The 113,231-nt window shown below is 66.7% G+C and carries 103 protein-coding genes and 3 pseudogenes; 63 read left to right on the top strand and 43 right to left on the bottom strand.

Features of this window, described 5'->3' with window-relative positions; translation table 11 throughout:
• Positions 1–286 precede the first annotated feature (286 nt).
• Positions 287–2,038 (top strand): gamma-glutamyltransferase, encoded by a 1,752-nt coding sequence (gene ggt, locus PI86_RS09015; protein WP_039321121.1) that lies wholly within the window; start codon positions 287–289, stop codon positions 2,036–2,038.
• A gap of 219 nt (positions 2,039–2,257) precedes the next feature.
• Positions 2,258–3,586, top strand: coding sequence for a dicarboxylate/amino acid:cation symporter (locus tag PI86_RS09010; protein ID WP_014898881.1), 1,329 nt, complete (start codon positions 2,258–2,260; stop codon positions 3,584–3,586).
• On the opposite strand, the gene PI86_RS09005 is transcribed toward PI86_RS09010, so the two are convergent.
• Both PI86_RS09005 and PI86_RS09000 read right to left on the bottom strand, forming a co-directional pair.
• Positions 3,583–3,972: a DUF3331 domain-containing protein gene (locus tag PI86_RS09005; protein WP_039321119.1), complete on the bottom strand. Its 390-nt coding sequence runs from the start codon at positions 3,970–3,972 to the stop codon at positions 3,583–3,585. The two genes, PI86_RS09010 and PI86_RS09005, sit on opposite strands and share 4 nt — an antisense overlap.
• Before the next feature lie 44 nt (positions 3,973–4,016).
• Entirely contained in the window at positions 4,017–5,309 is a 1,293-nt protein-coding gene (locus PI86_RS09000) for an NAD(P)/FAD-dependent oxidoreductase (RefSeq protein ID WP_039321117.1), read from the bottom strand.
• Between the two features lie 148 nt (positions 5,310–5,457).
• On the opposite strand from PI86_RS09000, the gene PI86_RS08995 reads away from it, so the two are divergent.
• Positions 5,458–6,111 (top strand): TetR/AcrR family transcriptional regulator, encoded by a 654-nt coding sequence (locus tag PI86_RS08995; protein WP_039321115.1) that lies wholly within the window; start codon positions 5,458–5,460, stop codon positions 6,109–6,111.
• Between the two features lie 208 nt (positions 6,112–6,319).
• On the opposite strand, the gene soxR is transcribed toward PI86_RS08995, so the two are convergent.
• Positions 6,320–6,796 carry a redox-sensitive transcriptional activator SoxR gene (gene soxR / locus PI86_RS08990; protein ID WP_039321114.1) on the bottom strand — a complete coding sequence of 159 codons (477 nt, stop codon included), beginning with the start codon at positions 6,794–6,796 and terminating at the stop codon, positions 6,320–6,322.
• Between the two features lie 79 nt (positions 6,797–6,875).
• Between soxR and PI86_RS08985 the strand changes: the two genes are divergently transcribed.
• Genes PI86_RS08985 through PI86_RS08975 form a run of 3 tightly spaced genes read left to right on the top strand, consistent with a single transcriptional unit; the run spans position 6,876 to position 12,755 of the window.
• Positions 6,876–8,090, top strand: a complete 1,215-nt coding sequence (locus tag PI86_RS08985) for an efflux RND transporter periplasmic adaptor subunit (protein ID WP_039321112.1) — start codon at positions 6,876–6,878, stop codon at positions 8,088–8,090.
• A 13-nt stretch (positions 8,091–8,103) separates the two neighbouring features.
• Positions 8,104–11,277, top strand: coding sequence for an efflux RND transporter permease subunit (locus tag PI86_RS08980; RefSeq protein WP_039321110.1), 3,174 nt, complete (start codon positions 8,104–8,106; stop codon positions 11,275–11,277).
• On the top strand, positions 11,274–12,755 hold the full coding sequence (locus PI86_RS08975; RefSeq protein WP_039321108.1) for an efflux transporter outer membrane subunit: 1,482 nt from the start codon (positions 11,274–11,276) through the stop codon (positions 12,753–12,755). The genes PI86_RS08980 and PI86_RS08975 overlap by 4 nt, the downstream gene beginning before the upstream one ends.
• A 65-nt stretch (positions 12,756–12,820) precedes the next feature.
• On the opposite strand, the pseudogene PI86_RS08970 reads toward PI86_RS08975, so the two are convergent.
• Positions 12,821–13,330 (bottom strand): annotated as a pseudogene (locus tag PI86_RS08970) (transketolase-like TK C-terminal-containing protein); the annotation flags it as partial.
• Positions 13,331–13,750: 420 nt separating this feature from the next.
• Here PI86_RS08970 and PI86_RS08960 point away from each other — a divergent pair.
• A complete protein-coding gene (locus PI86_RS08960) occupies positions 13,751–15,268 on the top strand; it encodes a purine-cytosine permease family protein (protein WP_235362716.1) in 1,518 nt (505 codons plus the stop codon).
• 190 nt (positions 15,269–15,458) lie between these two features.
• Here PI86_RS08960 and PI86_RS08955 read toward each other — a convergent pair whose 3' ends face one another.
• The 3 genes from PI86_RS08955 to PI86_RS08945 form a co-directional block, all read right to left on the bottom strand.
• The gene (locus PI86_RS08955) at positions 15,459–16,214 is read right to left on the bottom strand and encodes a glucose 1-dehydrogenase (RefSeq protein ID WP_039321352.1); all 756 of its coding nucleotides are present in this window, start codon (positions 16,212–16,214) and stop codon (positions 15,459–15,461) included.
• A 43-nt stretch (positions 16,215–16,257) separates the two neighbouring features.
• A complete protein-coding gene (locus PI86_RS08950) occupies positions 16,258–16,794 on the bottom strand; it encodes a VOC family protein (protein ID WP_039321101.1) in 537 nt (178 codons plus the stop codon).
• A 211-nt stretch (positions 16,795–17,005) separates the two neighbouring features.
• Complete coding sequence (locus PI86_RS08945) at positions 17,006–17,923, bottom strand: LysR family transcriptional regulator (protein ID WP_039321096.1); 918 nt, start codon at positions 17,921–17,923, stop codon at positions 17,006–17,008.
• 292 nt (positions 17,924–18,215) lie between these two features.
• Here PI86_RS08945 and PI86_RS08940 point away from each other — a divergent pair, with 292 nt between their 5' ends.
• From PI86_RS08940 to PI86_RS08930, 3 genes are all read left to right on the top strand, one after another.
• Complete coding sequence (locus PI86_RS08940; protein WP_014898895.1) at positions 18,216–19,532, top strand: MFS transporter; 1,317 nt, start codon at positions 18,216–18,218, stop codon at positions 19,530–19,532.
• Between the two features lie 150 nt (positions 19,533–19,682).
• The gene (locus PI86_RS08935) at positions 19,683–20,933 is read left to right on the top strand and encodes an MFS transporter (protein ID WP_039321094.1); all 1,251 of its coding nucleotides are present in this window, start codon (positions 19,683–19,685) and stop codon (positions 20,931–20,933) included.
• Between the two features lie 207 nt (positions 20,934–21,140).
• The gene (locus PI86_RS08930; protein WP_039321092.1) at positions 21,141–21,752 is read left to right on the top strand and encodes a cysteine hydrolase family protein; all 612 of its coding nucleotides are present in this window, start codon (positions 21,141–21,143) and stop codon (positions 21,750–21,752) included.
• Between the two features lie 51 nt (positions 21,753–21,803).
• On the opposite strand, the gene PI86_RS08925 is transcribed toward PI86_RS08930, so the two are convergent.
• The 3 genes from PI86_RS08925 to PI86_RS08915 form a co-directional block, all read right to left on the bottom strand.
• Positions 21,804–23,429, bottom strand: a complete 1,626-nt coding sequence (locus PI86_RS08925; protein WP_039321090.1) for an amidohydrolase — start codon at positions 23,427–23,429, stop codon at positions 21,804–21,806.
• A 362-nt stretch (positions 23,430–23,791) separates the two neighbouring features.
• Positions 23,792–24,607: a helix-turn-helix transcriptional regulator gene (locus tag PI86_RS08920; protein ID WP_039321350.1), complete on the bottom strand. Its 816-nt coding sequence runs from the start codon at positions 24,605–24,607 to the stop codon at positions 23,792–23,794.
• 186 nt (positions 24,608–24,793) lie between these two features.
• Positions 24,794–25,270 (bottom strand): nuclear transport factor 2 family protein, encoded by a 477-nt coding sequence (locus PI86_RS08915; protein WP_039321082.1) that lies wholly within the window; start codon positions 25,268–25,270, stop codon positions 24,794–24,796.
• Between the two features lie 267 nt (positions 25,271–25,537).
• Between PI86_RS08915 and PI86_RS08910 the strand changes: the two genes are divergently transcribed.
• Positions 25,538–25,924, top strand: a complete 387-nt coding sequence (locus PI86_RS08910) for a winged helix-turn-helix transcriptional regulator (RefSeq protein ID WP_039321080.1) — start codon at positions 25,538–25,540, stop codon at positions 25,922–25,924.
• 648 nt (positions 25,925–26,572) lie between these two features.
• On the opposite strand, the gene PI86_RS16315 is transcribed toward PI86_RS08910, so the two are convergent.
• Positions 26,573–26,944, bottom strand: coding sequence for a YXWGXW repeat-containing protein (locus PI86_RS16315; RefSeq protein ID WP_082012183.1), 372 nt, complete (start codon positions 26,942–26,944; stop codon positions 26,573–26,575).
• Positions 26,945–27,552: 608 nt separating this feature from the next.
• On the opposite strand from PI86_RS16315, the gene PI86_RS08905 reads away from it, so the two are divergent.
• Positions 27,553–28,653 (top strand): porin, encoded by a 1,101-nt coding sequence (locus PI86_RS08905; RefSeq protein ID WP_014898903.1) that lies wholly within the window; start codon positions 27,553–27,555, stop codon positions 28,651–28,653.
• A gap of 187 nt (positions 28,654–28,840) precedes the next feature.
• On the opposite strand, the gene PI86_RS08900 is transcribed toward PI86_RS08905, so the two are convergent.
• Complete coding sequence (locus PI86_RS08900) at positions 28,841–29,239, bottom strand: GreA/GreB family elongation factor (RefSeq protein ID WP_039321079.1); 399 nt, start codon at positions 29,237–29,239, stop codon at positions 28,841–28,843.
• Positions 29,240–29,752: 513 nt separating this feature from the next.
• Here PI86_RS08900 and PI86_RS08895 point away from each other — a divergent pair.
• Positions 29,753–30,082, top strand: coding sequence for a DUF4148 domain-containing protein (locus PI86_RS08895; protein ID WP_014898905.1), 330 nt, complete (start codon positions 29,753–29,755; stop codon positions 30,080–30,082).
• Between the two features lie 154 nt (positions 30,083–30,236).
• Here the strand turns inward: PI86_RS08895 and PI86_RS08890 are convergent, their stop codons facing one another.
• Positions 30,237–30,698, bottom strand: coding sequence for a CBS domain-containing protein (locus PI86_RS08890; RefSeq protein WP_039321076.1), 462 nt, complete (start codon positions 30,696–30,698; stop codon positions 30,237–30,239).
• Between the two features lie 177 nt (positions 30,699–30,875).
• Here PI86_RS08890 and ribA point away from each other — a divergent pair, with 177 nt between their 5' ends.
• Both ribA and PI86_RS08880 read left to right on the top strand, forming a co-directional pair.
• Entirely contained in the window at positions 30,876–31,526 is a 651-nt protein-coding gene (ribA, locus tag PI86_RS08885) for a GTP cyclohydrolase II (protein WP_014898907.1), read from the top strand.
• A 243-nt stretch (positions 31,527–31,769) separates the two neighbouring features.
• Complete coding sequence (locus PI86_RS08880; RefSeq protein WP_039321074.1) at positions 31,770–32,351, top strand: GNAT family N-acetyltransferase; 582 nt, start codon at positions 31,770–31,772, stop codon at positions 32,349–32,351.
• A gap of 531 nt (positions 32,352–32,882) precedes the next feature.
• Here PI86_RS08880 and PI86_RS08875 read toward each other — a convergent pair.
• From PI86_RS08875 to PI86_RS08865, 3 genes are all read right to left on the bottom strand, one after another.
• Positions 32,883–33,644, bottom strand: a complete 762-nt coding sequence (locus tag PI86_RS08875) for a hypothetical protein (protein ID WP_200885190.1) — start codon at positions 33,642–33,644, stop codon at positions 32,883–32,885.
• 52 nt (positions 33,645–33,696) lie between these two features.
• On the bottom strand, positions 33,697–34,305 hold the full coding sequence (locus PI86_RS08870) for an acyl-homoserine-lactone synthase (RefSeq protein ID WP_039321069.1): 609 nt from the start codon (positions 34,303–34,305) through the stop codon (positions 33,697–33,699).
• A 209-nt stretch (positions 34,306–34,514) separates the two neighbouring features.
• Entirely contained in the window at positions 34,515–34,958 is a 444-nt protein-coding gene (locus PI86_RS08865) for a DUF4902 domain-containing protein (protein ID WP_039321067.1), read from the bottom strand.
• Between the two features lie 73 nt (positions 34,959–35,031).
• On the opposite strand from PI86_RS08865, the gene PI86_RS08860 reads away from it, so the two are divergent.
• Positions 35,032–35,751: an autoinducer binding domain-containing protein gene (locus PI86_RS08860; protein WP_039321064.1), complete on the top strand. Its 720-nt coding sequence runs from the start codon at positions 35,032–35,034 to the stop codon at positions 35,749–35,751.
• Positions 35,752–35,797: 46 nt separating this feature from the next.
• Here PI86_RS08860 and PI86_RS08855 read toward each other — a convergent pair whose 3' ends face one another.
• The 5 genes from PI86_RS08855 to PI86_RS08835 form a co-directional block, all read right to left on the bottom strand.
• The gene (locus tag PI86_RS08855) at positions 35,798–36,505 is read right to left on the bottom strand and encodes an MgtC/SapB family protein (RefSeq protein ID WP_039321062.1); all 708 of its coding nucleotides are present in this window, start codon (positions 36,503–36,505) and stop codon (positions 35,798–35,800) included.
• 307 nt (positions 36,506–36,812) lie between these two features.
• On the bottom strand, positions 36,813–38,360 hold the full coding sequence (locus PI86_RS08850; protein ID WP_039321060.1) for a TolC family protein: 1,548 nt from the start codon (positions 38,358–38,360) through the stop codon (positions 36,813–36,815).
• On the bottom strand, positions 38,347–40,425 hold the full coding sequence (locus PI86_RS08845) for an FUSC family protein (protein ID WP_039321058.1): 2,079 nt from the start codon (positions 40,423–40,425) through the stop codon (positions 38,347–38,349). Before PI86_RS08845 ends, PI86_RS08850 begins: the two co-directional genes overlap by 14 nt.
• Complete coding sequence (gene mdtN / locus PI86_RS08840; RefSeq protein ID WP_039321056.1) at positions 40,406–41,455, bottom strand: multidrug transporter subunit MdtN; 1,050 nt, start codon at positions 41,453–41,455, stop codon at positions 40,406–40,408. Before mdtN ends, PI86_RS08845 begins: the two co-directional genes overlap by 20 nt.
• Complete coding sequence (locus PI86_RS08835; protein ID WP_039321054.1) at positions 41,452–41,745, bottom strand: hypothetical protein; 294 nt, start codon at positions 41,743–41,745, stop codon at positions 41,452–41,454. Before PI86_RS08835 ends, mdtN begins: the two co-directional genes overlap by 4 nt.
• 636 nt (positions 41,746–42,381) lie before the next feature.
• On the opposite strand from PI86_RS08835, the gene PI86_RS08830 reads away from it, so the two are divergent.
• Positions 42,382–43,530: a metallophosphoesterase gene (locus tag PI86_RS08830; protein ID WP_039321052.1), complete on the top strand. Its 1,149-nt coding sequence runs from the start codon at positions 42,382–42,384 to the stop codon at positions 43,528–43,530.
• 6 nt (positions 43,531–43,536) lie between these two features.
• On the opposite strand, the gene PI86_RS08825 is transcribed toward PI86_RS08830, so the two are convergent.
• Both PI86_RS08825 and PI86_RS08820 read right to left on the bottom strand, forming a co-directional pair.
• Positions 43,537–44,121, bottom strand: a complete 585-nt coding sequence (locus PI86_RS08825; protein ID WP_039321051.1) for a malonic semialdehyde reductase — start codon at positions 44,119–44,121, stop codon at positions 43,537–43,539.
• Positions 44,118–44,321: a hypothetical protein gene (locus PI86_RS08820; protein WP_039321049.1), complete on the bottom strand. Its 204-nt coding sequence runs from the start codon at positions 44,319–44,321 to the stop codon at positions 44,118–44,120. Before PI86_RS08820 ends, PI86_RS08825 begins: the two co-directional genes overlap by 4 nt.
• A gap of 46 nt (positions 44,322–44,367) precedes the next feature.
• Between PI86_RS08820 and PI86_RS08815 the strand changes: the two genes are divergently transcribed.
• From PI86_RS08815 to PI86_RS08805, 3 genes are all read left to right on the top strand, one after another.
• Complete coding sequence (locus PI86_RS08815; RefSeq protein ID WP_039321048.1) at positions 44,368–44,973, top strand: alpha-ketoglutarate-dependent dioxygenase AlkB family protein; 606 nt, start codon at positions 44,368–44,370, stop codon at positions 44,971–44,973.
• 318 nt (positions 44,974–45,291) lie between these two features.
• Complete coding sequence (locus tag PI86_RS08810) at positions 45,292–45,498, top strand: hypothetical protein (protein ID WP_014898921.1); 207 nt, start codon at positions 45,292–45,294, stop codon at positions 45,496–45,498.
• A 381-nt stretch (positions 45,499–45,879) separates the two neighbouring features.
• The gene (locus PI86_RS08805; protein WP_039321046.1) at positions 45,880–46,824 is read left to right on the top strand and encodes an IclR family transcriptional regulator; all 945 of its coding nucleotides are present in this window, start codon (positions 45,880–45,882) and stop codon (positions 46,822–46,824) included.
• Between the two features lie 100 nt (positions 46,825–46,924).
• Here PI86_RS08805 and PI86_RS08800 read toward each other — a convergent pair whose 3' ends face one another.
• Entirely contained in the window at positions 46,925–48,004 is a 1,080-nt protein-coding gene (locus tag PI86_RS08800; RefSeq protein WP_014898923.1) for a porin, read from the bottom strand.
• 448 nt (positions 48,005–48,452) lie between these two features.
• Between PI86_RS08800 and PI86_RS08795 the strand changes: the two genes are divergently transcribed.
• The 20 genes from PI86_RS08795 to PI86_RS08700 all read left to right on the top strand — a co-directional run bounded on the left by PI86_RS08795 (position 48,453) and on the right by PI86_RS08700 (position 66,869).
• Positions 48,453–48,770, top strand: coding sequence for a non-heme iron oxygenase ferredoxin subunit (locus PI86_RS08795; protein ID WP_014898924.1), 318 nt, complete (start codon positions 48,453–48,455; stop codon positions 48,768–48,770).
• 1 nt (position 48,771) lies between these two features.
• Positions 48,772–49,083: a recombinase-like helix-turn-helix domain-containing protein gene (locus PI86_RS08790; RefSeq protein WP_039321045.1), complete on the top strand. Its 312-nt coding sequence runs from the start codon at positions 48,772–48,774 to the stop codon at positions 49,081–49,083.
• 54 nt (positions 49,084–49,137) lie between these two features.
• Positions 49,138–50,208, top strand: coding sequence for an aromatic ring-hydroxylating dioxygenase subunit alpha (locus PI86_RS08785; RefSeq protein WP_039321043.1), 1,071 nt, complete (start codon positions 49,138–49,140; stop codon positions 50,206–50,208).
• Positions 50,201–50,971: an SDR family oxidoreductase gene (locus PI86_RS08780; RefSeq protein WP_039321042.1), complete on the top strand. Its 771-nt coding sequence runs from the start codon at positions 50,201–50,203 to the stop codon at positions 50,969–50,971. Before PI86_RS08785 ends, PI86_RS08780 begins: the two co-directional genes overlap by 8 nt.
• A 34-nt stretch (positions 50,972–51,005) precedes the next feature.
• Entirely contained in the window at positions 51,006–51,533 is a 528-nt protein-coding gene (locus PI86_RS08775; RefSeq protein WP_031399108.1) for a cupin domain-containing protein, read from the top strand.
• Between the two features lie 18 nt (positions 51,534–51,551).
• A complete protein-coding gene (locus tag PI86_RS08770) occupies positions 51,552–52,463 on the top strand; it encodes an alpha/beta fold hydrolase (protein ID WP_039321038.1) in 912 nt (303 codons plus the stop codon).
• Positions 52,460–53,317, top strand: coding sequence for an IclR family transcriptional regulator (locus PI86_RS08765; RefSeq protein WP_039321036.1), 858 nt, complete (start codon positions 52,460–52,462; stop codon positions 53,315–53,317). Before PI86_RS08770 ends, PI86_RS08765 begins: the two co-directional genes overlap by 4 nt.
• A 76-nt stretch (positions 53,318–53,393) precedes the next feature.
• A complete protein-coding gene (locus PI86_RS08760) occupies positions 53,394–54,191 on the top strand; it encodes an SDR family oxidoreductase (protein WP_039321033.1) in 798 nt (265 codons plus the stop codon).
• Positions 54,184–55,851 (top strand): thiamine pyrophosphate-binding protein, encoded by a 1,668-nt coding sequence (locus tag PI86_RS08755; protein WP_039321032.1) that lies wholly within the window; start codon positions 54,184–54,186, stop codon positions 55,849–55,851. Before PI86_RS08760 ends, PI86_RS08755 begins: the two co-directional genes overlap by 8 nt.
• Positions 55,844–56,683: an aspartate dehydrogenase gene (locus PI86_RS08750; RefSeq protein WP_039321029.1), complete on the top strand. Its 840-nt coding sequence runs from the start codon at positions 55,844–55,846 to the stop codon at positions 56,681–56,683. Before PI86_RS08755 ends, PI86_RS08750 begins: the two co-directional genes overlap by 8 nt.
• A 98-nt stretch (positions 56,684–56,781) precedes the next feature.
• Entirely contained in the window at positions 56,782–58,272 is a 1,491-nt protein-coding gene (locus PI86_RS08745; RefSeq protein WP_014898934.1) for an aldehyde dehydrogenase, read from the top strand.
• Between the two features lie 18 nt (positions 58,273–58,290).
• On the top strand, positions 58,291–59,253 hold the full coding sequence (locus tag PI86_RS08740; RefSeq protein WP_039321023.1) for a VOC family protein: 963 nt from the start codon (positions 58,291–58,293) through the stop codon (positions 59,251–59,253).
• Positions 59,250–60,485: an NAD(P)/FAD-dependent oxidoreductase gene (locus PI86_RS08735; protein ID WP_039321022.1), complete on the top strand. Its 1,236-nt coding sequence runs from the start codon at positions 59,250–59,252 to the stop codon at positions 60,483–60,485. The genes PI86_RS08740 and PI86_RS08735 overlap by 4 nt, the downstream gene beginning before the upstream one ends.
• Before the next feature lie 38 nt (positions 60,486–60,523).
• Positions 60,524–61,924 (top strand): MFS transporter, encoded by a 1,401-nt coding sequence (locus PI86_RS08730; RefSeq protein WP_039321020.1) that lies wholly within the window; start codon positions 60,524–60,526, stop codon positions 61,922–61,924.
• A 172-nt stretch (positions 61,925–62,096) separates the two neighbouring features.
• Positions 62,097–62,648, top strand: coding sequence for a GNAT family N-acetyltransferase (locus tag PI86_RS08725; RefSeq protein ID WP_039321018.1), 552 nt, complete (start codon positions 62,097–62,099; stop codon positions 62,646–62,648).
• A 99-nt stretch (positions 62,649–62,747) separates the two neighbouring features.
• Complete coding sequence (locus PI86_RS08720; RefSeq protein ID WP_052319400.1) at positions 62,748–63,008, top strand: DUF3079 domain-containing protein; 261 nt, start codon at positions 62,748–62,750, stop codon at positions 63,006–63,008.
• A gap of 155 nt (positions 63,009–63,163) precedes the next feature.
• A complete protein-coding gene (gene hcp / locus PI86_RS08715; protein WP_039321016.1) occupies positions 63,164–64,831 on the top strand; it encodes a hydroxylamine reductase in 1,668 nt (555 codons plus the stop codon).
• A gap of 13 nt (positions 64,832–64,844) precedes the next feature.
• On the top strand, positions 64,845–65,867 hold the full coding sequence (locus tag PI86_RS08710) for a 2Fe-2S iron-sulfur cluster-binding protein (RefSeq protein WP_039321014.1): 1,023 nt from the start codon (positions 64,845–64,847) through the stop codon (positions 65,865–65,867).
• A 119-nt stretch (positions 65,868–65,986) separates the two neighbouring features.
• Positions 65,987–66,388: a PPC domain-containing DNA-binding protein gene (locus tag PI86_RS08705; RefSeq protein WP_039321012.1), complete on the top strand. Its 402-nt coding sequence runs from the start codon at positions 65,987–65,989 to the stop codon at positions 66,386–66,388.
• A gap of 76 nt (positions 66,389–66,464) precedes the next feature.
• Complete coding sequence (locus PI86_RS08700; protein WP_052319399.1) at positions 66,465–66,869, top strand: tetratricopeptide repeat protein; 405 nt, start codon at positions 66,465–66,467, stop codon at positions 66,867–66,869.
• Between the two features lie 187 nt (positions 66,870–67,056).
• On the opposite strand, the gene PI86_RS08695 is transcribed toward PI86_RS08700, so the two are convergent.
• Together PI86_RS08695 and PI86_RS08690 are read right to left on the bottom strand one after the other, a co-directional pair.
• Positions 67,057–67,305 (bottom strand): hypothetical protein, encoded by a 249-nt coding sequence (locus PI86_RS08695; protein ID WP_039321009.1) that lies wholly within the window; start codon positions 67,303–67,305, stop codon positions 67,057–67,059.
• Between the two features lie 636 nt (positions 67,306–67,941).
• Complete coding sequence (locus PI86_RS08690) at positions 67,942–68,376, bottom strand: universal stress protein (protein ID WP_014898946.1); 435 nt, start codon at positions 68,374–68,376, stop codon at positions 67,942–67,944.
• A 404-nt stretch (positions 68,377–68,780) separates the two neighbouring features.
• Between PI86_RS08690 and PI86_RS08685 the strand changes: the two genes are divergently transcribed.
• The 10 genes and pseudogenes from PI86_RS08685 to PI86_RS08645 all read left to right on the top strand — a co-directional run bounded on the left by PI86_RS08685 (position 68,781) and on the right by PI86_RS08645 (position 79,048).
• A complete protein-coding gene (locus PI86_RS08685) occupies positions 68,781–70,265 on the top strand; it encodes an amidase (RefSeq protein ID WP_039321006.1) in 1,485 nt (494 codons plus the stop codon).
• Positions 70,266–70,520: 255 nt separating this feature from the next.
• Complete coding sequence (locus PI86_RS08680; RefSeq protein ID WP_039321004.1) at positions 70,521–71,213, top strand: hypothetical protein; 693 nt, start codon at positions 70,521–70,523, stop codon at positions 71,211–71,213.
• Positions 71,214–71,344: 131 nt separating this feature from the next.
• Positions 71,345–72,175 carry an arylamine N-acetyltransferase family protein gene (locus PI86_RS08675; protein WP_039321001.1) on the top strand — a complete coding sequence of 277 codons (831 nt, stop codon included), beginning with the start codon at positions 71,345–71,347 and terminating at the stop codon, positions 72,173–72,175.
• Positions 72,176–72,845: 670 nt separating this feature from the next.
• On the top strand, positions 72,846–75,089 hold the full coding sequence (locus PI86_RS08670) for a type VI secretion system Vgr family protein (RefSeq protein ID WP_082012182.1): 2,244 nt from the start codon (positions 72,846–72,848) through the stop codon (positions 75,087–75,089).
• 8 nt (positions 75,090–75,097) lie between these two features.
• Entirely contained in the window at positions 75,098–76,129 is a 1,032-nt protein-coding gene (locus PI86_RS08665; protein WP_152608071.1) for a hypothetical protein, read from the top strand.
• Positions 76,126–76,932: a hypothetical protein gene (locus PI86_RS08660; protein WP_152608070.1), complete on the top strand. Its 807-nt coding sequence runs from the start codon at positions 76,126–76,128 to the stop codon at positions 76,930–76,932. The genes PI86_RS08665 and PI86_RS08660 overlap by 4 nt, the downstream gene beginning before the upstream one ends.
• Positions 76,933–77,206: 274 nt before the next feature.
• A pseudogene (locus PI86_RS17945) lies at positions 77,207–77,377 on the top strand (transposase); the annotation flags it as partial.
• 39 nt (positions 77,378–77,416) lie between these two features.
• Entirely contained in the window at positions 77,417–77,617 is a 201-nt protein-coding gene (locus tag PI86_RS17940; RefSeq protein ID WP_052319398.1) for a transposase, read from the top strand.
• A gap of 286 nt (positions 77,618–77,903) precedes the next feature.
• Positions 77,904–78,080, top strand: coding sequence for a ribbon-helix-helix protein, CopG family (locus PI86_RS08650; RefSeq protein ID WP_039320994.1), 177 nt, complete (start codon positions 77,904–77,906; stop codon positions 78,078–78,080).
• A 107-nt stretch (positions 78,081–78,187) separates the two neighbouring features.
• Positions 78,188–79,048 carry a class I SAM-dependent methyltransferase gene (locus PI86_RS08645; RefSeq protein ID WP_014898952.1) on the top strand — a complete coding sequence of 287 codons (861 nt, stop codon included), beginning with the start codon at positions 78,188–78,190 and terminating at the stop codon, positions 79,046–79,048.
• Positions 79,049–79,063: 15 nt separating this feature from the next.
• Here PI86_RS08645 and PI86_RS08640 read toward each other — a convergent pair whose 3' ends face one another.
• A complete protein-coding gene (locus PI86_RS08640) occupies positions 79,064–83,905 on the bottom strand; it encodes an NAD-glutamate dehydrogenase (RefSeq protein ID WP_039320993.1) in 4,842 nt (1,613 codons plus the stop codon).
• Positions 83,906–84,382: 477 nt separating this feature from the next.
• Between PI86_RS08640 and PI86_RS17865 the strand changes: the two genes are divergently transcribed.
• Positions 84,383–84,514: a hypothetical protein gene (locus PI86_RS17865; protein ID WP_268745897.1), complete on the top strand. Its 132-nt coding sequence runs from the start codon at positions 84,383–84,385 to the stop codon at positions 84,512–84,514.
• 398 nt (positions 84,515–84,912) lie between these two features.
• Here PI86_RS17865 and PI86_RS17860 read toward each other — a convergent pair whose 3' ends face one another.
• Positions 84,913–85,041, bottom strand: coding sequence for a hypothetical protein (locus tag PI86_RS17860; RefSeq protein WP_268745896.1), 129 nt, complete (start codon positions 85,039–85,041; stop codon positions 84,913–84,915).
• Positions 85,038–85,235: a hypothetical protein gene (locus PI86_RS08635; RefSeq protein ID WP_152608069.1), complete on the bottom strand. Its 198-nt coding sequence runs from the start codon at positions 85,233–85,235 to the stop codon at positions 85,038–85,040. Before PI86_RS08635 ends, PI86_RS17860 begins: the two co-directional genes overlap by 4 nt.
• 251 nt (positions 85,236–85,486) lie before the next feature.
• On the opposite strand from PI86_RS08635, the gene PI86_RS08630 reads away from it, so the two are divergent.
• A complete protein-coding gene (locus PI86_RS08630) occupies positions 85,487–86,560 on the top strand; it encodes an FkbM family methyltransferase (RefSeq protein WP_039320986.1) in 1,074 nt (357 codons plus the stop codon).
• A 191-nt stretch (positions 86,561–86,751) separates the two neighbouring features.
• On the opposite strand, the gene PI86_RS17545 is transcribed toward PI86_RS08630, so the two are convergent.
• Complete coding sequence (locus PI86_RS17545) at positions 86,752–87,120, bottom strand: hypothetical protein (RefSeq protein ID WP_200885189.1); 369 nt, start codon at positions 87,118–87,120, stop codon at positions 86,752–86,754.
• On the opposite strand from PI86_RS17545, the gene PI86_RS08625 reads away from it, so the two are divergent.
• Positions 87,098–87,508 (top strand): tyrosine-type recombinase/integrase, encoded by a 411-nt coding sequence (locus PI86_RS08625; protein WP_082012181.1) that lies wholly within the window; start codon positions 87,098–87,100, stop codon positions 87,506–87,508. The two genes, PI86_RS17545 and PI86_RS08625, sit on opposite strands and share 23 nt — an antisense overlap.
• 57 nt (positions 87,509–87,565) lie before the next feature.
• Here the strand turns inward: PI86_RS08625 and PI86_RS08620 are convergent, their stop codons facing one another.
• From PI86_RS08620 to PI86_RS08610, 3 genes are read right to left on the bottom strand one after another with little or no spacing between them, the layout of a single operon-like run.
• Positions 87,566–87,754, bottom strand: coding sequence for a 4-oxalocrotonate tautomerase (locus PI86_RS08620; RefSeq protein WP_039320984.1), 189 nt, complete (start codon positions 87,752–87,754; stop codon positions 87,566–87,568).
• A gap of 59 nt (positions 87,755–87,813) precedes the next feature.
• Positions 87,814–88,590: a class II aldolase/adducin family protein gene (locus PI86_RS08615; protein ID WP_039320983.1), complete on the bottom strand. Its 777-nt coding sequence runs from the start codon at positions 88,588–88,590 to the stop codon at positions 87,814–87,816.
• Complete coding sequence (locus PI86_RS08610) at positions 88,565–89,458, bottom strand: urea transporter (protein WP_039320982.1); 894 nt, start codon at positions 89,456–89,458, stop codon at positions 88,565–88,567. Before PI86_RS08610 ends, PI86_RS08615 begins: the two co-directional genes overlap by 26 nt.
• 278 nt (positions 89,459–89,736) lie before the next feature.
• On the opposite strand from PI86_RS08610, the gene PI86_RS08605 reads away from it, so the two are divergent.
• The 8 genes and pseudogenes from PI86_RS08605 to PI86_RS17705 all read left to right on the top strand — a co-directional run.
• Positions 89,737–90,297, top strand: a complete 561-nt coding sequence (locus tag PI86_RS08605; protein WP_039320979.1) for a putative glycolipid-binding domain-containing protein — start codon at positions 89,737–89,739, stop codon at positions 90,295–90,297.
• An 832-nt stretch (positions 90,298–91,129) separates the two neighbouring features.
• Entirely contained in the window at positions 91,130–93,202 is a 2,073-nt protein-coding gene (locus tag PI86_RS08600) for a type VI secretion system Vgr family protein (protein WP_039320977.1), read from the top strand.
• Complete coding sequence (locus PI86_RS08595; RefSeq protein ID WP_039320975.1) at positions 93,199–94,134, top strand: hypothetical protein; 936 nt, start codon at positions 93,199–93,201, stop codon at positions 94,132–94,134. Before PI86_RS08600 ends, PI86_RS08595 begins: the two co-directional genes overlap by 4 nt.
• On the top strand, positions 94,131–97,418 hold the full coding sequence (locus PI86_RS08590; protein ID WP_039320972.1) for a T6SS effector BTH_I2691 family protein: 3,288 nt from the start codon (positions 94,131–94,133) through the stop codon (positions 97,416–97,418). Before PI86_RS08595 ends, PI86_RS08590 begins: the two co-directional genes overlap by 4 nt.
• 230 nt (positions 97,419–97,648) lie before the next feature.
• Entirely contained in the window at positions 97,649–98,215 is a 567-nt protein-coding gene (locus PI86_RS08585; protein WP_326929227.1) for a DUF6708 domain-containing protein, read from the top strand.
• Positions 98,216–98,318: 103 nt separating this feature from the next.
• A complete protein-coding gene (locus tag PI86_RS08580) occupies positions 98,319–98,576 on the top strand; it encodes a PAAR domain-containing protein (protein WP_039320970.1) in 258 nt (85 codons plus the stop codon).
• 125 nt (positions 98,577–98,701) lie between these two features.
• A complete protein-coding gene (locus tag PI86_RS17010) occupies positions 98,702–98,887 on the top strand; it encodes a hypothetical protein (protein WP_152608068.1) in 186 nt (61 codons plus the stop codon).
• A gap of 99 nt (positions 98,888–98,986) precedes the next feature.
• A pseudogene (locus PI86_RS17705) lies at positions 98,987–99,085 on the top strand (putative glycolipid-binding domain-containing protein); the annotation flags it as partial.
• Here PI86_RS17705 and PI86_RS08575 read toward each other — a convergent pair.
• The 8 genes from PI86_RS08575 to PI86_RS08540 all read right to left on the bottom strand — a co-directional run bounded on the left by PI86_RS08575 (position 99,046) and on the right by PI86_RS08540 (position 106,973).
• Positions 99,046–99,969, bottom strand: a complete 924-nt coding sequence (locus PI86_RS08575) for an alpha/beta fold hydrolase (protein WP_039320968.1) — start codon at positions 99,967–99,969, stop codon at positions 99,046–99,048. The pseudogene PI86_RS17705 and the gene PI86_RS08575 overlap by 40 nt on opposite strands.
• A 4-nt stretch (positions 99,970–99,973) precedes the next feature.
• Complete coding sequence (locus PI86_RS08570) at positions 99,974–100,879, bottom strand: metal-dependent hydrolase (RefSeq protein WP_039320966.1); 906 nt, start codon at positions 100,877–100,879, stop codon at positions 99,974–99,976.
• Positions 100,876–101,814 carry an SDR family NAD(P)-dependent oxidoreductase gene (locus tag PI86_RS08565; RefSeq protein ID WP_039320964.1) on the bottom strand — a complete coding sequence of 313 codons (939 nt, stop codon included), beginning with the start codon at positions 101,812–101,814 and terminating at the stop codon, positions 100,876–100,878. The genes PI86_RS08570 and PI86_RS08565 overlap by 4 nt, the downstream gene beginning before the upstream one ends.
• A gap of 21 nt (positions 101,815–101,835) precedes the next feature.
• On the bottom strand, positions 101,836–103,407 hold the full coding sequence (locus PI86_RS08560) for a flavin-containing monooxygenase (RefSeq protein ID WP_039320963.1): 1,572 nt from the start codon (positions 103,405–103,407) through the stop codon (positions 101,836–101,838).
• A 246-nt stretch (positions 103,408–103,653) separates the two neighbouring features.
• Complete coding sequence (locus PI86_RS08555) at positions 103,654–104,325, bottom strand: lysoplasmalogenase (RefSeq protein ID WP_039320962.1); 672 nt, start codon at positions 104,323–104,325, stop codon at positions 103,654–103,656.
• A 247-nt stretch (positions 104,326–104,572) separates the two neighbouring features.
• The gene (locus PI86_RS08550; protein WP_039320960.1) at positions 104,573–105,409 is read right to left on the bottom strand and encodes a MerR family transcriptional regulator; all 837 of its coding nucleotides are present in this window, start codon (positions 105,407–105,409) and stop codon (positions 104,573–104,575) included.
• Between the two features lie 9 nt (positions 105,410–105,418).
• Positions 105,419–105,979, bottom strand: a complete 561-nt coding sequence (locus PI86_RS08545; protein WP_039320959.1) for a GNAT family N-acetyltransferase — start codon at positions 105,977–105,979, stop codon at positions 105,419–105,421.
• A gap of 79 nt (positions 105,980–106,058) precedes the next feature.
• Entirely contained in the window at positions 106,059–106,973 is a 915-nt protein-coding gene (locus PI86_RS08540; RefSeq protein ID WP_039321342.1) for a LysR family transcriptional regulator, read from the bottom strand.
• Between the two features lie 125 nt (positions 106,974–107,098).
• Between PI86_RS08540 and PI86_RS08535 the strand changes: the two genes are divergently transcribed.
• Entirely contained in the window at positions 107,099–108,097 is a 999-nt protein-coding gene (locus PI86_RS08535) for a quinone oxidoreductase family protein (protein WP_039321339.1), read from the top strand.
• A gap of 96 nt (positions 108,098–108,193) precedes the next feature.
• On the opposite strand, the gene PI86_RS08530 is transcribed toward PI86_RS08535, so the two are convergent.
• Complete coding sequence (locus tag PI86_RS08530) at positions 108,194–109,708, bottom strand: MDR family MFS transporter (protein WP_039320957.1); 1,515 nt, start codon at positions 109,706–109,708, stop codon at positions 108,194–108,196.
• A 228-nt stretch (positions 109,709–109,936) separates the two neighbouring features.
• On the opposite strand from PI86_RS08530, the gene PI86_RS08525 reads away from it, so the two are divergent.
• Positions 109,937–111,496 carry a methyl-accepting chemotaxis protein gene (locus PI86_RS08525; RefSeq protein WP_039320956.1) on the top strand — a complete coding sequence of 520 codons (1,560 nt, stop codon included), beginning with the start codon at positions 109,937–109,939 and terminating at the stop codon, positions 111,494–111,496.
• A 61-nt stretch (positions 111,497–111,557) separates the two neighbouring features.
• Here PI86_RS08525 and PI86_RS08520 read toward each other — a convergent pair whose 3' ends face one another.
• The gene (locus PI86_RS08520) at positions 111,558–113,225 is read right to left on the bottom strand and encodes an ATP-binding domain-containing protein (RefSeq protein WP_039320954.1); all 1,668 of its coding nucleotides are present in this window, start codon (positions 113,223–113,225) and stop codon (positions 111,558–111,560) included.
• Between the last annotated feature and the right edge of the window lie 6 nt (positions 113,226–113,231).

The following is a 113,231-nucleotide window of genomic DNA, read 5'->3' as shown; positions in this document are numbered from 1 at the left end:
GACGGGCCGCGGGCCGTGTGCGATTGCAGATTAGAGGGACGCATCGCACCGGTCCTCGATCATTCATATTTGTAATAAAACAAACATTCAGTGCGACCGACCAGTGCCAGATTTCGCGCATAAATTCAGTGATAACCCTAGGTTTTGAGATGAAAATGCCGATGCTATGATCGCGGCCTTGCCGGAATGTATTGTTCATTACATTCCGGATCAACAGCGTCGGCCGACCCTCGGGGCCGGTCACGTATCCCGGCATGGTCCGGTCATTCATCTGGAGGATTCCGTCATGAGGCGGCTCGTCGTACTCACCCTGTTGTCGGCCATGAGCGCGGGCGCGCTCGCCGCTTCGGAACCCGCGGTGGAAGCGAAGAACGGCATGGTCGTGTCGTCGCAGCACTTCGCGTCGCAGATCGGCGTCGACATCCTGAAGGAAGGCGGCAACGCCGTGGACGCCGCCGTGGCGGTCGGCTACGCGCAGGCCGTGACCAATCCGTGCTGCGGCAACATCGGCGGTGGCGGCTTCATGACCCTGCACATGGCCGACGGCCGCGATCGCTTCATCAACTTCCGCGAGACCGCGCCGGCCGCGGCCTCCGCGAACATGTATCTCGATGCGAAGGGCAACGTCATTCCGGACGACAGCCTGTACGGCTATCGCGCGGTCGGCGTGCCGGGCACGGTCGCGGGGCTCGACCTCGCGCAGCGCAAGTACGGCAAGCTGACGCGCAGGCAGGTGATGGAGCCGGCGATCCGCCTCGCGCGCGACGGCTTCGTGCTGACACGCGGCGATACCGACATCCTCGATACGACGATCGACCGCTTCAAGAAGGATCCGGACGCGGCGCGCATCTTCCTGCGCCCGGACGGTACGCCGCTGCAGCCGGGCGATCGTCTGGTGCAGAAGGACCTGGCCCGCACGCTCGAGCGTATCGCGGAGCACGGCCCCGACGCGTTCTATCACGGCGAAATCCCGAAGATCGTCGAAGCGGCAGCGAAGCGCGGCGGCGGGCTGATCACGGCCGCGGATTTCGCGTCGTATCGCGCGCAGGACATCGCGCCGCTGACCTGCACGTATCGCGGCTACGAGTTCGTGTCGGCGCCGCCGCCGAGCTCGGGCGGCGTGACGATGTGCGAGACGCTGAACGTCCTCGAAGGGTATGACCTGCGCAAGTTCGGCTACCAGTCGGCTGCGGTGGTCCACTACATGACCGAGGCGATGCGCCACGCGTACGAGGATCGCAACACGCTGCTGGGCGACCCGAACTTCATCGACAATCCGGTCGCGAAGCTGACGAGCAAGCAGTATGCGGCCGAGATCCGCAAGCAGATCAGCGGCGAGACGGCGACGGCGTCGGTCGACGTGCAGCCGGGTGTCGGCGTGCACGAGAAGCCGGAGACGACCCACTACTCGATCATCGACCGCGACGGCAACGCGGTGTCGACCACGTACACCGTCAACGGCCGCTTCGGCGCCGTGGTGATCGCTCCGGGCACGGGCTTCTTCCTGAACGACGAGATGGATGACTTCACCGTGAAGGTCGGCGCGCAGAACCTGTTCGGTCTCGTGCAGGGCACGCGCAACTCGATCGCACCGGGCAAGCGTCCGCTGTCGTCGATGGCACCGACGATCGTGAAGAAGGACGGCAAGGTGTTCATGGTGGTCGGCTCGCCGGGCGGTTCGCGCATCATCACGATCACGCTGCAGACCGTGCTGAACGTGATCGACTACGGGATGACGCCGCAGGATGCGGTCGGTGCGCCGCGCGTCCATCATCAATGGCTGCCGGACGAGGTCTATTACGAGACCCGCGGCCTGTCGCCCGACACGCTCGCGATCATGCGCAACATGGGTTACAAGATGGTCGAGCAGACGCCGTGGGGCGCCGCCGAGCTGATCATGGTCGGCCTGCCCGGCACCGAGGCGGTGAGCCACCAGAGTTCCGGCAACGACTCGTCGGTGTCCGGCAACGTGCGCGTCGGCTACATCTACGGCGTCAACGATCCGCGCCGCCCGGCCGGTTCGGCGATCGGGTACTGACCTGATCCGGTCGCATCACGCTGAACGGCTGCAACCGGCGTTCGCCATCGCGCGAGCGCCGGTGCAGCAGCAGCGCGTCCGTTCGCCGACTTCCGCAGTATCGCGCGTGGCGGGTGCCCGGAATGCCGGGTACGACCGCCACGCGACGCGCGTACCGTGGCACGGCACCGGCGCGCGCATGTCCTTTTTCCATTCCTGCACCGTGCGTCGAGTTCCGTTATGAACAAACGAATGTCTGCGGCAGTCTGGATCCTGCTCGCGATGGCGGCCGGCATCCTGATCGGCTACCTGATCTACACGCAGTTTCCGGACAAGCAGTCGGCCACCGAGATCGCCGGCTACATCTCGCTCGTGTCCGACGTATTCCTGCGGCTGATCAAGATGGTGATCGGGCCGCTGGTGTTCTCGACGCTCGTCGTCGGCATTGCGCACATGGGCGATGCATCGTCGGTCGGGCGCGTGTTCGTGAAGGCGTTCGGCTGGTTCGTCACCGCGTCGCTGATCTCGCTGCTGCTCGGGCTGCTGATGGCGAACCTGCTGCGCCCCGGCGAGAACCTCGGCCTGCCGCTGCCGGACATCGGCGCATCCGCGCATCTCGCGACCTCCAAGTTCACGCTGAAGGACTTCGTCAGCCACATGGTGCCGAAGTCGATCGCCGAAGCGATGGCGAACAACGAGATCCTGCAGATCGTCGTGTTCTCGATGTTCTTCGGCGTTGCGCTGTCGGCGCTCGGCGAGCGCGGCAAGATCCTCGTCGCCGCGATCGATCAGCTGGCGCACGTGATGCTGAAGATCACCGGCTACGTGATGAAGCTCGCGCCGCTCGCGGTGCTGGCGGCGATGGCGTCGACCGTCGCGATCAACGGGCTGTCGATCCTGCTGAAGTTCGCGGTGTTCATGGGCGACTTCTACGTGAGCCTGTTCCTGCTGTGGAGCACGCTCGTGATCGCCGGCCTGCTGTTCCTCGGCCGCCGCGTGTTCAAGCTGCTCGTGCTGATCAAGGAAGCGTTCATGCTGTCGTTCGCGACCGCGAGCTCCGAAGCCGCGTACCCGAAGATCCTCGACGCGCTCGACCGGTTCGGCGTGCGGCGCAAGATCTCGAGCTTCGTGATGCCGATGGGCTATTCGTTCAACCTCGACGGCTCGATGATGTACTGCACGTTCGCGTCGCTGTTCATCGCGCAGGCGTACAACATCCACTTGTCGCTCGGCACGCAGATCACGATGCTGCTGGTCCTGATGCTGACGTCGAAGGGGATGGCCGGCGTGCCGCGCGCATCGCTCGTCGTCATCGCGGCGACGCTGCACCAGTTCGACATCCCGGAAGCGGGGTTGCTGCTGATTCTCGGCGTCGACACGTTCCTCGACATGGGGCGCTCGGCCACCAATGCGGTGGGCAACTCGATCGCCAGCGCGGTGGTCGCGAAGTGGGAGGGCGAGCTGATGTCGGAGTCCGAGGCCGCAGCGCATGCCGCGCATCTCGACGCCGAACTGGAACGGCAGAACAACGATCCGGCCTATGGCGCCGGTCAGGCGACGTCCGCTTAAGCGACGCACGCCGCGTCAATGCACGCCGCCAGCACCATCGCAGCGGCGTTGCCCGGCGCCGAGCCGAGCAATTGCGGTGCATAGACGCTGTCGCCGGCCGCGATCGGCCGCCCCGACAGCGCGCAGATGCCGCGCTTGCGCGTCGTGAACAGCCGCCACTTCTGGTAACCGTAGTGGCCGGTGCACGCGTCGCACCACGAAATCATCACGGTGTCGGCCGTGGGCCGCTCGAGCACGCTGATCGTCGGCTGGCTCGTCGCGTCCCACGACGGCAAGCGGTCGCGCGTGACGGTGCGCCGGCGTGGCGCGCCCCATGATACGGACGGCATGTCGAAGCTGCCGATCGCGGCGACGGTCCCGAGCCAGGGGGCTGCATTTTCGTTCATGTCTGCTTTCCTCGAAACGTTACGCAATGTCACGACGCGCGGTGTCACGACAGACGGATGCGCGGCTGCACGCAGCCGTTGATCCGTTCGGCGATCCACAGCAGCGTCGCCTTGGAGAATCCGTGCAGCGCCTGCTGGTGCCGCCGGTACAGCATCAGGTGGCTGAATTGCGCGAAGCGCCCCTGGATGAAGCCGCCGCGGAAGAACCCGAACTGCCCGAGCGTGCCGAACGCGTCGTAGTCGCTGATCGACACGAGCGCGCCGAAATCGTGAAACGCGAACGGCGGCAACGGCTTGCCGTCGAGCCACGCGGGGAGGTGCTTCGCGAGATGCTCGGCCTGCTGGGTCGCCACCTGCGCGGTCGGCGGCAGCGGCCGTTCATGCCCGTCGGGCTGCAGGCTCGCGCAATCGCCGATCGCGAACACGTGCTCGTCGGCCGTGGCCTGCAGGGTGGGCCCCACCATGATCTGGTTCGCGCGGTTCGTATCGAGCCCGCCCAGCGCCTGCATGAAATCCGGTGCTTTCACGCCGGCCGCCCACACCATCAGATCCGCTTCGGCGAACGAACCGTCGCCATAGTGGAAGCCGTTCGTATCGGCCGACGTCACGCGCGTCGACGTCAGCACCTGAAAGCCGATCTGTTCGAGCCGCCGCTGCGCCGACGCGGAAATCTTCGGCGGAAACGCGGCGAGGATGCGCGGGCCGCTTTCGAGCAGCGTGAGCTGCAGCCGCTCGCGCACCGTCGCATCGCCATATGCCTGCGCCACTTCCAGCAGCCGGCTCAGCTCCGCTGCCAGTTCCACGCCGGTCGCGCCCGCGCCGACGATCGCGACGCGGAACGGCTCGTCGCGCGCGATGCTGCGGAACACGCGCATGCGCAGCGCTTCGTTGAAGGTCTCGGCCTGCTGCTGGCTGTCGATGAAGTAGCAGTGCTCGCGCACGCCCGGCACGCCGAAATCGTTGGCCTGGCTGCCGAGCGCGAGGATCAGTACGTCGTATTCGAGTTCGCGCGCGTCGATCACCAGCTGGCCGTCCTGCGAGCGGATTGCGCCGAGCTGCAAGCGCCGACGTGCGCGATCGAGCCCCTTCAGTTCGCCGGGCTGGTACGTGTAGCCGTGATCGCGGGCATGGGCGAGAAAGATCACCTGCTGTTGCTGCACGTCGCGCGTGCCGGCCGCGATCGTGTGCAGCATGGGCTTCCACACATGGGTCGGACTGCGGTCGACGACGGTGATCCGGGCGCGTCCGGCGCGGCCGAGGCGTTCGCCGAGGCGGGTCGCGAGCTGCAATCCGGCGATCCCGCCGCCGACGATGACGATGCGAGTAGGGGTTGTCATGGATAAATCATCGCGTGATGAATAATGTATGATCCTAGCGCTTCCCGGCTTCGCGTGTCAACGGAGCGGGGCAGGCGGCCCGGTCGCGGCGACGCGAAACCGGGGCCCGAACACGGGCATTCGAATCAATCAACGGGAGCAGGAAAACGTGGCTGAAGTCACTGAGCGCGCGCCGGCGAAGCGGCGTACGCGCGGGCGGCCGCTGGCGGACGCGTCCGTCGGTCCGGACGTGATATTGCGGGCCGCGCGCCGCACGTTCGCGAAGCGCGGCTACGATGCGACGAGCGTGCGTGAAATCGCGCGCGAGCTGGGCATCGACGCGGCGCTGATCGCCCATCATTTCGGCACGAAGGAGACCTTGTGGCTGGCCGTCGTCGAGCAGATCGCCGAGCTCGCCGAGCCACAGTTCGTCGCATTGCGCGCGCTAGGCACGTCGGCATTGCCGCATCGCGACCGCGTGCGGCGCGCGATCGAGCTGTGCGTCGATCACGAATTCGAGGAGCCGGACATCGGCATGTTCTTCTCGACCGCGGCGACCGAGGAGGGCGGGCGGCTCGACCGGCTGCAGGAGCGGATCGTGCGCCCGTATCACGACGCGATGTTGCCGCTGCTGGCGGACGCGGTCGAGGCCGGCGTGATCCGCGCGGTCGATCCGAACGTGCTGTTCTTCATGATCGCGAGCGCCGTCGGCACGACGGTGTCGTACAGCCACATGATGCTGGAGTTCACGTCGCTGCCTACGCGGCAGGACGCGTTCCGGCAGGCCGTGCTCGACGTCGCGCTGAACATCCTGCACGTCTGAACACAGCGCGCGGTGCGGAACCGGCCTGCGCGCACGCGTGATCGACCTGTCGCCGTGCAGTGCCCGGACGGTGATTGTTAGCAACCGCCAACATCAGGAAGACTGGCGATCACGGGCGCGGCGATCGTGGTGATCGGCGGCAGGCGGATCGGGTGACGTGGGAGGTCGGCACGGTATCCTGGATCGCACCTGCCGCCGCCCGCGTGTGTCAGTCGAGCTCGGGCGGCGCATCGCCGAGCCAGCGCCGCGCGCCGGGCCCGTTGCGGCTCGCGCGGTCCTCGGGATTGGTCAGCTTGCAGCGCTTCAGCGACAGGCAGCCGCAGCCGATGCATTCGTCGAGATTGATGTAGAGCCGCTGCAGTTCCTCGATGCGGTTCGCGACGCGCTGTTTCCAGCCGCGCGACAGCCGCTGCCAGTCCTTGTTGGTCGGCGCGGTGTCTTCCGGCAGGCTCACCAGCTGCTCGGCGATCTCGTCGAGCGAATAGCCGATCTTCTGCGCGAACACGATGAACGCGATCAGCCGCAGCACCGCGCGCGAATAGTGGCGATGGCTCGAACCGTTGCGGTGCGACTTGATCAGCCCGCGCGTCTCGTAGAAGCGCAGCGTCGACGCCGGTACGCCGCTGCGCGCGGCCACTTCGCGGATCGACATCAGCGGCCATTGCGGGATTTCGTCGATACCCATGACGCCCTCCGGGAAAGCTTGACTTGAAGTTAACTTCAACTTTTATGCTACGCGGCAGTTTAACCCGTCGCGAGGCATCATGCTCTCCTTATCCCTACGCAGGACCTCGCCTTTGGGCGCGGCCTGCGCACTGTTGCTGGCGTTGTCGGGCTGTCACGACGGCAAAGGCGAAACGTCGGCCCAGCCCCTTCCCGAAGTCGGCGTGACGACCGTCGCGCCGCGCACGATCCGCCTCGCGGACGAATTCAACGGACGCGTCGAAGCGGTCGACGCGGTCGAGCTGCGGCCGCGCGTGAGCGGCTATCTGCAGCGCGTCGCGTACAAGGAGGGCGACCTCGTCGCGCAGGGCGCGATGCTGTTCGAGATCGATCCGCGCCCGTACCGGATCGCGCTCGAACGCGCGAACGCGCAGCAGCAACGGGCGCGTGCGGCCGCGAGTCTCGCGAACGTGCAGCTCAAGCGCGTGCAGACGCTGATCGATGCGCACGCAACTTCCCAGGAGGAACTCGACAATGCGCGCGCGAGCGCCGAGCAGGCGCGTGCCGACCTGCAGGCGGCCGATGCGGCCGTCGCCGACGCGAAGCTCAATCTCGGCTTCACCGAAGTGCGGGCGCCGATCGCGGGCCGCGTCGGCCGCGCGATCGCGACCACCGGCAACCTCGCGCGCGCCGACGACACGCTGCTGACCACGGTCGTGTCGCAGGATCCCGTCTATGTGTATTTCGACTGCGACGAGCAGAGCTACCTGCGCTACAACGCGCGGCGCGCCGATCCGAAGCATCGCGCGATCGGCGCCGATCCGGTGCGCGTGGGCCTCGCGAACGAGACGGGCTTCCCGCACGCGGGCACCGTCGACTTCCTCGACAACCGGCTCGACCCGCAAACCGGCACGATCCGCGCGCGTGTGCGGCTGTCGAACGCGGCGCATACGTTCACGCCGGGGCTCTATGCGCGCGTGCAGCTCGTGAGCGGCCGCGACCAGGACGCGCTGCTCGTCGACGACAAGGCGGTGCTCACCGATCAGGATCGCAAGTACGTGTACGTGATCGGCGCCGGCGACAAGGCGCTGCGTCGCGACGTGACGATCGGCCGTGCGCTGGAAGGCGAGCGGATCGTCGAGAAGGGGCTGCAGGCGGGCGATCGGGTGGTCGTCGACGGCGTGCAGCGGATCTACTATCCGGGCGCGCAGGTGAAGCCGAAGGCACTGCCGGCACGCGCGGACGCGGGCGCCGGCACTGACCCGGGCAGCGGCACGCAGTCGGTGGCCGACGCCGGCGCGCCGGCCGCGCATTAACGGGAGACATGCGATGGATTTCTCCCGATTCTTCATCGACCGGCCGATCTTCGCGGTCGTGCTGTCGATCGTCATCTTCGCGATCGGCCTGATTTCGATCCCGATGTTGCCGGCCGGCGAATACCCGGAAGTCGTGCCGCCGAGCGTCGTCGTGCGTGCGACGTACCCGGGCGCGAACCCGAAGGAAATCGCCGAATCGGTCGCCGAACCGCTGGAAGAGGCGATCAACGGGGTCGAAGGCATCATGTACATGAAGTCGGTTGCGGGGTCGGACGGCAGCCTGCAGGTCGTCGTCACGTTCCTGCAGGGCGTCGATCCCGACACGGCCGCCGTGCGCGTGCAGAACCGCGTGAGCCAGGCGTTGTCGCGCCTGCCCGACGAGGTGCGGCAGTACGGCGTGACCACGCAGAAGCAGTCGCCGACGCCGCTGATGTACGTGAGCCTCTATTCGCCGGACAACAGCCGCGATTCCCTGTACCTGCGCAACTACCTGACGCTGCACGTGAAGGACGAGCTGTCGCGGCTCACCGGCATCGGCGACGTCGGCGTGTACGGCTCCGGCGACTACGCGATGCGGCTGTGGCTCGATCCGAACCGGCTCGCGTCGCGCGCGCTGACCGCAAGCGACGTGATCGCGGCCGTGCGCGAGCAGAACGTGCAGGTGTCGGCCGGCCAGCTCGGCGCGGAACCGTCGCCGAAGAAAAACGACTTCCTCGTGTCGATCAACGTGCGCGGCCGCCTGCGCACGGTGCAGGAATTCAGCGACATCGTGCTGCGCAACGGCGACGACGGCCAGGTCGTGAAGCTGTCCGACGTCGCGCGCATCGAGCTCGGCGCGGGCGACTACACGCTGCGCTCGTATTTCAACGACAAACATTCGGCCGTGGTCGGCATCTTCCTGTCGCCGGGCGCGAACGCGCTCGACGTCGCGAAGGCCGTGTATGCGAAGCTCGACGAGCTGTCGAAGCGGTTCCCGCCCGGTGTCGCGTACCGCCCGGTGTGGGACCCGACGGTGTTCGTGCGCGAGTCGATCCGCGCGGTGCAGCACACGCTGATCGAGGCCGTCGTGCTGGTCGTGCTCGTCGTGATCCTGTTCCTGCAGACGTGGCGCGCATCGATCATTCCGCTCGTCGCGGTGCCGGTATCGGTGGTCGGCACGTTCGCGTTTCTCCATCTGCTCGGTTATTCGATCAACACGCTGACGCTGTTCGGGCTCGTGCTCGCGATCGGGATCGTCGTCGATGATGCGATCGTGGTCGTCGAGAACGTCGAGCGCAACATCGCGCAGGGGTTGAGCCCGCGCGATGCCGCGCACCAGGCGATGCGCGAGGTGTCGGGGCCGATCGTCGCGATCGCGCTCGTGCTGTGCGCGGTGTTCGTGCCGATGGCGTTCATGTCGGGTGTCACGGGCCAGTTCTACAGGCAGTTCGCGGTGACGATCGCGATCTCGACGGTGATCTCCGCGATCAACTCGCTGACGCTGTCGCCCGCGCTGGCCGCGAAGCTGCTGCGCCCGCACGGCGCGCCGAAGGATGCGCTCACGCGCGCGCTCGATCGCGCATTCGGCTGGCTGTTCCATCCGTTCAACCGCTTCTTCGAGCGCAGTTCGGATCGTTATCACGGCGTCGTCGGTCGCACGCTGAAGCGGCGCGGCGTGGTGTTCGCGGTCTATGCGGTGCTGCTCGCGGCGACCGCGCTGCTGTTCAACGCGGTGCCGGGCGGCTTCATCCCCGTGCAGGACAAGCTGTACCTGTTCGCGGGCGCGAAGCTGCCGGAGGGTGCGTCGCTCGCACGTACCAGCGCGGTGACCGAGCAGATGACGAAGATCGCGCTCGGCACCGACGGCGTCGAGATGGTGCCGGCGTTCGCGGGGCTGAATGCGCTGCAGGGCGTGAACACACCGAACATCACGAACTCGTACGTGATCCTGAAGCCGTTCGACCAGCGGCATCGCAGCGCCGCGCAGATCAATGCGGACCTGAACGCACGCTTTGCGGCGATCAATGGCGGCATTACCTACGCGCTGATGCCGCCGCCGATCCAGGGCCTCGGCAACGGTTCGGGCTACTCGCTGTACCTGGAGGATCGCGGCGGGCTCGGCTACGGCGAATTGCAGAAGGCGCTGACGACGTTCCAGGGCGCGGTCGCGAAGACGCCGGGGATGAGCTATCCCGTCAGCTCGTACCAGGCGAACATCCCGCAGCTCGAGGTGAAGGTCGACCGGCTGAAGGCGAAGGCGCAGGGCGTCGCGTTGACCGACCTGTTCAACACGCTGCAGGTCTATCTCGGCTCGATGTACGTGAACGACTTCAACATCTTCGGCCGCGTGTATCGCGTGATGGCGCAAGCGGATGCCGGCCACCGGCAGACGGCCGCCGACATCGCGAACCTGCGCACGCGCAACGCGAAGGGCGAGATGGTGCCGATCGGTTCGATGGTGACGGTGGAGCCTGCGTACGGACCCGACCCGGTCGTTCGCTACAACGGCTATCCGGCCGCCGACCTGATCGGCGACGCCGATCCGAAGGCGATGTCGTCGTCGCAGGCGATCGCGAAGCTCCAGCAGATCGCGAAGGAGGTGCTGCCGCCCGGCATCACGCTCGAATGGACCGACCTCAGCTACCAGCAGGTCACGCAGAGCAACGCGGCGATCGTCGTGTTCCCGCTCGCGGTGATGCTCGTGTTCCTCGTGCTCGCATCGCTGTACGAGAGCTGGACGCTGCCGCTCGCGGTGATCCTGATTGTGCCGGTGTGCATGTGCGCGGCGCTGTTCGGCGTGTGGCTGTCCGGCGGCGACAACAACGTGTTCGTGCAGGTCGGTCTCGTCGTGCTGATGGGCCTTGCGTGCAAGAACGCGATCCTGATCGTCGAATTTGCGCGCGAACTCGAAATCCAGGGCAAGGGCGTGATCGAAGCGGCGCTCGAAGCGTGCAAGCTGAGGCTGCGCCCGATCGTGATGACGTCGGTCGCGTTCATCGCGGGCTCGGTGCCGCTCCTGATCGGCAGCGGCGCCGGCAGCGAAGTGCGTGCCGCCACCGGCGTGACCGTGTTCGCGGGGATGCTCGGCGTCACGCTGTTCGGGCTGTTCCTCACGCCCGTGTTCTATGTGGCGATCCGCAAGCTCGCGGGCGGCACGCCGGCCGTCTGGAGCGAACAGCACGGCACCCTCGAAGGAGAAAACCGATGAGCGCCGCTTTCCGTCTTTCCGCGCTCGCGATGTCGATGACACTCGCCGCCTGCGCGGTCGGCCCCGATTTCAAGCAGCCCGACCCGGCGACTGCCGCGCGCTTCGCGCGCGACGCGCATCCGGCCGTGCAGGACGCGGCGCCGCCCGATGCGTCAGCCGATGCCGATGCCGCGTTCTGGCACGGCTTCGGCGATCCGGCGCTGACACGATTGATCGATGCGGCGCTCGCAGCGAACCAGGACCTGCAGGTCGCGGTGTCGCGCTACGACGCATCGAACGCGCTGCTATCGCAAGCGACGTTCGACCGCTATCCGACGCTCACCGCGAGCGGCCGGATCGGCCATCAGCTGACGAGCAAGGACCAGGCGTTCGGCGCACCGCGCAGCCAGCGCGATACGCCGATTTCCAGCGTCGGGATCAATGCGGCGTGGGAACTGGACCTGTTCGGCCGCGTGCGCCGCTCGATCGAGTCGCAGCGTGCGGAAACGGCGGCCAGCGCGGCCGACGTGCGCGCGGTGCGCGTCGCGATCGCGGGCGCGGTCGCGGGCACCTACGTGGATCTGCGCGGCTCGCAGGAGCGGCTGCGGATCGCACGCGAGAACGCCGACAACCAGCAGCAGACGCTCGCGTTGATCAATGCGCGCGTCGGCGCAGGGCGCGGTTCCGAACTCGACGCGGCACGTGCGCGGGCACAGTACGAGTCGACGACGTCGCGGATCGCCGTGTATGAAGCGGCGATCGGCGTCGACGAGCACCGGCTCGCAGTGCTGACGGGGCAGATGCCGGACGCGCTGATCGGTCGCTTCGACGCGCCGAAGGACGCGCCGGTGCCGCTGCCGGCGCTGGCCGCGGACCTCGATCCGGGCACGCCGGGCGACCTGCTGCGCCGGCGCCCGGATGTCGCCGCCGCGGAAGCGCGGCTGCATGCGGCGACCGCGCGGGTCGGCGTCGCGACGGCCGACCTGTTTCCGCGCTTCACGCTGTCGGGGTTGCTCGGTAGCGCGACGAGCAGCTACGGCTTCTTCCGTGCGGGCAGCGACACGAACCTGATCGCGCTCGGCATCGACTGGTCGTTCCTCGACGTCGGCCGCGTGCGTGCGCGAATCGCCGCGAGCGACGCGGAAGCGGCCGGCCAGCTCGCGCAGTACCGGCAGACCGTGCTCGGCGCGCTGGAGGAAACGGAGAACGCGCTGTTGCGCGTCGCGCGCACGCGTGACGAGACCACCCATCTGGTGCGTGCCGCGGACGACAGCGCACGCGCCGCGCAGCTCGCGCAGGCGCGCTTCTCGGCCGGTGCGATCGACTACTACGAGGTACTCGACGCGCAGCGGACGCTGCTCCAGGCGCAGGACGCGGCGGCCGACGGACGGATGCGCAGCGCGGCGTCGACGGTCGCGCTGTACCAGGCGCTCGCGGGTGGCTGGCCGGCGGGAACGGCGCAGCCCGCACCGGGGCCGCTCGCGCAGTCGCGGCCTTGATGCGAGCAGGGCCGCGCGGCAGGCGGAAGCGCCGGTGCCTGCCGCGGGGCTCCGCGCCTGCGTGCCTACACCGTCGCCGGGTCGACTTTATCGATGTCGATCCCGTAACGCCGGATGGCCTCGCCGACGCGTGCGTGCGGAATCGTGCCGTCGTCGGCGAGCGCTTTCAACGCCGTGATCATGATGAAGTGCCGGTCGACCTCGAAGAACGTGCGCAGTGCCTCGCGCGTATCAGAACGGCCGAAGCCGTCGGTGCCGAGCGACACGAAGCGCCGGTCGTCGACGAACGCACGGATCTGGGCGCCGACGATCTTCATGTAGTCGGTTGCAACGACCACGGGCCCTGTGCGGCCGTCGAGGCATTGCCGAACGTACGGCACGCGTGCCGGGGCGTCCGGATGCAGCAGGTTCCAGCGCTCCGCGGCGAGTCCGTCGCGGAGCAGCTCGGTCAGGCTCGTCGTGCGCCACACGTCGCTCGTCACGTCGAAGTCCCGCGCGAGCAGGTCGCCCGCGGCGAGCACTTCGCGCAGGATCGCGCCGCTGCCCATCAACTGCACGTGCGGCGCCTCCATGGCGTCGTGAACGAATGCTTGTCGGAATCGATGTATCTCGCGTCGTCGCGGTATTCGATTGCGGACATCGCCGCGTTCCCGTGGCTGCGTACGGCGGCCGCGCCGGCTACCCGCACGTCGAGCGCTGGCTCGCCGATATCGAGGCCCGGCCTGCCATTCAGCGGGGCCTGATCGCCTGCCGCGCGCCGGCGGCCGCGCCCGCGCCCGCGCCCGCGCACTGACGTCGCATCGCCCGCGCCGCATGCGCGGCGCGGCAACCGGCCGATTCCCTGTCGCGAAACATTGTTCTCCTTCGTCGTAAACGTCTCGAATGCGTGATATTTGCGCTGCCTGATCCGGTTTAGAGTGGCCGCGAATTGATGACGATGTGTCGTATGGCCGCAGTCGCGGGCCGTACCGATGCACCAGAGGAGCTGGAGACAAATGGGTGAAGGCAGAATTACGCAAGTCGAATCGTTCGGTTTCGAGCGCATTCCCGACGCATCGCGCTATGCGCGTCCGATTGATCTGTTCCGGTTGCTGTTCGGCGGCTGCAATACGTTTTCCACGTCGGTGCTCGGCAGTTTTCCCGTGCTGGTCGGGCTGTCGTTCAAGGCGGGCGTGTGTGCGATCGTGCTCGGCGTGCTCGCCGGCACCTGCATCCTCGCGCCGATGAGCCTGTTCGGCCCGCGCAACGGCACGAGCGACCCGGTCTCGTCCGGCGCGCATTTCGGCATTCATGGCCGGATCGTCGGCTCGTTCCTCGCGCTGCTCACGTCGATCGCGTTCTTCTCGCTCGCGGTGTGGAGCTCGGGCGATGCGCTCGTCGGCGGTGCGCACAACATGGTCGGCGTGCCGGTCAACGGCTTCACGCTCGGCGCTGCATACATGGTGTTCGCGGTGCTCGTGCTGATCGTCTGCATCTACGGCTTCCGCTTCATGCTGTGGGTCAACAAGATCGCCGTGTGGGCCGCGAGCCTGCTGTTCGTCGCCGGCCTGTTCGCGTTCGCGGGGATGTTCGACATGAACTACGCGGGCACGCTGAGCCAGGGGAGCGCCGGCTTCTGGGCCGCGTTCGTCGGCGCGGTGCTGGTCGCGTTGAGCAACCCGGTGTCGTTCGCGTCGACGCTCGGCGACTGGGCGCGCTACATTCCGCAGCAGACGCCGAAGCGGCGCGTGATGGGCGCCGTGTTCGCCGCGCAGGTCGCGACCTTCGTGCCGTTCTTCTTCGGCCTTGCGACCGCGACGATCATCGCGTCGAAGGCGCCCGCGTTCATCGCGTCGAACGATTATGTCGGCGGGCTGCTCGCCGTGTCGCCGCGCTGGTTCCTGCTGCCGATGTGCCTGATCGCGATCATCGGCGGGATGTCGACCGGCACGACCGCGCTGTACGGCACGGGTCTCGACGTGTCGAGCATGTTCCCGCGCTTCCTGAACCGCGTGCGCGCGACGCTGCTGATCGGCACGATTGCGATCGCGTTCATCTTCGTCGGCCGGTTCTGGTTCAACCTCGTCGAAAGCGTCGCGACGTTCTCGACGCTGATCGACACGTTCAGCTGCCCGTGGATGGCGATCATGGTGATCGGCTACGTGACGCGTCGCGGCTTCTATCTCGGCGACGACCTGCAGGTGTTCAACCGCGGGCTGCGCGGCGGCCACTACTGGTTCACGCATGGCTGGAACCTGCGCGCGATGGGCGCATGGCTGCCGGCGGCGTTCATCGGGCTGTCGCTCGTGAACCTGCCGGGGCAGTTCGTCGGGCCGCTCGGCAATCTCGCGGGCGGGCTCGATCTCAGCGTGCCGGTGTCGCTGGTGGTCGGCGGGCTGCTGTATTGCGTGCTGCTTACCGTCTCTCCGGAAGCGGAAGGCGTGTACGGTCCGCGCGGACGCTTCCTCGTGCGTGGCGGCAAGCAGGTGGCGCGCGGTGTCGGCGCCCCGGCGATCCAGTCGAAGGGGTACTGAGCGCCGCATCGCGTGGCGCGTCGCTTCGGACGTCACAGTGCCGCCGCGCGGGAGAACCGCGGGCGGCATGGCTATTTCCGGATGCGTGATTGTCGGTGTGCATGACAGGCCCGCCCCGACCGCCCACCGAGGCCGGCTGCAAACGAAAACGCCCGCCGGACAGGCGGGCGCGTGTCGACTGCGATGCGGATCAGTGGAACGTGCTGCCTGCGAGCATCCCGCCGTCGACGATGAATTCCGAGCCCGTGCAATACGCGGATTCGTCGGATGCGAGGAACAGCACGAGGCTGGCTACTTCGTCGGGTTTGCCGATGCGCGCGATCGGCAGCCCGCTATAGATAGACGACGGGTCGAAGTCCGCATACTCGGGCGGGCGCGCCATCACGGTGTCGATGCCGCCCGGGTGGACCGAGTTCACGCGGATCCCGTAGCGGCCGAACTCGAGCGCGGCGGCCTTCGTCATCCCGCGCACCGCGAACTTGCTCGATACATAGGCGCTGCCGCCGTCCACGCCTTCCATCCCGGCCGTCGACGACACGTTGACGATCGAGCCGCCGCCCGCATCCTTCAGCGCGGCCAGCGCCGCTTTCATGCCGAGCCAGCAACCGACCTGGTTCACGTCGATCACCTTGCGATAGTCGTCGAGCGAGCACGATTCGATCGGCACCAGCTTCAGGATCGCCGCGTTATTCACCAGGATGTCCAGCCGGCCGAAATGCGTGAGCGTCGCGTGGACGGCAGTGTGCCAGTCGTCTTCGTTCGTCACGTCGAGGTGCTGGTAGCGCGCGGCGTCGCCGAGTTCGGTCGCGACGCGCTTGCCCGCGTCGTCCAGCACGTCGGCGATCACCACGCGCGCGCCTTCGGCGACGAACCGGCGCGCCTCCGCTTCGCCCTGGCCGCGGGCGCCGCCCGTGATCAGCGCAACCTTGCCTTCGAGTCGTTTCATCATGTCTGCTCCTGTGAGTGATGGGGCGCGCAGGCGGGCCCGCTCATGAAGCGGCGGCCGACGCGTCGATGATGCGGACCGGATCGGTGCGGTCCCACATGCGCGCTTCGGCGATGCCGTGCGCGATCATGTCGCGCATGCCCGCGCCTTCGATCACCTCGACGCGCACGCCGGGATCGTCGGCATCGTCGAGGTAGGCGACGCGCGTGGCAGGGTTACGCGCTTCGAACACGACGCGCAGGCCGCGCGCCGTGAGCCGCGCCACGGCCGCATCGAGGTCGTCGACCACCCAGGCGACGTGGTGCAGGCCCACGAGCGGTTTTCCGTGCGCATCGCAGTACGGCGACGGCGTGTCGTTCGTTACGTGGATCAGTTCGATCTGCAGGTCGCCGCGATACGCGAGCCCGACGTCCATCGTGACCGTCACCGGTTCGCCGAGGTAGCGGCCGTCGAGACGCACGTTGCGGAACACGGTCCAGGGGCCTGCATCGTGGCGGGCGCGCCAGCGCGCGATGCTGCGGTCGAGATCGGCGACCACATAGCCGAGCTGGTCGATCGGGCCGAGGACGGGGTCGTTCATGGTGTTTCCGTGGCGAGGGTGTGCGGGCACGCGCCGTGTGATTCGGCGTGGAATGCGGCGCGCAACGAATGACGGCCATGATGGCAACAAAGCCGGCGCTTCGTGCCGTCCAAACGGATGAGAGCGAACGAGAACGTGCCAGTTGAATCGCGTCGCGAAGACGCGCGTGTACGACGGAGGAGCGAGGAGGGAAGGCGGGACGATCCGCGCGCTACCGCGCGTGCGGCCCCTTGACCGTCAGCCGGCACACGGTCGCGAGCGCGAGCAGGTTCGGATCGCGTTCGCGCCGGTGCAGGAAGCTCAGGCCGATCGTCTGGCGGATCGTCGGCCCGGCGAGCGGCACCAGTGCGATCTTGTGCGAGAAGAGGTCGCGCACGCGGCCCGGCAGCAGCGAATGGCCGACGCCGCCGGACACGAGATTGATCAGCGAGAAGATGTCGCCCACGCGCATCACGACGTTCGGCGTGACGCCCGCGGCCCGGAACGCTTCCGTGAAGCCGTCGTGGGTCGCGAAGCCTTCGCCGAGCGACACGAACGGTGCGTCACGGCAGGCGGCGAGATCGATCGCGTCGCGTTGCGCGTACGGCGAATCGATCGGCGCGGCGAAGAACATTTCATCCTCGAACAGCGCGATCGATTCGATTTCGGCGTCCGGCTCGGGCAGGGCCATCAGCGTCGCATCGATCGCGCCGTGCCGGAGCTTGTCGAGCAGGTCGGCGTTCGAGCCGAGCACGAGCTCGGCCTGCAGCTCGGGGCGGCGCTCCTTCAGCGCGATCACGACCTCGGGCACGGTGCGGATCGTCAGCGAATAGAGCGAGCCGATCTTCAACTGCCCGGCGCCGTAGCCGGCCGCTTCCCGCGTCGAGCGGATGCCGTCCGCCATCGTCTTCAGCACCTCGCCCGCGACTTCGGCGAGCACCTGCGCGGCTTCGGTCGGAATCAGGTTGCGTCCTTCGTGGCGGAACAGTGCGCAATGCATCCCTTCTTCCAGCGTGTGCAGCGCGCGATGCACGCTGACCGTGCTGACGTTGAGCGCTTCGGCGGCCTTCGCGAGGCTGCCGGCTTCCATGAAGGCGAGCAGCACCTCGAGCTTGCGGAAGGTGATCTCTTCGTTGATGCGAGTGCGCATGGTCGGGCGGCGGGAAGGGCGATCGACGATTCTGCCGCAGAACGCCGGCAGCAACAATGCGCGAATATCCGCAATTTCCGGAGGACGACGTCATATCCGGACGACGTTTAATCTGCGGCTAAGTATCCGCCGCTCCCGTTAATTGATGCGGGTTTTCGGCGTCCCTATGATCGGTTCATGCCGGTTGCCCGTGGGTGCGGGACGTTCTTTCCCGTCCCGTCGCGCGTAGCGGCTCACGATCGCCCGCACGGGCGGCGGCCGGCACCGCCCCACGAGACTGCAGGAGACAAGCATGCGCGACTCACGTCGGAACACGCGGCATCGGCAAGTGATTGCCGCGGTCGTCGGCAATACCCTCGAGTGGTACGACTTCATCGTCTACGGTTTCTTCTCCGGCATCATCGCGCGGCTGTTCTTCCCCGCCGAAAGCCAGTACGCGTCGCTGCTGATGTCGCTCGCGACGTTCGGCGTCGGCTTTTTCATGCGTCCGGTGGGCGGCATCCTGCTCGGGCTCTATGCGGACCGCAAGGGCCGCAAGGCCGCGATGCAGCTCATCATCTTCCTGATGACGCTGTCGATCGCATTGATCACGTTCGCGCCGTCGTACGCAACGATCGGCCCTGCGGCGCCGGTCCTGATCGTCGTCGCGCGGCTGCTGCAGGGTTTCGCGACCGGCGGCGAATACGCGAGTGCCACCGCGTTCCTGGTCGAGAGCGCACCCGCCAACCGGCGCGGCCTGTATGGCTCATGGCAACTGATCGGCCAGTGCCTCGCGGTGTTCTCGGGCGCGGCGATGGGGGCGTGGGCCACGCAGTCGCTGTCGATCGACGCGCTGCATAGCTGGGGCTGGCGCGTGCCGTTCGCGCTCGGGCTGCTGATCGGGCCCGTCGGCCTGTGGATCCGCCGCCATATGGAAGAGACCGAGGCGTTCCTCGACGCGAGCAAGTCGGTCGTCGAGCCGCCCGCGAGCGTGTCGCGCGTGCTGCGCGACAACCTGCGCGGCGTGCTGGTGTCGATGGGGCAGACGATCACCGGCACGGCCGTGTTCTACGTGATGCTCGTCAACATGCCGACGTTCGCGCACAAGACCTTTGGGCTGCCGCTCGACCAGGTGTTCAAGGCGCAGATGGTCGCGGTCGCGCTGCTGACCGTGACGATCCCGGTGTCCGCGATCGTGTCCGACCGCATCGGCCGGCGCCCGGTGCTGCTCGCCGGCATGCTGGCGATGCTGACGGTCACCTATCCGCTGTTCTCGTGGCTGGCCGCCGCGCCGAGCGTCGGGCGCCTGCTCGTGATGCAGCTCGTGATCTGCACGATCATCGGCATCATCTACGGCCCCGCGCCGACCACGCTCGCCGAGCAGTTCGCGACGCGTTCGCGCTCGACCGGCGTCGCGCTCGCGTACAACGTCGCGGTGATGGTGTTCGGCGGCTTCGCGCCGTTCATCGTCACGTGGCTGACGCGCGCGAGCGGGTCGCCCGTCGCGCCCGCGTGGTACGTGCTGTTCGCGGCGTCGTTCGGGCTCGTTGCGACCGTGTTCATGCACGACGGCGCGCCGTGCGTGCTCGCGCGCCGGCAGTTTCGCGGCGAGCCGCTGAGCGCCGAATAGCGGGGCGCCGTCCGGGGCGGTCAGCCATCGGCTCGGACGGCAGGCAGGGTATCGACACGGCCGATGGTTAGCATCGCGGGCGGCGGCCTACCGGGGCTGCCGCCCGCTCGTTACGCTTGGGCGATCATCCACTCCGTCCGGAAGGTCGCCATGTCCCGGCTCGACTACACGTTGCTCGGCCCCTGCCTGCTCGCCATCGCGATCGACGCGATGGGGTTCGGGCTCGTCTACCCGATGATGTCCGCGATCTTCAGCGATCCGCACGCGGGCATCCTGCCGGCCGACGCCGGCGAGCACGCGCGCAATTTCTACCTCGGTCTCGGCTACGGGATCTATCCGTTATGCATGTTCTTCGGCTCGTCGCTGATGGGCGAGCTGTCGGATCGCTACGGCCGCCGCAGGATCCTGCTGCTGTGCGTGCTCGGTCTCGCGGCCGGCTATGCGCTGATGGCCGCCGGCGCGTGGCACGCGAGCGTCGCGCTGCTGCTGGCCGGCCGCGGGCTCACCGGCCTCGCGGCCGGCTGCCAGGGCATCGCGCAGGCGGCGATCACCGACGTGAGCACGCCCGGGAACAAGGCGTACAACATGAGCATCATGTCGCTGGCATTCAGCGCCGGCGTGATCGTCGGCCCCGTGCTCGGCGGCGTCACGTCCGACCGGACGATTTCGCCGCTGTTCGACTACGGTACGCCGTTCGTGCTCGTCGCCGCACTGTCGCTGGCCTGCGCGTTCTGGACCTGGGCGTCGTATCGCGACACGGCCGCGCCGCGCGGCGACACGCGTATCGATCCGCTGCTGCCGCTGTGGATCATTCGCGAAGCCGCGCGTCAGCGCAACGTCGCGTTCCTGTCGGTGGTGTTCTTCCTGATGCAGGTCGGCTACGGGCTTTACCTGCAGACCATCATGCTGTTGCTGCAGGCCAGGTTCGGCTATACGAGCGCGCGGCTCGGGCTGTTCAGCGGCGTGATCGGCATCTGCTTCGTGTTCGGCCTGCTGTTCGTCGTGCGGCTGATGCTGCGCGTCTGGCGCGTGATCGACATCGCGAAGACGGGCCTGCTCGTCGCGGGCCTCGGCCAGATCCTGTCCGCGTGGTTCCCCCACGAGCCGGTGCTGTGGACGCTCGCGATGGTGGTCGGCTGCTTCGACATGGTTGCCTACACGACCATGTACACCGCGTTTTCCGATGCCGTCAGCGCGGACCGGCAGGGCTGGGCGCTCGGCGTCGCGGGCTCGGTGATGGCCGTTGCGTGGGTCGTGACGGGCGCGCTCACGAACCTGCTGCCGGTGGTCGGCGAGATCGGGCTGCTGCTGATCGGCGGCGCGGGGTTCCTGCTCAGCTTCGTGATGATGGTGTTCTACGGACGCAAGCAGGCGGGCGGGCGCACGGCGGCGCTGTCGTAGGCGGCCGTGCGCAGGTTGTTGGCCCGATCCTGTCGGACGTGGTCCTGATGGCTACTGTCGCGGATGGCCGAGCGGCCCGACACTGGCGTCTCGCGGTCACGGCAGGCTTGCCACCGGCGCAAACCCGACCGCGGCCGCGCATGGCGACCACGGCCTGGCCGGATCGCCGTTCCGTTCGATGTGCCAACCTGGAGTAGAGAGCGACCCATGCAACATCCGACCATCCGCACGCTGGCCGGCGCGAGCGCGCCGGCGTCGATCGACGCTGCCCGCACCGCGCTGCTCGTGATCGATTTCCAGAACGAATATTTCAGCGGCCGCCTGCCGATTCCGCAAGGGCCGCGCGCGCTCGGCAACGCGCGGCGCGTGATCGCGTTCGCCGATCGCGCGGGCATTCCGGTGTTCCACATCCAGCACGTCGGCGCGGCCGACGGCCCGATCTTCGCCGACGGCAGCGACGGCTTCCGCTTTCATGCGGACCTGCAGCCGGCGCCGCATCACGCGGTCGTGAAGAAGACGTCGGTGAGCGTGTTTCCGACGACCGACATCGACGCGCGCCTGAAGGCGGCCGGCATCGACACGCTGATCGTCACCGGGCTGATGACACATGCGTGCGTCGCCGGCGCGGCGCGCGATGCGGTGCCGCTCGGCTATGCGGTGATCGTCGTCGACGACGCGTGTGCGACGCGCGACCTCGACGTCGCGGACGGCGGCACGGTGCCGCACCGCGACCTCCATCGCGCCACGCTGGCCGCGCTGTCGGACACGTTCGGCGACGTGCTGTCGACCGAGCAGGTGCTCGCGCTCCGCGTCGCCTGACGAACGCCCGGCCGACACGCAAGCGGCACGCGAGCCGCACTCAAGCGGCGCTCAATCCGCCCAGCCCGGCGCGGCGTACACGACCTCGCCGCGGAAGCACGTCTCGAGCACGCGCGTTTGCGCGAAGGTGCCGACCGGGTGCTCGAACGGATTGCGGTCGAGGATCGCGAGGCTCGCATCCTTGCCCGCTTCCAGCGAGCCCGTGCAGTCGTCGAAGCGCAGCGCATACGCGGTGTTCACCGTATACGCCTCGAGCATGGTGAGCAGGTCGAGGCGTTCGTGCGGATTCCACGGCGGGCTGTCCGGCTGGTCGATCAACCGATGCGTGACACCGGTCTGGATGATCTGCATCGGGTCCATCGTGCTGACCGACCAGTCGGAACCGGCGGCGAGCAGCGCGCCCGCGTTGCGCAGGCTGCGGAACGGATAGTTGCGCGCGGTGCGCTCGGCGCCGAGCAGGTCGCGGTAGAGCTGTTGTTGTTCCTCGCGCGCGGCCGTCCACAGGGTCTGCACGCTCGCGATCGCGCCGAGCCGGTTGAAGCGGCCCATGTCGGCCGGATCGACCAGCTGCAGGTGCGCGAGCTGCGCGCGCCGGTCGCGCATCCCGTTGCGGCGTTGTACGTGTTCGAGCGCGTCCAGCGTCATGCGCACCGCGCGGTCGGCGAGCGTGTGGAAGTGCAGGTCGAAGCCGGCCGTATCGGCGAGCAGGCAGATTTCGTTCAGCGCATCCTGGCTCCACAGCGCGAGACCGCAGTCGTCGGTGCCGGCGTACGGTTCGAGCAGCGCGGCGGTTTTCGATTCGGGCACGCCGTCGACGAAGATCTTGACCGTATGCAGGCGCAGGTTGTCGCATTCGTATTCGCGACGCCACGCGACGAAGCGCTCGATCTGCTCGCGCGGATCGCGGCGCGGGTTCGCGTAGAGGCCCGCGCTCACGTACGTCTTCAAGCGGCCTGCGCGTTGCGCGTCGGCGTAAGCCTTGAGCTCGGGCTCGTCGACGCGCGCGTCGAACCAGCCGGTGATCCCGTAGCCGTGTGCCATCGCATGTGCCTTTGCGAGCGACTTCGGATAGCCGGCCGGGCTCAGTTGCGGAATGATCGGGCAGACGCGGTAGAACGCCGCTTCGTGCACGACACCGTTCGGCACACCCGACGCATCGCGCTCGTATACGCCGCCGGTCGGATCGGGCGTGTCGAACGTGATGCCGGCTGCTTCCAGCCCTTTCGTATTGAGGCAGCCGCTGTGCACGTCGAAGCCGACCACGAGCAGCGGCCGGTCGGGCACGATCCGGTCGAGCAATGCACGGGTCGGGTACGCGCCGAACGCGGCGAGGTTGGCGCCGCCGAGATAGACCCACGGCTCGTTCGGCGTCGCGTCGGCACACGCGCGGATGCGCTGCAGGATCGCGTCCGGATCGTTGATCCCGGACAGGTCGAAGTCGCTGAGGATCTGATGGCCTTCGAGCGGATGCACGTGGCCGTCGATGAGGCCTGGCAGCATGAGCCGGCCGCCGAGATCGACCTTGCGCGTCGCGGGGCCGGCGCGCGGGCGGATGTCGTCGTCGCGACCGACGGCGACGATCTTGCCGTCCTTCGTGGCGAGCGCCTGCGCGAAGCGGCGCTGCGCGTCGCCGGTGTAGAGCAGGCCGTTCAGGTAGATGGTGTCGGCGTATTGCATGGGTCTCCTCCGGTTCGGGGAATCGACGGACGCACGCGTCCATCGGGCGGGCCGTCGGGCGCGCCTGGTCGCGTGGATCCGGTCGGGTTGGAATGGGATGACGGGCGTCAGGCCCGCGTGCGGCGCGGCACGAGATGCCGGTTGCGCCGATCGATGCGCGTCGGCAGGTCGAGGGGGGACGCGTGCGTGGCCGTGCTGGCCGGCGTCCATCCGGGATTCGGCATTCCGTGTCTCCGTTGCATCCGGCGCGCCGCTGGCGTCGGGTGAGTCAGATACTAGGAGCGGGCCGGCCGGCTGTCTGTCATCGTTTTAAGGACAAGCCGCGACAAACGCGCGGGAAGGCTGGGGGCGGGCGCTGCGAGCTAGCGGGCGCCGTCGGCGGGCGTGTCATCTTCGGTCACGCACCACGCGAACAGCCCGGCCCGGTTCGCGACGCCGAGCTTCGCGAGCGCGCGGCCGAGATAGGTGCGCACGCTGCTCGGCTTGAGCTCGAGCGTAGCGGCGATCTGCGGAACGGGGCGGCCTTGCAGCACGGCACGGCACACGAGCCGCTCGCGCTGCGACAGCGCCGCGCCGCTGGCCGCCAGCCTTTGCTCGAAGCGCTGCAGCAGCGCGCCGTCGTCCTGGCGCGGCGCGAGGCGTGCGAGCCTCGCATGCTGGATCAGCAGCGGCAGCACGAAATCGCCGAGTTGCCGCAGCAGGCTCAGCTCGGCCAGCGTGTACGACGGCTGGCCGCGCCGGCGGAACAGCGAGAACGCATAGACGTAGTCGCGTTCGCTGCCGAGCAGCGTGCAGTCCTCGCCGAGCTCGCCGAGCGCGAACTGGCGACCGTATTCGGTCGCCGTGTCGATGTCCTCGTTGCACGAGAACACGAGCTGCGAATCGGTGACGCGTTCGATATGCGGAAGCAGCGTGTCGTTGCGCCAGTCGCCCTGTGTATACAGATCGAGCGCATGGCGCGTGCCGCCGGGATCGTCGCCGCCCGCGAAGAACAGCACGTCGACGCTGTCGACCGCTTGCGACCCCGCACCGCGGCGGTAACGGGTCGCGACGCTGTAATGGGACTGCGGGTCGACCGTTTCGCGCAGCCACGCCCAGAGCCGGGCGGGGAACTGCGGACTGCCGAGGCTGGCGACCAGGTCGCCGGCGCTGTTCAGGGAAATGTGGGCGGGGTTCATCTTGGACACCATCTTCGCGAACGGCCGCCTGCGCCGGTCGTGCCGCGGCGCGCGGCGGCGTGCGGGCGGGCGACGGCCCCGGTGCGGTCATGCGGGCCGGGGCGGCGTGGCGGCGAAGCCCGATTGTAGGGGACTTCGCCGGTGCCGGGCGGCCGTGCCGTTTCGCGCGGTGCCGGCCGCTCCGGATCAGAACATCGTGTTCGGGTTCGCGGCGTTTTCGGGCACCGGCTGGATCGCGTCCCAGTGCTCGACGATCCTGCCGTCCTTCACGCGAAAGATGTCGACCACCGCTTCGCCGCGATCGCCCGGGCGCTCTGTCGCATGCACGTGCAGATACACGAGATCGCCGTCGGTCGCGCTGCGGACGATGCGCGCGCGCGATGCGGGGTTCTGCTTGAACGCGCCGACGAAGTACGACACGAACGGCTGCTTGCCGTCGGGCACATGCGGGTTGTGCTGCTTGTAGTCGTCCGCGACGACGGCTGCGGCCTCGACCGCTTCGTGCTTGTTGAAGAAGCGGTCGTAGAACGTCAGCACGAGCTGGCGGTTGGCTTCCTCGGCGGCCAGGTCGCGCGTGGCCGGGGCGGCGGCCAGTGCGGCCGCCGAAGCGGCAAGCAGGACGAACGCGGCAACGGCGCGAACGGGGGAGCGGAGCGATGGCATGTGGCGTGTTCCTTGTCTGGCGATTCGTTGACGGGCGCGCGGTGCGCGAGTGGGGATGATGCCGATCGCAGCCATCGGCGGACGACGGGGAGCCCGGCGACACGCGTGGCCGGAGCGCATCCGCATGCTTCGGAGAACTGGAAAATCGGTGCGGCTGTCAGGACGATCGAATGGTACAGTTGCCGCGAACCCGTCACAAGAAGTCATCGCGGTATGAACAGGTCACACAGCGATGACCTTGCGTTGCCCGTGAAAGAGAGTCCTGTCATGCCGTTTCCGTCCGCCGACGCATCCGTCGAACTCGATCAGCCATGCCCGATCCGCGATGTACTCGACCGCATCGGCGACCAGTGGAGTCTGCTCGTGCTCGAAGCGCTGTCCGGCGGCACGATGCGCTTCAATGAACTCGGCCGCGCGATCGGCGACGTGTCGAACCAGATGCTGTCGCGCACGCTGAAGCGCCTCGAGCAGGATGGCTTCATCAGCCGCACGCTGTTCGCCGAAGTGCCGCCGCGCACCGAATATGCGCTGACCGATCTCGGGCGTTCGTTCCTGACGCCGATGCACACGATGATCCGCTGGGCCGACGAACATCATCGTGCGATTTGTGCGGCGCGTCGCCGGGCGCGCGAGCTGGAAGGCAGCGGGCGTTGAGCGGGCCGCGCTCATGCGGCCGCGTGGGCACGGCACGTCTGCACGGATCGGTTGCATAGATCGGCTGCATGGATCGGCTGCATGGATCGGCTGCATAGATCGGCTGCATAGATCGGCTGCATAGATCGGCTGCATAGATCGGCTGCATAGATCGGCTGCATAGATCGGCTGCGGTGCCGGATAACTTCGTCATCCGAACGTTTGGGCGGCGTGAATGGCTTGTATGTGCGTTGCCACGAAGGCCGCGGCATGCTCGTGAAGCGATTGGCACCTGCTGAAGCGTGCGGGCTGTCGTGATCGATGTATCTGCGATTGGCATCCGCGCGGTGCGTCGGCGTGCGAGCCGGACGCTGCGACGTGTCGATCGGCAGCGGCACGAGGCGATTCGGTAAGGTGAGGGCGGGCATCGGGCGTTCGGCTGAGCCCGATACGCCCGATCGGTGAGACGCGGGCGTCCCTGATATGAAATGCAGTGGCGCATCCCGCTGCGCGTGCGTGGCGGACCGTTGGCGGGGGCCGGATCGGGCGATGCCGGCCGATATCGGTATGGGCCGGCCCACTGGCCGGGCCCGTCGTCCTGCGGCCGAACGGTGCGGGCGCGCCCGCCGTCCGGCTGCGCGCCGTCCGAGGGGCGGCGCGGGCGGCTGCCTATCGCCAGCCGCCGTCGACGTAGACCCACGCCGGGCCTTGGCGGCGCCAGTAGCCGGGGGCCCATCGACGCCCCGGGCGGCGCGCGACCCAGCGGCCGGACACCCATATATAGTGGCCGCGCTCCCAGCGCCAGTAGCCGTCGGTCCAGATATAGCCGTGCGGCCTCGGCGGCGGCGGCCGGCGGTCGTGCCGCGGTGCCGGCGGTGCAAAGCCGGGGCGATCGCCATAGGGCGGCCTGCCGGGCCCGGGGGTTGGCCCCGGCCGGTACCCCGGCGGCACGGGCTGGGCCGAGGCGGTACGCAGCCAGCCGCCGGTGCCGGCGAGGGCGGCGGTCAATCCGATGGCGCGCAACAACGAGCGTCGATTCATGGCGAGTCCTCTGGTGTAATCGAGTCTGCCTTACATTAGCCTGCCGGTCCCGCGGCCGGGTTACGCGGGCCGTTAAGGCTGTTACCGCATGTCACGGCGGCGCGGGGCGCCGTCGGCCGCGTCGTGCAGGCCACCCGTTTCGCGGGGCCCGGAGGACGTATGACGGCCGCCGCAGCCGCTCGCCCTGTGTTTACTGTTGGGTCACCGGGTTTTAGGTGGACAAACCTATTATTTGGGACTAAATTGAGTAAAAATTACCGTTTTTTCGGGTTTGCACCGTTTCCGTTTGTTGTTTCTATGCAACCGTCAAGACGATGACATGAAAGAATGATGGGATGAAAGCCTCCAAAAAGCAGGCGTCAAGAAGTCAAAAAAAAGCGTTAAAACAAATACTTATGACACGTCCCTACTTTCATTATTTCTAGTTCTGGAAAAGCTTATTTCTTTATTTGCAGATCGCGCCCCTAGGGTACACCCCTAAACTCACGGTTCCCAAACGGGCAACTATCCGGGCGCAGCCAGCAGGACCGATGGCGTTTCCGGGCGGTTGCAGACCGTTTATGAACAAGGTCGCGAGACCTGCCTCTTTTTAGAAGGGAGCTCCACGAATGAACAAGACTCTGATCGTTGCAGCAGCTGCAGCATCGTTCGCTACCGTCGCTCACGCGCAAAGCAGCGTCACGCTGTACGGCGTGCTGGACGCAGGCATCACCTACCAAAGCAACGTCCAGAACGCAGCCGGCCAAGGCAAGTCGCTGTGGTCGATGGGTTCGGGCATTGACCAGAGCCGCTTCGGCCTGCGTGGTTCGGAAGACCTCGGTGGCGGCCTGAAGGCGATCTTCACGTTGGAGAGCGGCTTCAACATCGGCAACGGCAAGTTCGCGAACGGCAACGGCGGCATGTTCAACCGTCAAGCATTCGTCGGCCTGTCGAGCCAGTACGGCACGGTTACGCTGGGTAAGCAATACGACGCAACGCAAGACTACCTGGCGCCGCTGACGGCAACGGGTTCGTGGGGCGGCACGTACTTCGCGCACCCGCTGAACAATGACCGTCTGAGCACGAACGGCGACGTCGCGCTGAACAACACCGTCAAGTACACGAGCGCGAACTACGCTGGCCTGCAATTCGGCGGCACGTACTCGTTCTCGAACAACACGAACTTCGGCAACAACCGCGCATACAGCGGCGGCGTGTCGTACCAGTTCCAAGGCCTGAAGCTGGGTGCAGCTTACTCGCAATCGAACATCGGTGATCCGCTGAACACGGCAGGCGCAGTCAACGCGTTCGCCGCACAAGGCCGCAACCGTACGTTCGGCGCAGCTGCAGCATACGCATTCGGCCCGGCGCAAGTCGGTGCAGCATGGACGCAATCGCGTCTGGACAACCAGGCAAACGGCACGGGCTCGCTGCGCGCTGACAACTACGAAGTCAACGCAAAGTACAACCTGACGCCGGCTCTCGGCCTGGGTGCTGCTTACACGTACACGAACGCGAAGTTCGAAGGCAGCAGCGCGCACTGGAACCAGTTCGGCCTGCAAGCTGACTACTCGCTGTCGAAGCGCACGGACGTGTACGCACAAGCTGTGTACCAACGTGCATCGAAGAACGCCGGCGGCGCTTCGATCTACAACGGCGACATCAACACGGCTCCGAGCTCGTCGATCAACCAAACCGCAGCAACGGTTGGTCTGCGTCACCGCTTCTAAGCGTGACGGCTGGGTAACCAGCTTCGCAGCATCAAAAAAGGCGCCTTCGGGCGCCTTTTTTTCGTCCATCGACGGCAGCAACGCATCCGGCAGGGACGATGCATGGCGTCAGGACGCAAAAAAGCGAGGCCCTGGGCCTCGCTTTTTCGTTTTGTGCCGTGAGGTGCGCCGCTGGCCGGCGGTGGCATCAGCGTGTGTATTCGCCGTTGGCTTCCGGCTGGAACACGATCGCCGAGACCTTCATCAGCTTCTCCGCGCCGCTCGGCTGCATCACCTTCACCAGCTGGCCGCGTTGCGTGCCCAGCAGCGCCATGCCAACCGGCGAGAACACGTTCAGGCGCCCGAGTTCGAGATTGGCGGCATCCGGATAAACAATCGTCCAGGTAGCCTGCTCCTGGGATGCCTCGTCGAGCAGCGTGATCTGTGAGTTCATCGTGACGACGTTCGCCTTGATGGCGTCGGGCTGCACGATGTCGGCGCGCTCGAGCAGCGTGTCGAGCATCGCCTGGAAGCGCGGGTTGTGCTCGGCGTGCTTCTCGAGGCGAGCGACGTCGAGTTCGGTCAACTGGTAAAGGCGTTGCTTCATGGAAGTTCTCCAAATGATCGGCATGGGGCAGGCGTGGCGTGCCTATGAGGATCGCCCGGAGCCTGTCTGACCTGGCTCCGGGAGGAGACCGAGCCGTCAGATCAGGCGCCGGGCAGGGGCGAGCGGCGCCTGGGCCGTGCGTCGAACGCAGGGGTGTGCCGGATGACCGGCGCACGCACGCACGCCGGCCGGGCCGGACAGCGAAACCGAAAGGGGCGTGAGCGCGTGCATGGTGGATGGAATATCGACGGGCGAATAAAACCTTACGATTCTACAACACAACCTTCCGGATCGGTGAGCCCGATGTCGGCCTTTCGTCAGGCATTGTTGTGTAAATGGTTCAAGTGATAGCGATCTCGCCGAGCGGGAGCCGCTGATATTTTCCAAAATTGCAACGCTGTATGTTCAAACCAAGGGTTTCCCCTTGGTATTGCGAGCACTACACTTCTTCCATCGCTTCAGACAGTTCAACCGGAAGCGAGGTCAAAAGAGAACATATTTCGGAGGTTCATCATGAAGTCGATCATCTACGCAGCGATCGCTGCATCCGTCCTTGCCGCCCCGATCGCATCGTTCGCGCAGTCCGAGCAGGGCTTGACCCGTGAGCAGGTCCGGGCTGACCTCGTGCAACTCGAACAGAACGGCTACAAGCCGCTGGCGAGCGATTCGCAATACCCGCAGAACATCCAGGCCGCGGAACAACGGATCCAGCCGAACCAGCCGATGCTCGCACAAGCCGATACGAGCGGCTACGGTGCGGTGGCGAGCGCTGCCGGCCAGTCGGGCCGCCGCGTGACGCGTGAAGCCCCGAATCCCGTGAACTCGGTCTACTTCGGCAACTGAACACTCCCGGGTCTGCCCGAGCACAGCATGTGAGCGACGGAGCGTGCACCAGTTGCGCGCGCCTCCGTCAGCAAGAGCAGAACCTCCGTCGCCGCATTCCGGCGGCTTTCCCGCCCAGACGCTCGCGCGTTTGGGCCTTTTTTGCTGGTGCGGGTCAGACGGACGTGACCGCCGGGGTGCCGTGGATATAGTGTTCGAGCTGGCTGATCGTGAATTGCTGGTCGGCAATCACGCTTTTCACGAGGTCGCCGATCGAGATCAGGCCGATCAGCTTGCCGTCGTGGAGGACGGGCAGGTGGCGCATCCGGTGCTCGGTCATCAGCGCCATGCACTCGTCGGTAGATTGCGACGGTTCGACGTAGCGCACCTTGGCCGTCATGATTTCCTCGACGCGGGTGGCTTTCGACGAACGATCCTGCAGCACGACCTTGCGCGCGTAGTCGCGCTCGGTGACGATGCCTGCGATGTCTTCGCCGTCCATGACCAGCAATGCGCCGATCCCCTTTTCCGCCATCAGCTTGATGGCGTCGTAGACGAAATCGGTTTTCGCGACGGTGTAGATGGTGCGGCCCGAATCCGGCTTGGCTTTGAGAATTTGCGCGACGGTCGTGCTCATTTGCTTGCTCCGTGTGCAGGACGATGCAGGGAAGGCAGGGCGAGATGCGCGGCATCCGACGGGCCCAGTATAGCCGGGCCGGCTGCGGCAGTCGCGTGACGTTTCCAGATTAGCGGTAAACTCCGGTCACGCACTATCCACACAACTCCTACATTCCTGATCGTTTCGATTCAATTCATGATGTCTTCGCGTCCCGAATCGCCCACACCGGGCAATGGCCAGGCCGACGAGTGCGTGACGCTCGTTGCCACCGCGTCGCTACCCACGCGCTACGGTACGTTCACGTCGTACGCTTTCCGCGTATCGGGCAGCGATGCCGAACATCTCGCGCTCGTGATGGGTGACGTCGCCGGCGAGCAGTCCGTGCTGACGCGGCTGCATTCCGAGTGCCTGACCGGCGACGTCTTCGGCTCCTACCGCTGCGATTGCGGCGAGCAGCTCGATCTCGCGTTGCGCTACATCGCGGCGGAAGACCGCGGCGTGCTGCTGTATCTGCGCGGCCACGAAGGGCGCGGCATCGGCCTGAGCAACAAGATCCGCGCATACGCGCTGCAGGAGCAAGGGCGCGACACCGTCGAGGCGAATCTCGACCTCGGCCTGCCCGACGATGCCCGCGAATACGATTCGGCCGCCGCGATTCTGCGGATCCTCGGCGTGACGTCGGTGCGCCTGATGAGCAACAACCCGAAGAAGTTCGACACGCTCGTGAAGCACGGCATTCCCGTCTGCGAACGCGTGGCGCTCGCGGTGCCCGTGCGCGAGGAAAACGAGCGTTATATCCGCACCAAGCAGGCGAAGTTCGGGCATTACTTCGAGGAAAACGAGTAATCCCGGTCGGCGCGCGGACGTCCGTTCGGGCGTCGCGCTCTCGCTCATCCGGCGAACCCCGTGCGGGAAGGTGCATCCCGCGGCATTCATTTCTCGCCGCCTGTACGCTCGGCCGTCAGCATTGCCTGCCGTTCGGCGCGCCGATCGCGATTCCTCCGCTTCCGCATTCGGGCTTGTGACGCGACGGTGTTGCGTGCATGTGGTCCGTCGCGCCCCGGCACCTTCTGGACGTTGCGATCACGCATGAACCTGCCGTTGAAGATCGACACCGAACGTTTGACGTTGCGTCGCTGGCGACCGGACGACGCCGGCGCGCTGGCGGCGATGCATGCGGATCCCGACGTGACCGCGTGGCTCGCGCGCGGACCGATGTCCGCCGATGAAGCAGGTGGCGTCATCGCACGCTTCGACGCGCATTTCGACGCACATGGTTTCGGTGTGTGGGCGATCGAACGCCGCGCCGATGGTGCGCTGATCGGGCTCTGCGGCCTGTCGCGCGAAGTGCGCCGCGAACATCCGATGGCGCCGTGCGTCGAGATCCTGTGGCGCCAGGCTCGCTCATCGTGGGGGCATGGCCACGTCGCCGAGGCGGCTGCTGCGGTATTGGCCGACGGGTTCGGACGGATCGGACTCGACGAGATCTTCGCGTGGACGGCCGCTACCAACCTGCGTTCGCAGCGTGTGGCTCAGCGCCTCGGGATGCTGCGGCAACCGGCACGCGACTTCGATCATCCGGCATTGCCGGAAGGGCATGCGTTGCGGCGGCACGTCGTGTTTGTTGCGCGCGCAGCGGCCGTGGACTTCGACGGCGACGTCCGGGCTTGACGGCCAGGGCATGCGTGCCTGTCAATGCCATCCAGCGTTCTGCAGGGCGATCCGGTAGCCCGGCGTCCTCGACGTCTGTCTGCAGGTTTCCCGATACGGATTGAACGACCTCACGCGCATGAAGCGGTGCGGTTGCGCGTGCGCATGCGGCGCCCCACGGTCAGGACTTCGGTTGGCGCGACGGCTGATGCACGGATGGGCGAGCGAGAGGGCGCTCGGTGTGCGTGGAAGGCAAATGCGCGTGGCGGCGATATGTCCCCGATAAACCGCGCAGGCAAGAAAAAGCCCGCTACTGGAGCGGGCTGAATCCATGTTTGGAGACATGGAGGAGACAGACGTAACTTTAAGGGAAAACCCGAGGGATGGCAAGCCCTAGTTGTAATTGTGCAACGCAGCGCTGCCGGATCTTTTCCGCGAGGGCGGGGCAGCCGTTCGTCGGGCCTGTTCCATCGTCCCGCCGAGTCCTGCTGCAGACCGGTCGTCCGCCAGTGCGGCGGCGGCTGTCGCAGTTCGGCACAGCCGTTCCCGCTCTCACGTGCAGCCTGCCCGCGCATGCGCAGCCAACGCACCGAACCGTTCCTGCGCGACCGGCAGCGCGTACTTGTCGCGCATCTCCGTCTCGATCCACGCACAGGCCTCGCGTGCGCAATCGGTGAGCGCGTGCCGTGTCGTGTGCCCGTCGATGTCGTAGACGAAGCGCACGCCCACCTCGTCGTCGGACACCTGGCGCTGCAGCTGGTTGAGTTGCAGTTGCGGCCCGTGCCGCTGAGACAGCACGCGCAATTCGTCGAAGTGATATTCGAGCCAGTCGGCGAAGAACAGTGCATCGCTGTGGCACCGCAGGCGGAACGCCGCGCTGCGCGACGGACGCTGCGTGGCGTCGCCCGTGGCCTGCGGCTCGCCGGTTGGCGCGATGGCGGCATCGACGGGTGCGAGCGGGTGCCGGATGTGTCGGTACGGTTCATGATCGCGCAGCGCGTGCCACAGCAGTTCGTCGCCGGCGGCGCCGGACGGCTGCATCGTCAGATCGTGCCGGCCGTCGCCGGTAGCGGCGATGTCGCGGATCACGAGCCGCAGCGAGCAGAGCGGCTCGTCGGCGACCAGCAGCGTCGCCGCGCGCGGCAGCCCGCAGACGAGCGGCGCGGCGCCGGCCGCACGAAACACGAGCCCGCGGCGATCGAGCCGCACGAGCGGCAGCGGCCGCGGAAACGACGGGTAGGCGACCGTGATGCGGGCGCCGCCGGCGCTCGTCAACCCGGGCATCATCGCGCGAAAGACCTGAGACTGGTCCAAGGTGGTTCTCCTTCGTTACGATGCCGCCCGGCCGGACTACGCGCGTTCCGGCTCAGGCGGCGATGGCTTGCCGGGCAGCCCGTCCCGGCTCGATTCCTAGTGCGGCAAACGTTTGCGGATCGATGTCGATCCAGCACGCGACAACCAGACGACCGTCCACCTGTTTCGGGGGACCTGCCCGGTGCGCGTGCACGCCGATCCGGCGGAACAGCCGCTCCATGCTCGCGAACGTCACGCCGATCAGCTGCCGCGCGCCCAGTTGCGCCGCGCATTCGACGACCGCGGCGAGCATCGGCCGGACGGCCCACTCGGCGTTGCCCGGCCCGCCTTCGTCGTCGCTCGCCGCGAACCGCGACAGCTCCCAGACGGCGGCCGATTGCGGCAGCGGAACGTCTTCGGCGATCAGGTCGGCAAACAGCGACTTCAGCAGATACGGGCGAGTGGTCGGCAACAGGCGCGCACATCCGCACACGTCGCCGCCGGCGTTTCTCGCGAACACGTAGACGGTATCGTCGCGATCGAACTGGTCGCGCTCGAAGCTTTCGTTCGCCGACGGGAGCGCCCAACCGAGCTGCTCGACGAACACGCGGCGCCGATAGCGCCCGAGATCCGCTGCAAGTTCGTGTGGCAACCGCCCTTCCTCGTGAACGAAGGTCCGCATGGTGTCCTCGGATCGGTACTTTGGTATGCCCGCATTACATCGCGCGTCCCGAGGAGGCGGTAACTGGTAACTCTTACAGGGTGAGGCCGCGCCGACACCATTCGACCGGTGGGAACGGTTTCTTGATCGGCGGGATTGAAATACCGGCGGCTTTTGCTTATAAAGAGCGCCAGTCTTGCGGAAACATCAGAGGAAAGCGCGGCCGGTTGTCACTGGAGCGTCGGACCGGCATGATAGGCGTCGTCGCGACCGAGCAGTGACGACGCGACCGCGGCGGGCCAGTCGATGCACGCGAGCCGCGTGGCGAGCGCGGCGGCCGTGCGGAACATGCCGAGGTCGGCTCCCGTGGCGTCGACGGCCATGATGTTGCTGCGGACGTCGCCGCCCGCGATCACGAACGTGCCCGTCGCGCGTTCGAGATACCAGTCCCAGCCGACCGTCAGGTATGCGACGCCGGCGCTGGCCGGGCGCTGCCATTCGGTATAGCCGGCGAGGCGCGCGTCGATGGTGTTGTCGCGCAGTTCCGCGAGCAGCGATGCATCGAGGCCGCTCGCGACATGGTCGAGCACGAGCGCGGCCAGTGCGCTTTCGGACAGGCGCACATAGCCGTCCGGAGACGGACTGCGGACCGGGTGCAACAAAGGTGAAGTCATGCGCGGAATGTATCAGCCCCGAACCGGCGCTGGCACCTGACAGGTATGACAGCGTGACGTTGTCGGAGAAAGAATGGAATTGCGCTGGCAGGATGCCTACCAACAATTCAGTGCCGCGGAAGACGAGCAGCAGCTCTTCCAGCGGATCGCTGCTTATTCTAAACGCCTGGGCTTCGAATATTGCTGTTACGGCATTCGCGTGCCGCTGCCCGTTTCGAAGCCGGCGGTCGCGATCTTCAACACCTATCCTGACGGCTGGATGGCGCACTACCAGGCGCAGAACTACATCGAGATCGACTCGACGGTTCGCGACGGCGCGCAGAGCACCAACATGATCGTCTGGCCGGACGTCGACCGGATCGAGCCGTGCCCGTTGTGGCAGGACGCACGCGACTACGGGCTGGCGGTGGGTGTCGCGCAGTCGAGCTGGGCGGCGCGCGGCGCGTTCGGGCTGTTGAGCATCGCGCGCCATGCCGACCGGCTCACGCCGGCCGAGATCAACATGCTGACGCTGCAGACGAACTGGCTCGCGAACCTGTCGCATTCGCTGATGAGCCGCTTCGTGGTGCCGAAGCTGTCGCCCGAGTCGGGCGTCACGCTGACCGCGCGCGAGCGCGAGGTGCTGTGCTGGACGGCCGAAGGCAAGACCGCATGCGAGATCGGCCAGATCCTCAGCATCTCGGAGCGCACGGTCAACTTCCACGTGAACAACATCCTCGAGAAGCTCGGCGCGACGAACAAGGTCCAGGCGGTCGTCAAGGCGATTGGGGCCGGGCTCATCGAGACGCCCTGACGCGGCCGCGGCGGCGGGGCGGCCGTGTCGCACGGGCCGCAGCCGCTCACTCCATCATCGGCTCCGCTTCCTTCGCGGTCCAGCTCACGCTGGAAATGCTTTTCTCCATGCTCATCCGGCTCGCGATCTGCTCGAGCTTCTGCTGATCCTTCGGATGCAGCTTCAGCGTCGCGGTCACCTTCAGCCGGTCCGGCTGCTCCGGCACGTCCTCGCTCGTCAGGCTCTGGAACGACAACGGTTTCGCGTACATCGAATTCGACAGCAGCGTGCGGATGTGCACTTCGTCGGCGGTCAGGCAGATTACGGTGATCTGGTATTCGCGCACGAGATCGGCGTTCGACACGGGGGTCGCGTTGATCGCCTGGCTGACGCCGCGCAGCACGGTGTTGGTGAGCAGCACGACGCCTGTGCCGGCGAGCGCCGGCACGAAATGGCCGGAGCCGGCCAGCACGCCGACGGCGGCCGAGCACCACAGCGTCGCGGCCGTGTTGATGCCCTGGATCGAGCCCTTGTCGCGCATGATCACGCCGCCGCCGAGGAAGCCAACGCCCGACACGACGTACGCGGCGATCTGCGTGACGCCGGCCACGCCGTTGCCGGTCAGCACGCCGAGCGTGACGAACAGGCACGCGCCGCTCGCGACGAGCGTGATGGTGCGCAGGCCCGCCGTGCGCTGGCGCATCTGGCGTTCGAGGCCGATCGCGACGCCGCAGGCGAACGCGGTGAAAAGACGGAGTGCGAAATCGAGAGTCATGGTTGTCCTGCCGTGCAAAGAGCGCGTGCCGGCCCGCGTCGCGGCGGCGCGATGCCGAAGGCGACACGATGGCCGTCAGCGCGCGGTACTGTACCGCGCGAATGCGTCATTCAGTGTGAAACGGGCGGCGTGCGGGCTCGCGGAACGCGAGCCGCGACAGGAGAACTGCGGCGGACAGGCGTTCAGGCGGCAAGCGGCGCACGCAACGGAGTGCTGCAACTGTCCACGATGGTTCCTGAAGGAAGAATGGGCGGCATTCTAGTGGCTCGCCCGCGCAGGCGTCAATCGGTTCGGGTCGGGCGGCGCGTCACTGCGACGATCCGATCGTCCCCGTCGCGAGCGCGAGCGCGGCGGCGGCCGACAGCGCGCCGGCGTAGCTGTCGACTTCCGCGTTGCGCGCGGCGAGCAGCTGGCTTTGCGCGATCGTCGCGTCGGTGACGGAGCCGACGCCGTTCCGGTACGCGGTCAGCGCCGCGTCGTAGCTCGTTTGCGCGGCATCGACGAGCGCCGTCGCGGCATCGTGAGACGCAAGGCTCGTCTGCACCGCGTTCTGCGCGGCGACGACCTGGCGGACGGCTTCTTCCTTGGTCCGGGTGAGGCGCGCGGACGCGCTTTGCGCATCGTTGCGCGCCTGCATCAGCACCGCCGAGCGCAGGCCGCCGTCGTACAGCGGGATCGTCACGCCGAGGAACACGCCGCCGCCGTAGCGGCTGCCATTCAGGTTGACGGTCGGTGCCTGGTCGCCGATCGCGGGCAGCGCGGAAATCGCCGTGCCGCCGCTTGCATACGATGTCGATGCGGACAGGAAGATCTTCGGCATGAACGCGGCTTCCGCAGCCTTGATCTTCGCGCGATTGGCCTGCTCGAGCGCGTACGCGCCCTGCAGGTCGGGGCGGCGCGCGATCGCGTCCGACACGATCGCGTCGACCGACGAAGCGAGGGCGGGCGGCAGCGGCCGCTTCGGCAGCGCGGCGATCGACGGCTTCGACAGCGGCGAGATGCCGAGCGCGGAAACCAGCGCGAGGTAGCTGTCGCTTTCCATGCCGTTGGCCTGCACGAGCGCGAGATTCGCCTGTGCGCGGTTCTGCGTCGCCTGCGCGAGCTCGACGACCGTGCCGACGCCTTGCCTGAGCCGAGCGCGGGATGCCGCGAGGATTGCGTCCGCGTTTGCCAGGCCCTGCTGCGCGCTGGCCGCGCGCGAGCGTGCGGCTTCGTAGCGGTAGTACGCGACGGTCACGTCGTGGATCACCTGCTGGTGCACCGCCGTGAACGCGACGTTCGAGGCGACCGACGCCTGTTCGGCCGCCTCGACGCGCGCCGCGCGGCCGCCGAAATCGAACAGCAGCCATTGCAGCGACAGCGCGGAGATCGTGCCGTGCACGGTCGTGTTGCTCGACGCGTCGCCGAGGATCGTCGAGGTCGAGCCGTGGCTCGCCTGGTATGCGCCCATCGCGGTCGCGGACAGGTTCGGCAGGTACGCGGCCTTCGCGATGCCGACTGCGAGCGCCGCGTTGCGCGCGTCGTTCCACGCGATGCGGGTCAGCGGGTTCGTCGATTCGGCGAGGTCGATCAGCTCGGGCAGCGTGTACGGATGCGTGGCGTCGAGCGCGGCGGGCGGCGATACCGACGCGAGCGCGGGCGATGCCGGCAGCGTGTAGTCGTGCGGTGCGCGTTGCGCGGACGCGAGCGCAGGGGCCGGCACGATGTCGCCGGCAGCCGAGGTCTGCGGCTGCCACGGTCGGTCGGGCGCCTGCGGCGCCAGATCGATCGACGACGTCGCGCAGCCGGCCAGCGCGACGGCGGTCGCGAGTGCTGCGGCGACGATCGACGCGGCCGGCGGTTCAGGGACGCACATGAGGGGCAGGCTCCTTCGAGGTGGCTTGACGGTCGGCGTCGGCGATCTGCGCGAGCCGCGTGTCGATCAGATTCAGCAGTGCGTCGTGTGCGGAGTCCGCCGGGGCGCCGGCCGGCGCCGTGCCTGCGGCTGCCGAAGGCGGCGGCGCAGCGGTGTGGGCGGCCGGTTCGCCGTCGCGCAGTTCGACCACGCGCGCGAGCCGCGCATCGATCGCCGCGTCACCCGGCGCGCGCTCGGCGAGCAGGAACAGCGGGCCTTCGAGCGCACCGAGTTCCGCGAGCGCGCGGCGCCGGGTGGCGAGCCACGTGGCGGCCGGCCGCACCCACGACGGCTCGTAGTGGATCAGGCCGAGTTCCTGCGCGATCGCGCCATGGCGCGCGAAGGCTTCGGCGGCGAGCGTGCGGCGTTCGGCCGGCTGAACGATCAGCGCGACACGGCGCCATTGATCGAGCAGCGCCGTGAGCGCGACGTCGATCTGCTTGCCGATGCTGACGGGCCAGATGCGCGTGAACACGAGATACACGACGAGGTTGCCGAGCAGGATGCCGATCGTGCGATCGCGCGCGAGCGTCAGGTCGAAGCCGGGGCCCGCGCCCTGGATCACGCACAGGAAGAACGCGAACGCGACCTGGAAGCCCGCGTACGCGATGCGCGGCGAACCGAACGCGACCCACGCGGACAGCCACGCGCCGACGAACACGAGTGCCATCAGCTCGCCGATCGACGACAGCGCCGGCACGACGAACACGAGCGCCGCGGTCCCGATCAGCGCGCCGACGATGCAGCCGGCGATCCGCAGCGTGAGCTTCTCGACCGTTTCGGCCGTCGAGCCGAGCGACACCATGTAGCAGGTGATGAAGCAGGTATGGATGCCCGACCAGTCGAGCTGCGAGTACAGCAGGTAGCAGAACATCGCCGCGACGGTCGTCTTCAGCGCGTAGCGGATGTGATCGGGGTTGGTGCGGGCGTCCGGCAAGAAGAAGCCGCCGCGCGGCGCGGGCGGGGCGGCGGTCGCGTTCGCCGCCGAAGCCGAAGCCGAAGCCGACGCCGACGCCGACGCGTCGGGCGGTGCAGCGGCCGCTGCAGCCGGTTTGACCGGCTCGGCGAAATGCGTGATGGCCGTGTGCAGGTCGGTTGCGACGACGCGCGCAAGTGGCGGCAGCGTATCGGCCGGCGGCAGCGCAAGCGTCACGTCGACCGGATAGCCACCTTGTTCGAGGATCCCGGCCATCTCGTCGAGCGTCGCCGCAGCTGGTTCCGCGAACGCGGCGGGCAGCCGCGCGTCCGGTTCCCGGTCGGCGAGCGCGACCGCGACGAGCAGGGCGGTGCTCGATGCGATGGCTTGCCGCAGCGCGGGCGCGTCGGCGGCCGGCGTCGAGCCTTCGAGCGTCGACAGCTTGAGCCACGTGAGCAATTGCTTGCCGCCTTCGCGCAGGCTCGCGTCGAGGGCCGCGCGCGCGTCTTCGTCGCCGCGCAGCCGCCGTGCGGCGAGCCGCAGCCGTTTCGCGAGCTGCGCGAGCGCGAGCTTGCGCGGCGACGGTGCGATCAGCAGGTTGACGACGATCGCGACGCCGACCGGAATCGCGACCATCAGCCATGCATAGAGCAGCGCGCGCGTCGCGGCTTCGCCGACCGGCGCGAGACCGAGCTGGTCGAGCCCGAAGCCGACGATCATCGCGAGGATCGCGCCGACGGGGCGCAGCTTGCTCGCCGAAGTGAGGTACAGCAGCCCGACCGACAGCACGGCCATGCACGCGACGCGCAGCACCGAATACTCGATGCTGAAGATCGCGACGCCGATCACGAGCGCGATCACGAGCGTGATGAGGAGCATCATCGCGACCGCGAGCACGACGCTCGTCACGCGATCGGCGCGGTTCAGGAAGAACACGACATACGCGGAGATCGCGGCTTCCGGCGTGCCGTAGCCGCTCGTCACCAGCACGACGAGCGCGCAGATCAGCGCGACCCGCACGGCCATTGCGCTGCGTCCAGGAAACGGCGCGAGCAGTCGCAGGACTTCGCGCGGGCCCGGCGAGCGGACCTCAGCGGCAGGCTGAGCCATGCCGGACCTCGACGATCGCGCTGGCGCCGACGCGCACGAGCTTGCCGTCGGGTTCGTCGAGCTTCACGCGCACGGGGAAGCGCTGGGCGACATGCACCCAGTTCACCGAGCGCTGCACGATCGGCAGCGCGCGCGGCAGGTTGATGCGATCGCTGTCCGCGATGCCCGCGCCGATGCCGACGACCTTGCCCGTCAGCGGACGGCTGCGGTCGATCATCGAATAAACGGTCGCGCAGTCGCCGACCGCGATGCGATTCAGCGACGTCTCGCGGAAATTACCGACCGCGAACCATTCGCTCGCGTCGATCAACGTGAAGATCGACTGGTTCGGCGCGAGGGTTTCGCCGGCGAGCACGGTCAGGCCCGTCACGAGTCCGTCGTGCGGCGCGCGCACGACCGTATCGTCGAGCGCGTGCTGCGCGCGGGCGAGCGCGGCTTCGCGTGCGTGGAGCGTCGCGATCGCGTCGGCATCGTCGCCGATCGTCTGCGCGGACGATCGCTGCTGTTCCTGCGCCTGCGCGAGCGACACGGCCGCATCGCGCTGCCGGACCTTCGCCTGGTCGAACTGCTGCGCGCTGACGTAGCCCTGCGCGGCGAGCGGTGCGAGCCGGTTCACGTCGCGCAGCGCGAGATCGTGATTCTGTGTCGCGCGCTTGACCTGCTCGGCGGCGACCGCGGCGTTCGAGCGCTCGCCGATCAGCGACCGGCGGCGCGTGTCGAGCGACGCGCGCGCGAGTTCGAGATCGGCCTGCGCCTGCGCGACCGTCAGCCGATACGGCACCGGATCGATTTCATACAGCAGGTCGCCTTTCGCGACGCGCTGGTTCTCGTGCACCGCGAGCTGCACGATGCGCCCGCCGACGGGCGACGCGACGTGCACGACGTCCGCGTCGATCGACGCGTCGTCGGTGGACGGGTAGGCGGTCGTGCGGTGGTACGCGTACGCGAGCGCAGCGATGCCGAGCGCGACGATCGCCAGCGCGATCGCGCGGCCTTTGACGGAGGGGCGGGCGGTTCCGGCGGCCTTCATGCGAACGGCCCCGTGCCGGTGAGCCAGACGATCACGGCGACCACGATCCCGATCGCGGTGCACACGGCGAGCTGGTAGGGCACCGTGGCGGCCCAGCCGGTCGCGACGAACACGCGGTGCGCGACGATCGCGCCGGCGATGCCGACGATCGCGCTGACGAGCCAGAGCGGGAAATACGCGCCGAACAACGCGAACGACGGTGCGCCGCGCGACGCGCAGCCCGCGAGCGGCAGGGCTGGCACCAGGGTGGCGACGACGCGCAGCGGCGCGCGCGGCATTGTTTTTCTCATGGTGTGACGAGCTCGACGGTGGGGGTGGATGCCGGGCGCGGCGCAAACGGTTCGTCGCCGCGACGACGATTCCGCGATACGGAGCCGATCATAAATCAGCGCGATGCAGACCGCCAGCCGTGCCGAGCGCGCTGGTGGCAAGCGGCGGGCCGGTCGGCAGGCTGCGCGGTGCGGCCGCGGACGGTCCGCGATTCTGCCAGCGCGAGCTCCTGTAGGGTTGCTAACGGACTGTAAAGGATCGTCAGACGAAACCACGCGTGCCGTGTTTGTTTGCCGGTGCAGCGGAATCGGCGCGCGAATGCCGGATTGCCGCCCGAATGCGCCGGAATTCCCGTCCGCTCGTGCCGGGGGGGGGCGGCCGGGTTCGTCCGCGACGCGGGCGGGTGACCGAGGTTCGGCGCCGTGCCGTCGTCCTTGCGATGTGTCGGGCGGTGCGATCGAACCGTACGCTGCCCCCGGCCATTGCGTGAAGCGGGCCGGCCCGCCCGTGGTGGCCGTGCCCGGTCATGCCGGCCGGTATCTGTGTACCATCGTACGTATGGCGCGCCGTGCGGCGCGGGGCATGGCGAGACCTGAGGTCACGGCTCCGTTCGACGCACGGCGCGGAAGCGGTATCGCAACCAGGATGAGCGTTCCATGCGAAGTTTCTTTGTCCGGTTCATTGCAATCGGCGTGCTGTTCCATTTGTATGTCGGGCTGCGGATCATTCCCGACGCATTCGCGTCGCCGCTCGCGCGCACGATCGCGGCGCTGGTGCTGGCGAGCTTCGTCGTGCTGATTCCGGTCGGGATGTTCTCGCGCCGCTTCGATGAGGGCTGGGCCGCGACGCTGGTCGGCTGGACCGGCTCGCTCGTGATGGGCTTCTTCTCGTCGCTGCTCGTGCTGACGTTCCTGCGCGAGCTGGTGCTGCTCGGCGTCGTCGTCTGGCGCTATCTGGGGCACGACGCCGCGTGGAGCGGCGCGGCATCCGACACGGCGCTCGTCGTGGTTGCGGGCGCGGTACTGGTCAGCGCGATCGGGTTCGTCGGCGCGCGCCGCACGGCGGCGGTCAAGCGCGTGTCGATTCCGGTCGACGGGCTACCCGCCGCGCTCGACGGGCTGACGATCGTGCAACTGTCCGACATTCACGTCGGGCCGACGATCAAGCGGCCTTACATCGAGCGGATCGTGCGGGCGGTCAATGCGCTCGATGCCGATCTCGTCGTCGTGACGGGCGACGTGGTCGACGGCTCGGTCAAGCGGCTGAGCGAACACACGGCGCCGCTCGGGCGCATGCAGTCGCGGCACGGCAGCTTCCTCGTGACGGGTAATCACGAGTACTACGCCGGCGCGCACGCGTGGATCGACGAATTCCGGCGGATCGGGTTGACGGTGCTGCTGAACGAGCATGTGCTGATCGAGCACGATGGCGCGCGCGCGGTGCTCGCGGGCGTGACCGATTTCACGGCGGGCGGGTTCGATCCCGCGCATCGCAGCGACCCCGAAGGGGCGTTGGCGGGCGCGCCGCGCGACGTCGCCACGAAGATCCTGCTCGCGCACCAGCCGCGCAGCGCGGAGGCGGCGAGTCGGGCCGGCTACACCGTGCAGCTGTCCGGGCATACGCACGGCGGCCAGTTCCTGCCGTGGCCGCCGTTCGTGCGCCTGCAGCAGCCCGTGATCGGCGGGCTGGACCGGTTCGGCGGGATGTGGCTCTATACCAGCCGCGGAACCGGCTACTGGGGGCCGCCGAACCGCTTCGGCGTGCCGTCCGAAATCACGCTGATCCGGTTGACGCGCGGCCGCTAGCGCACGTCAGTCGATGCGCGCGATGTCGTCGAAATCGAAGCGCGGGCTGCGCGGGAACAGGCCCGCCGGATCGCCATAGCCGAGATTCACGAGGAAGTTGGTCCGGATCGCGGTGCCCGCGAAGAATTCGGCGTCGACCTTCGCGGCGTCGAAACCCGACATCGGGCCCGCGTCGAGGCCGAGCGCGCGCGCGGCGAGGATCAGGTACGCGCCCTGCAGCGACGAGTTGCGGAACGCGGTGGCTTCGATCAGCGCGTCGTTGCCGGCGAACCAGCTGCGCGCGTCGGCATGCGGGAACAGGCGCGGCAGGTGCTCGTGGAACGCGAAGTCCATGCCGACGATCACGGTGACGGGCGCGGCCATCGTCTTCGCGAGATTGCCTTCGGACAGCGCGGGTTGCAGGCGCGCCTTCGCTTCGGGTGACTTGACGAACACGAAGCGCGCGGGGCTCGCGTTCGCCGACGTCGGGCCGAATTTCGTCAGGTCGATCAGCCGGTGCAGCAGCGCGTCGTCGACGGGTTTGTCCTGCCACGCGTTGTGCGTGCGCGCGGTAAGGAACAGTTGGTCGAGGGCGGAATCGGAGAGCGTCATGGTGGGTCCGGGAAGAATTCGGCCGGGTCGCGCCGGCCGGCATTGCGAAAGAAGGCGGCGCCCTGGATAAGGGCGCGCTGCGACACGGCGCGATGATAGCGTGGCGCGCGCAAACGCGGCGGCTTCGCGCGCGGCGCGCGGCGGCGTGCGACGGGCCGCAATGACAGCGCATGGCGGGGCGCCGCGCGGTTGGCTACCATGCAGACAGGGTTCCCACGCACCGTTCATTGCCCGCCTGATTCCGCCATGTCGACCCCCGATCTGTTCGCCGATGCCCCCGCGCCCGACGTGGACTGGTACCCGGACTGGCTCGCGCCGGCCGATGCCGATCGCGTGCTGACCGCGCTGGTCGACGAGGTCGCGTGGCGGCAGGACACGATCCGCACGCCGCGCGGCCGCATCCCGTTGCCGCGGCTCACCGCGTGGCAGGGCGAGCCGGACGCCGTCTACGTGTATTCGGGGATCCGCAACGTGCCGGCGCCGTGGACGCCGGCCGTGCTCGACCTGAAGCGCGCGGTCGAGGCGACCTGCGGGGCGCGTTTCAACAGCGTGCTGCTCAATCGCTACCGGAACGGTCAGGATAGCCTGGGCTGGCATGCGGACAACGAGCCCGAGCTCGGCGAGGCGCCCGTGATCGCGTCGGTGAGCCTCGGCGCGATGCGCGTGTTCGACCTGCGTCATCGCGCGACCGGCGTCGTGCATGCGTACCGGCTGACGCACGGCAGCCTGCTGGTGATGCGTGGTCGCACGCAGGCCGAGTGGCAGCACCGCGTGCCGAAGGCGCCGGCCGTGCAGGGCGAGCGCGTCAACCTGACGTTCCGGCGCGTGATATCCGCGGACGCGAGTCGGTAGCCGCGCCAGGCAGCCGGCCCGGTCACCGGGGGTCGCGACCCGTTTTTCGACCGATCCGGGCAATCGCTCGTCCATGCGGCACGTTGCCGCACGGGTGGGGTGCCGTGCGGTGGGAATCTGCCGGCGAGGCCCGTGCCATATGGGTTTCAGGTGGATTTCATCGACCGCCCGGTTCCGATAGGCAGGTGAAAGCCCTGATGGTGCGTCGCAACATTCCTTGACTAGACTGTCGAATGGCAGAAACGCGCCGAGAGCCGGCGCACCTTTTGGACATGCCCGAGCGTCGCCGATGCAACGCGCAGGGCAGGAGCACAACCCGTGACCGTACTGGACTCATCCCTCGAACCCTCGCTCCACGTCTTCGAACAAGACGGCGGATGGCAATGGGCGCTGACGGTGAAGCGGGCGTCCGGCGTCGGTGTGAAAGTCGTTGCATTCAGCACCGACGGCTTTCGCGGCGAAGCCGACGCGTACGCCGCCGGTCAGCTCGCGCGCGCCGAGTATGACGACGCCGTGACGGCCTGACGCCACGTCGCGCCGATCCCGTTCGCGGATCGGTGCGGTCGTTCATTGGCACACGTTTTTTCCATTCGTCTCCCCCCTTGCACATCGACCGTGATTGCGTCGCCCGATCTCGCGTGTGACGCGTCGCGAACGCGTATCGACTAGGGCCAGCGGGCCGCCGCCGCGCGCGGCGACGTTCCGGTGGGCAGCCCTGTCTATCGCTGTTATCCTTTCGATCGCGTCAGGCTATGCGGCAGTCCGCCTGTCCGGTCCGGCGCGCCGGGCTGTCGGCCGCCTGCGCCGGATCGTGTTGATCCGGTTCGGTCGAAAATCCATAATCAAGCATTGCGGGTCTTTCGTGAACGCTTCCATTCCGTCCATGTGCACAAGGTCAACTCAACGATGAGCGGTGCACCGAAACCGCCGGCAAGGCCGGCAAGCGCGCCGCGCACGGCAGCAGGCGACGACGCCGACAACGACGTGTCGAAGCAGGGCGCGGGCGACGACGAATCGTCCGGCGGCGCGTCGTCGTATCTGGTGCCGGGGCTCGAACGCGGGCTGCGGATCCTCGCCGAATTCTCCGCGCGCGAGCCGGTGCTCGGCGCGCCCGAGCTGTCGAAGCGCATCGGCATCCCGCGCACGACCACCTTCCGCTTGCTGCAGACGCTCGAAGCGCTCGGCTTTCTCGAACGCGTGAACGGCGATCGCTATTTCCGGCTCGGTGTCGGCGTGCTGCGGCTCGGCTTCGAATACCTGAATTCGCTCGAACTGACCGATCTCGGCACGCCTGTGCTCGAACGGCTGCGCGACGCGACGGGCCTGTCGACGCACCTGCTGATCCGTGACCAGCGCGATGTCGTGTTCGTCGCGAAGGCGCAGAGCAACACGTCGATGTTCGGTTCGGTGAAGGTGCACGTCGGCACGCGGCTGCCCGCGCACGCGACCGTGCACGGCCATGTGCTGATGGGCGACCTCACGCGCGACGCGCTGCGCCAGCTCTATCCGGAAAAGCGGCTCGAGCAGTTCACCGAGCGCACGCCCGGCAGTGTCGATGAACTGTACGAGCGCGTGCGCCATTACGCGCGGCTCGGCTACGCGGTCAGCGAGGCCGCGTTCGAAAGCGGCATCTCGGCCGTGACCGCGCCGGTGCGCGACCATTCGGGCGCGATCGTCGCGGCGATCACCGCGACGGTGCCGCGCTCGGAGATCGGCGAGGCCGGCGAGAAGGAACGGCTCGTCGAAGCAGTGTGCGGCGCGGCGGTCGACCTGTCGCAGCGCCTGAATTATCGGCCGCTCGAAAGCGACCCGACGTTCGCGCACGCCCGTCACCGGGTCGCGATGTTCTGACCCGTCGAACGGACCGCAGCGCGCGGCTTCGCCAACGCAAAGAGCAGCCCGCGGGCTGCTCTTTGCGTTTCGGGCCTCGGGCGCGTGCGCCCGGCGCCGCTCAGAACGAGTGGTGAATGCCGGTCAGCACGATCACCTGGTTTGCGGTACTCGACGTGCCGGCCGTGAAGAACGCGGCCTTCGCGCCGCCCGACCCGTGTTCATACAGCACGTTCGCGTAGAGCTGCGTGCGCTTGGACAGCGAGTAGATGTCGCCGAGCTCGACCTGGGTCCAGCGACGGCCGGCCAGCGTCGTGGTCGCCGCGCCGCCCGCGATCGTGTTGAACGCGCTGTTGCGGTAGTTCACGCCCGCGTCGTAGCTCTGGAACGTGTCGGAATAGCCGTTCGACTGCATCTTCGTGCGCGTGTAGAGGCCATGCACGAGGAAGTCGCCGAACTGGTAGGACGCGCCCGCGCCGATGTTCTCGACCTTGTTCGCGATGTAGCCGTTCGCGGTGTTCTGCCCCTGGAACGACGTAATGCCCGTCTGGCTGATCAGGATCGAGCGATCGTGTTCGTTCGAATAGACGGCCGACGCCCTGAACGACCCGTTCGAATAGTTCAGCGCGGCGCCCACCGACTTGCCGGTCGAGAAGTTCGTCGTGTTGCCGAGCGCCATCGTCGCCGCGGCCGAGAAGCCGGCGAAGCTCGGCGAGCGGTACTTGACCGAGTTGTTGTACGGCACGTTGCCGGTCGCGGCGAGCCCGTCGATGTTGCCCGGGTGGAACGCATACCAGCTCATCGCGAGGTAGGCCGTGCTGAGCGGATCGAGATAGTCGAAGCTCAGCGGGGTCTGGCGCCCGAGCGTCAGCGTGCCGTAACGGTCCGAACTGAGGCCGACGAACGCCGAGCGGTTCCAGATGGTGTTCGCGGTCGCGAACTGGCCGTTGTTCGTATAGAAGCCGTTTTCGAGCTGGAAGATCGCCGACAGGCCGCTGCCGAGGTCTTCCTTGCCCTTCAGGCCCCACCGGTCGGGCTGGGTATTGCCCTGGATCATCGCCCACTTCGCATGGCCGCCGACGTTGTTCACGTAGGCGACGCCGGCATCCATGCTGCCGTAGAGCATCACGCTGCTCTGCGCCCAGGCGCCCGACACGGCGCCCATTCCGATGACTGCTGCTGCTACCGCATGCTTGACCATTTGATCTCCTGACTCTCCAAACCTGATGAAAACGTGCCGTGGCGGCTGGCGCGGGGACGGCCATCCGTCGCGCGTTTCCTGCCTCCGGCCGGGCATTCCTTGTGTTCCATATAAGGAACAGCGTGCCTCTGATGGAATGGAGTATAGAGGCGCTGTGGCGATGGTCAAAAATAAATTTATCGGGACGGATGGGAACCCGGACGCTGCGCCACACGGACCCGAGCATCCCGGAAAACCCGCTTAAATCCCTGCCTTTAAAGAAGAAATCATGTCTGGCTTGGGGGTCGGAGATGATCGTCGGGCTGGCGGTCGGTGTTTTCCCTAGGGCATGCAGCTTTTTGTTTTACTCGTGGAAAGTCGCTCCTATAATCACCATCCATAAACTGCTGTTCCGGATATGGAACAAATCCGGAGCGAACCGAGAGTCGATCAGAAGGAAGGGTGTGAGATGTCTGAACAATGGATTTGCGCCGGGCACGCCGGCGCGCTGTCGGAAGACACGCCGATCGAGTTCAAGCGGACCGACGGCGTCGAGATCGGGATCTACCGCGTCGGCGACGAGGTGTATGCGCTCGAGAACGTGTGCCCGCATGCGTACGCGCTGCTGACGCAGGGGTTCGTCGACGAAGGCACCGTCGAATGCCCGCTGCACGAGGCCGTGTTCGACATCAAGACGGGCGAATGCCTGAAGGGCCCGGGCGGGCGCGCGCTGAAGCAGTACGCGGTGCGCCTTGCCGGCGAGGAAATCCAGATCAAGGTGGAATGACATGAAAGAAGCGACCGTCAACTTCAATCCCTTCCTGAAGCCGTGGGTGGCGCCGCAGCCGAACAACGTCGCCGGCAAGGGGCAGATCGAGATCCCGGGCCAGGTCGAGAACCGCATCTGGCAAAACCGCAAGGCCGAGCCGACCCAGTACGAGAACGACCTCGGCGATGCGCTCGAACGCGTGTTCGAGAGCGGCGCGACCGAGCTGGACGATGTCGTCGCGGGACTGAACCGCATCGGCTTCCGCGCGCCGGACGGCACGGCGTGGACCGCCGAGCGCTTCCGCGCCGAAATGGCCTCGCTGGCGGAATGAGCGCGCGCGCCGCGTGACCGCCGACCCGACGACAACCGCATCCGGAGCACACTGATGACGTCCCCCGCACAACACGAAGTCCAACACGACCCGGTCCGCGACTATCTCGATCGCGGCATCAAGAACTACTGGTATCCCGTCGCGCCGAGCTGGCAGGTGTCGAACGCGCCCGTCGGCCTCACGCGCCTGTCCGAGCAGATCGTGCTGTGGCGCGATCACGAAGGCAAAGTCCACGCGCTGGAAGATCGCTGCCCACACCGCGGCGCGCGCCTGTCGCTCGGCTGGAACCTGGGCGGCAACATCGCCTGCTGGTATCACGGCGTTGAAATCGACGGCGGCGGCACGGTCAATCGCGTGCCGGCGGTATCGAACTGTCCGCTCGAAGGCACGAAGTGCGTGAAGTCGTATCCGGTCGAAGAGAAGGCCGGCGCGATCTTCCTGTGGTTCGGCGACGAAGCGCACGGCGAGCCGGCGCCGCTGAACCTGCCGGAAGAACTGGTCGCTGACGAGTACGGCCACTTCCTGTGCGTGTCGAACTGGAAGTGCAACTACCAGTACGCGATCGACAACGTGATGGACCCGATGCACGGCGCGTACCTGCACGCGACGTCGCACTCGATGGCCGAAGGCGACAAGCAGGCCGAGATGCGCGTGCGCAAGACGGAAACGGGCCTGATGTTCGAGAAGATCGGCCAGCGCGACGTGAACTTCGACTGGGTCGAGCTCGGCGAAACCGGCTGCCTGTGGATGCGCCTCGCGATTCCGTACAAGCAGAAGTTCGGCCCGGGCGGCAACTTCGGGATCATCGGCTTCGCGACGCCGGTCGACGGCGACAACTGCCAGGTCTACTTCTGGCGTACCCGCAAGGTCAGCGGCTGGCAGCGCGACGTGTGGCGCTTCATGTACCGCAACCGCCTCGAGGGTCTCCATTGGGACGTGCTCGAGCAGGATCGCTACGTCCTCGAAAGCCTCGCGCCGCACGCACGCGATCACGAATACCTGTACCAGCACGACGTCGGCATCACGCGCGTGCGCCGGATGCTGCGCCAGCGTGCGCAGGAACACCTGTCCGCGCTCGACGCGCACCGCGCGGCACAAGCTGCATCGGAGCCCGCGAATGGCTGAGTTCGCTACGGTCGTGTCGCTGCCGGGTCGCCGCGTGCTCGTCACGGGCGGCGCGCGCGGTCTCGGCGCGGCGTTTGTGAAGGCACTGGTCGAAGCGGGCGCGCAGGTCGCGTTCGGCGACGTGCTCGTCGAGGAGGGCCGCGCGCTGGCTGCGCAGCTCACGCAAGCGGGCCATGCCGCGCATTTCTTCGCGCTCGACCTGGCCGATCCGGCGAGCGTCGACGCATTCGTCGCGCAGGGCGCGGCGGCGCTCGGCGGCGTCGACGCACTGATCAACAACGCGGCGATCACCAACTCGGGCGGCAAGCTGTCGACGGAACTCGACGTGTCGACCTGGGATGCCGTGATGAACGTGAACGTGCGCGGCGTGTGGCTCGTCAGCAATGCAGCGCTGCCGCACCTCGCGCAGTCGGGTCGCGGCGCGATCGTCAACCTTGCATCGGACACCGCGCTGTGGGGCGCGCCGAAGCTGCTCGCATACGTCGCCAGCAAGGGCGCGGTGATCGCGATGACGCATGCGCAAGCCCGCGAGTTCGGCGCGCACGGCGTGACGGTCAATGCGATCGCGCCGGGGCTCACCGAAGTCGAGGCGACCGCCTACGTGCCGGCCGAGCGCCATGCGTTCTACATGCAGGGCCGCGCGCTCACGCGTGCGCAGGTGCCCGAGGACGTGACGGGCCCCGTGCTGTTCCTGCTGTCGGACGGCGCGCGTTTCGTGACGGGTCAACTGCTGCCGGTGAACGGCGGCTTCGTAATGAACTGAATTGAAGTTTTCACTCGGAATGAAGGAGAGGACGATGGCGGACGCAGATCTCGAACGCAAGTCGTGGGACCAGCCGGAAGACGCAAGCTTCGGCGACTGGATGGAAGGGCGCGTCGCGCGCTATGCGACGCGGCGCTATGACTGGGACGCGCTGAAGTTCCAGGCGGACTACGACCCGAAGTACCGCCGTGCGCAGATGCGCTACGTCGGCACGGGCGGCACGGGCGTCGCAAAGGACGTCAACACGGTGCCGGCCGGCAACTTCACGTTCTCGACGATGGTCATCCCGGCCGGCAACATCGGCCCGAGCCACATCCACATCGACGTCGAGGAAATCTTCTTCGTGCTGCGCGGCAAGATGAAGGTGATCTGCGAGCGCGACGGCGAGACTTGGGAAGCGATCCTCGGCGAGCGCGACCTGATCTCGGTGCCGCCGGGCGTGTATCGCACGGAAATCAACATCGGCGAGGAAGATGCGCTGATGTGCGTGATGCTTGGTTCGTCGAAGCCCATCACGCCGACCTATCCGCCGGATTCGCCGCTCGCGAAGATCAAGCGTTGAGACGGAGCCGGTAAAGCAATGAGTGTCATCGACAAACGTGAACGCGACCGCACCGCGGCGTTCGCCGCGCTGCTCGGGCAGTTTCCCGAACAGCGCTGCGCAGCCGGCGCGGCGGGCACGATCGGCTACCGTGAAGCCGGCGCAGGCGAGGCCGGCGCGCAGCATGTGGGCCGCGCGTTGCCCGTCGTGCTGCTGCACGGGATCGGCTCGGGCGCCGCGTCGTGGGTGCGCCAGCTCGACACGCTCGGCGCGTCGCGCCGCGTGCTCGCGTGGGATGCGCCCGGCTACGGCGTGTCGACCCCCGTGCACGGCGCGTCGCCGGCGGCCGCCGATTACGCGGCGTCGCTGAACGCGTGGCTCGAGGCACTCGGCATCGAACGCTGCGTGCTGGTCGGGCATTCGCTCGGCGCGATCATCGCGGGCGGGTTGGCCCGCGTGATGCCCGCGCGGATCGCCGGGCTGTTGCTGATCTCGCCCGCGGGCGGCTACGGCAGCGCGCCCGCCGAAACGCGCGACACGCGCCGCGACGCGCGGCTCGCGATGCTCGACGAACTCGGCCCGGCCGGGCTCGCCGAGCAGCGCAGCGGCAACATGCTGTCGGGCTTCGCGAGCGAGGATGCGCGTGCGTGGGTGCGCTGGAACATGGCGCGCATCGTGCCGGCCGGCTACGCGCAGGCCACGCATCTGCTCGCGAACGCCGATCTCGCGTCCGATCTCGCCGGCTTTCGCGGCCGCACGGCGGTGGCGGTCGGCGCGAACGACGCGATCACGCCGCCGGCCGCATGCGAGCGGATCGCCGCGGCCGTGCACGTCGGGCTGCAGGTGATTCCGCAGGCCGGTCATGCGGGGTACGTGGAGGCGCCGGCAGTCTATTCGTCGCTGATCGACACGTTCTGTCGTCAATGCGACCGTCAACGGGGTCTGGAATGAGCGAACCGTTGCAACAACAGGACGCAGATAACGCGAAGTCCGAGGCCAACTACGTGGTGCCTGGCCTCGAACGCGGACTGCGGATCCTCGCCGAATTCTCGCCGCGCGAGCCGGTGCTCGGCGCGCCGGAACTGTCCAAGCGCCTCGGCATTCCGCGCACGACGGTGTTCCGTCTGCTGCAGACGCTCGAATCGCTCGGCTTTCTCGAGCGCGCGGACAAGGATCGCAATTACAAGCTGGGCATCGCCGTGCTGCGGCTCGGCTTCGAATACCTGAGCTCGCTGGAGCTGACCGATCTCGGCCTGCCGGTGATCGAGAGCCTGCGCGACGCGACCGGCTTCACGACGCACATCGTGATCCGCGACGGCCGCGACGTGGTGTTCGTCGCGAAGGCGCAGAGCCAGTCGCCGGTGTTCAGCTCGATTCGCGTGAACGTCGGCACGCGGCTGCCCGCGCATGCGACGACCCACGGCCACGTGCTGATGGGTGACCTGTCGCTTCAGGCGCTGCGTGCGCTGTATCCGGAAGGCACGCTGAACCGGATGACGAGCGCGACGCCGGAATCGGTCGACGCGCTGTATGAAGTGATCCGCGAGGATGCGCTGCGCGGCTACGGCGTCAGCAATTCGTCGTTCGAGCGCGGCATCTCGGTGGTCACGGCGCCGGTGCGCAACGACACGCAGAAGATCGTCGCGTGCATCACGGTGACGGTGCCGCGGCCGGAGATCGACGCGGCGCTGATCGCCGACGGCCTGATCGACAAGGTGCAGCGCGCGGCGGCGGAACTGTCGCGGCGGCTCAATTACCGCTCGGACGACGAGCACACGTTTCTCAAAGCTTTAGGACTGAAATGAGATCCCCACGCATGCTTCGCACGCTGCCCCCCAAGGGGGCGGTCAATCCTCTTGGGGCGGCCCGGCGAGGATTGACATGATTCAGATCGATCTGACCGGGCAGGTGGCGGTGGTGACGGGCGGTTCGTCCGGCATCGGCCTCGCGACTGCCGAACGGTTCCTGCAGGCCGGCGCGTCGGTCGCGATTTGCGGCCGCGACGGCGAGCGCCTCGCGCGCGCCGAAGCGATGCTCGGCGAAAAATATCCGGGCGCGCAACTGCTCGCCGTGCGCTGCAACGTGCTCGACGAAGCCGACGTGGCCGCATTCGCGCAGGCCGTGTCCGAGCGCTTCGGCCGGGCCGACATGCTGGTCAACAACGCAGGCCAGGGCCGCGTGTCGACCTTCGCGGAAACGACCGACGACGCATGGCGCGAAGAGCTCGAGCTGAAGTACTTCAGCATCATCCGCCCGACCCGCGCGTTCCTGCCGCTGCTGCGCGACGCGCAGGCGCCGACGATCACCTGCGTGAACTCCCTGCTCGCGCTGCAGCCGGAACCGCACATGGTCGCGACGTCGTCGGCGCGCGCGGGCGTGCTGAGCCTCGTGAAGTCGCTCGCGACCGAGCTGGCGCCGCAGAGCATCCGCGTGAACTCGATCCTGATCGGCATCGTCGAGTCGGGGCAGTGGCGCCGCCGCTACGAAGCGCAGGCGCAAGCCGGCGAAAGCTGGGAAGACTGGACGGGCGCGCTCGCCCGCAACAAGAACATTCCGCTGAACCGCTTCGGCAAGCCCGACGAGGCAGCCTGGGCACTTTTTTATCTCGCAACGCATCTGTCGTCCTATACGACGGGCAGCCATATCGACGTTTCTGGAGGTTTTGCACGCCATGTCTAAAAAAACCACGGTTGGCGAGCTGATTGCCGCCTTTCTCGAGCAGTGCGACGTCAAAACCGCATTCGGTGTCATCTCGATCCACAACATGCCGATCCTCGACGCGATCAACTCGCGCGGCAACATCCGGTATGTCGGCGCGCGCGGTGAAGCGGGCGCGGTGAACATGGCCGACGGCCTGGCTCGCGTGTCGGGCGGCCTGGGCGTCGCGTTCACGAGCACCGGCACGGCGGCGGGCAACGCGGCCGGCGCGATGGTCGAGGCCCTGACGGCCGGCACGGCGCTGCTGCACATCACCGGGCAGATCGAGACGCCGTACCTGGACCAGGATCTGGCATACATCCACGAAGCGCCGGACCAGCTGACGATGCTCGACGCGATCTCGAAGGCCGCGTTCCGCGTGCGTACGGTCGAAACCGTGCTGCCGACGATCCGCGAAGCGGTGCGCATCGCGCAGACCGCGCCGACGGGCCCCGTGTCGGTCGAGATTCCGATCGACATCCAGGCCGCCGAAATCGAATGGCCGGAAGACCTCGCACCCGCACACGTCGCGGTGCGCGAACACGACGATGCACGCGTCGCGAAGCTCGCCGACGCGCTGGCGGCCAAGCGCCGTCCGCTGCTGTGGCTCGGCGGCGGCGCGCGTCATGCGCGTGCGGAAGTCGAACGCCTGGTCAAGCTCGGTTTCGGCGTCGTGACGAGCGTGCAGGGCCGCGGCGTGCTGCCGGAAGATCATCCGGCGACGCTCGGCGCGTTCAACGTCCACGCATCCGTCGAAGCGTTCTACAAGACCTGCGATGCGCTCGTCGTGGTCGGCTCGCGCCTGCGCGGCAACGAGACGCTGAAGTACAAGCTCGCGCTGCCGCAGCCGCTGTTCCGCGTCGACGCCGATGCGCTCGCCGACAACCGCGGCTATCGCAACGAGCTGTTCGTGCACGGCGATTCGAAGCGCGTGCTGGCCGAGCTGGCCGATCGCCTCGAAGGCCGCCTGTCCGTCGATCCGCAATTCGCGGCCGACCTCGCGGCGGCGCGCGAGCAGGCCGTCACCAGCGTGGCGGAAGGCCTCGGGCCGTACAAGAAGCTGGTCGACACGCTGCAGGGCGCGGTGGGCCGCGACTACAACTGGGTGCGCGACGTGACGATCTCGAACAGCACGTGGGGCAACCGCCTGCTGAAGATCTTCGAACCGCGCGCGGGCGTGCATGCGCTCGGCGGCGGCATCGGCCAGGGCATCCAGATGGGCATCGGCGCGGCGCTGGCCGGCTCGGCGGCGAAGACGGTCTGCCTGGTCGGCGACGGCGGCCTGATGGTCAACGTCGGCGAACTCGTGACGGCCGTGCAGGAAAACGCGAACGTGATGATCGTGCTGATGAACGACCAGTGCTACGGCGTGATCCGCAACATCCAGGACGCGCACTACGGCGGCCGCCGCTGCTTCGTGCAACTGCACCAGCCCGATTTCGCGCAGTTCTGCGCGAGCTTCGGCCTCACGCACTACCGGATCACGTCGCTCGACCAGGCGGAAGCGATCGTGCGCGAAGGGATCGCGAAGGAAGGCCCGGTGATGGTCGAAGTCGACATGCTGTCGGTCGGCTCGTTCACGTCGGCATTCGCGGGCCCGCCGGTGAAGAAGGAAGCGCCGTCGGAGCGCCAATATGCTTAACGGACGCCACCACGGCCACGGACACGGGCATGCGCCCGTCGACGTCGCGATGATCGGCTTCGGCGCGATCGGTGCCGCCGTGTATCACGCGGTCGAGCACGATGCGTCGTTGCGCGTCGCGCACGTGATCGTGCCCGAGCACCAGCGCGACGCGGTGCAGCGTGAGCTCGGCGGTGCGGTGGAGGTCGTGTCGTCGGTCGACGCGCTGGCCCACCGCCCCGAATTCGCGCTCGAATGCGCGGGCCACAGTGCGCTCGTCGATCACGTCGTGCCGCTGCTGAGGGCCGGCACCGATTGCGCGGTCGCGTCGATCGGCGCGCTGTCCGATCTCGCGCTGCTCGACGTGCTGTCGCAGGCTGCCGACGAAGGCGATGCCACCGTGACGCTGCTGTCCGGCGCGATCGGCGGGATCGACGCGCTGGCGTCGGCAAAGCAGGGCGGCCTCGACGAGGTGCTGTACGTCGGCCGCAAGCCGCCGCTCGGCTGGCTCGGCACGCCCGCCGAGGAACTGTGCGACCTGCGTGCGATGACCGAAGAGAAGGTGATCTTCGAAGGCACCGCACGCGACGCCGCGCGGCTGTACCCGAAGAACGCAAACGTCGCGGCGACGGTTGCGCTTGCGGGCCTCGGCCTCGACGCGACGCGCGTGCGCCTGATCGCCGATCCGGCCGTCGAGCGCAACGTGCACCGCATTACCGCACGCGGCGCATTCGGCGAGATGTCGCTCGAAATGAGCGGCAAGCCGTTGCCCGACAACCCGAAGACTTCCGCGTTGACCGCGTACAGCGCGATCCGCGCGCTGCGCAATCGCGCGGCCCGCTGCGTGATCTGAGCGGACCACCCGGCCGACCCGGCCATTCGGGCCATTGAACGGCCGCCTGCGCCACGGCGCGGGCAGCTGTGCAGAGACAGATTTGTGGGACTTGTGACATGACTCCATTCGATACGAGCCTCGTACCCAACGGCGACATCCTGATCGGCGGCGAGTGGCGACGCGGCCGTGGCGCGCCTTTCGCGAGCATCTATCCGGCCGACCAGTCGCTGAACATGGAAGTTTCGACGGCGAATGCGGAAGACGCGGCCGAAGCCGTCGTGGCTGCCGATGCCGCGTGGCGTCGCGCCGACTGGGCGGGGCTCAAGCCGCACCAGCGCGCGCTGGTGCTGTACCGGATCGCCGACCTGATCATGCAGCGTCACGAGGCGCTCGCGAACCTGCAGCGCCGCGACAACGGCAAGCCGATCGGCGAGACGCGCGTGCTGGTGGCCAGCGCGGCGAACACGTTCCGCTATTTCGCTGCCTGCCTGGAAACGCTCGACGAAGAACTGACGCCGTCGCGCGGCGATTACCTGACGATGAGCGTGCACGAGCCGATCGGTGTGATCGCGGCGATCACGCCGTGGAACTCGCCGATCGCATCCGACGCGCAGAAGCTCGCGCCGGCGCTCGCCGGCGGCAACGCGGTGGTGCTCAAGCCGGCCGAAGTCACGCCGCTCGTGTCGCTCGCGCTGGCCCGCATCTGCGAGGAAGCCGGCGTGCCGAAGGGCGTGCTGAGCGTGCTGCCGGGCAAGGGCTCGGTGATCGGCGACGTGCTGGTGCGTCATCCGCTCGTGAAGAAGGTGTCGTTTACCGGCGGCACCGAAGTCGGCCGCGGTATCGCGCGCATCGCGGCCGAAAAGCTGATGCCCGTGTCGCTGGAGCTCGGCGGCAAGTCGCCGACGATCGTGTTCGACGACGCGGATCTCGATCACGCGGTCAACGGCGTGCTGTACGGCATTTTCAGCTCGTCGGGCGAGGCATGCATCGCGGGTTCGCGCCTGTTCGTGCAGCGCGCGGTGTACGACGAATTCATGCAGCGGCTGGTGGCCGGCGCACGCAAGCTGCGCGTGGGCGACCCGACGCGGCCCGACACGCAGATGGGCCCGCTGATCACCGCGAAGCATCGCGAGTCGGTGGAGCGCTACGTCGCGCTCGGGCTGGAAGAAGGCGGCCGCCTGCTGTGCGGCGGCGAGCGGCCGTCGGGCGACGGGCGCGAGGACGGTTTCTTCTATCAGCCGACGATTCTCGAAGGCTTGCCGAACAGCGCACGCATCTGCCAGGAAGAAATCTTCGGGCCGGTGCTGGTCGCGATGCCGTTCGACGACGAAGCGTCGCTGATCGCGCAGGCGAACGACAGCGTGTTCGGTCTCGCCGCCGGGATCTGGACGCGCGACTACAAGCGCGCGTGGCGCACCGCGCGTGCGCTCGAGACGGGCACCGTCTGGATCAACACGTACAAGCTGTTCTCGATCTCCACGCCGTTCTCGGGCTGGAAGGAGAGCGGAATGGGACGCGAGAAGGGGCGTCTCGGCATCCGCGAGTACATGCAGCAGAAGAGCCTCTACTGGGGCTTGAACGACGCGCCGCTGCCGTGGGCGAACTGAGCGAAGGGGAATGACGCAATGAGCATCTTGGGTATCGAGCAGGTCACGTACGGTGTCGACGACCTCGCGACGTGCCGGCGTTTTTTCGCCGACTGGGGGCTGAAGGAAGTCGCGCACGACGACACGCGCGCACGCTTCGAAACGTTGAACGGCTGCACCGTGCTGGTCGTGATGGCCGACGATCCGTCGCTGCCGCCCGCGTTCGAAGCGGGCCCGACGCTGCGTGAAGTCACGTGGGGCGTCGCGACGCAGCAGGAAGTCGACGCGCTGCGCACGAAGCTGGCCGGCCAGCCCGGCTATTACGCGCAGGACGATGCGGTCGGCTGCATCGATCCGAACGGGATGGCGATCCGCATCGAGGTGACGCGCAAGCGTGCACTCGACATCACCGGCTCGCCGTCGAACGTGTGGGGCCAGACGGTGCGGGTCGACCAGCCGAGCCCGATCTACGCGCGCGCCGAGCCGGTCGAGGTCGGACACGTCGTGTTCTTCACGAACTGCCTCGACGCGCAGGAAAAGTTCTATCACGAGCTACTCGGCTTCGAGACGTCGGACCGCTACCCGGGCCGCGGCGCGTTCATGCGCTGCGCGCCGCACGGCGGCCACCACGACCTGTTCCTGCTCGCGCTGCCGAATGGCAAGCGCGGCCTGAACCACGTCGCGTTCACCGTGCGCGACATCCACGAAGTGTTCGGCGGCGGCATGCACATCGACCGCTGCGGCTGGGAAACGCAGCTCGGCCCGGGTCGTCACCCGGTGTCGTCCGCGTACTTCTGGTACTTCCAGAATCCGGCCGGCGCGCTGATCGAGTACTACGCGGACGAAGACGTGCTGACGCCCGAATGGCAGCCGCGCGAATTCGAACCGGGTCCGACCGTGTTCGCCGAATGGGCTGTCGACGGGGGCCTCGACGGCAACACGCGCCGGCAGAAGAACGCGAAGGCGCCGGAAGGCAAGTTCATGACGGAGCGCAAATCATGACCGAAGCGAATACGCAGGCGCCGGGCACGGTCGTCGTGATCGGTGGTGGCCAGGCTGCAGGCTGGGTGCTGAAGACGCTGCGCGCGGAAGGCTTCGCGGGCCGCCTCGTGATGATCGCGGATGAACCGCACCTGCCGTACGAGCGCCCGCCGCTGTCGAAGGCCGTGCTGGCCGGCGATGCCGACGTCGAGACGGTGCGCGTCGTGCGTCCGGACGAATTCGACGCGCTGAACGTCGAGGCATGGCAGCCGGAACGCGCGGCATCGATCGATCGGGCACGCCGCGTGGTGAAGACCGAAAGCGGCCGCGAGATCGAATACGACCGCCTCGTGATCGCGACCGGCGGCACGTCGCGCCGCTTGCCGGATGCGATCGTCAAGACGCCGAACCTGCATTACCTGCGCACGCTCGACGAAGCGGCCGCGCTTGGCGAGAAGCTGCGCGCGAGCCGGCGCGTGCTCGTGATCGGCGGCGGCTGGATCGGCCTCGAAGTCGCGGCGACCGCGCGCAAGCTCGGCGTCGAGGCGGTCGTCGTCGAAGGTGCGCCGCGCCTGTGCGGGCGTTCGGTGCCGCAGATCGTGTCGGACTTCCTGCTCGACCTGCACCGCGCGAACGGCGTCGACGTGCGTCTCGGCGCGGCGCTCGCATCGCTCGACGTGCAGCAGGACGACGCATCGAAGGTGCGCGCGACGCTCGCGGACGGCACGACGATCGACGCCGATTTCGCGGTGGCCGGCATCGGTCTCGCGCTGAATGCGTCGCTCGCGAGCGACGCGGGGCTGGCGCTCGACGACGGCATCGTCGTCGACGAATTCGGCGCGACCAGCGACCCGGCGATCTTCGCGTGCGGCGACGTCGCGAACCACCACAACGGCTGGCTGAAGCGGCGCGTGCGGCTCGAATCGTGGGCGAACGCGCAGAACCAGGCGATCGCGGCCGCGAAGGCCGTGCTCGGCGTGCGCGCGCCGTACGCGGAGATTCCGTGGTTCTGGTCCGATCAGTACGACGTGAACCTGCAGATCCTTGGCGATCTGCCGGCCGATGCACAGCTCGTCGTACGCGGCGATCTCGCCGCGCGCCGCGCGACGCTGTTTTTCGTTGGCGACGGGCATGTGAGAGGTGTCATCGCCGTGAACAACGCACGCGAGCTGAAGCTCGCGCGCAAGTGGATGAACCAGGGCCGGGCAGTCGATACGGAAGCCCTGGCAGACACGTCCAAAGCGCTTGCCTGACCGGCCAAACCGGTACAAAGATCCAGGAGACACCCCGCATGAGCACTTTCGACAACGTCGTGGCCGGCAGTGCCACGACGGAAGCTGCCGCCTCCACGCCCGGCGCGATCATCGCGCGGCTCGAGCGGCTTCCGGCCAACTCGATGCAGATCCGCGCGCGCGTGCTGATCGGCACCGCGACGTTCTTCGACGGCTTCGACGTGATCACGATCGCGGCGACGCTGCCGCTGCTGATTCACAAGTGGGGGCTGTCGCCGACGCAGATCGGCATGCTGATCGCGTCCGGCGCGATCGGCCAACTGATCGGCGCGTTCCTGTTTCCTGCGCTCGCCGAGAAGCATGGCCGCGTGAAGGCGATCGCGTGGAGCTCGGCCGTGATCGGCATCACCAGCATCGCGTGCGGGTTCGCGCCGACGTTCGAGGTGTTCGTGCTGCTGCGGATCCTGCAGGGGCTCGGGCTCGGCGGCGAACTGCCGGTCGCGGCGACCTATATCAACGAGATCACGCGTGCCCACGGCCGCGGCCGCTTCGTGCTGCTGTACGAAATCGTGTTCCCGATCGGCCTGCTGGTGTCGATGGCGCTCGGCGCGTGGCTCGTGCCGCGGTTCGGCTGGGAGATCATGTACTTCGTCGGCGGGCTGCCGCTGATCCTCGCGCTGGTGCTCACGCGTGTCGTGCCGGAGTCGCCGCGCTGGCTCGCGTCGCGCGGACGGCTCGCGGAAGCCGGGCGCGCGGTGGGCGTATTCGAAGCGTCGGTGCGCGGCGAGCTGCCGCCCGTCACGCAGGTTGCCGCGTTCGACGAGATGGTGCGCCAGCATCCGAAGCGCAAGATGAGCGACCTGTTCAGCGCCGCGTATCGCAAGCGCACACTCGCGGTGGCGACGCTGTGGGCAACCTGCGGGTTCATCCAGTACGGGCTGTCCACGTGGTTGCCGACGATCTACAAGAACTTCTATCACGCGCCGCTGCAGCTCGCGCTGAACCTTGCCGTGATCGGCTCGGTGATGGGTGTGTTCGGCTCGCTCGCCTCCGCGCTGCTGGTCGACAAGCTCGGCCGCAAGCCGGTGATCGTGTGGTCGTTCGTGCTGTGCGCGCTGTCGCTGGCGCTCGCGGGCATCTATCACGCGTCGTCAGTGTATGTCGTCGCGGTCTTCTGCTCGCTGTCGCTCGGGTTGATGGCGTCGGGGTTCATCACCGCGTACGTCTATACGCCGGAACAGTATCCGACGAGCATCCGCGCGTCCGGTTGCGGGCTCGGCAGCGCATGGCTGAAGATCGCGTCGTTCGCCGCGCCGATGATCGTGCCGCACGCGATCATCGGCGGCAACCTCGCGCCGGCGTTCTACCTGATCGGCGTCGTGCCGCTGATCGCGGCGGTGACTGTCCACTTCGTCGGGATCGAGACGAAGGGGAAGGTGCTCGAAGCGCTCGAAGCGTAAGCGCGGCCGGCAGTAACGGCTGACGCGAAGGGCCCGGACGATGTCCGGGCCTTTTCGTTTTCGGGGTGCGCGACAGTGACATCCCGGTGCCGGGCAGGGCGGGCACGCGCGATAGCCGCCCCGCGGCGTGCGTGTTCTAATTCACGGTCCCGTTGTTCATCCGGCCGTCGCGATGCCCATGTTCGAACCCGTCACGCTGCATACGTCCCGCCTCGTTCTGCGTCCGCTTCGCGAAGCGGACGTGCACGCGTTGTTCGACATCTGGTCGGATGCGGAAGCGATGCGCTATTTCTCGTTCGCACCGCTCGCGGACCTGCAACAGGCGGTCGAGCGCGTTGCGCGCAACCTGGCGACGACCGCCAGCGGGCAGGATCTCGTCTGCGTGCTTGAAGCGCGGGACACCGGCGAGGTGTTGGGCGAATGCGTGCTGTTTCATGCGCACGAGCAATGCCGGCGTGCCGAGATCGGCTTCAGCCTGCGTCGCCGATACTGGCGCGGCGGGTATATGCACGAAGCGGCGTCGGCGCTCATCGCGCACGCGTTCGATACGCTGCGCCTGAACCGGATCGAGGCGGACATCGATCCGCGCAACGTCGCGTCGGCACGGCTGCTCGAGCGGCTCGGTTTCGTCAGGGAAGGCGTGCTGCGCGAACGCTGGATCGTCGGCGACGAGGTGTCGGACAGCGCGCTGTACGGGCTGCTCGCGAGCGAGCATCGCGGGTAACGCAGCGGCGCAGGTGCGAACGAATGCCGCATCGGCATCGTTCGCCGCGCGGACTAGAGTCGAACGGTAGCGGGCACAACGACACCGGGACGACGAACCATGGCCAAGAAATTTCCGCTGCATCCGCTGCATCCGGAACGGATCTGCTGGGGATGCGACAACTACTGCCCGACGCATGCCATGCGTTGCGGCAACGGCTCCACCCGTACCCAGCACCCGTGCGAACTGCTCGGCGAAGACTGGTATCGATACGGCGACTGGGGCATCGACTGCGCGGATGACGAAAACGAACCGGCACGCGCCGCGCCGGCCGGCAGGCGTAGCGACAAGTTGTCCCACCGCGCGCGGGCGGTTTCTTGATCTGCGTCACGGTGGCCGAAGCCGCGCCGAAACATCATGAAAAAGATGCATGCAACACGCATCTTGAAGCGGGCGGGATGCCCGGCGGCCCGGAACATGATTCCCGTCGCCGATCGCGCCGACCCGCGCCCCCATGATCGAGAAAGGAGAGCACCGTGTTTTGCTATCAATGCGAACAGACCGACCGGACCGGCGCACGGCCCGGCTGCGCATCGGCGAAGGGCAACTGCGGCAAGGACGCGACCACGGCCGACCTGCAGGACCTGCTGGTTCATGCGGTGAAGGGCATCGCTCAGTACGGCGCGATCGCGCGCACGATGGGCGAGCCCGACCGCGACGCGGACCGGTTCGTGCTGTACGCGATGTTCACCACGCTGACCAACGTGAACTTCCATGCGACGCGCTTCGTCGCGCTGCTGCGTGAAGCGGCGCAGACGCGCGATCGCGTGAAGGCCGCGTGCGAAGCACACGCACGGGCCGCTGGAATCGCGGTGCCGGTGCTGCAGGGGCCGGCCGCGTGGCAGCCGGCGGGCGATCTGGCCGGCTTGCTGGCGCAGGCGTCGAGCGTCGGCATCGACGCGGGCCTCGACACGGTGGGCGCGGATATCGTCGCGCTGCGTGCGCTGGTGCTGTACGGCCTGAAGGGGGTGTGCGCGTATGCGCATCATGCGCGGGTGCTCGGCTACGAACGCGACGATATCTACGAGGGCGTCGAGGCGGCACTCGCGTTCCTCGCGGATGAACCCGACGACGTCAACGCGCTGCTCGGGCAGGCGCTCGATCTCGGCCGCTTGAACCTGACGGTGATGGAGCTCCTCGACCACGCGAACACCGGCCGCTTCGGCGAGCAGCAGCCGACTGCGGTGCGCGTGTCGCCGGTGGCGGGCAAGGCGATCCTCGTATCGGGCCACGATCTCGGCGATCTGCATGCATTGCTCGAGCAGACGGCTGGCACCGGCATCCAGGTCTACACGCACGGCGAAATGCTGCCGGCCCATGCGTATCCGGCGCTGAAGGCGTTCCCGCACCTGGCCGGCAACTATGGCGGCGCGTGGCAGGACCAGCAGAGCGACTTCGCGCATTTCCCCGGGCCGATCCTGATGACCTCCAACTGCATCATCGAGCCGCAGCCGCAATACCGGCAGCGGATCTTCACGACCGGGCCGGTTGGCTGGCCCGGCGTGCGGCATCTCGAAGCGCACGATTTCTCGATGCTGATCCGCGCGGCGCAGGCGCTGCCCGGTTATCCGGCCACCGCGCCAGCGGAGACGATCACCGTCGGCTTCGGCCGGCATGCGGTGCTGGGCGTCGCAGACAAGGTGATCGACGCGGTGAAGGCCGGACAGATCCGCCACTTCTTCCTGATCGGCGGCTGCGACGGCGCGGCGCCGGGCCGCAACTACTACACCGAGTTCGCGGAGCAGGCACCCGACGATACGGTCGTGATGACGCTCGGCTGCAACAAGTACCGCTTCAACCGGCACGCGTTCGGCGACATCGGCGGCATTCCGCGCCTGCTCGACGTCGGGCAGTGCAACGACAGCTATTCGGCGATCCGGATCGCGACCGCGCTCGCCGACGCGTTCGAGTGCGGCGTGAACGACCTGCCGCTGTCGCTCGTCATCTCGTGGTTCGAGCAGAAGGCGGCGGCCGTGCTGCTGACGCTGCTCGCGCTCGGCATCCGCAATATCCGGCTCGGGCCGACGCTGCCGGCGTTCGTCACGCCGGGCGTGCTTGCGGTGCTGGTCGAGCAGTTCGGGATCCAGCCGATCGGCGAGGCTGGTGCCGATCTTGCCGCGGCGCTGGCCCGCAAGGCTGCGTGAGCCGGATGGTTCGATGAGCTATCGAATCGAGATCACGACGCGCGACGGCCAGCCGTTCGGCTTCGACTGCGAGCCCGGCCAGAACTTGCTCGCGGCGGCGGCGCAGGCCGATATCACGCTGCCGTCGCAATGCCGGCGCGGCAGTTGCGGTGCGTGCCAGGCGACCGTCGTCGACGGCCCGTACGAGATTCAGGCGCACAGCGCCGCCGCGTTGCCGGCCGGCCAGCCCGGCACGGTGCTGCTGTGCCGGACGACGCCGCTCGGCGATCTGCGGGTCGCCGCGCCGTACGATCGGAGCAAGGTGCTGCTTCATCCGGTGCCGGTGCGCACCGCGCGGATCGCGGCGCTCGACACGATCGCGCGCGACACGATGCGCGTCGAGCTGCAGCTCGAGCCCGACGACGCGTTCGGTGCGGCGGCGGAGTTCGAAGCAGGTCAGTTCGCCGAGCTCGAGGTGCCGGGCAGCGGCTTGCGCCGCCCGTACTCGCTCGCGAACACGAGCAACTGGGACGGGCGGCTGGAATTCCTGATCCGGCTGCGGCCGCAAGGCTGGTTCTCGACCTACCTGCGCGAGCGGGCGCGGCCCGGCGACCCGCTGACCGTGCGCGTGCCGATGGGCGGGTTCGGCCTGTTCGCGGACAGCCTGCGGCCGCGCTGGTTCGTCGCGGGCGGCACGGGCCTCGCGCCGATCCTGTCGATGTTGCGGCGCATGGCCGAGTATCAGGAGATGGACGAGGCGCGGCTGTTCTTCGGCGTCAATGAGGATAGCGAATTGTTCATGCTCGACGAGCTGGAACGACTGCAGGCCGAGTTGCCGCAATTGCGGGTCGATGCGTGCGTGTGGCGGCCGGGCGCGGCTTGGGCCGGGTTTCGCGGTACGCCGGTCGATGCGCTGCGCGTGGCGCTCGGCGAGGCCGGCGGGTCGCCGGATCTCTACGTGTGCGGGCCGCCGCCGCTCGTGGAGGGGGCGCGGGAAGTTGCCGTCGCGGCCGGCATACCGGATGCGCAGTTCGCGAGCGAGCGGTTTACCGTGTGACGCGAGTGCCGCGCACCGCGGTGACGCGGGCGCGGCATTTCTTCACGTGCACGACTTGCGGGATTGCATGGCCGAACGTACGCTTGGTCGACACCAGGTCAACGAGCGGAATATCGACCATGCAAGCCCATCCTCTGCGTCTTTCCCCCGGCGACGATCTGCGCGCATCCATCGAGCACGCATTGCATCGGCTCGGCGCACACGCGGCATTCGTCATCCAGGGAATCGGCAGCCTGAGCGTCGCGCAGTTGCGCTTCGCAGGCGTCGACGCACCGACCGAATTGCGCGCCGACCTCGAAATACTCACGCTTGCCGGTTCGGTATCGCCGGACGGCGCTCACCTGCATATGTCGGTGTCCGACGCACAGGGCCGTGTATCGGGCGGACACGTCGCGAGCGGTTGCGTGGTGCGCACGACCGCCGAGATATTGCTCGTCACGTTGCCCGAGCATCGTTTCTCCCGTGAGCCGGACGCGGTCACCGGATTCAACGAACTGATGATCCGGGGCGGGGGAGCGTGAAGGGTGAACAACCGCACGCGTTGTGGCCGGACGCTGGCGACAACCGATTCGACGCGACGAACCGAAACGTCGTTGCATGCGTGACGAGGCAAATGTGAACGATCAGGGCAGGATGCTTGTTGCTGCGGCGCGAAACTGCGTCGATCGAACCTGGACGGATGACCCGACGCCGTACGACGTGCTGCTTGGAGAGGCCCGGACCCTGCTCGAGCGGGCGCTCGACGACAACCCCGACGATATCGCCGTCTTGACCTGCCTGGGGGCTGTGCTGTGCGGCCTTCGCTTGCATGCCGAAGCACGCGAGTATCTGGTCGAGGCCATCCATCTGGGGTCGACGGACAGGAACACGTATTTCAACCTGTTTGTCGCGATGCTCGAGCGTTCGAGCGTGGACGAAGCGCGGGCCGTGTTGAAGCGGGGCGCGGGGTTCGCGGCCGATCCCCTCACATGGGAGGCCTATTTCGACCCGCATGCCATGTAGGCGGCGGGCCGGGTCGGCAGGCGTTCATCGTGCGCGGATCGCGTGCGAACCCTGGACGTCGCCGGCACCCGCACGGCCAAGTCCGTCGAAGCATCGAGCGTGCCCCTGACGGCGAACACCGCAAGCCGATGCGACTTCGGCTCGCGCGACGTGACGGACACGCAACCCGCAGCTCTTCCGGCGCGTGTCAGTTGTTCGCCATCGCGACATCCTGGTTGCCGCGCCCGGTCACCAGGCAGCTGGACATGAATGCCTCGCTCTGGCTGCTGGCTGCCGCGCTGCCGAAGCCCCGGCTGAGCGCGTCGTATTTCACCTGCTCGGCACCCTGCGAGCACGCCGTCGGGCTGGCGTCGCGGCCTTGCGCATGCAGCAGCGCGCGATCGCCGATCAGGTAGGCCAGCAGCGCGAAAAAAGCGATGTGTACAACTCGTCTCATGGTTCGTCTCCTCGTCGCTCAAGCGTAACGCGGACACGTTTCGCAAAGCACTTGGGACTTCCCCCGGTAAACGTCTGCTGAAATCGCGGCTGGCCCCGGGGTGATCGCGTCCTGTTTTCTGCCGCGCGAACGAGGAAAAGGGCGGTGGCCGGCCGCACCGGAGCGCGATTGGCGCGAGTTTGACGAATGTCAGGGTACGTGCAGGGCGAGACGGTCGCACCGGCGGTCAAAGCGATAGCATGAATGCATGTTTTAGCGGAACGCGATGTGCGGCGAGCGATGAGCGCACCGGTTCCTGGTGAAGCAGGTATGTGTTGAACATCGCTATCGAAATAGTGAGGAATCCAAATGCTTAACGTGTCTTCCGTCCTGATCAGTCTGGCACCGATGTGGGCAATTCTGCTGGTCGCCTCTTCCGCCGCGACCTATCTCGTGTTCTGGCGCAAGGTCATCAAGTAAGCGCTGTCCTGCGCACCGGATACAGCCGTCACGCGGTATCGGCAAAGCAACGACCCGCCGAAGCGGGGCCGTGATGACCGTGTGATCCGGCTTGCGCGCGTCGCCGTTTGCGCGGTGAAGCAGCGCAATGCGGGCCGCGGCGAACCCTGCGACGTCGCATCCGTTGCGCCGCACGGCTCATTGCACCGCCGTCACCGGCACATTCGAAATCCGCACCAGTCGCGCCATCACGCTGCGACGGAACATCGACAGCAGCATGTGAAACGGATCGTGCCGCGGCGCGACGACGACGATTTCGTCACACCCGGTCTCGGCCGCCACGGCCGCGATCGTGTCGGCCACCGGCCCGACCTTCTTCACGACGCTGTACCGGGCGCCGGCCTCCTGCACCATCCGCTCGGCCATTGCCAGATCGTCGCACGCAAACTTGTCCTCGATCGCGCGCAGCCGCGACAGCGGGTGAAACGCCTCGAGCCGAGTCGCTTCGAGCGGCGCCTGTACGTTGATCAGCACGATCTCCGACGCGCACCGTTCGCGATACAGGAACGTCGCGTGACGAACCGCCTGAAGCGAGCGGGGCGAGTGGCCGACCGGAACCAGCAGCTTGAGCATCGAGGGTGCCTCGGGATCGACAGGCTTCCAGCGTAGCGCGTGACCGGATGGCGCGACCTAAAGAGTCCGGGCGGCGGCGTAAAAAGATCGTCAACGCGCACCGGGTCGGGCAGCACCTGATAGAAATATAAGAAATTTAAGTTTATGCGCATAAACGTTTTCATCGGCAGGTCGGCCTGCCGGGCGGGCTGGCGGCTCGGTGCGGGTAATCCCGAGGGCCTGCGCGCCGATTTAGTCGAATCCTCAATGAATCGCTGCGGAAAATATCGGAGGTCGGCCATTCGGCGTCGCGTAGAGTAGTGCATCGGCCGCGGCGCGGTCCCTCCCGGCCGCTCACCGCTGCTCGGAACGGACCGCCGCCGCCACGCGGCCCGTCATTCCATTCCGATTCCAGGAGACCTCGCATGCCGCATGGCGCCCCGCAGCTTCTTGCTCCCGCATCCATCACCGTCGACCCGATCGTGCGCCTGCCGGCCGGCGAGCTCGCGTCGGCGATCCGCAGCAAGGCGGTCTCCTGCGTCGAGACGATGCATGCGTATCTCGATCACATCGAACGCGTGAATGGCGCGGTGAATGCGCTCGTCTCGCTGCGCGATCGCGCCACGCTGCTCGCCGAAGCCGCGGAAAAGGATGCCGCGCTGGCCCGCGGCGAGTATCACGGCTGGCTGCACGGGATGCCGCAGGCGCCGAAGGATCTCGCGATGACGAAAGGGCTGCGGACGACCTACGGCTCGCCGATCTTCCGCGATAACGTGCCGCAGGCCGATTCGGTCGGCGTCGGGCGGATGCGCGCGGCGGGTGCGATCTTCATCGGCAAGACCAATACGCCGGAGTTCGGCCTCGGTTCGCATACGTTCAATGAAATCTACGGCGCGACGCGCAATCCGTACGACCTGACCAAGAGCGCGGGCGGCAGCAGCGGCGGCACGGCCGCGGCGCTGGCCGCGCGGATGCTGCCGGTCGCGGACGGCAGTGACTTCGGCGGCTCGCTGCGCAATCCGGCCGCGTTCTGCAACATCTACGGCTTCCGTCCGTCGCAGGGCCGCGTGCCGCGCTGGCCGGGCGTCGACGTGTACATGCAGCAGCTCGGCATCGAAGGGCCGATGGGCCGCACGGTCGGCGACGTCGCGCAACTGCTCGCGATCCAGGCCGGCTACGACCCGAACGATCCGCTGTCGCTCGCGGAGGATCCGGCCCTGTTCGCGAAGCCGCTCGACAAGGACCTGCGCGGCGAGCGCATCGCGTGGGTCGGTGACTGGAACGGCTATCTCGCGACCGAGCCGGGCGTGCTCGCGCAGTGCGAAAAGGGCCTCGCGACGCTGCGCGAGATCGGATGCGACGTCGATGCCGCGCTGCCGGCGTTTGCGCCGGACCGGATCTGGCGCCTGTGGCTCGCGCATCGGCATCTGCTGTCCGGCGGCGGGCTGCTCGCGCACTATCGCGATCCGGCGCGGCGCGCGCTGCTGAAGCCCGAGGCGATCTACGAGGTCGAAGGGCTGCTCGCGATGCAGGGCGCGGCGGTGTTCGACGCGAGCATCGAGCGCACCGCATGGCATCAGGCCGTGCTGAGCTTCTTCGATCGCTACGACTTCATCGCGGCGCCGACCGCGCAGGTATTCCCGTTCGACGTCGACCAGCGCTGGCCGAAGGAAATCGCGGGCCGCACGATGGACACCTACCACCGCTGGATGGAAACGGTCGTGCCGTGGACGCTGGCCGGCTGCCCGGTGATCAGCGTGCCGGTCGGCTTCAACGACGCCGGGCTGCCGATGGGGATGCAGCTGATCGGCCGGCCGCGTGCCGATCTCGCGGTGCTGCAGCTCGCGCGCGGCTACGAGCAGGCAGCCGACTGGGTCGGCCAGCGGTTACCGGGCTGGATGGCGGCATAACCATGACGCCCATTGCAGCGCCGACTCCGGAAACCCGGCCGGAACAATATTGATGCCGACAAGGAACGAATCCTGATGCGCGCTTGATATCGCACGGCAAACACCGATGAATGCGCACGCCGACGTGAGACGGCGGCGGAATTGCAAGCGGCCGCGGCGGGCGATTTCGTTTCGATGTGTTTCAGTCGTTGCGGCGGCGCGCGACGCGCTTCGAAAATGTTGACCTCAATAATTCGGGCACGAGGGAAACAACAGATGAAGCACATTGGCGCGACGGGCAAGCACCTGGCATCGGCGGGCATCGCTATCGGCATCCTGCTGGGCGTGAACGGCACCGCGCATGCGCAGCTCGACCTGCAGTCGATCGGATCGGCGCTGCTCGGCGCCGGGCAGCAACAGGCCGCACCTGCGCAGGGTGGTGTTGCGCAGCTGCTGCAGGCGTACGTCGGCGCGAACCAGCAGGTGCTGGTCGGCCAGTCGTCGCTCGCGTCGGCGATGGGGCTCAGCGGCGCGGCCGGGCAGGCGCAGCAGGCCGCCGGCCTGCTCGGCGGCGGCAATGCGTTGACGCCGGCCGCGCTGTCGCAGATGGGCGGCGCGCAGCAGTCGGTGTCGCAGGCGCTCGGTCAGGCGTTCGCGAGCGGCGGCGTCACGCACGGTCAGGTAGACAAGCAGGCGTTCAGCAACGGCCTCGCATCGCTCGGCCAGGGCCTCACGCAGTATTCGCAACTGCAGTCGGGGCTCGGCAGTCTCGGTTCGACGAACGCCGCGTCGCTGCTGCAGGCGGGCCTGAATCCGCAGAACATGCAGGCCGCGTCGTATATCGCGCAAAGCGCGCCGGGCCAGTTGCAGTCGCTCACGTCGACGCTCAGCCAGGCCGTGCAGTTCGCGACGAGCCAGGGCATTTCGGTGCCGTCGGTCGCGTCGTCCGCGCTGAAGCTGCTGCCGTAACGTTGCCGCGACCCGCGCGCGGCGGCGCTGCGGCGCTGGCGTCGCGCGCGGCGATCCGGAATGGCCCCGCGCAACGTGGGGGATATCGCTCGATGCTATCGTTGCGTGTTCCCCGTTATCGGTGCCGGTTCATGACTGACTCGTTCGACCTCCCGCGCTACTTCGCCCGCATCGGCTACGACGGCCCGGCCGAGCCGACGCTCGACGTGCTGCGCCGGCTGCATCTGCTGCATCCGCAGGCGATCCCGTTCGAAAACCTCAATCCGCTGACCGGCGCGCGCGTCGCGCTCGAGCTGCCCGCGATCGTCGACAAGGTGATCGGGAGTCGTCGCGGCGGCTACTGCTTCGAACTCAACAAGCTGTTCTACACCGCGCTCACGACGATCGGCTTTCGCGTGACGCCGCTGATCGCGCGCGTGCGCTGGATGCGGCCGCCCGAGATCGTCACCGCGCAGACGCACATGCTGCTGCGCATCGACCTCGACGGCGCGGCCTGGCTCGCGGACATCGGCTTCGGCAGCGCGACGCTGACCGCGCCGCTGCGCTTCGTGCCGGGCGAGCGGCAACTGACACCGCATGGCGCGTTTCGCGTCGTCGACGCGCCGGTCGACGGCGAATTCGACATGCAGTTCGAGATCCCCGACGGCTGGCAGACAACCTACCGTTTTTCGCTGAAACCGGCCGAGTGGATCGATTACGACGCGGCGAACTGGTTCACGTCGACGTATCCCGAATCGATCTTCGTGAACGACCTGATCGCGTGCCGCGTGCTGCCGGACGGCCGCGCGGCGCTGTTCAACACCGCGCTGACGCTGCGCGACGCGGCGGGCGCGGGGCGCACCGTCACGTTCGACGGCGCCGCCGCGTGGGGCGCGTGCCTGCGCGACACGATCGGTATCGATACGACCGGCTTCGATCTCGACGCGCTGTTCGCGCGGGTGGCGGCGCGCACAGGAGCCTGATAGGCCGGATTTCCCGAGCGCGCGATCTGTTCTCGCCCTACCGCAGAGATATTGATCCGTGCGCGGCACGATTGTCGACGCATATCTGTCGGCAGAAGGCCGTGGCTTGCAGCGAGATGGCTTATGGTTACTGACCCGACGTTGCGATCGGCTTTTCGGTCGATTGCCGTGCCTGCATGCACGACGCCGCAGAGCGGTACGGAGGACGCGAATCATCGAGCGGCCGCGTAATCATTGACCTCGCGGCCCGGCAATCGGCGGGCTTTACTTTGCTTCGTACGCACGCTCAATTTCGAACTAGTCCCGTAGACGTGGATGTCGCGATAGTTGATCGTTGCTGCCGAGCATTCAGCATTCGCTTTCAGACGCCACGATGCCATTCGAAAGCAGATGAACATGTTGGCCGCTGAATCAACCCGTAATCGAATTTGCTTCGCAAGGGCGCTGATTTGAGGCGTGCCGAGTCGACAGCAAGACGTGAGGCGCGAGCACTACGAAGCCGGGATCTTTCCGGTGCCGCAGCCAGATGCATTGCCCAGCATCGATGGCGGGTGATCCATGGCAGTCAGGGCGATGGTTGGTTCGGTAGAGGTTTCGAGTGGGTTTGTTTGCTGGGTGCTCATAAGTTAACGCGAGACGAAATTGGCTCGCCACGGCTGGAAGCTCAACTATGCCCAAGAAATCCGACCTGCGCTTTACCTTCACCGCTGGCGGCGAATCGTTTGAGGTTGTCGAATTCACGCTTCGCGAGGGGCTTTCCGAGACATTCCTGTTGCAGGTGGAACTGGCCAGCGCCAACCCCGCTATCGATTTCGGTCAGGTGCTCGACCGCAACGGTCTGCTCACCATCTGGCTGGGCGGCCAACCGATGCGCTATATCCAGGGCGCTGTGTCGTCGCTGGTGCAAGGGGAAACCGGGTTTCGAAGGACCCGTTACTCCGTTGTGGTCGAGCCGCGTCTGGCGCGCCTTAAGCTATCCTCCGACTGGCGCATCTTCCAGACCCTGAGCGTGCCGGAGATTGCCGCGGCCGTGCTCAAGGCGCATCACCAGACGCTGGACTACGAGCAGCGCGTCACCGCTGAACATCTGGCGCGCGAGTACTGCGTGCAGGCTGGCGACACCGACTACGACTTTATTGAACGTATCCTGCGCGAGGAAGGCTTCTTCTACGCATTCCAGCACAAGGCCGACGGTCACCGCCTGATCCACTGCGATCGTCTTTTTATCTTTGGTCGGCAGCAAGGCGAACCAGTGATCTACAACCCCAGGCCCGGCGGCGATCAGCGCGAGCCGTGCCTGCGCACCTTCGCCTATACAGAGAACGTACGTACCGCGCGCCAGGTGCAGCGCGACTACACGTTCAAGAGTCCACGCTATCCGCACGAATACTCACGCGAGGCCACTGACCTCGATCATCAGGGTCGCGGCTACGCGCGCTACGACTATCCAGGCCGCTACAAGCACGAGAGCAACGGAAAGGCCTTCACGCAGGACCGTCTGCGTGGTCACCGTCGCGATGCGCGCATCGCGACGGTCAGCGGCGACGATGCGCGTTTGCAACCCGGTATCGCCTTCGACCTCATTGGCCACCCGCGCGAAGACATGAATCGCGGTTGGCGCCCGGTCAGCATCGTGCATCACGGCAAGCAGTACACCAGCCAGGCGGAAGAGAGTGCCGACGCGCAACAGGGTACGCATTATCGTTACGAAGCCGTGCTGGTGCCGGACGATGCCGAATGGCGTGCTGAGCCGCTGCCACGATCACGTGTCGACGGCTTGCAACCCGCGACGGTGGTGGGCCCGGAAGGCGAAGAAATCTATACCGACGAGTACGGCCGGGTGAAGGTGCAGTTCCCGTGGGATCGCAAGGGCAACAACGACGAACACAGCTCTTGCTGGATCCAGGTCGCACAGAACTGGGCCGGTGCCACGTGGGGCCATATGGCCATCCCACGCATCGGGCAGGAGGTGATTGTCGGCTACCTGGATGGGGATGCCGACCAGCCGCTCATCCTGTCGCGGGCCTACAACCGCCTGCAACTACCGCCGTACGAACTGCCTAAGCACAAGACACGGATGACGATCAAGAGCCAGACGCACAAAGGCGAGGGCTTCAACGAATTGCGTTTCGAGGATGAGAAGGATCAAGAGGAAATCTTCGTTCATGCGCAGCGCGATCAGAACATCTACGTCAACCACGATGAAACTACCTTCGTCGGGCATGACCGCTGCGAGCAGGTCGAACACGACGAAACCGTAGCTATCGGCAATGACCAACGACTTGCAATAGGTCGGGATCGTCGTGAACGAGTAGGGCAGGACGAAGAACTCACCATTGAACGTCATCGCACGATTCATACAGGCATGAATCACACGGAAACCGTCGGCAACAATCGTCACGACACCATTGCGGTCAACCATCGCGTCGATGTCGGCGGCCATACGGAACACCTCATTCACGGCAGCCACCGTTTGGAAGCGGGACAGTGCATCGAACGGAGAACCCTTCACTACCAGTTGGAGGCGGCAGAGCGTGTGGTTCTGCAAGGTCCGGGAGGCAGCATCGTCATTGACGGCTCGGGTATCACGCTCGATGGCATTGCTATTCGCTTCAAGGGACCGATACAGCAGCAAACCGGCGGCAAAGGCAACCTGCTAGACCTGTTGTCGCGGATCGTCAACAACCCCGAAACCAACTTCAGCGAGCAATTTCTCGTCAAGCACTCACGGACTGGGGAGGTGCTGGCTAATGTCCTGTATTGCGTGGAAACCGTAGAAGGTCAGCGCTTCGTCGGTCGTACCGATTCGCAGGGGTTTACGGCGCGCATCTATACCGGCCAGCCTGACGCCGTGACGTTGCGATGGGGAAGAGAGGCGGCAGTGCACTTGCGCAAACAGAACATCGGCTACTGAGGTCCGCCATGGAACAACAAAAGCAAAGTCGGACCGGTCCGGATAACCCGACGACGGAAGTGGGGGCGATTGCCGATCTGGATTATGTAACGGTGGTTGGTTGCTCTGCCCCGGCGTTCTATGTTCGTGCCAGGAAAGGCAACAGAATGATGTTCATCAATCAGGGGATACGGCAGTTGCGACAATATCCGGAGGGGACTTCGGACTATGCGAGACAGCGTGTTTTCCTGATTTTTGTGAAGGATTATCCTCGGAAGCTTCTCGACGAGCTTAAGAAAATTGTGGAGGTTGACTATTGCGCCAGTTATCGAGAACTGAATGATGTTGCCGATCTCGTCACATTCATTGCAGCTCGTCGGGGCAAGAGACGGTTGATCAAGCAACTGGATATCTTCTCGCACGGCCTCGTGCATAGCATCGAATTCGGATACGACGTCGGCGAGTCCTGGCAAATCCGCTACGGGATGAATCAGGCGTGCATGCTGGTGCCGTTGGCGTTCGATGATGATGCAACCATATTCTCATACGCCTGCCGTACTGGGCTTGGACACGACATCGGCACAAAACTCGATCCCGGGGAAGACCCCAGATACGAAGAGAGCCTCGCGCAGATCATGGCTGATGCGGGCGATGTCGAAGTACGGGCCTTTCCTCGAAGGTCCAACTATGACGAAACCTATGGGACCCGGGAGGAACTCATTGCAGCAAAGAAGACGCTGCCGAAAATTGATGAATATAGGCGCGAGGTCGAAGCCTACCACCGTCAGATGGCCGCCTACCGGAAACGGACAGTGGCACTGGGAAAGGGGCCGATGAATGAAATTCCAGGGGAGCCGCCGCCCAAGGCACCCGTTAGACCATACACCGATCGGGAATTTAAGTTGGCAGAACATATGAAGAAGCGCGGCAACTACGAAAGCGCTGCGGACATCGGTTTGCCCCTGGACCCGCTGGGGGCCGTGAATCCGGTCAGGTCGGGTAGTACGCCAGAAGGGTTACCCATGGGGCTTCGTACTTTCAGACCAAAAGCGCGCGCATGAAAAAAAGAACGGCAGCGTTAATTGTGGTGATGGTGCTGGCGGCTTTTGCCTTGAGCTGGACAGTGAGCGGAGGGAGTGCGATGAACGAAAAGATCATGATGCGAGTATCCGAAGAGGAGCCGCTATTCGATGCCACTCAGTGGTTCGCCAATGGTATGTATCGGCGTATCCCTGTCGGAGACGAAGATAGGATTTACTATCCGGAAGGAACACTGTATGCCGATACATCAATGAGGAGGATTTCTCCACCTCCATTTCCCGATGAGCAGGTGGAGAGTCTCCAAATCAATATGGTCATGGCCCTCAGAGGTGAAATATTTCCGGCAGATTTTCTTCCAAAAGTGCCGTCCTCGGTTGACGACATCGGTCTTGGCTCCAGCTTCGATCCCAGGCCACAGACCGTCTATCTCGCCAGTGGATTCAGAGACTATGGGGACGACAAACCCAAGATCCCTGTCGATTACTACACGTTCTACACGCTACTAGAAGGAAAGCGTTTTTATGTCCTTGTCGACCGTGACGGCGAGACAGGAGAAATTCTATTGGCCTACCGCTCCTACTCTAGCCATCTTCCCAAAGAAGAGGAAGAGCGTCGATTCCAGGAACTGCAATCCAAAGCCGATCTCCAGTCCTGGCTGGACGAGCCCGGCTGGAAAAAGCGTTCCGGCGAACTCTGTCCGTGGCCCGGCACATGGGAATGCCTGGAGTTGCCGATAGGCAAGCAGACGTTTGCTCATAACATGCCGTTCCCAAAGATCAACGCGCAGGATGTAACGTGGCGCTTCGTTTCATCGACATGTTGAAGCGGCTTCTCATGAGGGATTTCGGCGATGAAATCCTATCCAGGTCACGATTCAAGATATCCGAAGACCAGCAACATCAAATTCACGTTGAGACGAGATGATGCTGGGTGGTTAACAGGCCGTTGCAATACCTCGGTCCATCTTGCACGATGTAGATTGCCGAGATTAAGGAAGAGCCGGCAGATGCGAGGCGCGGACGGTTACGACGAATCGTAGTTCAGCACGGTGAGGCTAGAGGAATTTGTTCCGCAGGCGCATCCGCAGCGAGCGGTAACTGGTCGAGCAGATCTCGTGCAATCTGCTGTTCCGGTGGTTCGTAGGCCTGTCGATCGAGGATGCGGTGTGGAACCACTCGGTGTTCAGCAAGAACCGGGATCGGCTTCTGGAATTCGACGCGGTGACGGAGCTTTTCAACGCGACGGTGGAAACGGCGCAGAAATTGGGCTAGCCTCAGGCGGCAGCTCGATCGACAAACGCACGACGCGTGCACTTGGGTTACGCGCTGAGCCAGCGCAAACGGAAATGCATTGAGCAGTGCTTCGGCTGGTGCAAGACGATAGGCCCACTTCGACAGGTCATGGTTCGCGGTCTCGATAAAGTGGACCCGTTGCTGGCCCTGACGATGGTGGCCTATAACCTGACGCGGGTGAGATCATTGGCCGCGTTGCGCCCGCAGAGCGCCTGAGGGACCGGAATGGACACTGGGAATTCCCCAACGTTGATCCATTCGCATTGAAATCGGGCGAGTGAGCCGAAATCGAACGCTTCGCGGTGATCGCCGCGAACGACGGAAGGGAAAATACGTCCGCCCGGACAGTAATTCAACGACCTGTTAGAGCGGGCGGAAAGCGGGTTGCGTTGCAAGATGACTCATGTGTGGCTCGGGTAGTTTTCCGCAATCGCTCCGCAATTACTCCCGACTCATCTGACTTTAAGATTGACTTCCGCTGGATTGCTAGCATGCTAGCCCCATGTCCGACGAAGAAGTGAAGCAATTCAACGTGTACCTGCCGCTGAGCCTGATCCGGCAGGTCAAGCATCGCGCCATCGAAACGGAGCAGTCCTTGTCCGCGCGGGTGGCCGACGCATTGCGCGCGTACCTGGCCGCGCCGCAACCGGGGGGCGGGCCGTCCACCAAGGAGGAGTGACATGTCATCCGAGCGAATCGAAGCCGTGTTCCTGGCGACGCGCAACCGGGGCAAGTCGGTGAAGTTCTTCCCGGCGCCGGGCAAGCCGAACGCGTGAGGCCGCGGCGATGACCGACCTCCATCCGGACGCCCCCGACAGCACCGCCGCGCGCGTCGCGCTGTGGCGCGCGCTGCACGTCGAACTCGATGCGCCGCCGCACGTGCTCGCCGACGAAGTCGGCCTGCGCCTGCTCGCGCCGGAGCCGGGCTGGCAGCAGCGCGGCGACATGGATCCGCAGTTCACGCGGCCGTTTCGCGCGTCGATCGTCGCGCGGGCGCGCTTCATCGAGGATCTCGTCGTCGAGCAGACCGCGCGGGGCGTGAGCCAGTACGTGATCCTCGGCGCGGGCCTCGACAGTTTCGTGCAGCGCCGGCCGGAGATGGCGGCGCGCCTGACCGTCTTCGAAGTCGATCCGCCCGCGCCGCAGGCGTGGAAGCGCCGTCGCCTGGCCGCGCTCGGTTTCGGCGTGCCGGATTGGCTGCGGTTCGTGCCGGTCGATTTCGAGGCGCAGCAGTCGTGGCGCGACGCGCTCGTGCGCGCGGGGTTCGACGCGGGCAAGCCGGCGGTCGTGGTGTCTACCGGCGTCAGCATGTACCTGACGCATGCAGCGAACGCGGCGGCCTTGCGTGAAGTCGCGTCGCTCGCGCCGGGCTCGACGTTCGCGATGACCTTCCTGCTGCCGCTGGAACATGCCGATCCGGACGTGCGCCCGGGGCTCGAGTTGGCGGCGAAGGGCGCGCGCGCGAGCGGCACGCCGTTCATCAGCTTCTTCATGCCGGCGGAGATCCGCGCGCTCGCGACCGAAGCGGGCTTTGCGCAGGCCGAGCATGTGTCGGCCGCGGATCTCACGCGCCGCTACTTCGCCGATCGTACCGATGGCCTGCGTCCGCCGAACAACGCGGAAGAACTGCTGGTCGCGACGGTGTGACGCCGGCGGCACCCGTTACGCGCGTTCGAGCACGGCCATCTCGCGCACGATCACGAGCAGCACCGCGAGGCTGGCGCCGCCCGACGCGCGCAGGTCGGCGAGCAGGTGCTCGTAGCGCTGCAGCGCGGCGTCGCGGCGTTCGCGCCACGCGTGGACGATCGTGTCGGGCGCCGTCGAATCGGCCGATTCCGCGAGCGCGCTGGTGGCGAGCGTGCGCTTGAGCCGCGCGACTTCCGCGAGCGCGGCCGCGCGCGCCAGCATGTCCCAGTGCGTCGGGGTCGGCAGCGATGCCGCGCGTTCGCCGATCCATCCGTAGTTCAGTAGCGTGCCGAGCGAGAAGTAGACGCCTGCAACCAGTTCAAGGCTGCGATCGCAGGTCGTGGCCACTTCGGCGATGTCGAGCAGCGCGGCCGAGATGTCGCCGCTGGCGACGCGCACCGCGAGCGCGCTGTCGACGCCGGCGTCGACCAGCACGCGCTGCCGCTCGGACAGCGCTTCGAGATCGCAGGCCGGCAGCAGCGACGGCAATTGCGGAGCGATGCGCTGCACCGCGTCGCGGCAGCGCGCGATCAATCCGGCGACGCCGTCGTCGGCCACCGCGCCCGCCTGCAGATGCCGCAGGAACCACAGCGCCGCGCGCTCCAGCAGCCGCGCGACGTCGACGAACATGCGCGCCTGCACGTCGTCGGCGACACGGTTGTCGAGCGCGTCGATGTCGCGCCACACCGCATCGAGATCGAACACGTCGCGCGCCATGATGCATGCGCGCACGATGTCGCCCGGCTTTGCGTCGGTTTCCTCCATCAACCGATGCACGAACGCGCAGCCGACCCGGTTGACGAGCGCGTTGGTCAGGTGCGTCGCGAGAATCTCGCGGCGCAGCGGGTGGCGGTGCATCGGTTCGCTGAAGCGCTGTTGCAGCGGCTTCGGGAAATAGTCGACGAGCATCGCGGCGACGAGCGGATCCTCGGGCACGTCGGTTTCGAGCAGCGCGTCGTAGAGCCACATCTTGCTGTACGCGAGCAGCACCGCGCGCTCCGGCGACGTGAGGCCCTGTTTCGCGGCTTGCCGTTCGGCGATGTCGTCGTCGGTCGGCAGGAACTCGATCACGCGGTTCAGGCGGCCCGCGCGCTCGAGCCAGCGCATCAGGCGCGCCTCGGCGTCGAGCAGCTCGACGCTGTAGCGGCCCGCGATCGACAGCGCCTGCGTCTGGTAGTAGTTGTCGCGCAGCACGAGCAGCCCGACCTCGTCGGTCATTTCCGCGAGCAGGGCGTTGCGCTGCTTCTCGGTCATCTCGCCGTCGGTGACGACGAGCCCGAGCAGGATCTTGATGTTGACTTCGTGATCGGAACAATCGACGCCGGCCGAGTTGTCGATCGCGTCGGTGTTGATGCGCCCGCCGCGCTGTGCGAACTCGATCCGGCCGAATTGCGTGCAGCCGAGGTTGCCGCCTTCGCCGACGACCTTGCAGCGCAGGTCCGCGCCGTTCACGCGCACCGCGTCGTTCGCACGGTCGCCGACCTGGAGGTGGGTTTCGTGCGCGGCCTTCACGTAGGTGCCGATGCCGCCGTTGTACAGCAGGTCGACCGGCGCCTGCAGGATCGCGCGGATCAGCTCGGTCGGCGGCAACGCTTGCGCGTCGATGCCGAGCGTGGCCTGCACGGCCGGCGACAGCGGGATCGTCTTCGCGGTGCGCGGGTAGACGCCGCCGCCCGCCGAGATCGCGGTCGTGTCGTAATCGGCCCAGCTCGAGCGTTCGAGCGCGAACATCCGCTGGCGCTCCGCGAAGCTCGCCGCCGGGTCGGGGTTCGGGTCGAGGAACACGTGGCGGTGGTCGAACGCCGCGACGAGCCGGATATGCGGCGACAACAGCATCCCGTTGCCGAACACGTCGCCCGACATGTCGCCGACGCCGACCACGGTGAAGTCGGTCGTCTGCGTATCGACGCCCATCTCGCGGAAGTGCCGCTTCACCGATTCCCACGCGCCGCGCGCCGTGATCGCCATCTTCTTGTGGTCGTAGCCGACCGAGCCGCCGGACGCGAACGCGTCGTCGAGCCAGAAGCCGTATTCGTGCGAGATCGCGTTCGCGTAGTCGGAGAAGGTGGCGGTGCCCTTGTCGGCCGCGACCACGAGATACGGGTCGTCCGGGTCGTGCCGCACCACGTCGGGCGGCGGCACGATCGCGTTGCCGGCGAGGTTGTCGGTCAGGTCGAGCAGGCCGCGCAGGAACGTCTGGTAGCACGCGATGCCTTCGCGCATCCACGCTTCGCGATCGCTCGGCGGCGGCGGGTTCTTCACGACGAAGCCGCCTTTCGAGCCCACCGGCACGATCACGACGTTCTTCACCATCTGCGCCTTCATCAGCCCGAGCACCTCGGTGCGGAAATCCTCGCGGCGATCGGACCAGCGCAGGCCGCCGCGTGCGACGCGGCCGCCGCGCAGGTGCACGCCCTCGACGCGCGGCGAGTACACCCAGATCTCGAACATCGGCTTCGGTTCGGGCAGGCCCGGCACCTTGGCCGGATTGAACTTGAACGACAGGTACGGCTTCGATTCGCCGTTCCCGTCGTGCAGGAAATAGTTGGTGCGTTCGGTCGCGTTGATCACGCCGAGGAACTGGCGCAGGATGCGGTCCTCGTCGAGGTTCGGCACCTGGTCGAGGGCCGTCTCGATCGCCTTCAGCAGGCGTTCGGCCTGCACGTCGCGCGCGCCGCCGGTGGCCGGGTCGAAGCGCAGCAGGAACAGTTCGACGAGCTGCCGCGCAATCGCCGGGTTGCCGGTCAGCGCGCGCTCGATGTACGCATCGCTGAACGTCGAGCCGACTTGCCGCAGGTATTTCGCATACGCGCGCAGGATCGTGACCTCGCGCGCGCTCAGGTGCGCGCGCAGCACGAGGCGGTTGAAGTCGTCGTTCTCGATCCGGCCGCTCCAGATCCGGTCGAACGCGTCCTCGAACAGGCCCTTCACGCGCTCGATGTCGAACTCGGTATCGTCGGCAAGTTCAAGGCCGAAGTCGTGCACCCACGCATGCGCGCCATCCTGCGCCTGGATCCGGTACGGCCGTTCCTCGTCGACGCGCACGCCGAGATGCTCGAGCATCGGCAAGCTGCGCGACAGCGCGATCGGGTCGCACGCGCGATACACCTTGAAGCGGAACGCGCGCGCCTCGGCCTCGATCGGGCGGTACAGGTTCATCGCGAGCTGGCCCGACTCCTTCACGCGCTCGATCAGCTCGATGTCGCGCACGGCCGTGCGCGCCGGATAGTCGTCGCGATAGCCGGCCGGGAACGAGTCCGCATAGCGCTGCAGCAGGCGGTTGCCTTGCTCTTCGCCGAAGGCGTCGAGCAGCGCGTCCGCGAGATCGTCCTGCCAGCGGCGCGTGACCTGCACGAGCCGCGTTTCGAGCTCGCGCGTATCGACGTCGGGCATCGTGCCCGGTTCTGCATGGACGACGAAATGAATCCGCGCGATCGCCGATTCCGACAGCAGCGGCGTGAATTCGACGTTCACGCCGTTGTACGCGTCGACGAGCAGCTTCGCGATGCGCCGGCGCAGGTCGGTGTTGTACTTGTCGCGCGGCACGAATGCGAGACACGACACGAAGCGGTCGAAGCGGTCGCGCCGCACGAACAGGCGTGTGCGCTGGTGTTCCTGCAAGCGCAGGATGCCGAGTGCGATGTCGTAGAGCTGGTCTTCGTCGGCCTGGAACAGCTCGTCGCGCGGATAGGTTTCGAGCACCGTCACGAGCGACTTGCCGAGATGCCCCTTCGGCAGAAAGCCCGCGCGCCGCACGATGTTCGCGCACTTGCGGCGCACGATCGGGATCTCGGCGCTCGACACCATGTACGCGGTCGACGTGTAGAGCCCGATGAAGCGGCGCTCGCCGATCACCTTGCCGTCGGCGCCGACCAGTTTCACGCCGACGTAGTCGAGGTAGCCGGGCCGGTGCACGGTTGCGCGCGAGTTCGCTTTCGTCAGGAAGATCGGCCAAGGGCCGGTGATGATCTCGGCGGCGGCCGGCGGCAGCGGCGTCACGTCGGGTGCGCCGGGCGGGCGCAGCGATTCGCGCAGCAGGCCGAAGCCCGAGCCTTCGACGCCGCGCAGGCCGAAGCCGGTGCCGTCCGACACGAGCGAGTAGTCGCGCTGGCCGAGGAACGTGAAGTGGTCGGCGGCCATCCATTCGAGGAATGCGCGCGCCTCGATGTCTTCCGCGGTCGATTCGCGGGCTTTCATGTCCTTGATCGTTGCGCGCGCGATGTCGACGATCTTCGGCCAGTCCTCGACCGATGCACGCACGTCGCGGAGCACGCGCGCAATGTCGTCGCGCAGCGTGTCGAGCAGCGCGGCGTCGCCGCAGCGGTCGACTTCGAAGTGGATGAACGACGCGAGCTGCGACTGGCCGTCGCCGGGCGTCGCGCCGCCGGCGTCGACGCGCTCGATGCTGCCGTGGCTGCCGCGCCAGATGCGGAACACCGGGTGCAGTGCCGAGTGCAGCGCGAGCCCGAGGCGGTTGACGGCCATCGTCACCGAGTCGACGAGGAACGGCATGTCGTCGTTGACGATCTCGATGACCGTGTGGTCCGAGTGCCAGCCGTGCTGTTCGAGGATCGGGTTGTACACGCGCAGCCGCTCGCTGCCGGGCACGAACTTCTGGGCGGTCTGCCAGTGCGCCATCGCGGCGCCGTACAGGTCGGCGATGCCGCGACTCTGCAGATCATCCGCGTCGACGAAATCGTAGTAATGACGCAGGAATGGTTCGACGATCCGGAACGTGGCTTCGGGCAGGCGCCCGCGCGCGAATTCGACGACATCGGAGAGCAGGTGTGCGACGACTTCCTCGTTCTTCGCTTCCATGGCGGTCTCCTGGTCGGGTGGCCATTGGCTGCTGCGTCTGTGCCGCATTATATGCGCCGATTGCGTGACAACGCGATGTGCGGGTGCACAACGGCAGGCGGAGCAGGAAGCCACCTGCGGCGGCGCCGGGCGGGCGCTGCGGGCGATGAATCAGTGCGATGCAGGCGGGCGCTCAAGCATCGCCGGATGTGACGCTCAGCGCTCGTCGCTCCACGGTTTCCCTGCCGTCGCCCAGTTCTCCTTCTTTACGTCGGTGAGGAGAATGTTTGCCGAAACACCTGTTGCGCCAATAAAATCAGTCACTTATTGCCTATTTGTTATGTCCGATTAATGTCCAATAGTGGAGCGCAGTGGCGCAATAGAATCAACAAGATACATGCGTGTTTTGGACGATATGATGGCCGACGAGTGTCGTGCTCGCGGTGGGCGCACAACCTATCGGTTGGCTGGAGATGCGCTTTGGTGCGGGACCGTGGGATGGACTACGAGCGGGAAAACGCAAAGCTTCGCGCCTGTTTGCGCGACATCTACCGGATGTTCCAGTACGGGCCGGGCGCATCATCATCGCAGGCGCCATTCATCATGAAGATGATCGAGGGAGCGCTTTGATGGGAGCGTCAACCATTGCCGACCGGATCGGCTAGCAGGGTCGGCGGGCGCACGTGGGCGGATATGGTGGTTACGGGCTCGTCAACCATGAGCGCGGAGCCGTTCGGCACGGGCGGCGGAAGTGTCAACAATCCGACCGTCGGCGCGACCGGCAGCAACGGCCGCAAGACTGATTGATCGTCACCAATGGCGAGAGGGGGAGGGGTGCGGCGGAACGACCAATAGGCTGTATCGCCGGAATACAACTGATGACCTGTCACGCCGCCAAAGCATCAATGACGCGCGCCAGCGCATGGTCGCGCAAGTTTGGGAAAGGGTAGCTTGCAGCGGCTGAAGCCATTGCGACGCACGAAGCAACGTACACCCAGTGCCGGCGGCGATGCTGTGTGGAGTGAGATTCACAGCAGCACCTTCAGCAACTTGTATCCAGCCTCAATCCAGCTAGGCATGGAGCCGTGGCTCGAGTAATAGACCAGCGCGTAGACGAACAAGCCCGGCAACCCAACCGGCACGACGATCTGCGTCAAAAGAAACCGCCACGCCGCAGCAAGCCGACAAAAAAACGCACCGTCGCGATGCCGTCTTTCCATGCCTCGCGCATGAATGCCGTGACTTCGGCGACCTTCTTCGTTACCGCGGTGTTTTCGGCGATCGCCTCATCCTGAGCGTTCAGCCGGTTGACGACGTGCTGTCGGAACTGCTCGTCGGGCATGGAGCTCATCTTGTCGGCTTCCAATTCGGCCCCGGAATAAAAAAGAAAAGCCGCGCGAGACGGCTTAATGTCATCCCGCCAATTGGCGGATTCTCTCGGCCCGGTCGGGCCGATTCCAAATGAGGTAACTATGAAGATGCGATTGGCCGCGCTTGTCACGTGGATGGCGCAGCAAGTGCCTGTAATGAAATTCTGGTAGGCTCGCTTGTCACGGTGATCCCAATGACATACGACCGCGCGCTGCGCAGGAGTAAAACGGCATGACCTTGATGAAAAGCCTTGGCCGTTCGATCGGCCCGATTCGTAGGTTGCACGACAACCGTAACGAATTGGCCGCGGCACTCCAAAAGGCCGAAGAACGAGTTCGCAATGCCGAAGCGCGGGCTCATAGTGCCGAAGAACAGATTCTCGGTCTGGAGCAACAGATAGAGGCCACGCGCGGCACGCCTTTCTTCGCCTATTACGCCAACTTCGACGCGCTCGAATGCATGCGCCGTCACGAAGTACATGACCGAAAGCCCACACCGGGATTTCAGACGAACTGGCTTGGCGTGCTGGTGGATCCCAAGATTCTCCCCTTCCTAGCAGATCAAGGCGGCAAGCTGGACCATTTCCCTCTGCCAGCCAACTGGCACGCCGACATCGCGGAATGGGCTTCTGCGTTGCACGCAGTGGAGTTGTCCCGCCCCGGCACGTTCACCATGATCGAGCTGGGCTGTGCTTGGGGTTGCTGGATGAATAACACTGGTGTGGCGGCGAAGCGCACCGGGCGTAAGGTGCATGTTATCGGCATAGAGGGTGACGAAGGGCATGCCGAATTCGCCCGCGAAGCGTTGCCACGCAACGGGTTTTCACCGGACGAATACACGATATATCGCGGCATTGCGGCATCTACCGGAGGTACCGCCCTTTTTCCTCGTCCGGAATACGATGGTCAAGCCTGGGGGCTTGAGCCAGTCTTCAACGCTACACAAGAGCAGCAAGATCGGGCAGTCGCTAGCGGAAGCCATGATTTACTGCCGATGATCTCTCTTGCTACGGCGATCGGCGACCGAGATCGAATCGATCTCTTGCACATCGATATCCAGGGCGGCGAAGCCGACTTGATCGAATCGTGCCTCCCGATCCTGAACGAGAAGGTGGCCTACGTGCTGATCGGGACTCACTCGAAGCACATTGAAGGGCGGCTGTACGACATTCTGACGCCCAGTGGCTGGTTGATCGAGATGGAGCGCCCCGCCTTCTACCAAGTCAAGAACTGGAGACCCGAACTGATCGTGGATGGGGTGCAAGCCTGGCGCAATCCACGTTTCATTCCACCGGAACACATCTAGGAATCGTACCGGCGCGACTGGCGCACTGAAGGCCGCGCCATCGTATGTATAGCCGATCCCAACAATTTCCCCGACCGGTATCGCAATGGCTTGGCTGCCTGCTGGCGGCTGCCATTGCGAAGTATCTCCATTTCACACAATGATGTTGTTGACGGTACCGCTTTTTACCGTCGCGTAATTTGCCATCGCGATCACCATTCAAATTCCGCGTAACCCGTACCGCCCGCACCGGCCGCTTGTGCGCCACTATTTCCGTATGAACCGCGACCACCACCACCTGTACCGTAGCCTGTAGCGGCCGTACCGTTTTGTGCGGAAATCGTAACGGTTGATGCTCGACCGCCGCCGCCGCCGCCGAAAGGCCAGCTTGCGCCCATTCCGCCACGTCCGGCGTATGCGCCATCACCGCCAGCTTGCCCGTTTGGATATTCGGCGATGCGCTTGACGACGTGATGCTGGTTCTCGCCGTCGAGGACCTCGGCGACCGTCTCCGGATCTGTCATCTCGTCGCCGTTCTCGTCGCCGCCGAAGGGCTCGATGACGGTCAAATGGAATTCCATGCGGGCCTCAAATGTTCGTGGTAGTGGTGTTCGGGTAGGCGTGTCTCTGGAAGAGGTTATCCGCAGGTGCCGTGACAACGTTATTAGCCAGAACATGATCCATCTCGTCCGGACGATTAGCGTGACGAAGCCGGGCGATACGCCGTCGCTTGCGTGGATCAGCACCAAGTTTGCCGAGTACCGCGATCAGGCTGAAATCTCCGTCGAGGCAGGGCGAACTCCCGTAACGTTCCACGAACTCCGGTCACTGGCCGCGCGCCTGTACACCGAACAATACGGGGCGGAATGCGCGCAGGCATTGCTCGGTCACAAGTCGGCAGAAATGACCGCGCTATACCGCGACAGCCGCGGTCGCGAGTGGATGGAAGTGAAGGTCAGGACGTCATGATTTTGGACGATTATTGGATTGTAAGGTTTGCGGCGTCCGTAAAAATCCTCCAAAGCCTTACTGGGCGTCGCTCCACAGCTTCCCTGCCGTCGCCCAGTTCTCCTTCTTTACGTCGGTGAGGATGATGTCGACCGAGCCTGGCTCGCAGCCGAGCGTTTCGCACGTGACACGCGTGATTGCTTCGACGAATTCGCGCTTCTGTTCGGCGGTGCGGCCTTCGAAGAGCTGGATATTGAAAGTCGGCATGGCAGATGCTCCGGTTGAGTATGTTGGGTTCGGCCGCGATCGCGGCCAGGGATGCGAAATCAATCGCGATACGACGGATCGATCCGGTCGAGCCGGCGCAGCAGCGCTGGCCATTCCAGTTCGCCCTCGATCGCGCCGCTGTCGCGCAGTTGTTCGGCGGTGCGGTCGGCCACTGCCGGCTCGGGCAGCACGAGCGGCCCGCCGCCTGCCTGCGCGCGCACCTGGATGTCGCAGGCCTTGATCAGCGTATCCATCAGCACATACGCCTCGGCGACGGTCCGGCCGACCGTCAGCGTACCGTGGTTGCGCAGCAGCATCGCGGATTTTGCGCCGAGGCTGGCGGTCAGCCGCGCGCCTTCGGCCGGCGAGAACGCGAGCGCCTCGTAGTCGTGGTACGCGAGGTCGCCATGAAAGCGCAGTGCGTGCTGCGACGCGGGCAGCAGCCCGTCGCGCTGGATCGATACGGCGATGCCGGCCGTATTGTGCAGATGCATCACGCAGACGGCGTCGGCACGGGCGGCATGCACGGCCGCGTGCAGCGCGAAGCCCGTCACGTTGACCGGGTGCTCACTGTCGCCGATCCGGTTGCCGGCCAGGTCGATCTTCACGAGGTTCGACGCGCGGACCTCGTCGAACGTCAGGCCGAACGGGTTGATCAGGAAGTGGCCGGGCTCGCCGGGCACCATCGCGGAAAGATGCGTGTAGATTAGGTCGTCCCAGCCGTTCAGCGCGACGAGGCGATAGGCGGCGGCGAGATCGACGCGCAACCGGCGCTCGGCGTCCGAGATCGGGCCGCCGGGCTTCACGGTGTCAGGACGGTGTGCGAATGACGACATCGGATTCTCCGAGGGTAAAGCGGCGCGCGACGGCCACCGTGATCCACGACGCGAGCGCGAACGGGGCCGTGAGCGCGGGGACACCCGCGTGCATCGCGAGCCACTGGATCAGCGCGGCCAGCGCGGCGGCCGCGAGCGCCGCGCGTGCGCCGCGCGGCATCAGCGCGAGTGCGGCGAGCGCGCCGTTGAAGCCTAGCAGGCCGTCGGCGAACGCGGCGCCGCTCGCGCCGAGCGCGACCAGCAACACGGTCGACACGATCGCGCCGCCGAGTGCGAACGCGGTTGCCCGGCGGGATGCGGCCGCGATGCCGGCGACGATCAGCGCGCCGGCCCACGCGCCTTGCGCGAAGGTGGTCTGCGCAACGCCCGAGAGCAGTGCGGGGGCGAACGATTCGAGCGTGGGTGTTGCCCCGCTGGTGCTGCCGCTCGCATGTTGCACCGCGACAAACGGCAGCCACAGCGCGGTGGCCGTCAGGCATGGGCTCGAATACGGGCACTGGCGCCATTTCGCGAGCGGGGTGCGCATCGCACGCTGCACGAGCGCGGCGCCGATTGCGGCGAGCGGCACCAGCGCGAGCGCGGCGAGCGGCGCGGGGGAAAAGATCACGGCCACCAGCGCGGCGAGCGCGCCGTTGAAGCCGTGCAAACCCTGTTCGACGTCGCGGCGCGCCGCGCCGGTCAGCGCCGCGGTCAGGTTGGCGGCGGCCGCGCCGACCAGCGCCGCGCACGCGAGCCGCAGGTCGGTCAGCGCGAGTGCGGCAACCAGCGTCGCGCCGGTGAACGCGTTCGCCTGCAGCACGATCTGTCCGATGCTGCGCAGCAGGATGCGCAGGTCGATCGACGGCGAAGCGGGGCGGGCGGTAGGCATGGCGGCGGTGGAACAGGACGAGCCGCGAGCATAGGACACAATCTCATGCACCGGAATAGGGAATTCTGGATACTCGGGATTTGTGATTGATGCCCCGAATTGGGGAATGGCGATGCCCGCGGGACTGCTGCATTGGTGTTTTCGGGCGGATTGTTGGTGTTGGCAGCGAATTCGGGTAATGACCGGCTCTTTGGGCGCAAGCACGCGTCGTGGCTTACGTCTTCGATCGGCGATTGGTGCGACGATGCCCTGCATCGGACCAACCGGGAGGCGAAAGAATGCGCGAGGTGCGTTGGGCGTCGCTCGAAGGCGACGGAGTCGAACATCTGACGTTCGACCGGGGTGGCGGCGGCATCGTCGTAGAAAGCGCGGTGGTCGGCCAGCGGTACGGCCGCGCGTACGGGCTCGCGTATCGCGTCCAGTGCGATCCGCGCTGGCGCGTGACGTCCGCGGTGCTCAAGGTGATGGGCGGCGGCACGCTCGAACTGCGCGGCGACGGCGACGGGCACTGGCGCGACGGTTCAGGCCGTGCGCTGCCGGAACTGGATGGCTGCGTCGACATCGACATCGCGGCGACGCCATTCACGAATTCGCTGCCGATCGGCCGCCTCGGTCTCGCGCGCGGCGAGCGGCGGCCGATCGACGTCGCATACATCTCGACGCCGGACCTGACCGTCATGCCGGTCAAGCAGGCGTACGCGTGCATCGAGCCCGACCGGCGCTACCGCTACGAAGGCATCTTCCGGAATTTCACGGCGGAGCTGGACATCGACGCCGACGGGCTCGTGATCGACTACGAAACGCTGTTCAGACGCCTGCCGGCGCCGACGGGGCGCTGAACCGCGGCGTTCGCGACGGCTGAACCAGCGACGGCACACGCCGGTTGACGTACGCGGCTAAAGCCGCAGAAGCACCGCAGATAGCACAGTACCAGCCCCGATTGGGGGCGCGTCATCTGGCAATAATGCAGCCGACCTAACACCGAGGTGCTCCATGCACAACGCGCGTGGGCGCTGGTTGCAGGCACAAAATCCGATGTCTCTGTGTCTTCGAGTATGGCTCGCATTTGTTTGGCGGTGCGTATTCTTGTTTCGTGCAAGTCGATGATCATCCGACAGATGATCAACCATCCCCGATAGCCTGCCGCCTGTCGACAGTCAGTTCCCACGACGATTTTCTCGATTCAGGCTCAACTGCCCTACGCAAACGCCTGCTACAGGCTGATTTGCCGTTGGACAGTGCTTCGCTTTGTATGGCAATCGATTTTCAGATTAGTCCCATAGACGTGAGCGTCTCAGTGGCTGACCATCGCTACTGGACGTCTATCGCGCACTGCCAAGCGCCATCGACGACTCTCGAAGGATGGCGATCGCGTTGCTCACTGAAGCGAGACAGACTGGAGGGTCAGCTCTGCTGAACGTGTCCGTGTGGAACAGCGTGCCGAATGACCTGCAAGACGATGAGCACAAATCGCACGGCAAAAGTAGAGTGTTCCCATATCGCTGACACGAGCAGTTGTTCCGAAGGGAAGCGTAGTAAATACATAGGTATCCAAATGAGATTGGCCGGGTTGGCGACAGTTCCGAGCTGGTTTGTGCGGTGGACTTCACTCGTGACCGCCTATCCGTCGCCGCATGACGAGATAGGCTTGTCTTGGCAGGGAGCTTAACTATGCCCACGCAATCCGACCTGCGCTTTACCTTCGCCGCCGGCGACGAGTCATTCGAAGTGGTGGAGTTCACACTGCACGAAGACTTGTCCGAGACCTTCCTGTTGCAAGTGGAGCTCGCCAGCGCGAATCCCGCCATCGACTTCGGTCAGGTGCTCGACCGCAATGGCCTGCTCACGATTTGGCAGGGCGGCTTGCCCGTGCGCTATGTCCACGGCGCGGTGTCGAGTTTCGTGCAAGGCGACACGGGCTTTCGACGCACTCGCTATTCGGCCGTGGTCGAGCCGCGCTTAGCGCGCCTGAAGCTGTCGTCGGATTGGCGCATCTTCCAGACGCTGAGCGTTCCAGAGATTGCGCAGGCCGTGCTCAAGGCGCATCACCAGACGCTGGATTACGAGCAGCGCGCGACCGCCGAGCACCTTGCGCGCGAGTACTGCGTGCAGGCGGGCGACACCGACTACGACTTCATCGAGCGCGTCTTGCGCGAAGAGGGCTTCTTCTACGCATTCCAGCACAAGGCCGACAGTCACCACCTGATCCACTGCGATCGCCTGTTTATCTTCGGCCGGCAGCAGGGCGAGCCGGTGCGGTACAACCCCATGCCCGGTGGTGACCAGCCCGAGCCGAGTCTGCGCACGTTTGCCTACACCGAGAACGTGCGCACCGCGCGCCAGGTGCAGCGCGACTACACCTTCAAGAGCCCACGCTACCCGCACGAATACCCACGCGAGGGCACCAATCTCGATCACCAAGGGCGCGGCTACGCGCGCTACGACTACCCGGGCCGCTACAAGCATGAAGCCAGCGGCAAGGCCTTTACGCAGGACCGCCTGCGCGGCCACCGCCGCGATGCGCGTATGGCCAGTGTGAGCGGCGACGATGCGCGTCTGCAACCCGGCATCGCGTTCGACCTCACCGGCCACCCGCGCGACGACATGAACCGCGGCTGGCGCCCGGTCAGCCTCGTCCATCACGGCGAGCAGACCACCAGCCAGGCGGAGGAGAGCGCCGATGCGCAGCAGGGCACGCACTACGGCTACGAAGCGGTGCTGGTGCCTGACGATGCCGAATGGCGTGCCGAGCCGCTGCCGCGCCCACGCATCGACGGCCCGCAGCCGGCGACGGTGGTCGGCCCCGAAGGCGAAGAGATCTACACCGACGAGTACGGCCGGGTGAAGGTGCAGTTCCCGTGGGATCGCGAGGGCAAGCACGACGAGCATAGCTCGTGCTGGATTCGCGTGGCGCAGAATTGGGCTGGCGCGACGTGGGGGCATATGGCCATCCCGCGCATCGGGCAGGAAGTGATCGTGAGCAACTTGGATGGCGATCCGGACCAGCCGATCATCATCGGGCGGGTCTACAACCGCCTGCAGTTGCCGCCGTACGAACTGCCGCGACACAAGACGCGGATGACGATCAAAAGCCAGACGCACAAGGGCGAGGGCTACAACGAACTGCGCTTCGAGGACGAGGCCGATCAGGAGGAAATCTACGTCCACGCGCAGCGCGATCAGAACATCCACGTCAACCACGACGAAACCACCTTCGTCGGCAACGACCGCGGCGAGCAGGTCGAGCACGACGAAACCATCGCCATCGGCAACGACCGCAAAGAAACCGTTGGCCACGACGAGCAGGTCACCATAGGTCAGGACCGTCGCCACGACATCGGGCAGGACGACTTCCTGACCATCGGCCGCAACCACACCATCCACACGGGCAAGGACCGCACCGAAGAGAATGGCAACCATCGTCGCGACAAAACGGCGGCCAACCATACCGCAGACATCGGCGGGCATCTGGAACAGCGCGTGCAGGGCCATGCCGAGCTGGAGGCCGGGCAGGCCATTCGGCATCGCACCAAGGTCTATGAAATCCATGCTGCCGAGGTCTTGGAAGTCAAAGGCCCGGGCGGTACCGTGCGCATCGACGGCGGTGGGATCACGCTGGATGTCGTGGCGATTCGTTTGAAGGGGCCGCTCACGCAGGATAGTGGAGGTGCCGGTAACGGCCTGGCTTTCGACGGCGCCCCCATCAAGGGCCTATTGGCCGATTGCGTGGAAAAACAGCGATGAATCACGATCTCCTGTATCGGTTTGCCACCGAACAGCGCCACAAGGAAGACTACCTCTGTCTCCTGCTCGATCCGCTGGCCGAGTGCGATGCAGACGACCCGCTGCATGTCGATTCGCTGCGCGAACGACTCGGCAGCGAGGCATGCATTCGCGTGCTGCGTGTCGATCTTGCACATAGCCCCGGAGCGTGCCCTGTCTTGCTCACCTTGGCGCAGCCGGGAGAAGAGGCGGAGCGTTCCCTGCTGTCCCAGATCGAAGCCGCCATGCGCCGTGATACTTATTATCGCAAGCGCTATGTCTGCGGCCTGATTGCCGCCCCGTTGACGCCCGAGGAAGTGGCCGCGCATATCCTGTCGCTATGCCGCTATGCGTCCGGTCCCGAAGGTCGGGGTTTTATTCCCCTCTTTGAACCAATTCGGATGGAATTGTGGGCCGCGTGTCGCATGGCGGGCAGCCTCTGGCCGCTGCGCCACTGGTTGATTTGTTTGAGCGGAGCCAGCATAACGTTGCTCGAAGGCAAGCCTGACCACCACTCCACCAACGACTCCGAACACACCTGGTTCGCCCAGCGCTCGGCTCCCTTGATCGCCGATATCCAGGCCGCGTGGCAACGCGTGCGCGAAGCATCGTTCGACAACGCCCATCTCCGAAACCCGGGCGCTGAGCTCACACCCCAGCAGGTTACCGCCGTGGCTTACCGTGCTGTCCGGGCGGCCCACACGCTGGGCCTGCGTGACCATCGCGACATCTTGATTCTGGGACTCCATAGCCTGCGAATCCACCCGCGGCTGCATGAGCATCCCCAAGTGCGGGCCAGCATCGAACGGGCCGCGTGCGGCAACACCCCTCTGTCGGATGACTTCGACCGCTGGACCGACGCGATGTGGCAGCACATCGCCGACGAACTTGACGCGGCATGGAGCGCAACATGAGTAGTACCAGCCAACGTTTGAGTACCGCCGTGGCGGAAACCTGTCCTGCGGCGCCGGGTGTTTGCCGCACCTGCGAGCGAACCGGCCTGCCTCTCTTGCTGCTGCGCAAGGCGGTGATTCCCACACACCAGTCCCTGACGAAAATCGATCCACCCAGCGATGCATCCATCCAATCGTCGCTGCGCACGCTCCGCGAAGGCTACGTGTACGTCTTGCTCGATAGAAAACAGTGGCAAGCCTACCAAGTCACACCCGAAGGCTTCCTGCGGCAATTCAACCCGTATGAGATGCCGCGCAGTCGACCCGCGCCGCTTTCCAAGCAGTGTCTCGACGCGGGGCACGACCTGCGCGCCTCGTTCCTGCGCCTCGACACGCGTGCGCATCGCACGGCGTGGATTGCCTTTGCGCAAGACCCATGGCCAAGCGCCGTGCTCGATGCCTACAAGACCGGCAAGCGCACCGATGGCACGGCGCTACCAGCCGACTACCGCCAGCGTTTCGTCGAGATCGAGCTGGCCGCGGTCAAGGCCGACCCTACCGCCAAGGGGCACGCGCTCGCACTCGAGCACGCCCATGCCCTGGCGGCGCACGTGGCCGAGTACGCCAGTGGCACGGACGATTTCGGCAGCGTGCACGGCTGGTATCCGCGGCAAGACCGTTTGCAGGCAATGCGCGACTATCTGCGCATCCTCGAGAAGCAGGAAGGGGTGGCGCAAGGCGTCGCCGGCGTGATCCTGTCCGATCCCGTTGGCATGGCCCACGAACTCGACAATCTGCGTTTGTCCGTACGCACGGCTATGCAACGCTGGGCCGAGCTACCCAGCCGGCGATACAAGTTCCTGACCTCACAGGCTCTGCTGGGCATCAAAGCGCTGATCGCGCAGCGCGTGGATGCGGAGACGGCGGACAATACAGAGTTCTGGTGTCACAGCGAAATGGGGGCGCCGCCCGTCTTCCGCGATCCGGCCGAAGAGCGTGCGGATATCGTCAAGGGCAAGACCCGCAGCAGGGTCAAGCGCCTGGAAGAGCGCTACCGGGAGGGAGGCGCGGACGGACGGGCCGCGTTCCAGCGGCTGTACGACGATGCCCAGGCCCAGTTCCAGCAACGCATCGATGCGTACGCGACAGACTGGGCGACGCAGATCGACAGTGCCGCCTGGAAGCGGATCGTCGCGCTGGACTACACGGATGTCGTAGCGCGCTCGGTCGGCTGTCGCTTGAGGACCGTGGCGGACTGCCTGGCCGGCGGCGTGACCGACGCCATGCCAGCTCCGCCGCCGCCAGCAACGCCGGGCCAAGCGCACGCGGCCGAAGTGCTCGGGCCGAGCGGCAAAGTGTGGCAGCAGTTGCTGACCGATCCGCTCAGCCCCGCCTATATCGCGCTGCAAGGCCAGCAGACCAGCCTGTATCGGGCGTTTGCGCCATTGCTGGGCGCAGGCGCCATGCCGAACGACGCGGGCAAAAAGTACTTCGATACCCTCAAGGGCCTTGTCGGCAGCGACGAGGTGGCGCGCTGGCGCGAGCGCGCCACGGTGGACGCCGCCGATCATCTGCTGGTCGCCATGCACAGCGCAGCCGGTCGGCTGGACAAGCAGCTAGGACAAGGCGTCAAGGCTGCCCTCGATTATCTCTATGTCGGTGCGGGCTGGCTGTACAGCAACGCACGGCTCACTCAGGTCAAGGTGCAACTCACGGTGGGCGAGTGCTTCAACCTGATTGCCAAAGAGTTGCGCAGCATCACCGAGGCGGCCGAGGGCACCGCCGCCCGGCGCGTGCGCGCGATGGTCTTCAGCGGCCTGATCGCCATCCCCGACAGCGCGCTGCGCAACGTACTGATCGATGTCACGGTGTGGACGCATGGCACGGCCGAGGAGGTCAAGCAGCGCCTCACCTGTATGCAGCGTGACATTGGCGCAGCGGGCCGCGACGTCAAGCGGGCAGCTGGCGTCCTGGGCCGCGATGCCCAGCACGAGGCCAAGGCCGCCCTGCGTCAGATCAAGGCGGGCCTCAAGAACCTGGAGCCTGCGGCCCAAAACGTGCTGAAGGGCCTTCAGGTCACCGGCGCCAGCGCGCGTCGCTTCGCCGGCAGCAGCCTGGCCGGCCTCAAGCGCCTGTCGGTCACGGGCGTCGACGGTGGCCTGTCCCTCATCAGCCTGTACTTCCTGCACGACAGCCTGAAAAGCTCGCTCGCCGACCTGGACGCCAAGATCGGCGACCGTCATTCGGAGGTGGTTGCCGCCTTCTACGGCGCCGCGGTCGGGCTGATGGGGGCGGGCGTGGAAGGGGCTGGCATGGCCATCAAGGTGCCGGCTGACGCGGCGCAAGACTTCGCTCGGCGCTGGGGGGCCGTGGATACGCCGCGGCTGGCCAAGGTGGTGGGGATGGGCGAGAAGATGATGAGGGCGAGGGGCGTGATTGCGGCGTTGGGGGGGATTGCGGATGGGGCTGCGAATATGGCGGCGGCAGCACGAGTCGAAAAAGTTGGTGATAGCAACGCAGAAACTAGCTACCAATTTGCCGCCGGTCTTTCAATTGCCGGTGGTATTGCAAGTTTCTACGGGGCAATTGGAGCAGGAGTCCTCATGGGAGCACTAGGTGTTGGGGTCGTCTTGGGCCTCGCTGCCTTTGTCGTGGTGCAAATCGCCAAAAGCCAGGAATCCACTTCGCTTGAACTTTGGGCCAGGTACAGCCATTTCGGCAGTGGTGACAAACACCGACGTTGGGACGTCAAGCCTACTGATGGACCTGTCGAAATCGCGAGGACCATGAACAGCGCCATTGCCGCACTCAACGCGGCGGTGCTGGGCATGGAGGTCGCCATTGGATTCGAACGTGCCCCGCGCTTGATGGATAACAGCGCCATGCTTACGGCCGACATTGAAGTGTTGAAGAATACGGGGGGCGTGGGGGCGGGTACCGACCTCGTCTATCGCATAGTGGTGCCTGGCTACGACCCCGCCTACTCGCGCTACCGTTTTACCCTGGAGGTGCAACGCTTTGGCTTGGGTCGGGACGGCCGACGTGCACCGACAATTAGCACGCAAGTTATAGCTTCGATCCATGTGAACGACGACGGCAATCCGGTCAAGCCAACGGCCATCGCCCGGCCGGATTACGCCCTAGTGAAGGAAAGCCAACCTACCAAGAGTAGTCCGGTACTCAGCGGCCGCTACGAACTGGAACCCATTCACGGCATTCAGTCAGCCACACTAAAGATCACTTACTGGCCAGATAAGAGCGACGAAATCGGTTTCGCCGAAGTCACCCTGACGGAGGTGGCGTAATGGGTAATCCGAAGCTCGCCCCACCATGTACTGGTTGGCAGCGCGACCTGCCTGCACCTAACGATCCGATCGAAGAAGCACCGGCCTTGCGTTGGTTCGCGCCCACATCTCTCAACTCCATATGCTTGGAATTGCCACGCAATACGTTAGGCATGCGAGGGATTATGTTGTGTCTTTCAGTATTTCCTGCAATTTGGCTAGTCCTAAGCTTAAAGAATATGGCTCGTGCGATTTCTGCCCCACTATTTCATGCTGATGGGCAAGCTATATTTGGTTCGCTCTTCGCGATAATTACCACTTCTTTATGTATATGGGCAATGCTATTTGCCATTCGTGCTGATGTTGCTCCTCCTCGCGATCTACCCATACGCTTCAACCGTGCCCGCCGCAAGGTCTACGTCTACGGCTTTCACTACGTATGGTGGAATCCCTTCACCCGCTGGTACGTCACCACGGCGAGCTACGATTGGGACGACCTGCGCGCGGAGCAATGGAAGGTGCGCGGGGCGACCGCCAACGGCGCCCTGATCATCAAGGAGGGCGTCTCCATCGCCGTGGTCAAGCCCGGGACCCATGACGTTATCGACCGCTTCGAGCTGAGTTCGCGTGCCGGCAACACCAGCAACGTATGGGCCTATGTGTGCGCCTATATGCAGCACGGATGCTGCGGACTGAATCCCAGCGAAGTCGATTCGCGCGACGTCAACGACGTGCCGCCCTACAACCTGGCACTGCGGCTGGCGCCCAAGGTGGAATGGCCGCCCGCCATGGACCGCGAGTCGCGCACCGCGCCATGACGCCCATGGATATCCACCGATCCTCAACGAACTGGGTTTGGCTTACTTCCGACGCATAGTCACATCGTGATGAACCAGTAGTCCTAACCATAAAGAGATTGATATGCGACCTGTCGTACTCGTCGGTCACCGACATAGCTGTCCTATCCATGGCGACGGCACCGTCGTCAGCGGCGCCAAGTCGGCCGCCATCAACGGCCGAGCTGTGGCACGTGTGGGCGACCTCATCAGTTGCGGCGCGGTGATTCAAACCGGCTCGAGCGGCACGGAGATCGAAGGCCAGCCGGTGGCGCGCCAGGGCGATACCACCAGCCATGGCGGTACCCTGGTCGAAGGCGAGGCCGGATGGCTGGTGGAGTGACACGAGGCCAGACAGCCCTCACGGCGAGCCGCATTTCAAGAACGGGGGCGGGCTAACTTCCGACCCGGCGGCCGAGCAGGACGTAAACCTGACCCCGCTCTTCACCACAGATCGGTGCCTATCAGGTGACCCGGAAGGTGGTCTTTGGTCTGATGACCGAGAGCGCTTTCGACGATCCCGAGAAAATCGCGATCAAGGTTGGCAACGGCTACCTCCGCCTGGAAGCCCGTAACCGGCTTGGCAATACCGTGGTGCGCTATTGGCCCAACGCCTTTACCCAGCCAGACCTCATGCTGGAGATGACGAACTGATGTCCGACCTGAAACCCACGCTCACCTTTGAGGAAATGCTGGCCAAGCTGAAGCTCCTACCGAAATGGCAGCAGCTTCCCGATATTCGGGTTGCCATGTGGCCGGATCAAGTATTTCACGGCGGAGATGGACATCGACACCGACGGGCTCGTGATCGACTACGTAACGCTGTTCAGACGCCTGCCGACGTTGCGCTGAACCGCGGCTCGCGCTGCCGCTGGCGCTGCCGCAACCGCCGGCCTTTCATGCGCCGCCGCAAACCGGTCGATCCGCGCCGCGATCAACTCCGGATTGCGCACCACGACCCAGTGCGCGCCGTCGATTTCCTCGCGCACGTGCTCGCCGAGCCAGCGGTCGAGATCGACCGACATCTCGGGCGTCACGTAGCGGTCGCGCACCGGCACGAGGATTTGCACCGGCGCCTGCGCATACCGCTCGCGCGGCTTTCTCGCCCGCGCCAGGAAATTCGCGCGGTAGAGCTGCAACCCGTTCAGCGCGTTCTTCAACTGCGCGGGATCGCGCTCCGGCCGCACGCGCTCGGTCAACTGCAGCCAGCGCGGCCACAGCGCAGCGCCGCCGAGCCGCCAGACCAGCGACGGCACGACCGGCAGGTGGAAGAACGCGATATACCACGACTTCAGGCTTTGCTTGAGCCGCATCTTCGCGCGGAACACGTGGTCGAGGCACGGGCCGGAGATCGACGTATACGACGCGATCCGGCCGCGGAACGCAGGATCGGTCACGGCCTCCCAGCACTGGATCGACCCCCAGTCGTGGCCGACGAGATGGAACGGCCGGTTGCCGCAGGTCGCGTCGGCGACGGCCTTCAGGTCGTCGGCGAGCCGCGCGAGCGCGTAGTCCGCGCGGCGGCGCGGCGCATCGGACGCGCCGGCGCCGCGCACGTCGTAGGCGATCACGCGGTAGCGCTTCGCGAGCCGCGCGCGGATCGGCGCCCACACGGCCGCCGAATCGGGATAGCCGTGCACGAGGATCAGCGGCGGCGCGCGACGCGGGCCGCTGACATAGACGGCGAGTTTCACGTCGCCGGAATGGACGGTCAGCATCTCGTGGGCGCGCGCCATGACGTCATGCCTGCGCAACCGGATGCAGCGGCACGCGGCGCGGGGCGGCCTGCGCCGCATGGCGCGCGTTGGTCGCGTCGATGTTCGCGAGCAACGTGTCGAGCCCCTGCAGGTACTGGTGGTTGTCGTGGTCCCACGGGTGGAAGCCCGGGCGGAAGTAGTCGAGCCATTCGCGCGCGATGCTCGGGAACACGCCGGTTCTCGGGCTGTACAGATACTTCACGAGACGCCACATGCCACCGAACCCGCCGTGCTTGCGGCGGTGCGACAGCATCAGCCGCACGTGGAAGTCGAACACGATCGTCCAGAACAGCGCGGTCGTCAGCAGCATCGTGCTGGTGCGCAGCAGGTAGCTGCCGAGGCCCGGCTTCATCACGGCGTTCCATACGTCGTACGACACCGCCTTGTGTTCGGTTTCCTCCATCGCGTGCCACATCCACATCTGCTGGTAGCCTTCGACCGAGCCGTCGATCCGGTGCTCGTGGCCAGACAGCAGCTGGTTCGCGAGGATCGCCGTGTAGTGCTCGAGCGCGATCGTGATCGCGAGCTGCATCGAATGCGGCAGCGTCTTCTTGAAGAAGCCGAGGATCGTCCACAGCCGCTTGTCGAGCTTGTGCGCGGGCAGCCCGGACGATTGCAGCAGGTCGTTGTATTCGATGTGCTCGCGCGTGTGCATCGCTTCCTGGCCGATGAAGCCGAGCACCTGTTTCTTCAGCTCGGGATCCTCGATCCGGTCGCGGTAGTTACGCACCGAATCCATGAAGAAGCGCTCGCCCGCCGGGAACAGCAACGACAGCGCGTTCATGAAGTGCGTGACCGGCACGCCCTGCACGTGCCAGTCCTTCGCGTGTTCGGGCGGTAGCGCGAAACGGATGTCGCGCCGCACCGGCATCATGTTCGGGGTCGTCATGATTGTTCTCCTCCCTGATTGCCTGCGTTGTTGTAGGTGGCATGCAGCGGTGCGGCCGTCGGTGCGCCGTGCCGGGCGGCTGCGCGGCGGGCCTTCGCGGCCTCGCGGCGCGTCGCGAGCACGACGAGCGCCTGGTAAGCGGCCGGCAGGATGCGCGCCATCCAGTCCGCCCCCTTCGCGTCGCGGCCGATCAGCACGCGGCGCTTGTTCTTGCGCACACCGGCGAGGATCGTGCGCGCAGCGTCGTCGGCGGTCGTGATGAAGAACTTCTCGAAGCTGTCCTTGCCTTGCTGCTCGCTCTCGACGATGAAGCCGACCATGTTCTTCGCGACGCGGCTCGACTGCGCGATGTTGGTGCGGATGCCGCCCGGGTGCACGCACGTGGCCGACACGCCGCACTTCATCATGTCGAGTTCCTGGCGCAGCGATTCGGTGAAGCCGCGCACCGCGAACTTGGTCGCGTTGTAGCCGCTCATGCCCGGTTGCGCGAAGATCCCGAAGATGCTCGACGTGTTGATCACGTGGCCGTCGCCCGATGCCTTCAGGTGCGGCAGGAACGCCTTCGTGCCATGCACGACGCCCCAGAAGTTGATGTTCACGATCCACTCGAGATCGCTGTATTCCATCCCTTCGATCGTGCTCGACAGCGCGACGCCCGCGTTGTTGAAGATCAGGTTGACCTTGCCGTGTTCCTGCGCGGTGTCGTCGGCCCACGCGAACATCGCGTCGCGGTCGCCGACGTCGAGCACGCGCGTCGATACGCGCACCTTCGGTGCGATCGCGCGGACGATCCGCTCGGTTTCGGCGAGGCCGACGCCGTTCTTGTCGGCTAGCGACACGTGGCAGCCGGCCTGCGCGAGCTGCACCGCGAGCGAGCGGCCCATGCCCGAGCCTGCGCCCGTGATCGCGGCGACCTTGTTGGCGAAATCTCTCATGTCGTTGGCTCCTTGTCTGACTCAGGCCGCTTCGGCGGAAGCGGCGGGCGCGGCGACGGGCCGCGCGCCGGTGTCGTAGTGCGGCGCGCGATATGCGTGGTAATCGGCGATCGAGAAGCGGGCGGTAGCCTGGCGGAAGCGCCAGGTGAAGCCCGGCCACAGCGTCGTGTTCTTGCCGGTGCGCGGATCGAGGTACCAGCTCTTGCAGCCGCCAGTCGACCAGATCGCCTTCTTGAGCTTGCCCTGCAGGTCGCTGTTGAACTGCGCCTCGACGAGCGGGCGTACCTCGATCGCGTCCGCGCGCTCGCGGTGCATCGCCTGCAGCGCGCCGAGGATGTATTCGATCTGCGACTCGATCATGAACACCATCGAGTTGTGGCCGAGGCCGGTGTTCGGGCCGACGATCATGAAGAAGTTCGGGTAGCCCGGCAGCGTCGTGCCGAGATATGCGTGCGCGCCGTCGCGCCAGGCGTCGACGATGTCGAGCCCGCCGCGGCCGATGATCGCGCCGCGCGGATACGGGTCGGCGACCTGGAATCCCGTGCCGTAGATCAGGCAGTCGACTTCATGACGCTTGCCATCGGTCGTCACGACCGCGTCGGCTTCGATGTGGTCGATGCCGGTCGTGATCACGTCGACGTTCTTGCGCGACAGCGCCGGGTAGTAGTCGTTCGAGATCAGCACGCGCTTGCAGCCGAGCGTGTAGTTCGGCGTGACCGCACGGCGCAGCTCCGGATCGGGAATCTGCTTGCGGATATGGCGCAGCGCGAGCTTCTGCACGTTCTTCATCAGCGACGGATGGATCGCGAAGCCGAGCACGCGCGATTCGAGCATCCAGTAGATGCTGCTGCGCACGGCCTTCTGCGTGAACGGCAGCGCGCGGAACAACCATTTCTCGAGCCCGGTCAGGTTGCGGTCGGGCTTCGGCATGATCCACGGCGGCGTGCGCTGGAACAGCGCGAGTTCCTTTACGCGCGGTGCGATCTGCGGCACGAACTGGATCGCGCTCGCGCCGGTGCCGATCACCGCGACGCGCTTGCCGTCGAGCGCGTAGTCGTGATCCCACTGCTGCGAATGGAACGCGCGGCCCTGGAAATTCTCGACGCCGGGAATCGCCGGCAGCGCGGCGCGCGACAGGCCGCCCATCCCCGACACCAGCACACGCGCCGACAGCCGCTTGCCGTTCGCGAACGTGAGGCGCCAGCGCTGCGCGGCTTCGTCGTATTCGGCGCGCTGCAGCTCGTGGTTCAGGCGCAGGTGCGGGCCGACGCCGAAGCGCTGCACGCAGTCTTCCAGGTACGCGCGGATCTCCGGCTGCGGCGCGAACATGCGCGTCCAGCGCGGGTTCGGCGCGAACGAGAACGAATAGACGTGCGATTGCACGTCGCATGCACACCCGGGGTAATGATTGTCGCGCCACGTGCCGCCGACCGACGCAGCCTTCTCGAGGACGACGAAGTCGGTCACGCCTGTCTGCCGCAGGCGGATGGCCATCCCGAGACCGGCGAAGCCGGTGCCGATGATGGCGATGTCGGTGGTTTCGTCCGGGCCGTCATGGCCGGGCGGGCCGAAAGGCAACGTGCGAGCATTCATCCGGGTGTCTCCGATTTGGCTCATTTTGGAATGTTACATTGTTTGATGTAACGATAGTGGGTGAACCCGGAAACCGCAAGAGGCTAGAAGCGGCGCTCTAAGGGCCGGAAGCCGTGCGGGAAAAGGCTGAGCGGGGTTTGGAACGGTGCGGTTTCCGCATCGCGGAAGGGGCGGAAACGGCCGTCGGCAGGGCGTAAGAGGAAGGCGATCAGGCCGCCGACGCGCGGCGACCTGTTTGAAACACAATCAGGGACGCATCGGACGGGTGGCCGTCTCATGGAAAACCCCGGCCACGATCGTGACCTGCGCGAGCGCGTAGAGGCCCCAGATCAAGTAGTCGATGCCGGGAAAGCCGCCGAGGAAGCGCCCGACACCGATCAGCGTGTCGGAGCCGACGAAGATCAGGCTGCCCACGGCGACCAGCGGGCCGTGCGTGCGGGCCGCGAGCGCGAAGCTCGCCATCGCGCACAGCACGAGCATGTAGACGGCGACCGGCGCGAGCAGCTCGCCGAGGTGCGGGAGGAACGCCGCGTAGAACGCCGGCGCGGCGATCCACAGTCCGATCCGCGCGGCGATGCGCCAGCCGTGCGGCCGCGCGCGCCAGCGGAAGAAGATCGCGCAGTAGCACAGGTGCGTGAGCAGGAATGCGCCGAGACCGAGGACGAACGACAGCGGCCAGTCGGGCAGCGCGAGCAGCACGTCGCCTAGCACGGCCGTGGCAAGCGCTGCGCACAGCCACGCGCGTTCGCGCGGCGCGGCGCAGGTGCTGCCGGCCGCGAGCAGCAGGATGCCCATCGCGGCTTTCGCGACGGCCTGGCCGGGATAGGGCGCGGCGGCGAGCGAAAGCCCGTACAGCAGCGCGGCGGCGACGGCGAGCGGCCAGAGCCGGCGATAGGTGGCGGGAAGCGTGGCGAGCAAGGCGGGTGTCTCCGGATTGTTGTTGTCTGCGGTGGACGGCGCGCCGTTGGGGGCGCGGCTGCAGGCCATTATCCGGAAGAACGGGGGCAGGAAAACCGGCGAATCCTTCTAGGGCGCGCGGGGCGGTGGGATAAAAAACAGCCGGCAGGCATCGCGTGCCGCCGGCTGTTTCGTGATCGCAGAGGGTGCGTGCGTCGCTTCGCTTCGCTTGGCGCAGGGGCCGCCGCGAACCCGCCGCCGCGTTGGCTTATTTGCCTTCGCCGTCTTTCGGCTCCGTAGCGCCCGCCTGTCGCGCCGCTTCGTCGCTGAGTTTCTTGTCGAGGATCGTCGCGACGCGGCCGCCGAGATATGCACTCGCCGCGTTCTCGAGCGCGCGGTTCGTCTCGCCTTCGACGAATGCGGCCGCGAGCGGGCGCAGGCGCCAGATTGCATCGACGAGCGCGGGCACGTCGTTGGCAGGCGGCAGCGTGCCTTCGTCGTAGCGGTCGAGCCGTTTCACGACGAGATCGACGAGCAGTCGCGCGATCGCGTCGAAGTGCGGCCGCGCGAGGCTGATCACGTCGAGCAGCTCGCGCGGCGGGATGCCTTCCTTCGTCATCGCGGCGGCCGCTTCGAGCAGCGCGGGGCTTTTCGCGACGAACGACAGGCCGCGCCGTTCGAGCAGACCGAGTTCGGTCACGCGCGACAACTGCGACGCCGTCTGCGGGCCGAACATCTGTGCGAGCGCGGCCAGCGAGTAGGTTTTCGGCAGTTCGTGCGACCAGCGGCCGCCGATTGCGTTTTCCAGGCCGAGGATCGAGCGCAGGTCGTGGCCTTCGTCGATCGCCTTGATCAGATCCTGGATGTTCGACAGCGTGTAGCCGCGCGCGAGCAGGTGGTTGATCAGCTTCAGGCGTGCGACGTGCGTGTCGTCGTAGATCCCGACGCGCCCGCGCTTCTCGGGCGGCGCGAGCAACCCGCGATCCTGATATGCACGAACGTTGCGCACGGTCGTGTCGGACACGCGCGCGAGTTCGTCGACCGTGTATTCGTTGCGGGAATCCGCGGTGGCCTCGTCAGGCGTGGTTGGAGTCTGTTTTGACATGCGGCCATTCTAGCGCGACGCGACAGGCTCGGGCGAGGCGGGGAGCGTGCGTGCGCCGGTGCCGAGCGCGCGCTGCAGCAGCGCGGTATCGATCCAGCGGCCGTGCTTGAAACCGACCGCCTTCAGCACGCCGGCCGGCTCGAAACCGAACGCGCGGTGCAGCGACGTCGAGCCGCCGGTGCCGCCGTCGGCGATCACCGCGATCATCTGCCGCCACGGGCCGGCCTCGCACCGCGCGATCAGTGCCGCGAGCAGCGCGCGGCCGATGCCGCGGCCGCGCTGCGTGTCGTCGATGTAGATCGAATCCTCGATCGTGTGGCGGTACGCGCTGCGCGTGCGGTACGGCGTCGCATACGCGTAGCCGGCGATGCGGCCGTCGCATTCGGCGACGAGATACGGCAGCCCGTCGCGCAGCACCGCGTCGCGACGCGCGCGCAACGCGTCGACGTCGGGCGGCGTCTCCTCGAACGACGCGACGCTGTGGCGCACGTGGTGCGCGTAGATCGCGTGAATGGCGTCGAGATCGGCATCGGTCGCGTCGCGGACGACGCAGGCGGGAGCGGCAGGCATGGTGGCGGAGCGGGCGGACGAAATCGCTACTATGCCGGCCGTCGGGCAGCGCGGTAAAGGCGTCGGCCGCGTGGCATGCCTACAGGTGGCCGTCTGCGTCGCGAACCGCGTCGGCGATTGCGTCGGCGACGCGCTGCACGCGCGGCGACCGGCGCACGTCCGGGTGGACGACGAGCCAGATCTCGCGCTCGACATCGCAGCGGGGCAAGGACGCCAGTTCGACGAGCGGCGCGGCGGCCGACCACGACGCATCGGCCGCGGCCGGTGCCCCCGTGCCCGCGCCGGTGGCCGTCGTATCGACGAGAAAGCGCGGCAGCAACGCGATGCCCGCGCCCGCCACGCACGCGTGATGCAGCGCGGCGAGATCGTTGGCGACGAACGCGAAGCGGCGCCCGGCCGCGAACCGTTCGAGCCACTGCTGTTGCGGCATTTGCGCGAGCGCGTCGTCGTAGCCGAGAAACGTCCACGTGTCGGGCGGCGCGGCAGCCCATTCCGGCGCCGCGCACAGCGCGAAGCGCATCGTGCCGAGCCGGCGAGCGGCGAGCCCCGGCTCGCTCGGCCGCGACAGGCGCACTGCAAGGTCAGCTTCGCGCGCGTACAGGTTGGCCGCGTGCATCTCGCCCATCAGGTCGATCCGCAGCGCCGGCCACGCGCGCTGCGCGCGGGCGAGCCGCGGCGCGAGGAAGTGGCTCGCAAACACCGGCGACGCCGATACGCGCACGACGCCGTCGAGTGTCGCCGCCCCCTGCGCGGCGCGCGCGAACGCGTGCACGTCAGCTTCGACGCGGGCTGCGTGCTCGGCGAGCTGCAGCCCTTCGTCGGTCGGCGGCCAGCCGCGCGGCAGCCGGTCGAACAGCCGGATGCCGAGCGCGGACTCCAGCGCGTCGATGCGCCGCGCGACCGTCGAATGCTGGACCTGCAGCGCCCGCGCGGCGGCCGACAGGCTGCCGCCGCGCATCACCGCGAGGAAATGGCGAAGGTCGTCCCAGTTCATCGGCAGCGCGGACGCCGGCGTTGGATCGGTCGAATTTTGCACAGTAGGTGGGCGGGTAACGGGGGTTCCGATCGATTATGCACGATGGGATGATCGTGTCACTTCATTCGATTGCGAGGAACGTCATGACCCAAGCTGCCACCGCCATCCGGATCGGGATCGACCGCTATGGCGACGCCGGCGTGCTGCGGCGCGTCGATGCGCCGGTGGTGCCGCCCGGCGCCGGCGAGGTGCGGATTCGCCAGACCGCCGTCGGCGTGAACTTCGTCGACATCTATTTCAGGACGGGCGCGCATCCGCTGCCGGCGCTGCCGGACGCGCTCGGCGTCGAGGCGGCCGGCGTGGTCGACGCGGTCGGGCCCGGCGTGACGGCACTCGTCGCGGGCCAGCGCGTGGCGTACGCGGGATTGCCGACCGGCAGCTACGCGAGCATGCGCACGCTGCCTGCCGAGCGGGTGGTGCCCGTGCCGGACGGCGTGAGCGATGACGCGGCCGCAGCCGGGCTGCTGAAAGGGATCACCGTCTACATGCTGCTGCGCCGCGTGCGGCAGGTCGCCGCCGGCGACACCGTGCTCGTGCATGCGGCGGCCGGCGGCGTCGGGCTGCTGGCGACGCAGTGGGCGCGCGCACTCGGCGCGAGGGTGATCGGTACGGTCGGGTCGGCTGCGAAGGCGGCACTGGTGCGCGCGTACGGCGCGGAGGCGGTGGTCGACTATCGCGAGGAGGACTTTGTCGCGGCGGCGCGCGCGTTCGGCGGCGGCGCGGGCGTTGACTACGCGATCGACGGGATCGGCGGCGACGTGCTGACGCGTACGCTCGGCGCGGTCCGGCCATTCGGGACGGTCGCGAGCATCGGGCAGGTTGCCGCGATCGGTGCGCGACAGACGATCGATCTCGACGAACTGGGGCCGGCCCGCTCGATCGCGCTGGCGCGGCCGAGCGTGCTCGGTTTCATTGCGCGTGACGTCGCGGGGTATCAGGAGGCGGCGCGCGCGACGCTCGAACGGCTCGCGGGCGGGATGCATGTGGAGATCGGCGCGCGGCTGCCGCTCGAACAGGCGGCCGACGCGCACCGGCTGCTGGAGTCGCGGCAGACGACGGGCGGGGTGGTGCTGGTGCCGTGACGGCGGGTGGCGGGGTAACCGCGAGGCGACAGGACGGCCGCGCCTCGCGGCTTCGACGCCGGCTGCGCTGGCGCCGCGCCGCCGCCCGCCTGCCGGTCAGTGATGCTTGCGCAGTGGCGTGCTCTCGACGAACCACGCGAGCACGAACGCGATCGCGATCACGGCCGCCGCGGCGAGATACACGACATGCAACGACCCGGCGAACGCATGCAGGTATGCAGCGCGCACCGCCTCCGGCAACTGGTGCACGGCGGCCGGGCCCAGCGCGGGCGGCAGCTCGGTGCCGGCCGGCAGCGCCTGCTTCATCCGCGACTGCAGCCCGTGCGAGAACAACGCACCGAACGCGGCGACGCCGAGCGAGCCGCCGATCGAGCGGAACAGCGTCGCACCCGACGTCGCGACACCCATGTGACGGAATTCGACCGTGTTCTGCACGGCGAGCGTCAGCACCGGCATCACCATGCCGAGCCCGATCCCGAGCAGCGCCATGTAGGCGTACATGGCGGGCAGCGGCGTGTCGAGCGACAGCGTCGACAGCAGCGCCATCGCGACGCCGCCGATCAGCGTCCCCGCAATCGGAAACGGCCGATAGGTGCCGAGCCGCGAGATCAGCCGGCCGCTCGCTACCGACATCGCGAGCATCCCGCCCATCATCGGCAGCAGCTGCATCCCGGCTTGCGACGGCGTCGAGCCCTTCACGACCTGCAGGTACAGCGGAATGAACGTGACCGAGCCGAACAGCGCGATGCCGACGACGAAACCGATCAGGCTCATCAGCACGAAGGTGCGCTGGCGGAACAGTTCGAGCGGCATGATCGGCTCGGCCGCGAGACGCTCCTCGTAGATGAAGCCGCCGATCGCGACCACCCCGAGCACGAGCGTCATCCACAGCTGCGGGGACGACCACGGCAGCAGCGAACCGCCTTCGCTCGTGAACAGGATCACGCAGGTGAGGGCCGTCGCGAGGAACGCCGCGCCCATGTAGTCGATCCGGTGCTTCACGTGCGCGGTGTGCGGCCGGAACGCGATGCCAATCACCGCGAGCGCGAGCAAGCCGAGCGGCAGGTTGATCGTGAAGATCCAGCGCCATGACAGGTGTTCGACCAGGAAGCCGCCGAGCAGCGGCCCGACGATCGTCGCGAGGCCGTACACGCCGCCGAACATCCCCTGATAGCGTGCTCGGCGGTCGGGCGGCACCAGGTCGCCGATCGCGGCCATCGTCACGACCATCAGCCCGCCGCCGCCGAGCCCTTGCAGCGCACGCAGCACGATCAGCTGCGTCATGTCCTGCGCGACGCCGCACAGCGCGGAGCCGGCGAGAAACAGCACGATCGCGGCCTGCAGCACGATCTTGCGGCCGTACAGGTCGCCGAGCTTGCCGTACAGCGGCAGCACGACCGTCGAGGAAAGCAGGTACGCGGTCACGACCCACGACAGCTGGTCGAGGCCGCCGAGCTCGCCGACGATGGTCGGCAGCGCGGTCGAAACGATCGTCTGGTCGAGCGCGGACAGCAGCATGACGAGCAGCAGCGCGGCGACGATCAGCCCGGTCGGCGCGTCGCGGCGGGCCGCGTCGGCGGCCGGCGGAGCAAGGAGGGTATCGGTTCTCATTGAGATATCTGCCATGGCAGGGAATTGACCGAAATATAAAGGTAATTAGTTGCCTGGTCAATTTCTGCCCGGCCTCTATTTGTTGCATCGGTAACAGGAGATTGCCGGCCGGGAAATTGATCACGATCAGTCCGAAGGCGGGGCGGACTCAAGTTTTTTGCAGGCAAACCGTAATCCAGAGTGCCGCGGACCGGTTACCGCGGCACTTTTCATCGCTCACGTCCCGTCATGAACCTGAACGCCCTGTTTTCCCGTTTCTCGATCCGCACGCGGATTTTCTCCACACTCGGTCTCGTCGCCGTGCTGCTCGTCACGTCGGGCCTGATCGGTCTCGCCGGCATGCAAAGCTCGAACCGTGCACTCGACGAGGCCTACACGCGGCAGATGGCCGCGAAGACGACGCTGTCCGCCGCGAGCCTGAACCTGACGATCGTGCGCACCACGCTCGATCGCGCGCTGCTGCATCCGGAGGCGCCGGACGTGCCCGATCTCGTCAAGAAGGCCGAGAGTTATCTTGCCAAGGCCGACGCCGCGTGGCGCGCCTACGCGGCGATGCCGCACGACGGCGATGAAGGCCCGCTCGCGACGCGACTCGATGCCGCCCGCCAGGCGCTGGTCGAGCAGGCGCTGAAGCCGCTGGTCGACGCGATCCGCGCAGGACGTCGCGACGACGCCGACCGGTTGCTGATGACGGTCGCGCCGCCGCTGTCGGTCGCGCTCACGCAGGCGAGCGATGCGCTCGACGCGTACCAGGCCGCGCGCGGCAAGGATGTCTACGACACCGCGCAGACGTATTACGGCTGGATGCGCGCGGGCGCGATCGCCGGCATTGCGTTCGGTCTCGCCGCGTGTCTCGGCTGCGCGGTCGGCCTGCATTTCGCGATCACGCAACCGGTGAACCGGCTGCTGTCGCATTTCCGCCGCCTGTCGGACGGCGACCTGACGTCGGAAGTGCGCTGGTCGTCGCACGACGAGATGGCCGAACTGGTCAAGGGCGTGACCGGCATGCAGCGCAGCCTCGCCGATACGGTGCGCCAGGTCAGCCAGGGCTCGGAAGCCATCTCGACCGCGACGCACCAGATTGCGGCTGGCAATACCGACCTGTCGCAGCGCACCGAGGAGCAGGCGTCCGCCCTGCAGGAGACGGCCGCGAGCATGGAGCAGCTGACGGCGACCGTGAAGCAGAACGCCGATCATGCGGTCGAGGCACAGGCCTGCGCGGACGACGCGAGCGAGATCGCGACGCGCGGTGCGGTGGTGGTCGGCGAAGTGATCGGCACGATGAACGAGATCGACCAGAGTTCGCAGAAGGTCGCCGACATCATCGGCACGATCGAGGGCATTGCATTCCAGACCAACATCCTCGCGCTGAACGCGGCGGTCGAAGCCGCGCGCGCGGGCGAGCAGGGCCGCGGCTTCGCGGTGGTCGCGGGCGAAGTCCGCACGCTCGCGCAGCGTTCGGCGTCCGCCGCGAAGGAAATCCGCACGCTGATCGGCGAGTCGGTCGAACGTGTCGCGAACGGCTCGCGGCTCGTCGGCGTGGCCGGCACGACGATGCAGGACATCCAGCAGGCGATCGGCCGCGTGACGGGCATCATGACCGAGATCGCGGCCGCATCGAACGAGCAGCGCGACGGGATCGAGCAGGTGAACCGCGCGGTGTCGCAGATGGACCAGGTGTCGCAGCAGAATGCCGCGCTGGTCGAGCAGGCGGCCGCTGCCGCGGCGTCGCTCGAGGAGCAGGCCGACGGGTTGCGGCGGGCGGTGGGGGCGTTTCGGGTGGCGTGATCCGTGGCGGGATGCCGCTGGCGGGGCCATCAGCCTGAGGCCCCGCCCGCCACCCGCCGCATCAATCGGCCGTGAGCTGCGCAGCCGCCCGCGACGACGCGACGAGCAGCAGCTTCATCGTCGCGCGCGTCGCGCCGACGAACAGCTTGCGTGCCGCACGCGCATCGAGCGTGTCGAAGTCGATCTCGGTCAGGATCACGCACGGTGCCGATTGGCCCTTGAAGCGGTAGATCGAATCGAGCAGCACGTCGCCTTCGCGATATTCAGGGTTGCCGAACAGATCGTACTTGCCCGTGAAGCGCTTGACCCGGTGCGGGCCAAGCTGGTCGAGCCTGGCGAGCACCGAGCTTTCGCGGCCGCGATACGACAGCACCGCGATGTCCTGCTTGCGGAACCCGAGCGACAGCGCATGCGTGATCGCGCGCTTGGTCGCGTCGATGCAGGCTTCGGCGAGCGCGTCGCCCGATGCGCCGCCTTCCCCGTATGACGACACCGACGGATCGGAACCGTCGAACGGGCTGCCCGAGCGCAGCTCGGCTGCGAGCGGTTCGACGCGGCCGACGACGTCGCGCACGAATTCGAGCAGGTCGCGCGGGCTGCGGTAGTTCGTCAGCGCCTTCAGCGTGACCCAGCCGGGCAGCGCGACGGGTTCGCGCAGGTAGAGGTTCTGCAGCGGATCTTCCAGCCACCACCATGCGCCGTCCGGTGCCAGCAGGCGCTCCAGTGCGGCTGCCCACGGCGCGTGGAAATCCTGCCCTTCGTCGACGATCAGGACGTCAAAGCGCCAGCGTTCCGGAATCGGCGTTTCCGCGAAGCGCGCCTCGAGCCGCTCGAACGCGCCGGGCGTGTCGAAGTCGGGCGTGTAGCCGCCATCGCGGGCCACCCAGTCGCACAGCTGATGGTAGTTCGCGATTTTCGCGCCGGGCGGCGCGATGCGCGCGATGTAGTCGGCGAGCGGGCGGTTGAAGCACACGTAGAGCACGCGCTGGCCGGCCGCGACCGCATCGCGCATCGCCTGCACCGCAAGCTGCGTCTTGCCCGAACCCGCGGTGCCCGTCACGCGCAAGCGGAACGGCGTGAACTCGAGCTGGCGTGCCCATGCGGCGAGGCCGCCCGACAGCCGCGTGACGAGCGTGCCGGCCTGGCCGACCAGCGCGCTCGTGTCGGGCGTGAGCGCCAGCTCGTCGGCGAGGAAGTGATGCAGCTTCGACGCGTTCGGCAACGGTTCGTCGTGCTCGGGCAGGATCTGCAGGATCACCTGCGCAAGCTGCGCCTTGCGCGACGCGTCGACGATGCGGTCGGCCGCGACGCCGGCGATCGCCGTCTCGCGGATCGAGTAGTCGGGGCAGTACAGCAGCGCCTCGACACCGTAGACGCCCGCGCCGAGCGCGGCGGTCAGGCGCCGGTGCAGCGTTTCCTGCGTGCGCGCGAGCTGGATCGGGACATTGCGCTCCTTCTGCAGGTAGACCTTCACGAGCCCCTTCGGCGTTTCGCGCAGGAAGCCGGCCTTCTGCTCGATCAGCAGCACGCGGCCGGCCGGGCTCACGACAACGAACGCCGCTTCGCCGAACACCGAGAAGCCCTGGTCGGCGCGCGTCCAGTGCACGCCGTGATAGACGGTGTAGCTGTCCGGCAGCGCGTGTTCGAGGGCGGCGAGCGTCTCGCGCTCGCGTTCGGCCGCGCCGGTGGCGGCGAGGCTTTTCCAGTCGTCGGGAATGAGGCGGGCCATGAAGTC

The organism is Burkholderia sp. A9 (genome assembly GCF_000801975.1).
This window is presented reverse-complemented; position numbering and strand designations above follow the sequence as displayed.

Bases quoted from the DNA above. Each gene is read 5' to 3' on its own strand.
- ggt (WP_039321121.1), top strand. From the start codon at position 287: ATGAGGCGGCTCGTCGTACTCACCCTGTTGTCGGCCATGAGCGCGGGC.
- PI86_RS09010 (WP_014898881.1), top strand. From the start codon at position 2,258: ATGAACAAACGAATGTCTGCGGCAGTCTGGATCCTGCTCGCGATGGCG.
- PI86_RS09005 (WP_039321119.1), bottom strand. From the start codon at position 3,972: ATGAACGAAAATGCAGCCCCCTGGCTCGGGACCGTCGCCGCGATCGGC.
- PI86_RS09000 (WP_039321117.1), bottom strand. From the start codon at position 5,309: ATGACAACCCCTACTCGCATCGTCATCGTCGGCGGCGGGATCGCCGGA.
- soxR (WP_039321114.1), bottom strand. From the start codon at position 6,796: ATGGGTATCGACGAAATCCCGCAATGGCCGCTGATGTCGATCCGCGAA.
- PI86_RS08985 (WP_039321112.1), top strand. From the start codon at position 6,876: ATGCTCTCCTTATCCCTACGCAGGACCTCGCCTTTGGGCGCGGCCTGC.
- PI86_RS08980 (WP_039321110.1), top strand. From the start codon at position 8,104: ATGGATTTCTCCCGATTCTTCATCGACCGGCCGATCTTCGCGGTCGTG.
- PI86_RS08975 (WP_039321108.1), top strand. From the start codon at position 11,274: ATGAGCGCCGCTTTCCGTCTTTCCGCGCTCGCGATGTCGATGACACTC.
- PI86_RS08960 (WP_235362716.1), top strand. From the start codon at position 13,751: ATGGGTGAAGGCAGAATTACGCAAGTCGAATCGTTCGGTTTCGAGCGC.
- PI86_RS08955 (WP_039321352.1), bottom strand. From the start codon at position 16,214: ATGAAACGACTCGAAGGCAAGGTTGCGCTGATCACGGGCGGCGCCCGC.
- PI86_RS08950 (WP_039321101.1), bottom strand. From the start codon at position 16,794: ATGAACGACCCCGTCCTCGGCCCGATCGACCAGCTCGGCTATGTGGTC.
- PI86_RS08945 (WP_039321096.1), bottom strand. From the start codon at position 17,923: ATGCGCACTCGCATCAACGAAGAGATCACCTTCCGCAAGCTCGAGGTG.
- PI86_RS08940 (WP_014898895.1), top strand. From the start codon at position 18,216: ATGCGCGACTCACGTCGGAACACGCGGCATCGGCAAGTGATTGCCGCG.
- PI86_RS08935 (WP_039321094.1), top strand. From the start codon at position 19,683: ATGTCCCGGCTCGACTACACGTTGCTCGGCCCCTGCCTGCTCGCCATC.
- PI86_RS08930 (WP_039321092.1), top strand. From the start codon at position 21,141: ATGCAACATCCGACCATCCGCACGCTGGCCGGCGCGAGCGCGCCGGCG.
- PI86_RS08925 (WP_039321090.1), bottom strand. From the start codon at position 23,429: ATGCAATACGCCGACACCATCTACCTGAACGGCCTGCTCTACACCGGC.
- PI86_RS08920 (WP_039321350.1), bottom strand. From the start codon at position 24,607: ATGAACCCCGCCCACATTTCCCTGAACAGCGCCGGCGACCTGGTCGCC.
- PI86_RS08915 (WP_039321082.1), bottom strand. From the start codon at position 25,270: ATGCCATCGCTCCGCTCCCCCGTTCGCGCCGTTGCCGCGTTCGTCCTG.
- PI86_RS08910 (WP_039321080.1), top strand. From the start codon at position 25,538: ATGCCGTTTCCGTCCGCCGACGCATCCGTCGAACTCGATCAGCCATGC.
- PI86_RS16315 (WP_082012183.1), bottom strand. From the start codon at position 26,944: ATGAATCGACGCTCGTTGTTGCGCGCCATCGGATTGACCGCCGCCCTC.
- PI86_RS08905 (WP_014898903.1), top strand. From the start codon at position 27,553: ATGAACAAGACTCTGATCGTTGCAGCAGCTGCAGCATCGTTCGCTACC.
- PI86_RS08900 (WP_039321079.1), bottom strand. From the start codon at position 29,239: ATGAAGCAACGCCTTTACCAGTTGACCGAACTCGACGTCGCTCGCCTC.
- PI86_RS08895 (WP_014898905.1), top strand. From the start codon at position 29,753: ATGAAGTCGATCATCTACGCAGCGATCGCTGCATCCGTCCTTGCCGCC.
- PI86_RS08890 (WP_039321076.1), bottom strand. From the start codon at position 30,698: ATGAGCACGACCGTCGCGCAAATTCTCAAAGCCAAGCCGGATTCGGGC.
- ribA (WP_014898907.1), top strand. From the start codon at position 30,876: ATGATGTCTTCGCGTCCCGAATCGCCCACACCGGGCAATGGCCAGGCC.
- PI86_RS08880 (WP_039321074.1), top strand. From the start codon at position 31,770: ATGAACCTGCCGTTGAAGATCGACACCGAACGTTTGACGTTGCGTCGC.
- PI86_RS08870 (WP_039321069.1), bottom strand. From the start codon at position 34,305: ATGCGGACCTTCGTTCACGAGGAAGGGCGGTTGCCACACGAACTTGCA.
- PI86_RS08865 (WP_039321067.1), bottom strand. From the start codon at position 34,958: ATGACTTCACCTTTGTTGCACCCGGTCCGCAGTCCGTCTCCGGACGGC.
- PI86_RS08860 (WP_039321064.1), top strand. From the start codon at position 35,032: ATGGAATTGCGCTGGCAGGATGCCTACCAACAATTCAGTGCCGCGGAA.
- PI86_RS08855 (WP_039321062.1), bottom strand. From the start codon at position 36,505: ATGACTCTCGATTTCGCACTCCGTCTTTTCACCGCGTTCGCCTGCGGC.
- PI86_RS08850 (WP_039321060.1), bottom strand. From the start codon at position 38,360: ATGTGCGTCCCTGAACCGCCGGCCGCGTCGATCGTCGCCGCAGCACTC.
- PI86_RS08845 (WP_039321058.1), bottom strand. From the start codon at position 40,425: ATGGCTCAGCCTGCCGCTGAGGTCCGCTCGCCGGGCCCGCGCGAAGTC.
- mdtN (WP_039321056.1), bottom strand. From the start codon at position 41,455: ATGAAGGCCGCCGGAACCGCCCGCCCCTCCGTCAAAGGCCGCGCGATC.
- PI86_RS08835 (WP_039321054.1), bottom strand. From the start codon at position 41,745: ATGAGAAAAACAATGCCGCGCGCGCCGCTGCGCGTCGTCGCCACCCTG.
- PI86_RS08830 (WP_039321052.1), top strand. From the start codon at position 42,382: ATGCGAAGTTTCTTTGTCCGGTTCATTGCAATCGGCGTGCTGTTCCAT.
- PI86_RS08825 (WP_039321051.1), bottom strand. From the start codon at position 44,121: ATGACGCTCTCCGATTCCGCCCTCGACCAACTGTTCCTTACCGCGCGC.
- PI86_RS08820 (WP_039321049.1), bottom strand. From the start codon at position 44,321: ATGGTAGCCAACCGCGCGGCGCCCCGCCATGCGCTGTCATTGCGGCCC.
- PI86_RS08815 (WP_039321048.1), top strand. From the start codon at position 44,368: ATGTCGACCCCCGATCTGTTCGCCGATGCCCCCGCGCCCGACGTGGAC.
- PI86_RS08805 (WP_039321046.1), top strand. From the start codon at position 45,880: ATGAGCGGTGCACCGAAACCGCCGGCAAGGCCGGCAAGCGCGCCGCGC.
- PI86_RS08800 (WP_014898923.1), bottom strand. From the start codon at position 48,004: ATGGTCAAGCATGCGGTAGCAGCAGCAGTCATCGGAATGGGCGCCGTG.
- PI86_RS08795 (WP_014898924.1), top strand. From the start codon at position 48,453: ATGTCTGAACAATGGATTTGCGCCGGGCACGCCGGCGCGCTGTCGGAA.
- PI86_RS08790 (WP_039321045.1), top strand. From the start codon at position 48,772: ATGAAAGAAGCGACCGTCAACTTCAATCCCTTCCTGAAGCCGTGGGTG.
- PI86_RS08785 (WP_039321043.1), top strand. From the start codon at position 49,138: ATGACGTCCCCCGCACAACACGAAGTCCAACACGACCCGGTCCGCGAC.
- PI86_RS08780 (WP_039321042.1), top strand. From the start codon at position 50,201: ATGGCTGAGTTCGCTACGGTCGTGTCGCTGCCGGGTCGCCGCGTGCTC.
- PI86_RS08775 (WP_031399108.1), top strand. From the start codon at position 51,006: ATGGCGGACGCAGATCTCGAACGCAAGTCGTGGGACCAGCCGGAAGAC.
- PI86_RS08770 (WP_039321038.1), top strand. From the start codon at position 51,552: ATGAGTGTCATCGACAAACGTGAACGCGACCGCACCGCGGCGTTCGCC.
- PI86_RS08765 (WP_039321036.1), top strand. From the start codon at position 52,460: ATGAGCGAACCGTTGCAACAACAGGACGCAGATAACGCGAAGTCCGAG.
- PI86_RS08760 (WP_039321033.1), top strand. From the start codon at position 53,394: ATGATTCAGATCGATCTGACCGGGCAGGTGGCGGTGGTGACGGGCGGT.
- PI86_RS08755 (WP_039321032.1), top strand. From the start codon at position 54,184: ATGTCTAAAAAAACCACGGTTGGCGAGCTGATTGCCGCCTTTCTCGAG.
- PI86_RS08750 (WP_039321029.1), top strand. From the start codon at position 55,844: ATGCTTAACGGACGCCACCACGGCCACGGACACGGGCATGCGCCCGTC.
- PI86_RS08745 (WP_014898934.1), top strand. From the start codon at position 56,782: ATGACTCCATTCGATACGAGCCTCGTACCCAACGGCGACATCCTGATC.
- PI86_RS08740 (WP_039321023.1), top strand. From the start codon at position 58,291: ATGAGCATCTTGGGTATCGAGCAGGTCACGTACGGTGTCGACGACCTC.
- PI86_RS08735 (WP_039321022.1), top strand. From the start codon at position 59,250: ATGACCGAAGCGAATACGCAGGCGCCGGGCACGGTCGTCGTGATCGGT.
- PI86_RS08730 (WP_039321020.1), top strand. From the start codon at position 60,524: ATGAGCACTTTCGACAACGTCGTGGCCGGCAGTGCCACGACGGAAGCT.
- PI86_RS08725 (WP_039321018.1), top strand. From the start codon at position 62,097: ATGCCCATGTTCGAACCCGTCACGCTGCATACGTCCCGCCTCGTTCTG.
- PI86_RS08720 (WP_052319400.1), top strand. From the start codon at position 62,748: ATGGCCAAGAAATTTCCGCTGCATCCGCTGCATCCGGAACGGATCTGC.
- PI86_RS08710 (WP_039321014.1), top strand. From the start codon at position 64,845: ATGAGCTATCGAATCGAGATCACGACGCGCGACGGCCAGCCGTTCGGC.
- PI86_RS08705 (WP_039321012.1), top strand. From the start codon at position 65,987: ATGCAAGCCCATCCTCTGCGTCTTTCCCCCGGCGACGATCTGCGCGCA.
- PI86_RS08700 (WP_052319399.1), top strand. From the start codon at position 66,465: ATGCGTGACGAGGCAAATGTGAACGATCAGGGCAGGATGCTTGTTGCT.
- PI86_RS08695 (WP_039321009.1), bottom strand. From the start codon at position 67,305: ATGAGACGAGTTGTACACATCGCTTTTTTCGCGCTGCTGGCCTACCTG.
- PI86_RS08690 (WP_014898946.1), bottom strand. From the start codon at position 68,376: ATGCTCAAGCTGCTGGTTCCGGTCGGCCACTCGCCCCGCTCGCTTCAG.
- PI86_RS08685 (WP_039321006.1), top strand. From the start codon at position 68,781: ATGCCGCATGGCGCCCCGCAGCTTCTTGCTCCCGCATCCATCACCGTC.
- PI86_RS08680 (WP_039321004.1), top strand. From the start codon at position 70,521: ATGAAGCACATTGGCGCGACGGGCAAGCACCTGGCATCGGCGGGCATC.
- PI86_RS08675 (WP_039321001.1), top strand. From the start codon at position 71,345: ATGACTGACTCGTTCGACCTCCCGCGCTACTTCGCCCGCATCGGCTAC.
- PI86_RS08670 (WP_082012182.1), top strand. From the start codon at position 72,846: ATGCCCAAGAAATCCGACCTGCGCTTTACCTTCACCGCTGGCGGCGAA.
- PI86_RS08665 (WP_152608071.1), top strand. From the start codon at position 75,098: ATGGAACAACAAAAGCAAAGTCGGACCGGTCCGGATAACCCGACGACG.
- PI86_RS08660 (WP_152608070.1), top strand. From the start codon at position 76,126: ATGAAAAAAAGAACGGCAGCGTTAATTGTGGTGATGGTGCTGGCGGCT.
- PI86_RS08650 (WP_039320994.1), top strand. From the start codon at position 77,904: ATGTCCGACGAAGAAGTGAAGCAATTCAACGTGTACCTGCCGCTGAGC.
- PI86_RS08645 (WP_014898952.1), top strand. From the start codon at position 78,188: ATGACCGACCTCCATCCGGACGCCCCCGACAGCACCGCCGCGCGCGTC.
- PI86_RS08640 (WP_039320993.1), bottom strand. From the start codon at position 83,905: ATGGAAGCGAAGAACGAGGAAGTCGTCGCACACCTGCTCTCCGATGTC.
- PI86_RS17865 (WP_268745897.1), top strand. From the start codon at position 84,383: ATGGACTACGAGCGGGAAAACGCAAAGCTTCGCGCCTGTTTGCGCGAC.
- PI86_RS08635 (WP_152608069.1), bottom strand. From the start codon at position 85,235: ATGAGCTCCATGCCCGACGAGCAGTTCCGACAGCACGTCGTCAACCGG.
- PI86_RS08630 (WP_039320986.1), top strand. From the start codon at position 85,487: ATGACCTTGATGAAAAGCCTTGGCCGTTCGATCGGCCCGATTCGTAGG.
- PI86_RS08625 (WP_082012181.1), top strand. From the start codon at position 87,098: ATGACGGTCAAATGGAATTCCATGCGGGCCTCAAATGTTCGTGGTAGT.
- PI86_RS17545 (WP_200885189.1), bottom strand. From the start codon at position 87,120: ATGGAATTCCATTTGACCGTCATCGAGCCCTTCGGCGGCGACGAGAAC.
- PI86_RS08620 (WP_039320984.1), bottom strand. From the start codon at position 87,754: ATGCCGACTTTCAATATCCAGCTCTTCGAAGGCCGCACCGCCGAACAG.
- PI86_RS08615 (WP_039320983.1), bottom strand. From the start codon at position 88,590: ATGTCGTCATTCGCACACCGTCCTGACACCGTGAAGCCCGGCGGCCCG.
- PI86_RS08610 (WP_039320982.1), bottom strand. From the start codon at position 89,458: ATGCCTACCGCCCGCCCCGCTTCGCCGTCGATCGACCTGCGCATCCTG.
- PI86_RS08605 (WP_039320979.1), top strand. From the start codon at position 89,737: ATGCGCGAGGTGCGTTGGGCGTCGCTCGAAGGCGACGGAGTCGAACAT.
- PI86_RS08600 (WP_039320977.1), top strand. From the start codon at position 91,130: ATGCCCACGCAATCCGACCTGCGCTTTACCTTCGCCGCCGGCGACGAG.
- PI86_RS08595 (WP_039320975.1), top strand. From the start codon at position 93,199: ATGAATCACGATCTCCTGTATCGGTTTGCCACCGAACAGCGCCACAAG.
- PI86_RS08590 (WP_039320972.1), top strand. From the start codon at position 94,131: ATGAGTAGTACCAGCCAACGTTTGAGTACCGCCGTGGCGGAAACCTGT.
- PI86_RS08580 (WP_039320970.1), top strand. From the start codon at position 98,319: ATGCGACCTGTCGTACTCGTCGGTCACCGACATAGCTGTCCTATCCAT.
- PI86_RS08575 (WP_039320968.1), bottom strand. From the start codon at position 99,969: ATGGCGCGCGCCCACGAGATGCTGACCGTCCATTCCGGCGACGTGAAA.
- PI86_RS08570 (WP_039320966.1), bottom strand. From the start codon at position 100,879: ATGACGACCCCGAACATGATGCCGGTGCGGCGCGACATCCGTTTCGCG.
- PI86_RS08565 (WP_039320964.1), bottom strand. From the start codon at position 101,814: ATGAGAGATTTCGCCAACAAGGTCGCCGCGATCACGGGCGCAGGCTCG.
- PI86_RS08560 (WP_039320963.1), bottom strand. From the start codon at position 103,407: ATGAATGCTCGCACGTTGCCTTTCGGCCCGCCCGGCCATGACGGCCCG.
- PI86_RS08550 (WP_039320960.1), bottom strand. From the start codon at position 105,409: ATGTCAAAACAGACTCCAACCACGCCTGACGAGGCCACCGCGGATTCC.
- PI86_RS08545 (WP_039320959.1), bottom strand. From the start codon at position 105,979: ATGCCTGCCGCTCCCGCCTGCGTCGTCCGCGACGCGACCGATGCCGAT.
- PI86_RS08540 (WP_039321342.1), bottom strand. From the start codon at position 106,973: ATGAACTGGGACGACCTTCGCCATTTCCTCGCGGTGATGCGCGGCGGC.
- PI86_RS08535 (WP_039321339.1), top strand. From the start codon at position 107,099: ATGACCCAAGCTGCCACCGCCATCCGGATCGGGATCGACCGCTATGGC.
- PI86_RS08530 (WP_039320957.1), bottom strand. From the start codon at position 109,708: ATGAGAACCGATACCCTCCTTGCTCCGCCGGCCGCCGACGCGGCCCGC.
- PI86_RS08525 (WP_039320956.1), top strand. From the start codon at position 109,937: ATGAACCTGAACGCCCTGTTTTCCCGTTTCTCGATCCGCACGCGGATT.
- PI86_RS08520 (WP_039320954.1), bottom strand. From the start codon at position 113,225: ATGGCCCGCCTCATTCCCGACGACTGGAAAAGCCTCGCCGCCACCGGC.